At 65.3% G+C, this 109421-nt stretch carries 122 protein-coding genes and 2 pseudogenes (2 of these 124 cut by a window edge); 65 read left to right on the plus strand and 59 right to left on the minus strand.

Annotated features, from left to right (window positions below; all coding sequences use genetic code 11):
• Window positions 1-230 (minus strand): annotated as a pseudogene (locus tag C1933_RS09840) (IS3 family transposase); its annotated part reaches 661 nt to the left of the window's first position; the annotation flags it as partial.
• A gap of 78 nt (window positions 231-308) precedes the next feature.
• Between C1933_RS09840 and C1933_RS20225 the strand changes: the two are divergent.
• A complete protein-coding gene (locus tag C1933_RS20225) occupies window positions 309-512 on the plus strand; it encodes a hypothetical protein (RefSeq protein WP_164272972.1) in 204 nt (67 codons plus the stop codon).
• Between the two features lie 166 nt (window positions 513-678).
• On the opposite strand, the gene C1933_RS09845 is transcribed toward C1933_RS20225, so the two are convergent.
• Entirely contained in the window at window positions 679-972 is a 294-nt protein-coding gene (locus C1933_RS09845; RefSeq protein ID WP_108753096.1) for a metalloregulator ArsR/SmtB family transcription factor, read from the minus strand.
• Between the two features lie 245 nt (window positions 973-1217).
• Between C1933_RS09845 and C1933_RS09850 the strand changes: the two genes are divergently transcribed.
• From C1933_RS09850 to C1933_RS09860, 3 genes are read left to right on the plus strand one after another with little or no spacing between them, the layout of a single operon-like run.
• Window positions 1218-2087, plus strand: coding sequence for an MBL fold metallo-hydrolase (locus tag C1933_RS09850; protein ID WP_108754798.1), 870 nt, complete (start codon window positions 1218-1220; stop codon window positions 2085-2087).
• Entirely contained in the window at window positions 2084-2524 is a 441-nt protein-coding gene (locus C1933_RS09855) for a hypothetical protein (RefSeq protein ID WP_108753097.1), read from the plus strand. The genes C1933_RS09850 and C1933_RS09855 overlap by 4 nt, the downstream gene beginning before the upstream one ends.
• A complete protein-coding gene (locus C1933_RS09860; protein WP_108753098.1) occupies window positions 2521-2952 on the plus strand; it encodes a DUF6691 family protein in 432 nt (143 codons plus the stop codon). The genes C1933_RS09855 and C1933_RS09860 overlap by 4 nt, the downstream gene beginning before the upstream one ends.
• A gap of 43 nt (window positions 2953-2995) precedes the next feature.
• Here C1933_RS09860 and C1933_RS09865 read toward each other — a convergent pair whose 3' ends face one another.
• The 10 genes and pseudogenes from C1933_RS09865 to C1933_RS09910 all read right to left on the minus strand — a co-directional run bounded on the left by C1933_RS09865 (window position 2996) and on the right by C1933_RS09910 (window position 11686).
• Entirely contained in the window at window positions 2996-4384 is a 1389-nt protein-coding gene (locus C1933_RS09865) for a sensor histidine kinase (protein WP_108754799.1), read from the minus strand.
• Window positions 4385-4401: 17 nt separating this feature from the next.
• On the minus strand, window positions 4402-5076 hold the full coding sequence (locus C1933_RS09870) for a response regulator transcription factor (RefSeq protein ID WP_108753099.1): 675 nt from the start codon (window positions 5074-5076) through the stop codon (window positions 4402-4404).
• Between the two features lie 24 nt (window positions 5077-5100).
• Window positions 5101-5763, minus strand: coding sequence for a hypothetical protein (locus C1933_RS09875; RefSeq protein WP_325051507.1), 663 nt, complete (start codon window positions 5761-5763; stop codon window positions 5101-5103).
• On the minus strand, window positions 5744-6604 hold the full coding sequence (locus C1933_RS09880; protein ID WP_108753100.1) for an SDR family oxidoreductase: 861 nt from the start codon (window positions 6602-6604) through the stop codon (window positions 5744-5746). Before C1933_RS09880 ends, C1933_RS09875 begins: the two co-directional genes overlap by 20 nt.
• Complete coding sequence (locus C1933_RS09885; protein ID WP_108753101.1) at window positions 6604-7278, minus strand: iron-containing redox enzyme family protein; 675 nt, start codon at window positions 7276-7278, stop codon at window positions 6604-6606. The genes C1933_RS09880 and C1933_RS09885 overlap by 1 nt, the downstream gene beginning before the upstream one ends.
• Window positions 7275-8765: an AMP-binding protein gene (locus C1933_RS09890; protein ID WP_108753102.1), complete on the minus strand. Its 1491-nt coding sequence runs from the start codon at window positions 8763-8765 to the stop codon at window positions 7275-7277. Before C1933_RS09890 ends, C1933_RS09885 begins: the two co-directional genes overlap by 4 nt.
• Entirely contained in the window at window positions 8762-9421 is a 660-nt protein-coding gene (locus C1933_RS09895) for a thermostable hemolysin (RefSeq protein ID WP_234414697.1), read from the minus strand. Before C1933_RS09895 ends, C1933_RS09890 begins: the two co-directional genes overlap by 4 nt.
• Before the next feature lie 114 nt (window positions 9422-9535).
• Window positions 9536-10204 carry a hypothetical protein gene (locus C1933_RS09900; protein WP_108753103.1) on the minus strand — a complete coding sequence of 223 codons (669 nt, stop codon included), beginning with the start codon at window positions 10202-10204 and terminating at the stop codon, window positions 9536-9538.
• A gap of 76 nt (window positions 10205-10280) precedes the next feature.
• A pseudogene (locus C1933_RS09905) lies at window positions 10281-11326 on the minus strand (IS3 family transposase).
• Window positions 11327-11434: 108 nt separating this feature from the next.
• Window positions 11435-11686 carry a hypothetical protein gene (locus C1933_RS09910; protein WP_234414698.1) on the minus strand — a complete coding sequence of 84 codons (252 nt, stop codon included), beginning with the start codon at window positions 11684-11686 and terminating at the stop codon, window positions 11435-11437.
• A gap of 164 nt (window positions 11687-11850) precedes the next feature.
• Here C1933_RS09910 and C1933_RS20355 point away from each other — a divergent pair, with 164 nt between their 5' ends.
• On the plus strand, window positions 11851-12405 hold the full coding sequence (locus C1933_RS20355) for an integrase core domain-containing protein (protein ID WP_234414699.1): 555 nt from the start codon (window positions 11851-11853) through the stop codon (window positions 12403-12405).
• 313 nt (window positions 12406-12718) lie between these two features.
• Here the strand turns inward: C1933_RS20355 and arsC are convergent, their stop codons facing one another.
• Both arsC and arsH read right to left on the minus strand, forming a co-directional pair.
• Complete coding sequence (gene arsC / locus C1933_RS09920) at window positions 12719-13138, minus strand: arsenate reductase (glutaredoxin) (protein WP_108753104.1); 420 nt, start codon at window positions 13136-13138, stop codon at window positions 12719-12721.
• Window positions 13135-13875, minus strand: a complete 741-nt coding sequence (gene arsH / locus C1933_RS09925) for an arsenical resistance protein ArsH (protein WP_108753105.1) — start codon at window positions 13873-13875, stop codon at window positions 13135-13137. Before arsH ends, arsC begins: the two co-directional genes overlap by 4 nt.
• Before the next feature lie 40 nt (window positions 13876-13915).
• On the opposite strand from arsH, the gene C1933_RS09930 reads away from it, so the two are divergent.
• The 3 genes from C1933_RS09930 to C1933_RS09940 all read left to right on the plus strand — a co-directional run bounded on the left by C1933_RS09930 (window position 13916) and on the right by C1933_RS09940 (window position 16217).
• On the plus strand, window positions 13916-14230 hold the full coding sequence (locus tag C1933_RS09930; RefSeq protein ID WP_108754802.1) for a metalloregulator ArsR/SmtB family transcription factor: 315 nt from the start codon (window positions 13916-13918) through the stop codon (window positions 14228-14230).
• 56 nt (window positions 14231-14286) lie between these two features.
• Entirely contained in the window at window positions 14287-15345 is a 1059-nt protein-coding gene (arsB, locus tag C1933_RS09935; protein ID WP_108753106.1) for an ACR3 family arsenite efflux transporter, read from the plus strand.
• 116 nt (window positions 15346-15461) lie between these two features.
• Window positions 15462-16217 (plus strand): tetratricopeptide repeat protein, encoded by a 756-nt coding sequence (locus C1933_RS09940; RefSeq protein WP_108753107.1) that lies wholly within the window; start codon window positions 15462-15464, stop codon window positions 16215-16217.
• On the opposite strand, the gene C1933_RS09945 is transcribed toward C1933_RS09940, so the two are convergent.
• Window positions 16214-17131 (minus strand): type II CAAX endopeptidase family protein, encoded by a 918-nt coding sequence (locus C1933_RS09945; protein WP_108753108.1) that lies wholly within the window; start codon window positions 17129-17131, stop codon window positions 16214-16216. The two genes, C1933_RS09940 and C1933_RS09945, sit on opposite strands and share 4 nt — an antisense overlap.
• Before the next feature lie 656 nt (window positions 17132-17787).
• Here C1933_RS09945 and C1933_RS09950 point away from each other — a divergent pair.
• Window positions 17788-18153: a hypothetical protein gene (locus C1933_RS09950; RefSeq protein ID WP_108753109.1), complete on the plus strand. Its 366-nt coding sequence runs from the start codon at window positions 17788-17790 to the stop codon at window positions 18151-18153.
• 27 nt (window positions 18154-18180) lie between these two features.
• Window positions 18181-18666, plus strand: coding sequence for a hypothetical protein (locus C1933_RS09955; RefSeq protein ID WP_159093963.1), 486 nt, complete (start codon window positions 18181-18183; stop codon window positions 18664-18666).
• 66 nt (window positions 18667-18732) lie between these two features.
• Here C1933_RS09955 and C1933_RS09960 read toward each other — a convergent pair whose 3' ends face one another.
• Window positions 18733-19032 (minus strand): hypothetical protein, encoded by a 300-nt coding sequence (locus C1933_RS09960; RefSeq protein WP_108753111.1) that lies wholly within the window; start codon window positions 19030-19032, stop codon window positions 18733-18735.
• Window positions 19033-19121: 89 nt separating this feature from the next.
• Window positions 19122-19406, minus strand: coding sequence for a hypothetical protein (locus C1933_RS09965; protein WP_159093964.1), 285 nt, complete (start codon window positions 19404-19406; stop codon window positions 19122-19124).
• Window positions 19407-19771: 365 nt separating this feature from the next.
• On the opposite strand from C1933_RS09965, the gene C1933_RS09970 reads away from it, so the two are divergent.
• A complete protein-coding gene (locus tag C1933_RS09970; protein ID WP_108753113.1) occupies window positions 19772-20332 on the plus strand; it encodes a fasciclin domain-containing protein in 561 nt (186 codons plus the stop codon).
• A 94-nt stretch (window positions 20333-20426) separates the two neighbouring features.
• On the opposite strand, the gene C1933_RS09975 is transcribed toward C1933_RS09970, so the two are convergent.
• Complete coding sequence (locus C1933_RS09975) at window positions 20427-20720, minus strand: hypothetical protein (protein WP_108753114.1); 294 nt, start codon at window positions 20718-20720, stop codon at window positions 20427-20429.
• A gap of 866 nt (window positions 20721-21586) precedes the next feature.
• Between C1933_RS09975 and C1933_RS09980 the strand changes: the two genes are divergently transcribed.
• The 3 genes from C1933_RS09980 to C1933_RS09990 all read left to right on the plus strand — a co-directional run bounded on the left by C1933_RS09980 (window position 21587) and on the right by C1933_RS09990 (window position 24885).
• Window positions 21587-22738, plus strand: a complete 1152-nt coding sequence (locus tag C1933_RS09980; protein ID WP_234414701.1) for a S1 family peptidase — start codon at window positions 21587-21589, stop codon at window positions 22736-22738.
• A gap of 222 nt (window positions 22739-22960) precedes the next feature.
• The gene (locus C1933_RS09985) at window positions 22961-23785 is read left to right on the plus strand and encodes an AraC family transcriptional regulator (protein WP_108753116.1); all 825 of its coding nucleotides are present in this window, start codon (window positions 22961-22963) and stop codon (window positions 23783-23785) included.
• Window positions 23786-23802: 17 nt separating this feature from the next.
• Entirely contained in the window at window positions 23803-24885 is a 1083-nt protein-coding gene (locus C1933_RS09990) for an alpha/beta fold hydrolase (protein ID WP_325051508.1), read from the plus strand.
• Between the two features lie 25 nt (window positions 24886-24910).
• Here the strand turns inward: C1933_RS09990 and C1933_RS09995 are convergent, their stop codons facing one another.
• From C1933_RS09995 to C1933_RS10015, 5 genes are all read right to left on the minus strand, one after another.
• Window positions 24911-25678 carry a carboxymuconolactone decarboxylase family protein gene (locus C1933_RS09995; RefSeq protein ID WP_325051509.1) on the minus strand — a complete coding sequence of 256 codons (768 nt, stop codon included), beginning with the start codon at window positions 25676-25678 and terminating at the stop codon, window positions 24911-24913.
• Window positions 25656-26147 (minus strand): cupin domain-containing protein, encoded by a 492-nt coding sequence (locus tag C1933_RS10000; RefSeq protein WP_108753119.1) that lies wholly within the window; start codon window positions 26145-26147, stop codon window positions 25656-25658. The genes C1933_RS09995 and C1933_RS10000 overlap by 23 nt, the downstream gene beginning before the upstream one ends.
• A gap of 117 nt (window positions 26148-26264) precedes the next feature.
• On the minus strand, window positions 26265-26612 hold the full coding sequence (locus C1933_RS10005; RefSeq protein WP_108753120.1) for a cyclophilin-like fold protein: 348 nt from the start codon (window positions 26610-26612) through the stop codon (window positions 26265-26267).
• Between the two features lie 131 nt (window positions 26613-26743).
• The gene (locus tag C1933_RS10010; RefSeq protein ID WP_108753121.1) at window positions 26744-27955 is read right to left on the minus strand and encodes an MFS transporter; all 1212 of its coding nucleotides are present in this window, start codon (window positions 27953-27955) and stop codon (window positions 26744-26746) included.
• On the minus strand, window positions 27952-29010 hold the full coding sequence (locus tag C1933_RS10015; protein WP_108753122.1) for an alpha/beta hydrolase: 1059 nt from the start codon (window positions 29008-29010) through the stop codon (window positions 27952-27954). Before C1933_RS10015 ends, C1933_RS10010 begins: the two co-directional genes overlap by 4 nt.
• A gap of 110 nt (window positions 29011-29120) precedes the next feature.
• Between C1933_RS10015 and C1933_RS10020 the strand changes: the two genes are divergently transcribed.
• The 4 genes from C1933_RS10020 (at window position 29121) to C1933_RS10035 (ending at window position 31619) form a co-directional block, all read left to right on the plus strand.
• Complete coding sequence (locus C1933_RS10020) at window positions 29121-30014, plus strand: LysR family transcriptional regulator (RefSeq protein WP_108753123.1); 894 nt, start codon at window positions 29121-29123, stop codon at window positions 30012-30014.
• Window positions 30015-30193: 179 nt separating this feature from the next.
• Window positions 30194-30691, plus strand: a complete 498-nt coding sequence (locus C1933_RS10025) for a DUF892 family protein (RefSeq protein ID WP_108753124.1) — start codon at window positions 30194-30196, stop codon at window positions 30689-30691.
• Window positions 30692-30765: 74 nt separating this feature from the next.
• Window positions 30766-31056 carry a hypothetical protein gene (locus C1933_RS10030; RefSeq protein WP_108753125.1) on the plus strand — a complete coding sequence of 97 codons (291 nt, stop codon included), beginning with the start codon at window positions 30766-30768 and terminating at the stop codon, window positions 31054-31056.
• Complete coding sequence (locus C1933_RS10035) at window positions 31053-31619, plus strand: isochorismatase family cysteine hydrolase (protein ID WP_108753126.1); 567 nt, start codon at window positions 31053-31055, stop codon at window positions 31617-31619. Before C1933_RS10030 ends, C1933_RS10035 begins: the two co-directional genes overlap by 4 nt.
• Before the next feature lie 12 nt (window positions 31620-31631).
• Here the strand turns inward: C1933_RS10035 and C1933_RS10040 are convergent, their stop codons facing one another.
• The 3 genes from C1933_RS10040 to C1933_RS10050 form a co-directional block, all read right to left on the minus strand.
• On the minus strand, window positions 31632-32054 hold the full coding sequence (locus C1933_RS10040) for a BLUF domain-containing protein (protein WP_108753127.1): 423 nt from the start codon (window positions 32052-32054) through the stop codon (window positions 31632-31634).
• 86 nt (window positions 32055-32140) lie between these two features.
• Complete coding sequence (locus tag C1933_RS10045; RefSeq protein ID WP_234414703.1) at window positions 32141-32920, minus strand: DUF72 domain-containing protein; 780 nt, start codon at window positions 32918-32920, stop codon at window positions 32141-32143.
• A 13-nt stretch (window positions 32921-32933) separates the two neighbouring features.
• The gene (locus C1933_RS10050) at window positions 32934-33284 is read right to left on the minus strand and encodes a hypothetical protein (protein ID WP_108753128.1); all 351 of its coding nucleotides are present in this window, start codon (window positions 33282-33284) and stop codon (window positions 32934-32936) included.
• A gap of 182 nt (window positions 33285-33466) precedes the next feature.
• Between C1933_RS10050 and C1933_RS10055 the strand changes: the two genes are divergently transcribed.
• Together C1933_RS10055 and C1933_RS10060 are read left to right on the plus strand one after the other, a co-directional pair.
• A complete protein-coding gene (locus C1933_RS10055; RefSeq protein ID WP_108753129.1) occupies window positions 33467-33868 on the plus strand; it encodes a response regulator in 402 nt (133 codons plus the stop codon).
• Window positions 33869-33887: 19 nt separating this feature from the next.
• Window positions 33888-34073 (plus strand): hypothetical protein, encoded by a 186-nt coding sequence (locus tag C1933_RS10060; RefSeq protein WP_108753130.1) that lies wholly within the window; start codon window positions 33888-33890, stop codon window positions 34071-34073.
• A 19-nt stretch (window positions 34074-34092) separates the two neighbouring features.
• Here the strand turns inward: C1933_RS10060 and C1933_RS10065 are convergent, their stop codons facing one another.
• From C1933_RS10065 to cho, 5 genes are all read right to left on the minus strand, one after another.
• Window positions 34093-34374, minus strand: a complete 282-nt coding sequence (locus C1933_RS10065) for a hypothetical protein (protein ID WP_234414704.1) — start codon at window positions 34372-34374, stop codon at window positions 34093-34095.
• Between the two features lie 34 nt (window positions 34375-34408).
• Window positions 34409-34744, minus strand: a complete 336-nt coding sequence (locus C1933_RS20360; RefSeq protein ID WP_108753131.1) for a hypothetical protein — start codon at window positions 34742-34744, stop codon at window positions 34409-34411.
• A complete protein-coding gene (locus C1933_RS10075) occupies window positions 34741-35904 on the minus strand; it encodes a zinc-dependent alcohol dehydrogenase (RefSeq protein ID WP_108753132.1) in 1164 nt (387 codons plus the stop codon). Before C1933_RS10075 ends, C1933_RS20360 begins: the two co-directional genes overlap by 4 nt.
• Before the next feature lie 166 nt (window positions 35905-36070).
• On the minus strand, window positions 36071-36547 hold the full coding sequence (locus C1933_RS10080; RefSeq protein WP_108754805.1) for a YetF domain-containing protein: 477 nt from the start codon (window positions 36545-36547) through the stop codon (window positions 36071-36073).
• An 81-nt stretch (window positions 36548-36628) separates the two neighbouring features.
• On the minus strand, window positions 36629-37486 hold the full coding sequence (gene cho / locus C1933_RS10085; protein WP_108753133.1) for an excinuclease Cho: 858 nt from the start codon (window positions 37484-37486) through the stop codon (window positions 36629-36631).
• Window positions 37487-37668: 182 nt separating this feature from the next.
• Between cho and C1933_RS10090 the strand changes: the two genes are divergently transcribed.
• From C1933_RS10090 to C1933_RS10105, 4 genes are all read left to right on the plus strand, one after another.
• Window positions 37669-38055 (plus strand): sensory rhodopsin transducer, encoded by a 387-nt coding sequence (locus tag C1933_RS10090; RefSeq protein WP_108753134.1) that lies wholly within the window; start codon window positions 37669-37671, stop codon window positions 38053-38055.
• A 94-nt stretch (window positions 38056-38149) separates the two neighbouring features.
• Window positions 38150-39016 (plus strand): SDR family oxidoreductase, encoded by an 867-nt coding sequence (locus C1933_RS10095; RefSeq protein WP_108753135.1) that lies wholly within the window; start codon window positions 38150-38152, stop codon window positions 39014-39016.
• 43 nt (window positions 39017-39059) lie between these two features.
• Window positions 39060-39956 (plus strand): SDR family oxidoreductase, encoded by an 897-nt coding sequence (locus tag C1933_RS10100; RefSeq protein ID WP_108753136.1) that lies wholly within the window; start codon window positions 39060-39062, stop codon window positions 39954-39956.
• A complete protein-coding gene (locus tag C1933_RS10105; protein WP_108753137.1) occupies window positions 39953-41770 on the plus strand; it encodes a glycoside hydrolase family 15 protein in 1818 nt (605 codons plus the stop codon). Before C1933_RS10100 ends, C1933_RS10105 begins: the two co-directional genes overlap by 4 nt.
• A gap of 12 nt (window positions 41771-41782) precedes the next feature.
• Here the strand turns inward: C1933_RS10105 and C1933_RS10110 are convergent, their stop codons facing one another.
• Genes C1933_RS10110 through C1933_RS10125 form a run of 4 tightly spaced genes read right to left on the minus strand, consistent with a single transcriptional unit; the run spans window position 41783 to window position 44731 of the window.
• Window positions 41783-42472 (minus strand): glycosyltransferase family 2 protein, encoded by a 690-nt coding sequence (locus C1933_RS10110; protein WP_108753138.1) that lies wholly within the window; start codon window positions 42470-42472, stop codon window positions 41783-41785.
• The gene (locus tag C1933_RS10115; RefSeq protein WP_108753139.1) at window positions 42469-43056 is read right to left on the minus strand and encodes an SAM-dependent methyltransferase; all 588 of its coding nucleotides are present in this window, start codon (window positions 43054-43056) and stop codon (window positions 42469-42471) included. Before C1933_RS10115 ends, C1933_RS10110 begins: the two co-directional genes overlap by 4 nt.
• The gene (locus C1933_RS10120; protein ID WP_108753140.1) at window positions 43053-43805 is read right to left on the minus strand and encodes a PIG-L family deacetylase; all 753 of its coding nucleotides are present in this window, start codon (window positions 43803-43805) and stop codon (window positions 43053-43055) included. Before C1933_RS10120 ends, C1933_RS10115 begins: the two co-directional genes overlap by 4 nt.
• Complete coding sequence (locus C1933_RS10125; protein WP_108753141.1) at window positions 43793-44731, minus strand: acyl-CoA/acyl-ACP dehydrogenase; 939 nt, start codon at window positions 44729-44731, stop codon at window positions 43793-43795. The genes C1933_RS10120 and C1933_RS10125 overlap by 13 nt, the downstream gene beginning before the upstream one ends.
• A gap of 186 nt (window positions 44732-44917) precedes the next feature.
• Here C1933_RS10125 and C1933_RS10130 point away from each other — a divergent pair, with 186 nt between their 5' ends.
• Window positions 44918-46648, plus strand: a complete 1731-nt coding sequence (locus C1933_RS10130; RefSeq protein ID WP_108753142.1) for a PAS domain-containing sensor histidine kinase — start codon at window positions 44918-44920, stop codon at window positions 46646-46648.
• Window positions 46649-46735: 87 nt separating this feature from the next.
• Window positions 46736-47236, plus strand: coding sequence for a hypothetical protein (locus C1933_RS10135; RefSeq protein WP_108753143.1), 501 nt, complete (start codon window positions 46736-46738; stop codon window positions 47234-47236).
• 38 nt (window positions 47237-47274) lie between these two features.
• On the opposite strand, the gene C1933_RS10140 is transcribed toward C1933_RS10135, so the two are convergent.
• Both C1933_RS10140 and C1933_RS10145 read right to left on the minus strand, forming a co-directional pair.
• Window positions 47275-47700, minus strand: coding sequence for a nucleoside 2-deoxyribosyltransferase domain-containing protein (locus C1933_RS10140; RefSeq protein WP_199911429.1), 426 nt, complete (start codon window positions 47698-47700; stop codon window positions 47275-47277).
• A 214-nt stretch (window positions 47701-47914) separates the two neighbouring features.
• Window positions 47915-48379 (minus strand): Lrp/AsnC family transcriptional regulator, encoded by a 465-nt coding sequence (locus C1933_RS10145; RefSeq protein ID WP_108753145.1) that lies wholly within the window; start codon window positions 48377-48379, stop codon window positions 47915-47917.
• A gap of 99 nt (window positions 48380-48478) precedes the next feature.
• On the opposite strand from C1933_RS10145, the gene C1933_RS20230 reads away from it, so the two are divergent.
• From C1933_RS20230 to C1933_RS10155, 3 genes are all read left to right on the plus strand, one after another.
• Window positions 48479-48730: a hypothetical protein gene (locus C1933_RS20230; protein WP_199911430.1), complete on the plus strand. Its 252-nt coding sequence runs from the start codon at window positions 48479-48481 to the stop codon at window positions 48728-48730.
• Window positions 48727-49368 (plus strand): EamA family transporter, encoded by a 642-nt coding sequence (locus C1933_RS10150; protein WP_199911431.1) that lies wholly within the window; start codon window positions 48727-48729, stop codon window positions 49366-49368. Before C1933_RS20230 ends, C1933_RS10150 begins: the two co-directional genes overlap by 4 nt.
• 96 nt (window positions 49369-49464) lie before the next feature.
• Window positions 49465-49905, plus strand: a complete 441-nt coding sequence (locus C1933_RS10155; RefSeq protein ID WP_108753146.1) for a hypothetical protein — start codon at window positions 49465-49467, stop codon at window positions 49903-49905.
• Between the two features lie 34 nt (window positions 49906-49939).
• Here the strand turns inward: C1933_RS10155 and C1933_RS20365 are convergent, their stop codons facing one another.
• The gene (locus C1933_RS20365; RefSeq protein ID WP_234414705.1) at window positions 49940-50347 is read right to left on the minus strand and encodes a hypothetical protein; all 408 of its coding nucleotides are present in this window, start codon (window positions 50345-50347) and stop codon (window positions 49940-49942) included.
• A 163-nt stretch (window positions 50348-50510) separates the two neighbouring features.
• On the opposite strand from C1933_RS20365, the gene C1933_RS10165 reads away from it, so the two are divergent.
• From C1933_RS10165 to C1933_RS20235, 7 genes are all read left to right on the plus strand, one after another.
• Window positions 50511-52034 carry an EAL domain-containing protein gene (locus C1933_RS10165; RefSeq protein WP_159093965.1) on the plus strand — a complete coding sequence of 508 codons (1524 nt, stop codon included), beginning with the start codon at window positions 50511-50513 and terminating at the stop codon, window positions 52032-52034.
• Window positions 52035-52118: 84 nt separating this feature from the next.
• Complete coding sequence (locus tag C1933_RS10170) at window positions 52119-52781, plus strand: hypothetical protein (protein ID WP_108753148.1); 663 nt, start codon at window positions 52119-52121, stop codon at window positions 52779-52781.
• 20 nt (window positions 52782-52801) lie between these two features.
• Window positions 52802-53302 (plus strand): hypothetical protein, encoded by a 501-nt coding sequence (locus C1933_RS10175; RefSeq protein ID WP_108753149.1) that lies wholly within the window; start codon window positions 52802-52804, stop codon window positions 53300-53302.
• The gene (locus C1933_RS10180) at window positions 53299-53607 is read left to right on the plus strand and encodes a hypothetical protein (protein WP_159093966.1); all 309 of its coding nucleotides are present in this window, start codon (window positions 53299-53301) and stop codon (window positions 53605-53607) included. The genes C1933_RS10175 and C1933_RS10180 overlap by 4 nt, the downstream gene beginning before the upstream one ends.
• Window positions 53608-53623: 16 nt before the next feature.
• Window positions 53624-53866: a hypothetical protein gene (locus C1933_RS10185; RefSeq protein ID WP_108753151.1), complete on the plus strand. Its 243-nt coding sequence runs from the start codon at window positions 53624-53626 to the stop codon at window positions 53864-53866.
• An 11-nt stretch (window positions 53867-53877) separates the two neighbouring features.
• The gene (locus C1933_RS10190) at window positions 53878-55569 is read left to right on the plus strand and encodes a hypothetical protein (RefSeq protein ID WP_159093967.1); all 1692 of its coding nucleotides are present in this window, start codon (window positions 53878-53880) and stop codon (window positions 55567-55569) included.
• A complete protein-coding gene (locus C1933_RS20235; protein WP_199911432.1) occupies window positions 55566-56006 on the plus strand; it encodes a hypothetical protein in 441 nt (146 codons plus the stop codon). Before C1933_RS10190 ends, C1933_RS20235 begins: the two co-directional genes overlap by 4 nt.
• Before the next feature lie 373 nt (window positions 56007-56379).
• Here C1933_RS20235 and C1933_RS10200 read toward each other — a convergent pair whose 3' ends face one another.
• On the minus strand, window positions 56380-57123 hold the full coding sequence (locus C1933_RS10200) for a hypothetical protein (RefSeq protein ID WP_234414706.1): 744 nt from the start codon (window positions 57121-57123) through the stop codon (window positions 56380-56382).
• A gap of 73 nt (window positions 57124-57196) precedes the next feature.
• On the minus strand, window positions 57197-57847 hold the full coding sequence (locus C1933_RS10205; protein ID WP_108753153.1) for an NAD(P)-binding oxidoreductase: 651 nt from the start codon (window positions 57845-57847) through the stop codon (window positions 57197-57199).
• On the opposite strand from C1933_RS10205, the gene C1933_RS20370 reads away from it, so the two are divergent.
• A complete protein-coding gene (locus C1933_RS20370) occupies window positions 57756-58574 on the plus strand; it encodes an energy transducer TonB (protein WP_108754808.1) in 819 nt (272 codons plus the stop codon). The genes C1933_RS10205 and C1933_RS20370 overlap by 92 nt on opposite strands.
• Before the next feature lie 55 nt (window positions 58575-58629).
• On the opposite strand, the gene C1933_RS10215 is transcribed toward C1933_RS20370, so the two are convergent.
• Window positions 58630-63687: a putative Ig domain-containing protein gene (locus C1933_RS10215; RefSeq protein ID WP_108753154.1), complete on the minus strand. Its 5058-nt coding sequence runs from the start codon at window positions 63685-63687 to the stop codon at window positions 58630-58632.
• A gap of 297 nt (window positions 63688-63984) precedes the next feature.
• Between C1933_RS10215 and C1933_RS10220 the strand changes: the two genes are divergently transcribed.
• Genes C1933_RS10220 through C1933_RS10235 form a run of 4 tightly spaced genes read left to right on the plus strand, consistent with a single transcriptional unit; the run spans window position 63985 to window position 66215 of the window.
• Window positions 63985-64509, plus strand: a complete 525-nt coding sequence (locus C1933_RS10220) for a tail fiber protein (RefSeq protein ID WP_108753155.1) — start codon at window positions 63985-63987, stop codon at window positions 64507-64509.
• Between the two features lie 30 nt (window positions 64510-64539).
• Window positions 64540-65070: a tail fiber protein gene (locus C1933_RS10225; protein WP_108753156.1), complete on the plus strand. Its 531-nt coding sequence runs from the start codon at window positions 64540-64542 to the stop codon at window positions 65068-65070.
• Between the two features lie 31 nt (window positions 65071-65101).
• Window positions 65102-65635 carry a tail fiber protein gene (locus tag C1933_RS10230; protein WP_108753157.1) on the plus strand — a complete coding sequence of 178 codons (534 nt, stop codon included), beginning with the start codon at window positions 65102-65104 and terminating at the stop codon, window positions 65633-65635.
• 4 nt (window positions 65636-65639) lie between these two features.
• Window positions 65640-66215, plus strand: coding sequence for a GNAT family N-acetyltransferase (locus C1933_RS10235; protein ID WP_108753158.1), 576 nt, complete (start codon window positions 65640-65642; stop codon window positions 66213-66215).
• Here C1933_RS10235 and C1933_RS10240 read toward each other — a convergent pair.
• From C1933_RS10240 to C1933_RS10255, 4 genes are all read right to left on the minus strand, one after another.
• Complete coding sequence (locus C1933_RS10240; protein ID WP_108749681.1) at window positions 66208-66504, minus strand: hypothetical protein; 297 nt, start codon at window positions 66502-66504, stop codon at window positions 66208-66210. The genes C1933_RS10235 and C1933_RS10240 overlap by 8 nt on opposite strands.
• A gap of 109 nt (window positions 66505-66613) precedes the next feature.
• Window positions 66614-67297: a hypothetical protein gene (locus C1933_RS10245; RefSeq protein WP_108754809.1), complete on the minus strand. Its 684-nt coding sequence runs from the start codon at window positions 67295-67297 to the stop codon at window positions 66614-66616.
• A 167-nt stretch (window positions 67298-67464) separates the two neighbouring features.
• Window positions 67465-67734, minus strand: a complete 270-nt coding sequence (locus tag C1933_RS10250; RefSeq protein WP_108749682.1) for a hypothetical protein — start codon at window positions 67732-67734, stop codon at window positions 67465-67467.
• A gap of 254 nt (window positions 67735-67988) precedes the next feature.
• Window positions 67989-68570, minus strand: coding sequence for a DUF998 domain-containing protein (locus C1933_RS10255; protein WP_108753159.1), 582 nt, complete (start codon window positions 68568-68570; stop codon window positions 67989-67991).
• A 137-nt stretch (window positions 68571-68707) separates the two neighbouring features.
• Here C1933_RS10255 and C1933_RS10260 point away from each other — a divergent pair, with 137 nt between their 5' ends.
• Window positions 68708-69391, plus strand: coding sequence for a type 1 glutamine amidotransferase domain-containing protein (locus tag C1933_RS10260; protein ID WP_108753160.1), 684 nt, complete (start codon window positions 68708-68710; stop codon window positions 69389-69391).
• A gap of 121 nt (window positions 69392-69512) precedes the next feature.
• Here C1933_RS10260 and C1933_RS10265 read toward each other — a convergent pair whose 3' ends face one another.
• From C1933_RS10265 to C1933_RS10280, 4 genes are all read right to left on the minus strand, one after another.
• Window positions 69513-71882, minus strand: a complete 2370-nt coding sequence (locus tag C1933_RS10265; RefSeq protein ID WP_108753161.1) for a TonB-dependent hemoglobin/transferrin/lactoferrin family receptor — start codon at window positions 71880-71882, stop codon at window positions 69513-69515.
• A gap of 147 nt (window positions 71883-72029) precedes the next feature.
• Complete coding sequence (locus C1933_RS10270; RefSeq protein ID WP_108753162.1) at window positions 72030-73490, minus strand: DUF2271 domain-containing protein; 1461 nt, start codon at window positions 73488-73490, stop codon at window positions 72030-72032.
• 69 nt (window positions 73491-73559) lie between these two features.
• On the minus strand, window positions 73560-74465 hold the full coding sequence (locus C1933_RS10275) for an EF-hand domain-containing protein (RefSeq protein ID WP_108753163.1): 906 nt from the start codon (window positions 74463-74465) through the stop codon (window positions 73560-73562).
• 30 nt (window positions 74466-74495) lie between these two features.
• Window positions 74496-75287 carry a DUF4198 domain-containing protein gene (locus tag C1933_RS10280; RefSeq protein ID WP_108753164.1) on the minus strand — a complete coding sequence of 264 codons (792 nt, stop codon included), beginning with the start codon at window positions 75285-75287 and terminating at the stop codon, window positions 74496-74498.
• Between the two features lie 224 nt (window positions 75288-75511).
• Here C1933_RS10280 and C1933_RS10285 point away from each other — a divergent pair, with 224 nt between their 5' ends.
• A complete protein-coding gene (locus C1933_RS10285) occupies window positions 75512-76447 on the plus strand; it encodes a GAF domain-containing protein (RefSeq protein WP_108753165.1) in 936 nt (311 codons plus the stop codon).
• On the opposite strand, the gene C1933_RS10290 is transcribed toward C1933_RS10285, so the two are convergent.
• Complete coding sequence (locus C1933_RS10290; RefSeq protein ID WP_108753166.1) at window positions 76444-77358, minus strand: LysR family transcriptional regulator; 915 nt, start codon at window positions 77356-77358, stop codon at window positions 76444-76446. The two genes, C1933_RS10285 and C1933_RS10290, sit on opposite strands and share 4 nt — an antisense overlap.
• A gap of 188 nt (window positions 77359-77546) precedes the next feature.
• Between C1933_RS10290 and C1933_RS10295 the strand changes: the two genes are divergently transcribed.
• The 3 genes from C1933_RS10295 to C1933_RS10305 are packed head-to-tail and all read left to right on the plus strand — an operon-like array spanning window position 77547 to window position 81385.
• Window positions 77547-78275 (plus strand): gluconate 2-dehydrogenase subunit 3 family protein, encoded by a 729-nt coding sequence (locus C1933_RS10295; RefSeq protein WP_108753167.1) that lies wholly within the window; start codon window positions 77547-77549, stop codon window positions 78273-78275.
• A gap of 4 nt (window positions 78276-78279) precedes the next feature.
• Window positions 78280-80055: a GMC family oxidoreductase gene (locus tag C1933_RS10300; protein ID WP_108753168.1), complete on the plus strand. Its 1776-nt coding sequence runs from the start codon at window positions 78280-78282 to the stop codon at window positions 80053-80055.
• Window positions 80056-80065: 10 nt separating this feature from the next.
• Entirely contained in the window at window positions 80066-81385 is a 1320-nt protein-coding gene (locus C1933_RS10305; RefSeq protein WP_108753169.1) for a cytochrome c, read from the plus strand.
• Window positions 81386-81425: 40 nt separating this feature from the next.
• On the opposite strand, the gene C1933_RS20095 is transcribed toward C1933_RS10305, so the two are convergent.
• Genes C1933_RS20095 through C1933_RS10315 form a run of 3 tightly spaced genes read right to left on the minus strand, consistent with a single transcriptional unit; the run spans window position 81426 to window position 83079 of the window.
• Window positions 81426-81959 carry a hypothetical protein gene (locus C1933_RS20095; RefSeq protein ID WP_159093969.1) on the minus strand — a complete coding sequence of 178 codons (534 nt, stop codon included), beginning with the start codon at window positions 81957-81959 and terminating at the stop codon, window positions 81426-81428.
• Entirely contained in the window at window positions 81940-82779 is an 840-nt protein-coding gene (locus C1933_RS10310; protein ID WP_159093970.1) for a hypothetical protein, read from the minus strand. The genes C1933_RS20095 and C1933_RS10310 overlap by 20 nt, the downstream gene beginning before the upstream one ends.
• Window positions 82780-82830: 51 nt before the next feature.
• The gene (locus C1933_RS10315) at window positions 82831-83079 is read right to left on the minus strand and encodes a hypothetical protein (RefSeq protein WP_159093971.1); all 249 of its coding nucleotides are present in this window, start codon (window positions 83077-83079) and stop codon (window positions 82831-82833) included.
• A 272-nt stretch (window positions 83080-83351) separates the two neighbouring features.
• On the opposite strand from C1933_RS10315, the gene C1933_RS10320 reads away from it, so the two are divergent.
• Complete coding sequence (locus C1933_RS10320) at window positions 83352-84092, plus strand: DNA/RNA non-specific endonuclease (RefSeq protein ID WP_108753172.1); 741 nt, start codon at window positions 83352-83354, stop codon at window positions 84090-84092.
• Window positions 84093-84579: 487 nt separating this feature from the next.
• Complete coding sequence (locus C1933_RS10325) at window positions 84580-85275, plus strand: HAD family phosphatase (RefSeq protein WP_108753173.1); 696 nt, start codon at window positions 84580-84582, stop codon at window positions 85273-85275.
• A 56-nt stretch (window positions 85276-85331) separates the two neighbouring features.
• On the opposite strand, the gene C1933_RS10330 is transcribed toward C1933_RS10325, so the two are convergent.
• Window positions 85332-87560, minus strand: coding sequence for a TonB-dependent siderophore receptor (locus C1933_RS10330; RefSeq protein WP_108753174.1), 2229 nt, complete (start codon window positions 87558-87560; stop codon window positions 85332-85334).
• 221 nt (window positions 87561-87781) lie between these two features.
• On the opposite strand from C1933_RS10330, the gene C1933_RS10335 reads away from it, so the two are divergent.
• Complete coding sequence (locus C1933_RS10335) at window positions 87782-88060, plus strand: hypothetical protein (protein ID WP_108753175.1); 279 nt, start codon at window positions 87782-87784, stop codon at window positions 88058-88060.
• A 38-nt stretch (window positions 88061-88098) separates the two neighbouring features.
• Here the strand turns inward: C1933_RS10335 and C1933_RS10340 are convergent, their stop codons facing one another.
• Entirely contained in the window at window positions 88099-89952 is a 1854-nt protein-coding gene (locus C1933_RS10340) for an XVIPCD domain-containing protein (protein ID WP_108753176.1), read from the minus strand.
• A gap of 116 nt (window positions 89953-90068) precedes the next feature.
• Here C1933_RS10340 and C1933_RS10345 point away from each other — a divergent pair, with 116 nt between their 5' ends.
• A complete protein-coding gene (locus tag C1933_RS10345) occupies window positions 90069-92237 on the plus strand; it encodes a hypothetical protein (RefSeq protein ID WP_108753177.1) in 2169 nt (722 codons plus the stop codon).
• 15 nt (window positions 92238-92252) lie between these two features.
• On the opposite strand, the gene C1933_RS10350 is transcribed toward C1933_RS10345, so the two are convergent.
• Entirely contained in the window at window positions 92253-92543 is a 291-nt protein-coding gene (locus tag C1933_RS10350) for a hypothetical protein (protein ID WP_108753178.1), read from the minus strand.
• 126 nt (window positions 92544-92669) lie between these two features.
• On the opposite strand from C1933_RS10350, the gene C1933_RS10355 reads away from it, so the two are divergent.
• The 4 genes from C1933_RS10355 (at window position 92670) to C1933_RS10370 (ending at window position 98479) form a co-directional block, all read left to right on the plus strand.
• Window positions 92670-93287, plus strand: a complete 618-nt coding sequence (locus tag C1933_RS10355) for a biliverdin-producing heme oxygenase (RefSeq protein WP_199911361.1) — start codon at window positions 92670-92672, stop codon at window positions 93285-93287.
• A 101-nt stretch (window positions 93288-93388) separates the two neighbouring features.
• Window positions 93389-95629, plus strand: coding sequence for an ATP-binding protein (locus C1933_RS10360; protein WP_108753180.1), 2241 nt, complete (start codon window positions 93389-93391; stop codon window positions 95627-95629).
• Window positions 95626-96096: a response regulator gene (locus tag C1933_RS10365; protein WP_108753181.1), complete on the plus strand. Its 471-nt coding sequence runs from the start codon at window positions 95626-95628 to the stop codon at window positions 96094-96096. Before C1933_RS10360 ends, C1933_RS10365 begins: the two co-directional genes overlap by 4 nt.
• The gene (locus C1933_RS10370) at window positions 96089-98479 is read left to right on the plus strand and encodes a response regulator (protein WP_108753182.1); all 2391 of its coding nucleotides are present in this window, start codon (window positions 96089-96091) and stop codon (window positions 98477-98479) included. Before C1933_RS10365 ends, C1933_RS10370 begins: the two co-directional genes overlap by 8 nt.
• A 273-nt stretch (window positions 98480-98752) precedes the next feature.
• On the opposite strand, the gene C1933_RS10375 is transcribed toward C1933_RS10370, so the two are convergent.
• Genes C1933_RS10375 through C1933_RS10385 form a run of 3 tightly spaced genes read right to left on the minus strand, consistent with a single transcriptional unit; the run spans window position 98753 to window position 100759 of the window.
• Window positions 98753-99439, minus strand: a complete 687-nt coding sequence (locus C1933_RS10375) for an oxidoreductase (RefSeq protein WP_108753183.1) — start codon at window positions 99437-99439, stop codon at window positions 98753-98755.
• Between the two features lie 19 nt (window positions 99440-99458).
• On the minus strand, window positions 99459-100139 hold the full coding sequence (locus C1933_RS10380) for a ChrR family anti-sigma-E factor (RefSeq protein ID WP_108753184.1): 681 nt from the start codon (window positions 100137-100139) through the stop codon (window positions 99459-99461).
• Window positions 100136-100759 carry a sigma-70 family RNA polymerase sigma factor gene (locus C1933_RS10385; protein ID WP_108753185.1) on the minus strand — a complete coding sequence of 208 codons (624 nt, stop codon included), beginning with the start codon at window positions 100757-100759 and terminating at the stop codon, window positions 100136-100138. The genes C1933_RS10380 and C1933_RS10385 overlap by 4 nt, the downstream gene beginning before the upstream one ends.
• Window positions 100760-100891: 132 nt before the next feature.
• Between C1933_RS10385 and C1933_RS10390 the strand changes: the two genes are divergently transcribed.
• The 11 genes from C1933_RS10390 to C1933_RS10440 form a co-directional block, all read left to right on the plus strand.
• Window positions 100892-101662 (plus strand): hypothetical protein, encoded by a 771-nt coding sequence (locus tag C1933_RS10390; protein WP_108753186.1) that lies wholly within the window; start codon window positions 100892-100894, stop codon window positions 101660-101662.
• 84 nt (window positions 101663-101746) lie between these two features.
• Window positions 101747-102700 carry an acyl-CoA desaturase gene (locus C1933_RS10395; RefSeq protein WP_108753187.1) on the plus strand — a complete coding sequence of 318 codons (954 nt, stop codon included), beginning with the start codon at window positions 101747-101749 and terminating at the stop codon, window positions 102698-102700.
• A 1-nt stretch (window position 102701) separates the two neighbouring features.
• Complete coding sequence (locus tag C1933_RS10400; protein ID WP_108753188.1) at window positions 102702-103979, plus strand: FAD-dependent oxidoreductase; 1278 nt, start codon at window positions 102702-102704, stop codon at window positions 103977-103979.
• Window positions 103976-104743, plus strand: a complete 768-nt coding sequence (locus C1933_RS10405; protein ID WP_108753189.1) for a DUF1365 domain-containing protein — start codon at window positions 103976-103978, stop codon at window positions 104741-104743. Before C1933_RS10400 ends, C1933_RS10405 begins: the two co-directional genes overlap by 4 nt.
• Entirely contained in the window at window positions 104740-105999 is a 1260-nt protein-coding gene (locus C1933_RS10410; protein WP_108753190.1) for a cyclopropane-fatty-acyl-phospholipid synthase family protein, read from the plus strand. The genes C1933_RS10405 and C1933_RS10410 overlap by 4 nt, the downstream gene beginning before the upstream one ends.
• Window position 106000: 1 nt before the next feature.
• Window positions 106001-106549 (plus strand): DUF2878 domain-containing protein, encoded by a 549-nt coding sequence (locus tag C1933_RS10415; protein WP_108753191.1) that lies wholly within the window; start codon window positions 106001-106003, stop codon window positions 106547-106549.
• Window positions 106546-107331 (plus strand): DUF1295 domain-containing protein, encoded by a 786-nt coding sequence (locus tag C1933_RS10420; protein ID WP_108753192.1) that lies wholly within the window; start codon window positions 106546-106548, stop codon window positions 107329-107331. Before C1933_RS10415 ends, C1933_RS10420 begins: the two co-directional genes overlap by 4 nt.
• The gene (locus tag C1933_RS10425; RefSeq protein ID WP_108753193.1) at window positions 107328-108404 is read left to right on the plus strand and encodes a class I SAM-dependent methyltransferase; all 1077 of its coding nucleotides are present in this window, start codon (window positions 107328-107330) and stop codon (window positions 108402-108404) included. Before C1933_RS10420 ends, C1933_RS10425 begins: the two co-directional genes overlap by 4 nt.
• A 12-nt stretch (window positions 108405-108416) precedes the next feature.
• Window positions 108417-108950: a lipocalin family protein gene (locus C1933_RS10430; protein ID WP_108753194.1), complete on the plus strand. Its 534-nt coding sequence runs from the start codon at window positions 108417-108419 to the stop codon at window positions 108948-108950.
• A 73-nt stretch (window positions 108951-109023) separates the two neighbouring features.
• Window positions 109024-109287, plus strand: coding sequence for a CD225/dispanin family protein (locus C1933_RS10435; protein WP_108753195.1), 264 nt, complete (start codon window positions 109024-109026; stop codon window positions 109285-109287).
• A gap of 86 nt (window positions 109288-109373) precedes the next feature.
• Window positions 109374-109421, plus strand: partial view of an SPFH domain-containing protein gene (locus C1933_RS10440; RefSeq protein ID WP_108753196.1) — the beginning only. 1092 nt of this gene lie beyond the right edge of the window; 48 of the gene's 1140 nt are visible here — the first part of the coding sequence; it begins with the start codon at window positions 109374-109376; its stop codon lies off the right edge, out of view.

Below are 109421 nucleotides of genomic sequence, written 5' to 3' on the forward strand. Positions count from 1 at the left end.
AGGTCTTCGCGCATGCGGCCAGCTCCCAGCGTACCCCGGCTGTCCTCGTGAAGCTCACGCATTCGTAGTACCAGGCGCTCATTGTCGAGCTGCCGGGCGCTGGCAGGACGCTTGCTCCACTCGTAATAGCCGCTGGCCGAAACCTTCAGGCAACGGCACATCAGCCGAATCGGAAACTCATCGCGACAACGTTCGATCACCTGATACCTCAGGATGACCGCCCTGCCCTCTATGCGCGCATCTACTGGTCCACCGCGGGCAGCTATTACAGCAGCCCGTTCGCTGAAAAACAGGTGGATTGGCCGTTGATGAGCCAGGAAATTGATGATGTGCTGGCCCGGTATCCGTCTGACTGGAACCTGCAGAACTTTGCCTATTTCGCTTGCCAGGCCGGCGACAAGGCCAAGACACGCGCCCTGATGGACCGCATTACGCGGCCTAAGGAGTTTCATGCCTGGTGGGATGGGGATGTGTATGAGCAGTGCCGGCGATGGTCGCGGGAGAATTCTTGAGCACTGGCAGGCCTGGACGGCTTGGGCGTATTGTCCGTTTGGAACGCGCTTGGCAGGTATGGAACGCGCTTGGCAGCGCCTTAAGGAGTTCACCGTCCACCAATGGCCCAAGCTCCTCCCTGGCGATGCGATCAGCCCACTCCTGCTTGGGATGCGTCACGCCGCTTCAAGGTGAAGCCTCGTCCACACAGAAGATTCCATGCATCGCGCCCAGCAGTGCTGCGACTCGCGAGTCTGTCATGCGGTAAATAATCGACCGCGATTCCCGTCGGGTCGCTACCAGCTTTCGTTGACGGAGTTCGGCTAGTTGCTGGGAAAGCGCCGGCTGTCGAATGCCGGTGGCCTCTTCCAGTCCACCCACCGTCATTTCACCTTGCGCAAGCTGGCACAGCAGCAACAGGCGCGAAGGAGTGGCTATGAAGCGCAGCAGCTCGGCTACTTCGGGCACGCGCTCCTTCATCGTGGCTAGGTCTGACGGGCTGAATGGGGGGCTGGTCACGGGCATTGGCAACTCGGGCGGATGATGTGATGGCAAATAGAAGCGGCAGGCTGCGAAATCTACCACGCCCCCCACATTTGCATAGTGTATGCAAGCATGTAATTATATAGTCGCCATTCCTCCAGGATCCAGTCGTGAACCTGTCCGTTGCGGTAGACGCCCCTCTAGAGCAGGCTGTGCGCGTGGCCAACGATGCGCGCGCCGGCCTGCTTCCCTCGCCTTGCGTGAAGACCTTCTTCGATCCTGCCACGTTCACTGCCAGCCACGTTGTACGCGATCCATCCTCTTCAGCGTGCGCCATCATCGACAGCGTCCTGGACTTCGACATGGCCGCAGGCCGCACTTCTACAGCCTCCGCATCGGCGTTGGTGGACTACGTGCGTGCCGAGCGCCTGCAGGTTCAATGGTTGCTGGAAACTCACGCCCATGCCGACCACCTGTCCGCAGCGCCCTGGCTGCAGCACCAGGTGGGAGGCGCGCTCGCCATTGGCGAACGCATCACCACGGTCCAGGAAGCCTTTGGCAAGGTCTTCAATGCCGGTACTGCATTCAAGCGGGATGGCAGCCAGTTCGATCGCCTGTTTGCCGATGGCGCGTCCTTCCACATCGGCAACCTCCAGGCGATGTCGCTGCACGTGCCGGGCCATACCCCCGCTTGTCTGGCGTACGTGATCGGTGACGCCGTATTTCCTGGAGACACGCTGTTCATGCCGGACTACGGCACCGCCCGATGCGACTTTCCAGGCGGCTCGGCTCGCCAGTTGTATCGCTCGATCCAGCGTTTGCTGTCCCTGCCCGACGCTACCCGCGTCTTCCTGTGCCATGACTACAAAGCCAACGGACGGGACCATTTCGCATGGGAAACGACCATCGGTGCAGAAAAGACAGCCAACCTGCATGTCCACGAGAGCGTGACCGAAGCCATGTTCGTGGAAATGCGCGAAGCCCGCGATGCGACGCTCCCGATGCCGCGACTGCTCCTGCCTTCCGTGCAGGTCAACATGTGCGCCGGCCATCTGCCCGAACCCGAGGAAAACGGCGTGCGCTACCTCAAGCTGCCGGTGGACCTGCTATGACGCTCTCTCATCTTGCGTGGTATTGGCCGCTAATTGGCGGTGCCATGATCGGTGCAGCAGCCGGTGCGTATCTAGTCCTTCTCGGTCGCGTTGCCGGCGTTTCCGGCCTGCTTGCCAAGACAGTTGGCATGCCGGGTGACGGGGGGCGCGGCAGTGCTGTCCTGTTTCTGGCAGGACTTGCCCTGGCCTCTGGCTTGGCGTTGGCGGCCAGACCCATAGCACTGCCGTCGCCTTCCGCAACGGGAGCAGTGGTATTGGTGATTGCCGGATTGCTGGTAGGTTACGGAACTCGTCTTGGCGCTGGCTGTACCAGTGGGCACGGTGTCTGCGGCCTGGGCCGGGCATCGCCAAGGTCGGTGGTGGCTACCTGCGTGTTCATGCTCACGGGCATGGCCACAGCGACCCTTGTGCGGATTCTGGCTGGAGGTACGGCATGAAACGTCTCACCGCGTTCCTGTGCGGCGCACTCTTCGGGCTGGGACTGGTCATATCCGATATGGCCAACCCAACTCGCGTGCTTGCTTTCCTTGATGTGAGCGATGCCTGGGATCCCTCCTTGGCGCTGGTCATGCTGGGCGCGCTGATCCCTTCCAGTGCAGCCTACCTGTGGGTACGCGCTCGCAGAACGCCGGTGCTTGCCGCATCGCTGCACATTCCCACCCATCGAACCATTGATTGGCGCCTGGTCATGGGTGCAGCGATATTCGGCCTGGGTTGGGGACTGGCCGGAGTGTGTCCCGGCCCAGCGATCGCATTGCTGGGAACCGGCCAGCCCTTCGCGATCATCTTCGTTGCGGCCATGGTCGCTGGTGTACTCATGCATGGCCTCATTCACCGTCGCACTGCAGAAAGGGGACAGCCATGATCCTTAAGCCACGTTTCTCGGGTCCTCTCCGGGCGTCCGGCTTTCACCTGGAGATGGCGGCACGATACGCCGAATCTGCTGCCCAATTCACCGTCACCTCAAGACCGCCCAGCTCCTGCGAGTAGCTCAGCGTGACGCTCGCGCCGTGGGCGTCAGCCACCTCCCGGACAATGGACAGCCCAAGCCCGCTGCCTTGCACCCGGCTGCCCAGCGTTCGATAGAAGCGGTCGAACACGCGATCGCGCTCTTCCTCCGCGATGCCGGGGCCGCTGTCGGCGATGATGAGCAACACCCTACCCTCCGCCTGTTTCACGCGGACATTCAGGCGACCGCCGACAGGGGTGTAGCGAACCGCGTTTTCCAGCAGGTTGCGAACCAACGCCGTCAACGCGGGCTCGTCACCCTTGATCTCCGCGCTGTCCAGCTTCAGCTGGAGCCATTGACGATTCAGCGACAGGATGGGACGCAGCGCATCCACTTCCACCCCAACCAGGGCGTCGAGTCTCAGGCGCACCGAAGTCAACCGGGATACGGCCTCTGCGCGGTTGAGTGTGAGCAACTGCGACGCCAGGCGCTCCAGTCGCGCTACTGAGTCGCCCACCATGTCCTGGGCGCTCGCCCTTCCTTCTTCATCCTGCGCCATGCGGGCATTCTCAGCATGCACTTTCAGTGCGCTGATCGGCGTGCGCAACTCGTGCGCCGCGTCGGCAACAAATCGACGCTCCCGTGCAAGCGCCTCACTCAATCGCCCAAGCAGGCCGTTCACAGCCCACACCAACCCTTGCGCCTCGCGCGGAACGTCAGAAGCTTCCAATGGCGACATGCGCTCGGGGTCGCGCCTGCCGATCTGGTCCGAGACGCTCTGCAGCGAGCGGGTCACGTAATTGACGCTCCACAAGATCACCAGCGCCATCAAGGGCAGCGCCAGCAGCAGTGGCAGCATGGTGCCTCCCGCAATATCTTCTGCCAACTCTTCGCGGATGTCCGACCGCTCGCCAGACTGGAACCAACGGCCCTCGCGAGTCTGCAATGTGAAAGTGCGCCATTGTTCTCCGTCGATCACAGGACTGTCGTAGCCGGCCACCAATGGAGCCAGTGGCCGCGTTGGAGCGCTATCTGAGCGGAGCAGCAATCGCTGCTTCGTGTCCCACACTTGGAAAGCAAGCTTGCTCTCATAGGCATGTCCATCGCTGAATGCCAGCGCCTCTCCGACGCCTTCAGCGTGCCCGTGCCAGCCACGCAGCACAATGGGATCGCCCGGAAACGCAGTCAGATCACTTAGCGGCTCATCTACCAGGCCCATCAGTACCCGCGTGGACTGCACCAGCCGGGCATCGAACATTTCCCCCGCTTCCTGTAGGCCGGCGCGATAGCTGAAGAATCCGGCCACGGCCATCAGAACCGCCAAGGTTCCCAGCAGGGTCCATAGCAGGCTGCGTCTCATGGACCTCATGCATCCGTCTCCGACGACTGCCCCAGCGCATACCCGATGCCCCGCACAGTACGCACGACTGCAGGATCGACCTTGCGCCGCAGTTGATGCACATGAACATCCACCGCATTGCTGGCGACGTCTTCATCCCAGCCGTAGAGGTGCTTCTGGATCGTTTCCCGCGCCATCGGTCGCCCGTTCTGTTCCATCAACAATCTCAGCAGCGAGAACTCGCGACGAGTCAGATCCAGCGTCCGTCCTTTCCATCTCGCCTCCAACGTAGCAGGATCAAGATGGAGGTCACCGGAGTCCAGCGTGGGATGCGAACGCCCACTGCTGCGTCTGACGAGTGCGCGTACGCGTGCCAGCAGCTCGGCGGTATCAAAGGGCTTCCCAAGGTAGTCATCTGCGCCAACGTCAAGCCCGAGCGTACGGTCGGCCGGTCGTTCACGGGCGCTGAGTACCAGAATCGGAACCGGGTTTGCCGCCGCCCGAATCCGGCGGATCACCTCGATGCCATCTACCCGTGGCAGCCCCAGATCCAGCACCACCAGATCAAAATCACCATCTTGGGCGGCCAAGAGGGCGGCCGTGCCGTCTTCCACCCAGTCCACGGCGAACGCGCCCCGGCGAAGCGCGGTCCGGATGCCTTCACCCAGGGAACGATCATCTTCGACGAGGAGGATGCGCATGAGGGCAGTGTCCAGTCGCGGACTTCACTTTGCAAGATGGCCCATAACATCGTGCAGCTTGGCCTCGATCTCATGCCGGCGGCCGGCATCGGCCACATCCCGTCCTGGCCGGGCTGGCGCTGCCAGTGCCTTCTGCAGCGCCGCCTGCGCTGGGCCCCACTCCTTCTGATCGCGCAGGAAATCGCCGTAGAAATAGTTGGCATCGATGCCATTGGGGTCGATATCCAGCCCTTTCTTCAACAGCTGGCGCGCCCGATCGTCATCGCCGAAGCCCAGCGGCCAGCCTGGAACCTGGTAGTAGAGCGCGCCCAGGCTGGTATACGCCGCGCCATCCAGGGCCCGGGGATCCAGTTTCAGCGCTGCCTCGAAATCGTCGCGGGCCTGCTTGACCAGGCTGAGTGCGCCCATGCCACCTTTCTCGCCAGCAAGGCTGGACAGCACGATGCCCTCCCAGATCAGCGCGCCGGCATCCCTCGGGGCCGCCTGCCGAGCTTGCGCGGCCTGCTTGGACAGGGCCATGAACGCCGCCTCGCGCTGCGGCTTGGGAGTCTGGTAGTTGATCTGCGCCCAGCGGTCACGGATCTGCGCCACCGGCACTGATGGTTCGGCAGCCACAGCGACCCCGACCAATACGGCGGCGGCAATAAGAATGAGATAGAACATGGTCTTACCCTGCGTGCGCTTCATGGGAGGTGTCCTTGCTGGGAGGGGATGCGGAAGAACTCGCCGCGGTGGTGCCACTGCTGGCATGGCGCCTGACGATGGGTAACTGTTTGCGGAGGCTACGGTCCACCAGCTCTGGCAGCAGGCCGTTCAACCGAGCGAACAGCCGCTCTGGCCAGCCAAGCTGCAAGCGCGGATTGCCAGAGCGCAGTGCCTGCAACAAGGCCGTTGCGACCTTCTCGGCCGAGTCGTGGGAAACGCCCAGTTCGGCGTTCATGGCATCCACGGCGGCGCTGTTGAAATCTGTGCGGGTGGCGCGTGGTGACAGGTACTGGAACTTGACTGTGCTGCCGGCATACTCGCGGCCCAGACCTTCGACCAGGCCGCGCAATCCGAACTTGCTGGCGCTGTAAGCGGCAAAACCCGGGAAGGCCAGGCTGCCGAACGTCGAGCCGAGAACGGCCACGCTGGCGTGCGACTGCCGCTCCAACAAGGGCAACAAGGCGCGGATCAGCAGCATGGAGCCAACCAGATTGGTCTGCATCAGCTGTTCCAACGCCTGCTCTGTCTGTGCGCCGAACAGTCCGAAGGCGGCGCTGGCATGGCCTACGACCAGCACCGAAGGCGGCCTGGATAGCGCATCAATTTTCGCCAGCAACGCGCCGCGGCCCGCCGCCGTGCCGATATCGGCAACGACCGGTATGACAGACCCTTCCGGCAACGTGTCAGTGAGCGCCTGCAGCCGATCGTGGCCCCGCCCCACCGCCACGACCTGCGCGCCCTCGCCCACCAGGCCGCCGCAGAGCAACCTTCCGATGCCGCCGCTGGCTCCGGTCAGAACGACCGTACGTCCACGCAGGTCCATCAGGCCGCCTCCGCAGTACGCGCGCCGCCACTGCGCAGGGTGCGGAAGATATCGCCATAGAGAACGTAGAAGCGGCGTGCCGCATGGATAACGGCCTGCTGGTCGCTGGGATCATCCAGCCTGTCCATCAGCGATTTGAAGAAGCCGACATGCTCGATATCCAGATCGCCATGCGAAAGCAGATAGCTGAAGGCGTTGCGCGGAAGATCCAACGACGTCTGCAGGGTGTTTGCAGCCTGCGTTGCCAGCGCCACACTGGTGCCCTCCAGCACCACTACCATGCCAAAGAAGCCCACCGGGTTCCCGCGCTGGATGGTGTCGTAGGCGTAGCTGACCATGAGTTCGGTGGCCAGTACGGGTTCGGATGTTGCAGCAGCGGACCGATCACCGCCGGCACCTGCAATATCGTCCAGCACCCATTCCTGGTGGCCCATCTCTTCTTCGATGTACTCACCGATCGCGGTCCGCAGCCATTCCAGGCGCGCAGGCAGGCGCGAGCCACAGGCCATCAGCAGCGGTACCGTGTGGCGCACGTGGTGGTACGCCTGTTGCAGGAACGCCAGATAGTCACCGCGGTCGATGCGGCCCGCCAGTGCGTCGCAGATGATGGGAATCTGAAGCAGCGACTGGCGCTCGCTGGCGGTCTGGGCAAGAAGGTGATCGTGGAAGCTCATGCAGGGTCTCCGATGGTGCTGAACGCAGGGCGCCGGTAGGCGGCGTCGATCTCTGCCTGGTAGTGGGCGAGGATGGCCTCGCGACGAATGCGACCATTGGCGGTCAACAGACCGGCGTTCGCACTGAATGGCGCGACGTTGACGTAGCGCGCGATGCGGGCATAGTCAGGCAGGCCGGCGTTGATGGCGGACAGCGCCGCCTCGAGCGTGGCGGAGTCCTGCTGCGCGAAGCGCGGAACCAGCAATGCCACGTTGTCGGCCTGCCCTTCCCCCCAGACCAGAGCCTGCGCGACGGCCGGGTGTGAAAGCAGTTCGCTCTCCACCCATTCGGGCGACACGTTGCGGCCAAATGCAGTGATGAAGACGTTCTTGCGACGCCCGGTCACATGCACGAAGCCGTCTGCATCGATGTGTCCCAGATCACCGGTGTGGATCGGCCCCTCCGGCAGCGACTCGTCGCCCAGATACCCCAGTGCACGCGCACCGGACACCACGATTTCTCCGTCCATGATCTGCACTCGCACGTGTGGCAGGGGGTGCCCCACCGTGCCATCGCGCTGGGCACCAGGACGATTCAGGCACACCACCGACCCGCACTCGGTCAGACCGTAGCCTTCGAACACCGGCAGCCCCAGGCGCCGTGCCCGCGACAGAAGACCGGGAGAAACCCTGCCTCCCCCAACGGCCAGGTATCGCAGCGATGCTGGCAGTTCAGCGCCCTGCTCTGCCGCCATGACCAGGGCCAGGAGTAGCTGCGGCACCAGGATGATGCTCTCGGGGCGATAACGATTGAGGCAGCTCAGCAGCGTGCGGACATCCAACCCTGCTGCGCCGGTGTAACCGATCTCCTGCAGGGACGGCAGCGCGATCTCGGCGCCCGACAACAACGCCGCATACAATCCAGCGACGTTCTCCAGGAGCGTTGACAGCGGCATCAGGCACAGATGCCGGCGTGGTGCGATGTCACCTGCGGCGTCTGCCAATGACGCGGCGGTGGCCATCAACGTTCCGGCAGAAAGGCATACGCCGCGCGGGCGCCCTGTGCTGCCCGAGGTGTAGGTCACGCAGGCCGTGCCGACCGGCAGCGTACTGCCAGCAGGAGCGTCCAGGCCTAAGCCGTGCGCACTCAGTGCCGGCAACGCCATGGGTGCGGCCGTGATCCCGCACGGCGGCAACGTGCCCTCCGCAACCACCAGCAGCTGGGCACCGCTGGTCTGCAGTGCGTGCTGCACTTGATCATCGGAGAAGAAGGTGGGCAACGGTACGTGCACCACTTCGGCAATGCGAAGGGCCAGGTCCAGAACCACCCAATCGAGGCCGTTGTCCAGGCGGCTGGCAACGCAGGTCACGCCTGCCTTCTGCAACCATTTCACCAGTTCCAGCACGCGCGACCGTAGTTTGGACGCACTCAGCGAAGCCTGGCCGGTCAGCACTGGCTGCCGATGCTCCTGCAGCAGGCGCAGGACGTCCTGTGCATCAGCGCTCATCCGGCCGCCTCTGCGGAGCAGCCCGCATCTGCTTGGTCGATCGCGCACGCCTTTCCGCCAAGAAAGGCGATGCCTTCGCGGATATCGCCGCACATCACGCGCGGTTGGGACTCGTAGTAGCGACCCCAGTCGGCCGCGCTATCGCCCATGCGCTCGGCACGTGCGGGCACCAGTTCGATCGGTGCCAGATGCAGGCGTACGAACGCATTGCGCAGCTGTTGGGTCGCTACGAACATCACCCAGTCCACTTCGGCGGCACGTAGCACCCAGGCCAGTTGCACGATCAACTCGCGTGCCACGCCCGCCGTCGACGCAGCAAAGTGGCCCACCTCAGCAATCTGCGTACGGCGCGGCGCACTGGGCAGGTGTTGCGCCAGTACGGTTTCCGCCGGCGCATCCAGATAATTCTCAACAAACAGTGGGCCGCTGGCCGCATGTCGCAGGCCGACCGCCGCCACCAGCGCCCCTTGCGTATCGCGGTAGGCCAGAAGCCGTGGCATGAAGTCGCGGACGTCCGCGCCGAAGCGCTGACGATAGGTCTCGGCGATAAAAGACTGTACCTGTTCACGAAGCGGGTGATCAGGCCCGACGAGAGTGGCTTCCGCGAATCTGCCCGGATGCGGGGCCATTGGAATCGGCTGTGGGATCATGTCCATGGGGCACGATCCTGAAGCGCGCCGATTAAGGCGAAATTAGGCCTTTGTTAGCCTATTGTTAGGCATTTGATCGGATTTCGTTTCCAGGCCGGGTTGCAACAGCGGTCTCTTGATCTAGACAACCAAGGCGAGCGTCAGTGCGACGACCAGTGCCAGCGTCACCAGGAAAGAGCCAAGTACAAAGCCAAATGCCTGGAGGTATCCCGTGCAGTTCAGTGCTACGAAGGTGCGGGTTCGTGCCCACAAATACCATGCAACTGCCAGCGCTCCGATCCCCACACCCCAGCCATGCGCAATGTCTCCACCAGCAGAGCCAACTGCCTGCGAAACTGCAAGCAGAATCACAAACGGGCACGCAATGAACGCCTGTATGGAAAAGGGCTCCCGTAGCGTGTCGCGGTTGATGGGCAGGCGCTGTCGCCACAGCATGCTTAGCGCCGCCCCCAGGGCGAAGATGCAGAAGGCCGCCGAACGGGTGAGCAGCAGCCCCTGCTCGCTTCCAAACAGTAGCTTGCCCACCGGTCCTGATACCGCGAGGGGGGCGGTGCGCGTAGACATTTCCAATGCGTGCGCCAGCACCACTGACAGAATCAACATCAACACAGGGCTGATGGCGTCGGCGAATCGTTGTTCCGGATCCTTGGAGAACTCTCGGCGCGTGTAGTGCGCTACCTCGCCTGGCTGCAACAGCACCCTCCACAGGGTCCGCGGGTAGAACACCAACCACCCTACGAGTTCATAGAGGAACTCCTCAAGCGATCGCAGCAGTCTGATGAGATCCATAAGAGCCCCGGGTCAAATGGTTGAAGGTGAGCTTACTTTCCCTGCGACGTCCCCCCGTCCTCAGTAGCGGTCGGGTTTAGAGTCCGGTGCTGATCTTATCCCTCTTGCCAGCCAACTGCGCGGCGTATTGGGCGGGCGTCAGCCCGCCAAGTGCTCGTTTAGGCCTTTCCTCGTTGTAGTCGCGCCGCCAGCTTTCGATACTGGTTCTGGCGTGGAGCAACGTCGGGAACCAGTGCTCGTTCAGACATTCATCGCGTAGCCGCCCGTTGAAGGACTCAACGTAAGCGTTTTGGTTCGGCTTGCCCGGCTCGATCAGGCGCAGGGCAATTCCCTTCTCGTGAGCCCACGCCACCATCGCTTTTCCGCAGAACTCCTTGCCGTTGTCTGTCCTGATCACCTGCGGCAGACCGCGTTGAACGGCCAATCTGTCCAGCACCCTGGCAACGCCCTGCCCGGAAATAGCCCGTTCCACCTCGATGGCCACGGCCTCGTGGGTGGCGTCGTCCACGATGGTCAGGCACTTGATTACTCGGCCTTCCGCGGTGCGGTCAAACACGAAATCCATCGACCACACCTGATTGGCGGCGGACGGGCGCAGCAAAGGTTGACGCTCACCGACAGGCATCTACTTGCGCTTCCTGCGACGCACCTGCAGACCTGCTTCCTGATAAAGGCGCTCCACGCGCTTGTAATTCACGACATGCCCCTTCTGTCGCAATTTCAGATGGATCATGCCCACGCCGTAACGTCGATGCCTGTGTGCCAGTGCAGTGATCTGCTCGCGCAGTTCAACGTTGTGGTCCGGCCTCGGCTCGTAACGCAGCGCGCTGGCGCTCATGCGTGCAACCACCAACGCGCGCCGCTCGCTCAGCCCTTTTTCGACCATGCTCCGCACCAGCAACCTGCGTGCCGGTGCGGTCACCACTTTCTTCGCAACGCATCCTTGATGACGTCGTTCTCGAACACCTGCTCGGCCAGCAGCTTCTTCAGGCGTGTGTTCTCCGCTTCCAGGTCCTTGAGCCGCTTGGCGTCGGGCACGCTCGTCCCACCGAACTTGCTGCGCCACAGGTAGTACGAGGCCTCACTGAAGCCATGCTGGCGGCATAGGCCCTTGATCGGCATGCCCGCCTCGGCCTCGCGCAGGAAGCCGATGATCTGTTCTTCGGAAAAGCGCTTCTTCACGTCCAATCTCCTTGTCGTTGAGGATTGGACTCCAAACCGTCGCGCCACTCAGTCTCGGGGGGACGTCGCGCGCAGGAAGGTTTTCAGCGGCGCCGGACCGGTCAGCCCGATACTCGCCATAGAGCGACCTTCAACGAAGTGCACCCATGCGAGCGCGGCCACCAGCGTCGGCCCGAAGCCAATCCAAAGCAGCGCGTGTAGGCCAGCGAGTCCGATCGGATCGCCGCCAGGCGTCGACCAATGCTGCGACTGCATCCACCCGTCCACCGCGATCACCGGTACCGCGTTGAACAGGATCATGAGGACTCCAGATCGACGTGATCGCCGCTGGAAGTTGCCACCCGCGCAGAGGCGTGGCAAAGAAGCTGGGCAGGTACATCGCGATGACGTGCCATTGCAGGCTCAGGTTGGACGACTCCTGCGCGTGGGCTTGCATGTGCGTGGCCAGCGGAGCCGCGGTCATCATGAAGTTCATCAGCATGTACGACACCGCGCCACAGATCACCGCAGCGATGAAACGCGGGTCCAGCAGGACGGAGGACAGTGGTTGTCGGGACATGCCGCTTGCCGGCGCGACATGCGGCAGCGGCACACCGGCCAGCAGGCTGGCCGATACTGCGGCGACCAAGCCTTGGAACAGGAACGTCGCTGCGAATAGGTGGCCGGGCCAGAGATGCATGGTGAGTGACACCAATTGCGGCCCCACCACCCCAGAGGCGTTCCTGCTTCGCTCGGACAACGGCTTGGTGTTCACCAGCCGCGACTACAACCGGCTGGTGCGTAGCTATGGCCTGAAGCAGGAGTTCATCATCCCGCACTGCCCGCAGCAGAACGGGATGGTCGAACGCGTGATCCGGACGCTCAAAGAGCAGTGCGTGCACCGGCATCGCTTCGAGAGCCAGACCCACGCACTGCGCGTGATTGCCGACTGGATCGCGTTCTACGACCAACAGCGCCCGCATCAGGCGCTGAAGATGATGACCCCAGATGCGGCCTATGCCGCTAGATTAACCGCATGACCTGAGCAGAAAGCGGTGGGTCATTACATAACTGCCTAGTAGACGGACTCGTAGATCCGGGTATGCGACCTATCCATACAGTTCGATCTTAGGGTGGCTGGGTCCGGCCAACAACCCAGCATGTAAGCGGACCGAGCGGCCGGAACGGCTGCTGCACCAATGGCTGCTACGGGTCGGTCGATACCTTGAAGCACCGTGGCGGAGCGTCGAAGTGCCAGCGAGCGCCGCAACCGAAGCAGCGGACACCTTCGCAAAGCTCCACTTCATCGCACGCTTCCTTCCAGGGGTTGCTATCCCGTGGCAATTTAGCCGTTCAACGCACGCGCCTGCCATCCCGATCAATCACCACTTCGCCATCTTCCTTGGTAAACGGCTCCCGCACCCTTGGCAGTATGTCCAGAACCACCTCGGACGGCCGGCACAGGCGCGTGCCCATGTCCGTCTGCACGAAGGGCCGATTGATGAGAATAGGATTTGCCAGCATGGCATCCAGCAGTACGCTCTCGCTCAATGCGGGATCGTCCAGCCCCAGCTCCAGATACGGCGTACCCTTCTGGCGAATAGCGCCGCGAACATCCAATCCGGCGGCGGCAATCAGTGCGACCAGCTGCGTTCGGCTGGGCGGGTTGGCCAGATACTCGATTACTTCAGGTTCAATGCCGGCGTGACGAATCAACGCCAAGGTGTTTCGCGATGTGCCGCACCTGGGGTTGTGGTAGATGACAGCGTTCATGCGCTCTCCTTTTCATCCACTGCGGTCTCGACCACGCCAGCCGCGGCGGCAAGCGCGGCCGCTTCGGCTGCACCCTTCCGCTCGCTGTAGCGGTCAACCAGGTAGTCACTGCGGCCACGCACCAGCAGGGTGAACTTGACCAGTTCTTCCATCACATCCACGACGCGATCGTAGTAGGCCGACGGCTTCATGCGCCCCTCGTCATCGAACTCCTGCCAGGCCTTGGCTACCGAGGACTGATTTGGAATCGTGACCATCCGCATCCAGCGGCCAAGAACGCGGAGCGCGTTGACCACATTGAAGGACTGGGAGCCTCCGCAAACCTGCATCACTGCCAGTGTGCGACCTTGGGTCGGGCGCACGCTCCCCTCCTCCAACGGCAGCCAGTCGATCTGGTTCTTGAACACGGCCGTCAGGGTGCCGTGGCGTTCCGGGCTGACCCACACGTGCCCTTCAGACCACAGCGAGGCCTGGCGCAGCTCCTGCACCTTGGGGTGCGAGGCGGGCACCGAGTCGAGCATCGGCAGGTCGTGCGGATCGAACAGGCGGGTCTCTGCACCCAAGTGCTCCAACAACCGCTGCGCCTCCAGCGCCAGCTTGCGGCTGAAGGACTGCGGGCGCAGGGAGCCGTACAGGATCAGGATGCGGGGCCGGTGTGGCGAGGCATTCGGCTCGCTCAGTTTTTCGGCTACCGGAGGGCTCAAGGCTCCAGGGGCGATATTAGGAAGCTGCTGCATGCGGGTTGTCCTGCCGATTCGATTCGACTATTCTAGAAACATGGAACATAAGACTGCAACCCACGCTCTAGCAGCCCTGGGCCACGCCACCCGGCTTTCCATCTTTCGCCTCCTGGTCCAGGCCGGAAGTGGCGGCAAGCTGGCCGGCGACATCGCACAGTCGCTTTCCCTTCCTGGCGCCACCCTCTCCTTCCATCTGAAGGAGCTGCTGGCCGCTGGCCTGGTCACCGCCGAGCAGCGCGGTCGCACCATCTGCTACCGGGCGGAGTTCCGGGCGATGAGCGCGCTGGTGGCCTACCTGACCGAAAACTGCTGCGCGGGCGATCAGGCTTGCGACCGCCCTGCGGGTTGCTGACGTCTCGCCCCTTCGAGATCGCACAGATCGACTAACCGCTCCCTGCGAGACCTGCCATGACGACTGATACGCCCCGCCTGTCCTTCCTGGACCGGCACCTTACGCTCTGGATTTTTCTGGCCATGGCCTTGGGCGTCGGCGTGGGCGCGATGTTCGAAGGCGTGCCCAGCGCGCTCCACAGCCTGTCGATTGGATCGACGAACATCCCGATCGCCATTGGCCTGATCCTGATGATGTATCCGCCGCTGGCCAAGGTGAAGTACGAAGAGCTGCCCAAGGTGTTCGCCGACAAGCGCGTACTTATGCTGTCGCTGGTGCAGAACTGGATCATCGGCCCGTTCCTGATGTTCGGCCTGGCGGTGCTGTTCCTGCGCGATTACCCCGAATACATGACCGGCCTGATTCTGATTGGGCTGGCACGCTGCATTGCCATGGTGCTGGTCTGGAACCAGCTCGCCCGCGGCGATGGGCAGTACGTGGCGGGCCTGGTGGCATTCAATTCGATCTTCCAGATCGCGCTGTTCAGTGTGTATGCGTGGTTCTTCCTGTCGTGGCTGCCGCCGGTGTTCGGGCTGCAGGGCAGCGTGATCGACGTCAGTTTCTGGACCATTGCCGAGGCGGTGCTGATCTATCTGGGCATCCCCTTCCTGGCGGGGTTCGTTACCCGCCGTTGGCTCAAGGCGCGCAAGGGCGTGCGTTGGTATGAAGAGACGTTCCTGCCGGCGATCAGTCCAATCACGCTGGCGGCGCTGTTGTTCACGATCGTTGCCATGTTCAGCCTGAAGGGCGGCGACGTGCTGCGCATCCCGATGGATGCAGTACGCATCGCGATCCCGCTCACGCTCTATTTCATTGTCCAGTTCGTGCTGAGCTTCTTCATGGGCAGGTTCATTGCCAAGGACTACCCGCGCACGACCGCAATCGCCTTCACGGCAGCAGGCAACAACTTCGAGCTGGCCATTGCCGTTGCCATCGCCGCGTTTGGCCTGGCCTCGCCGGTCGCCTTCGCCGCGGTTATCGGCCCCTTGGTGGAAGTGCCGGTGCTGATTCTGTTGGTGCATGTCGCGCTGCGGCTGGGCAGGCGCTACTTTCCTGCCGACGCACGAAGCCACTGAGTCATGCGATGGGAATCGGCCCTATTAACGTGACGCATCACGCTCGACCGGCACCCCATTGGCGCACCACCCCACTCCCACTATAGTGCCAGCCCCCACAAGGACCAGGCACCCACATGCCCTATATCGGAATCGGACTCCACGTATTGGCCGCCATCTTCTTCGCGGTCCACGCCATCCGCTCAGGCCAGAGCCTCTACTGGCTCCTCCTGCTCTTCTCGTTCCCGCTGCTCGGCAGCGTCGTCTACTTCCTGGCGATCTACTTCCCGGAAGCCCGCCATTCTCGCGGGGCCCGGCAGGCCATCCGCTCCGCCAAGCAGCTGGTGAACCCCGGCCAGGACCTGCGCAACGCGCGGGCCGAGCTGGCGCGCACGCCCACGGTGCAGAACCGGGTTCGTCTGGGCATGACGCTGCTCGATGCCGGCCAGGCAGAGGAGGCCAGAGACCTGCTGGAGCACGCCGCCAGCTCGCCGCTGGGCGACGATCCTTACATCCTCACCGGCCTGGCCCGTGCTCGCCTGGATTCCGGCCACGCCGCGCTGGCGGTCGAGACGCTGGACGGTCTGTTCGCCCGCCACCCGGATACCCGCCGCAAGCCGGAACAGACCCTGCTCTATGCGCAGGCACTGGCCGAAGCCCAGTCGCCCGACGCGCGCGCAGCGTTCGAGCGCGCGGTGGACTGCGGTAACGATGCGGCCGCACGTTGCCTGTACGCCGAATGGCTGATGGCACAGCCGCAGCCGGCCGATCGGGATCAGGCCCGCAGCTTGTTCGACAGCATCCTGGACGACGCCAAGCACTGGTCGCGCCACGCGCGCAGCCACAATGCCGCGTGGCTTGAGCGGACCAAGGTGGCGATGAAAGGCCGCTAACGGCTGTAGCCCGTCGGCGAGGGGCTCTGAGCTCCGCGCGTCTTTCGCCACTGGATCCACGCGATCGCGGCGACGAAGAAGACGCTGCACAGGTAACTTCCTTCCGGCCCTTCCGCGCCGCCGGTCAGGGCGTCGAGGCCTTGCGGGCGCAGTGCCACCAGCAGCGCCGGCAAGTGCGCATCGATGCCGGTGACCGGCAGTTCGAAGCCGGTCGCGAGCAACCAGTTCCACCCCGCGTGCCAGCCCATCACGCCCCAGATATTGCCGGCCCGCAGCGCCCAGGCGCAGGCGAACAGCGAGAACAGGAACATGCCGAGCGTGACCCGGAGCGGCTGGTGCGGACTGAAATGCAGGAAGCAGAAAACGAGCGACACCAGCACCACTGCCACCGCGACATTGGTCTTGCGCGCCACCGCCGACAGCATCCAGCCGCGGAAGATAATCTCCTCCACGCTCGCCTGGAACATGAAACTCAGTAGCAGCAGACCGATGTGCAGCAGGCTGACCGGCGATCGCCAGGCCAGCCCCACGCCTGCCGCCTGCATGCCGCCCGCCATCCAGATCGCGACTACGACCAGCGCGATCGTGCCGAATCCAACGGCCAGTCCGCGCAGGAAGGTGTTCAGCGGCGCCGGACCGGTAAGCCCGATACTCGCCAGCGAGCGCCCTTCGACGAAGCGCACCCAGGCGAGCACGGCCACCAGCGTCGGCGCGAAGCCAATCCACAGCAGCGCATGCAGGCCAGCGAGTCCGATCGGATCGCCGCCCGGCGTCGACCAATGCTGCGACTGCATCCACCCGTCCAGCGCGAGCACTGGCACCGCGTTGAACAGGATCATAAGGATCGGCGCCAGCCAGGCCCAGGGCAACCAGCCGCGGGCCGGTTCCGGCGAGTACAGGGCAACGGGGGTCATGCGGGCTCCAGGTCGACGTGATCGCCGCTGGAAATTGCCACCCGCGCAGAGGCGTGGCAACCCGTTTGCGACCAAGCAACAGAAGCCGCCGATGAATGGCCTGGATCGCCGACGGGATGGCGCTGATTGGTCGCGCCACGCGCGAAGCCACAGTGCAGCATGGCTTGAGCGGACCAAGGTGGCGATGAGGGTCCAGTAACCGCCGCTGGCCGAGGGCGTCGCATGTCGCATCTGCCCTGCCCTCGGTGGCTGCAGTCGGTTCGCGACAACGCAATCGCTGGAACCGCCAATACCGGCAGAAGCCTTACGTGCCAAGGCATCAGCATCGCCACGCAATTTGCAACGATTCTGAAAATGTTGAAAGCAGTGACGGCTTCGCCCCTACTGCCTTGGCATTGAGCGCAACCGGGCGTATTCCTTGCCGGGCCACCAAACACCGGTGGTCGGGGCTCGAAATCCCGGTTTTATGCTGATGTTTGCGCTTGCCGGCCGACACCACCCTCGCGTGGTGTCGGCCGGCAATCCGTCTGCCGACTATGGCGGGCGGTGCGTGGGGGCTTCGTGCCCACCGGTCTCAGCATAAACCGGATTTCGAGCCACGCATCGTCCGCCACCTTTATCGGTGGCGGCTTCTGCCTGCACGCACGGAGCCCGCCATGACCACGCCCTACTCCCCTGCCCCGCATTCCATCCAGGAACCGCCGGCAGCCGATCCCGCGCCAGACCCCAACACCCTCACTCACCTGCTGCGCAGCATCGGCGCCGGTGCCGCCGCCGACGGCCAACCCTGGCCCGAACGCCACCCGCTGCGCAGCCGACAGATTGCACTGGCCGATGCCGATTGCGCCCTGGCTGGCCAGCGCGTGGTGCAGGAACTGCTGCTGGCCGCCGAGCGTGCCCGCCAGAATGGAGACCCTGACCAGGACGTGGGCGACCGGGTAATGGAAGGCCTGGCCATGGCCAGCCTCGCGCTCAACGTCTTCATCCAGGAACGCGTGCGGCCGCTCGGCGCAGGGTCGTAAGTGAGGTCGTTCGTCCCGTCTGCCCTGATGGTCATCGCCGCGCTGGCCGCTATTTCCTTGTTGCCATGGCCGCAGAGCGCAGCCGAAGAGACGTGGGTCTATCCGAAGATGGAATTCGCGGAGTTCGAGAAGCTCTATGGCAGTGCGCACGAATTTGTTTCCACGCGCCGAGCAACGGGCTTCACGATCTACCCGGCGGATGCCGTTGCGCCCTCTTTCCAAGTGCGCTGCAAAGGCTTTCCCGTGTTGAGGGTGGAGCGCACAAAACCGACGGTCGCGCTGCGTCTGCCGGCAGACGCTCTACAGCGTGCGCCGGAATCTGACACGCTGTATCTGGATCTGCAGCAGTTGATGGCGTTCAACCAGGTTGAGGGTGTCAGCATTCCCGATGGGCGGGCCCGGCCGTGGTGGCGGGCTGGGCCCCCGGTGCCGAAGGATGAGCGGTGTGCGTTGCCATCTGGTGGCCGGTTGATTGACTGGTACCGTGGTTTGCGCTCGGTGGTGCGGGGATAGATTCTGGTGATGGGTGTCGAGGGGTTCAGTCGAGCAAGCTCGACTCTACGCGGCCGTTAAGCCGAATCATTCCAGCTTTCTGTAGAAGATCCAGAATGCGTCTTTCTGAGGCAGCTGCGGACATGGTGCGGTTCGGATCTCAGTCGCCATGTTTAACTGTCGAGCAAGATCTGCAACCACCTCCGTCTCAATGCAGGAGATAGCATCTTCAGTATGATCGTCAACGTGCCGATCCAGGAAGAAGTACAGAGTGAAATCGTCCGGGCCCGTCTCGAAGGCACAGACCGCTACTAGTGAAGGAAACACTTCGCCGATCAGTGCACGGCTGACGCTGAGAAATATCTCTTCCCGAAAATTATTCGCCATGGATAAGGCCTGAAGGGTGCGATGCGGATGTCATTTCTTGCATGGCGGATAACTCCATACCGAGCGGCGCTGGGATTTCCGTCCTCCCCTTACGCAGCAGGCCAACCGGTCCCGTCAGGATCACCCGCCAGGCGCACGTCATTGATCATGCCTGCGTGTATTTCCTTCAAGCGCTCGAGCACACCGTCCAGCTCGTCCATGGCCTCAACAGCATCGCCGTTGGCCAACGACCGTCTTGCGTGCTTCAGATCGGCAATCAGCCCGTGCAGGGTGTCTGACTGCATTGCAACGGCAGGATTCCTGCGGCAAGGAAAATGCACGGTCGCGTTGTTTCCTGGCTCACCGTATACCGAAATGGACATCATCTTCTTCATGTTACCGGCATCATCTGATTGTAGAGACAAGATTCGTCGAGGTTTCTCTGAACATATCGATCAGGCAGCGCCCCTCTGCTTCATGCTACCTGAGCCGATATGCCGGATGAACGCTCCGCCCACGCACCGCGCGCAAGCTCGCGGTCGAGGCACGGCACTCCGTGAAGATCCGGCGCCCATTCGTCACGCTATGCCAATGTGGTTGAACCATTCAGAAGATAGCTCATGTTGGGCGCATCCAACCTCGGCTACCGGCACGTAGGTAAGTGGACAACGCGCCAGAGCTGCTCGCACTGGAGCGTGATCCGCAGGATTGCCTGCACCCATCCAGGGGCCTGATGGCCTCTGCAAGCGAGGACACACACATGCGTACCCAGATTCAGCGTCTTGCCATTGCCGCCGGCATTGCAGTTGCCTGTGCGGTACCCACTGCGTTTGCCGCCGATAACCCGATGGTGGGAGGCGTGCCGATGTATGCGAACAAGACGATCGTGGAAAACGCGTCCACCGCCAAAGACCTCAGCACGCTGGTAGCTGCGGTGAAGGCCGCCGGCCTGGTGGAAACCCTCAGCGGCAAGGGGCCGTTCACCGTATTTGCGCCCACCAACCAAGCGTTTGAAAAGCTTCCTGCCGGCACGGTCGATACGCTGCTGAAGCCGGAAAACAAGGCCAAGCTGACCAAGGTGCTGACCTATCACGTGGTATCGGGCACCTATACGGCCGCGCAGCTGACCGCGGCCGCGCGCGGTAACGGTGGCAGCAGCACGCTGAAGACGGTGCAGGGTGAGCCGCTGACCGTGAAGCTGCAGGACGGCAAGGTGTGGGTTATCGATGCCAAGGGCGGCAAGGCATCGGTAACCACGGCAGACGTAAAGCAGTCCAACGGCGTGGTGCACGTGGTGGATACCGTGCTGATGCCGAAGTAAACCGTTCGCGCGGCGCGGCGGGACAGCCTCCTGCCGCGCCTGCGCGCGCACCTTCCAAGGCCGCTGTGCGGATTTGGGCGCGCCAGGACGGCGCTCACGCAGCGTCGGAAGCCGGAGATGACCATGCACGCAGCAGCGCAGGTTTGAACGCTTGTTGACCACAGCCGGTTGGGCAACGCACCACACTCACCGTGGCATGGCTGAGCAGCCCCCGGCCTTCTTCGGCCTTGAATACCGTCTCACAGGACAAACAGCGCGCCACCAGGGAGTACAGGTTCACCAGGCGTCCACTGGCCGGATCCTGAAGCGCGTCCACAGCGAGAAGGTCGAACCGGCAGCTGTCCGGAGGCATTCGGTACTGGGCTTGGGCCAGAGCCTGTAGATTCATGAGGCAGCACTTTCGGAGGTCCGAAGTACTTTATGGAAGGCAATGTGGACTGCGTGTTGACTCTGCATGCGTGCCGCGTGTGGACCGGTGACAATGCGCCGTTGGGGCAGATCCCTCACCCACAGCAAGATTCTGCAAGCGCCCTCCCCGACCAGCGCTAGCTCCAACCCAGTCACCGACACAAAACAGACGACCAGGTAGGCATATCTCCCCTGTACCGGCAACGTGCCAGCAGGCGTGTACGCCCAAGGAGATTTATGCCTGGCCAGGAAGGCATTCGAGCTGAGAATGGTGGCGCGCGAGGCGCAAGGCGTCCTGCTGGGTGGCGTGCTGTGTCTCCGGCGCCGCAGGATAAGCGGTGTGCGTTGCCATCTGGTGGCCGGCTGATTGATTGGTACGGTACCGTACGTTCGCGGTTGTAGGCCTTGGTGGAGCGGGATCGGTTCTGGTGATGGGGTGTTGACGCCTGGAGACTTGTACGGGATCCATGTCGTATCCGACGTTGCTGCGACGCTTGTGTCTCGTCGTCTCGCTGCCCCGATTCACGCCCGCGGATAAGCCTGGAATCAGTCGCAACTCAAGGACTCTTCAGTGGCGGGGCGGATGCGATGATGTCAGAACCATTGCGTGCGTGCGTTAAGTTTGCCTTTCCGGTCTTGCCACGCATCGATAACCGGTGTACTGGTGGCGCGTGCGATGAGTTCATCGATCGCCGTCAAGAATTCATGCCACATCGATACTCAGTCTTCATTGGAGGAAGTCAGATGAGGAGAAGTGCCATCTGCATGGGAATGCTCGGGCTCATTGTCGCGGGTGGGGTACCCAGCACAACAATCGCTCAGCAAGCAGCGCCTGAAGTCGACAGGATGAAAGATCTCGACGAGGAGACCGCGGTTGCGGTGGCCTCTTTGCTTTCCATGGTCGAATCTTTGTCCGTTGACGAAGCGATCAGGAGAATCCAGATCGAGGTCGCGTTGGCGCCTGAAATCCAGGATATCCGGCGAGAGTTCGCTGGGCGTTTGACGGAGATCAGCATTGAGCAATCGCCAGACTTCCATGTATCGGTAAAGCTGAAAGGAAGCGGCCCAGTGCCGCAGCGGCAATGGGCGACCAGCGCAGGTAGTGCGCGCGTAGAATTTTCAACCGGGCATGCCTTCACCGAAGAGGAATTCTCCAGGCAATTGAAGGGCATTCGACTGCAGGCACAGAAATCCATCCCGGGCTTCATCGGGCTGACCGGCTATGCTGGCGACAACGCCGCTGACGTTCGCATTCGCGGGGGTGCGCAGGATGCGCAAAAGTATCAGGGAATTCTGTTGAAGCTCCAGCGTGCCTTTGGAGTGAAGCTTCGCTTCAAAACCCTCGAGGTTCCAGAAACGAACGCGATATATGCGATCGGCGGAGCTGTGTTGCAAGCCAACAACTCCTACTGCACCACTGGCTTCACGGTGAAGCAGACAAGTACTGGTGCCAAGGGAATCATAACGGCGGGGCACTGTCCGGACGATCTGATCTACGGGAACTACGGAAGCAGGGAGGACGGCACCCTCGTGACCTTCCCTCTAATATTCAAGGAGCAGAAGAACGATGCGCAGGCCGATGTTCAGTGGCATCAAGTGCCCTCCCCGCACACGCCGCTTCTTGAAGCCTACGCATCTTCAACGGTATCCACTCGTTTCATCAGGGCCGTCTACGATGCCCCGGCGGTCCGCGGGACTATCTGCTTCCGTGGTGCGCGCAGTGGATACAGTTGCGGCTTGGTTACATCGGTCAAGCATACGCCTGGCAATATCTGTGGCCCGACCGAATCCCTTCCCTGCGACGAGGTCTGGTTCAAGGTGGAAGGCAGCGAGCTTGCCTGCGGGGGCGGTGACAGTGGGGCTGCAATGTTCTCCGGCAACATTGGTTATGGGATAGTCAAGTCTTCACACTCTGCAACGCCGCTGCCCGGCGAGTGCATTACCTTGACTGGCATGCCCTTCAGTCGAGTAAGAGCTTGGGGATTCCAGCCAAACTAGCTGTGCGGGTGTGGCCGCTTGAGCAGGCCAGATGACAGGCTATCGGGGGTTCAGTCGAGCAAGCTCGACTCTACTGTTGCGCGAACGTGGCATTCGGGGCACGAGCGGGTATTCATGAGCAAGCGGTTGGCCTGAGCATCCGCAGCCACAGCAAGATTCCGCAAACGCCCTGCCCCGCCCTGCGCTAGGCTTCCACCCAGTCACCGGCACGGAACAGGCGCCATGGGAGCGGCACGCAAGGCCTTGTGGTACATCGAAAGCCACTTTGCCGAGAACCCCTCGCTGGCCCAGATCGCCGAGGCGGTCGACCTCTCGCCGTTCCACCTGTCTCGACTGTTCCAGGTCAGCACCGGCACGTCGATGGCACGCTACCTGCGCGCGCGTCGGCTGACCGAAGCGGCGCGCACCCTGGCTGCGGATGATGCGCCGATCCTGGATGTCGCCCTGGCCGCTGGCTATGCCTCGCATGCGGCCTTTACCAACGCCTTTACCGAACAGTTCAAGCTGCCGCCGGAACAGGTCCGCCGAAAGGGTCTGCACGGCCTGGCGCTGGTGGATGCGCTCAAGCTCGATGCCCCGCCCCTGCCCTGCGCGGTGGAGCCGGTACGTCGCTGGCAGGGCCCGTTGCGGGTGGCCGGCATCTGCGCCCGCCATACCGCCGCGACTGTGGCGTCCATTCCCTCGCAATGGCAGCAGTTGGCGCTGACCCGCGAACTGGGCAAGGACATCGCCTTCGGGGTCTGCTGCAACCGTGATGGCGAGGGTGCCTTCGATTACATCGCCGGCATGGAGATCGGCGCGACCGCCGCGCTGCCTTCGCCATGGCAGGCCGTTTCCATTCCGGGCCGGGACTACCTGGTGGCGTGGCATGCGGGCCACATCTCGACCATCCGCTCCACCTGGTACTGGCTGCTGAACGACTACCTGCCCCGATCCGGCCTGAACCTGGCCGACGCCCCCGACTTCGAACGCTACGACGCCCGCTTCGACGACCGCACCGGCAACGGCGGCGTAGAAATCTGGCTGCCGCTGTCCGACCCGACATGAATCAAGGAGCTTCTTCCGTGCGAGCCCTGCCCTACGCCTGCTTCCTGCTGTCCTGCGTGTTCGCCCCGCTGGCATGGGCAGCCGCGCCCTCTTCCGTAGTGGGCGAAACCCATGGCGTGGCGCACACCCCCAGCGCCGCGGTGCGCGATGCCAGACACCGCGACGCCGTGCGGTACACGGTGTGGTATCCGGCGCGACCCGGTGTGGAAGAGCAGCCGCTGGCGATCGGGCCGCCGGGCGAGCCTCTGTTCGTGGCAGGCGCTTCTGCGGTTGATGCCCCCGCTGCGCCGGGCCGCTGGCCGGTGCTGCTGCTGTCGCACGGCAATGGCGGCAGTGCCCGCATGATGGGCTGGTTCGGCACGGCCATGGCGCGCTCGGGCTACGTGGTGGTTGCGGTTGACCACCCCGGCAACAACGGTGTGGACGCGATGACCGAGGCCGGCAGCATCCTGATGTGGAACCGGGCCGATGACCTTGCCGCGGCCTGGGCGGCGGTGCAGGCCGACCCCGTGCTTGCGCCGCATCTGGATGCCGGGCGGCTGGGTCTGGTGGGCTATTCTGCCGGCGGGTTCACCGCGCTGGTGGCGGCCAGCGCACGGCCAGACATGTCCAGGCTGGCCGCGTTCTGCAAGGCATCGCCGAAGGATGGGGTCTGCCTGCCGCAGGCGGAGAACCCTGGGTTGACCTTTGAGCGGCGGATGGCGGCGGCCGCTACGCCGGAGTTGGCGCCTTGGGTGGGCAAGTCGGCAGAGGACCGCTGCATTCCCAACGTTCGGGCGGTATTCCTGATGGCGCCGGCAATCGTGCAGGCGTTCGACCCGGCTGAGCTCGCACAGTTGAAGGCGCCGATATCGGTGGTGGTGGGTGAGGCTGATGCGATTGCCTCGGCGGCCACCAACAGTAAGGTAATTGCCGAGGCGAATGGCAACGCGCGAGTTGAGATGTTGCCCTTGGTCGGTCACTACGACTTCCTGGCGGAGTGCACGGAGCTGGGGCGTAAGGTCGTAGGAACGTTGTGCGAGGTGGAGGCCGATAAGGCGGAAACGCATCAGACGGCGATTCGACAGGCTCGGGCGCTGTTTGAGGGTGCGCTTCGGTAGGTGGTGCAGTCGAGCAAGCTCGACTCTACGGATTGGCGGCGGCGCGAACGCGTTCGGCCGCCTCCCGGCTGACGCGGCCTTCAAGGACGTCGGCCAGCTTGGACAGCTGCTCACGCCGCAGGCCAATGTTCATGCTGATGCCAATGTGGGACTTCAATTGGGGCTCGACCCCGGACATGGCGGCCAGCATGCTGACGGTAGCCAGCTCGCGGCTCTGCCAGTCCAGATTGTCGCGCTCGAAGATGTCGCCGAACAGGTGGGTACGCAGGTACTGATTTGCCTGCGGCGCAAAGTCGAACAGCGGCCCCGAGACCGGCCCGCCGGCCAACGTGGTCTGGTTTGCCGTGCCTGCAGCGAGCAAGGCGTCGCCCGTGGGAATGGGCTTGCGCGGCTCGCAGCCGGGGTCATCCTGGATACCCTGCTGCTTGCGGGCATCGGCCACCTTCATCAGCTCGCCCAACGCGTTCAAGCTGCGCGGAAACCCGGCATACGCGTAGACCTGCAGCAGGATCTCGCGCGTTTCAGCCACGCTGAGGCCGGCGTCCAGGCCCTGGTTCAACGCCTGCCGAAGGCCATCCATGTTGCCCGCCGCCGCAAAGGCGCTGATCGGAATGATGGCTTGCTGGCGCGCGTCCAGTTCGGTTGGGGAAGCGTGGTTTGCGTTGCTGTTCATGGCTGCTCCTTCATGTGCGAACGCCATCTGGCCGGGGGCGGCAGCAAGCATCGCCGCCCCCAGCAGACTGGCGATATGGCGGACCCGCGATGTGGGGTCAGTTGGCTTCGTACTGGGCATCGGTCACCTTCTCCATCCAGGTTACGTTCTGGCCATCGCGCACGCCGGTCACCGCAAGGTGGGTCATGGCGGTACCGGGGGCGGCGCCATGCCAGTGCTTCACTCCCGGCGGGCACCACACCACATCGCCGGGACGAACGATCTGGACGGGCTTTCCCCACTCCTGCACACGCCCGACGCCCGAGGTGATCAGCAGGCGCTGGCCGGCGGGATGGGTGTGCCACGCCGAGCGAGCCCCCGGCTCGAACGTCACCAGCCCGCCCGAGGCAGTGATGCCGGCGTCGGCAGGCCAGACCGGGTCGATGCGAACGTTGCCGGTGAAGTACTCCGACGGGCCCTGCGTGGAAGGTTGATCCCCGGCGGCCGTGATCTGCTGTTCGGGCGCTGCGGCTCCGGCCGCGTGTGGAAGGCCGAGCAAGGCCCCTAATGAGAGGACCAGGATGCCTCGCACTGATGTTCGCAACAGCATCTCAGCTCCCTCCTACGGTGTGAGCCGGTTCCAGCCCTTTGACGGATGCTTGGGTGCCCGCGTGATTGATATCCATGGGATTCACCTCGCTGTGGTGGATAGGAGTGCAGCCAACTGCTAGAAAGCCTCAATGCGGGCCTTCACCGGCCCCGCAGCACGAAGGATCTGCAGCCCGCCGTCGATGCGGCCCAGCCGTATAAGTCCCTTTGAATAGCCGAAGGGCTTGTGAAAGATCGCCAGGTTTCCCCATGGCGCGTAGAAGGCGATATCGCCTGCCATTGGCGTGATGCCCTCCGGCTCGCCGCTCACGCTGAGACGGCGCGGAAGCTGTGCAATCCTTTCGGTCGCCGCGTAGTCCTCAAGCTGCAGCGTCAGCGGTAGCTGGGCGATGAACTCGCGTGCGGGGATGCTGTCTTCCAGGGTGGCGGTGAGCACCTGATCGCTGATGATGATTCTGATTTTCATTGAGCGAGACTCCGGGTTGGGCCCAACTTCCCTGGCGGCGGCGTGATTACTCGGCTCGGCAGCGCATGCCGCGGCCGATCCGAATAGAGGCAGGAGGCAAAGCAGCTTCGCCGTAGTCGATATGAATCGCCTCATGAACCCTGCGCGCCCATGGCAACTGCCGGCCCAGACGTGGATGCGGCATCGCAGGCGGTGACATAAGCCAGCAGCGCGGCAAACAACAACAGGCCGGCACTGGCCAAGAACGTGCTGGCAAAGCCGAAGCCATCGAACAGCAGTCCACCGACGGTGGCGCCCAGCGCAATGGAGCACTGCACGACCGCGACCATGAGGCCGCCGCCGGCCTCCGCGTTGTCGGTGAAGGTGCGGGCCAGCCAGCTCCACCAGCCCACCGGCGCGGCCGTGGCCAGCAGCCCCCATGCCGAGAGCAGTGCAGCCGTCGGCCAAAGCCGGGGCCCCAGCACAACCAACGCCAACGCAATCAGCGCCATCACGGCCGGAATGCTCACCAGCGTGCGGTACAGACCGCGCTTGAGGAATGCCCCGATGGCAAACGTGCCCAGCAAGCCACTTGCACCGATCGCCAAGAGCACCAGCGGAACGGCGCTGTCTGCTGCGTGTGTCACACGCTCCAGGAACGGCCGCACGTAGGTAAACAAGGCAAACTGCCCCATGAAGAAGGCCCCGCAGGCAATCATGCCAAGGGCCACCACGCGCCTGCGCAGCAGTGCAAATACCCCGCCCTGGGCATGCTGCCGTTCTGCGGCCATGGATGGCAGGCCTGCCCATTGCCACGCAAAGGCCACCGCAGCGACCGGCACCAGGCACAGGAATGCACCGCGCCACCCGATCACACCGCCCAGGTAGCTGCCCAATGGCGCTGCAACCACGGTCGCAAGCGCATTGCCGCTGTTGAATATCGCCAGTGCGCGCGGAACCTTTGCCGCGGGCACCAGGCGCATGGCCGTCGCGGCAGACAAGGACCAGAAACCGCCGATCACCACGCCAATCAACGCACGGCCCGTCATGTAGACCGGATAGTTCGGGGCCAACGCCACGACCATACCCGATACCGCCATCAACGCGGTGAGGGACAGCAGCAGCGTTCGCCGGTTGATGGTGCCCGCCAACCGGGAAATCGACAGGCTGGTGAGCACTGCAAATGCGCCCGAGATGGCAATCCCGTAGCCGGCAAGGCCCTCGCTGACGCCCAGGTCTGCCGCCAACGGGGTAAGCAGGCTCACCGGCATGAATTCAGAGGCGATCAACGCGAAGACACACAGCGTCATCGCGAAGACCCCGCCCCAGTGGGCGCGACCGGCGGTGGTATCGGCGTGGCTCATTGCGTGACAAGACCGCGCTGGAAGAAGGTCGTCAGTTTCTCGAAGGGAATAAGGTTCGTGCGGTCGTACAGATCCACGTGACCGGCACCCTTCACCCAGTAGAGCTCCTTCGGCTGACCGGCCTTGCGGTACGCATCCTCGCTGAATTCACGGGAATGCGCGGTGTCGCCAGAGATGAACAGCATCGGCCGGGGCGAGATGGTCTCGATGTCGTTGAACGGATAGAAGTTCATGAATTTGACCAGGCTGCTGAAAAGCGGCTGGGTGGTCAGGTTCGCCGTGTCGCCCTTCGGCGTGTAGGCGCCGCGCGGGGTGCGGTAGTAGTCGAAGAACTCGCGCTGGATGGCAGGCGTGTCAGCATCGAGTTTGTTCACCGTGCCCGGCACGTACACTGCGGCCCCGCCCTTGAATTCAACCAGGCGCTGGTCGGTTGCGGACTGGATGACTGCCTTGCGCTGTTCCAGCGATTGCCCGTTGTTCAGCCCCTGCCGTGCGGCGGCCCCCATGTCGTACATGCTGACCGTGGCAATGGCCTTGATGCGCGGGTCGATCTTGGCGGCACTGATCACGAAACTGCCGCTGCCGCAGATGCCCAGCCCGCCGATCCGATCCGGGTCCACGAACGTCTGCGTGCTCAGGAAGTCCACGGCCGCACTGATGTCGTCCGAATAGATTTCCGGCGCCACCAGGTGCCGCGGCGTGCCGGCACTTTCGCCCCAGAAGGAAAGATCGATCGCCAGCGTCACGAAGCCCTGCTCGGCCAGCTTCTGCGCGTACAGCTGCGAGCTCTGCTCTTTCACCGCGCCCATGGGGTGCCCCACCACCACGGCGGGAGCGCGACTGCCTTCAGGCAGGCCCTGCGGCCGGTAGAGCGTTCCCACCACTTCCATCTGGTATTGGTTCTGGAAGGTGACCCGCTCCCCCCTGACCGTGGGGCTGCGGTAAAAGTTGTCAGCCCCTTGCGGACGGGAGGCCGTCGGCGCATCGGCGGCCATGGCCGAAGCCGGAAGGGAGAGGCTGGCAAGCAGCGCCAGCAGCAGCGTGGTGCGTTTCATGGGCGTATGGCCTCGATCGGGATCTCAGGTCGCCACGATAGGCCGCACCCCGTACGCCGATAAGCCGGCTGAAAGTTGATGCATTGCTGAGTTGAGCTCACAATTGGCCCATGAGCACCGTGAAGACCAACGATCTGCAGGCGTTCCTGGTCGTGGCGCAGGAGCAGAGTTTCACCAAGGCGGCCGTTCGCCTTGGGGTCACGCCCTCGGCGCTGAGCCATTCCATGCGGCTGCTGGAAGAGCGCCTGGGCATCCGCTTGCTGGCGCGGACCACGCGAAACGTGTCCCCCACCGAAGCCGGCGAGCGCCTGATGCGCTCCATTGCGCCGCACTTCGAGGCCATCGGCGCCAGCGTGGAAGCGCTGGGCGATCTGCGCGACCGCCCGGCCGGAACGCTGCGGATCTCCTGTACGGATGATTCCATGGAGACCGTCATCCGACCGCGGCTTGCCGGGTTCCTTGCCGAGTACCCGGACATCACGCTTGAGTTCTACGTCGATTACGGTTTCACCAATGTGGTGGAGCAGCGCTTCGATGCCGGCATCCGGCTGGGTGAGGCGCTCAGCAAGGACATGATCGCTGTCAGGGTCGGGCCGGATTGGCGTCTGGTGGTGGTCGGGTCGCCCGACTACTTCAGCAAACATCCCAAGCCCCGCAAACCTGCCGACATCACCCGGCACCGCTGTGTGCACATCCGGCATCGGCCCAACGGGGCCATCTATGCCTGGGAGCTCGAGGAGAAAGGCAAGGAGTTCACCGTGCGCGGCGACGGACCCCTGGTCTTCAACAGCATGATCCACGTCATCAACGCCGCACTGGACGGGCTGGGCCTGGCGTACGCACCAGAGCCGATGGTGGCCGAGCACATCGCGGAGGGAAGGCTGGTGGCGGTGCTGGATAAATGGTGCGTTCCCTTCCCCGGTTACCACCTGTACTACCCCAACCGCCGGCAGCCCTCGCCTGCGTTTGCGGCGCTGGTGGCGTGGCTTAAGCAGGATCAGTAGAAGCAGTACAGAGGTTCAGCGCGCACGCACGGGGAGTCGGCGTGAGACGATCCGCTGCATTTGCTAATGCCATGCGATGACGAAGCGGCGTGGCCGGAATGGGGCCTTCACCTTGTCTTTGAACAGGTTTGTCTGCCGCCCTTCTAGGCTGGCCGCTCCCTCAACGCTGGAGCGCACCGATGGCGATCAAGACCGCAGAAGACCTGTTCATCCACGAACTTTCTGATATCTACAGCGCCGAGAAGCAGCTGACCAAGGCACTGCCTCGCTTGGCGCGTGCGGCCGAGAACCCCGACCTGGCCGCGGCCTTCGAAACGCATCTGGAGGAAACCCAAGGCCAGATCGAGCGCATCGATCAGGTAGTGGACGTGCTGGGTATCCGCCTGAAGCGCATCAAGTGCGCGGCCATGGAAGGTCTGGTGGAAGAAGGCAAGGAAGTGATCGATGCCATCGACAAGGGGCCAGTGCGCGATGCTGCGCTGATTGGCGGCGCGCAGAAGGTCGAGCATTACGAAATTGCGTCCTACGGCACGATCGCCGCCTTGGCCAAGCAGCTGGGTTACAAGCAGGCCCTGCCGCTGCTGCTGGAAACGCTGGAAGAAGAAAAGGCCACCGACGAAAAGCTGACCCTGCTCGCCAAGGGGGGCGGCAACGCCAAGGCAGCGCAGGCGGCCTGAGCACGCGACATTCGTTACACGGCGCCGCCGGTGAAGGCGGCGCCTGACCCACGGTATGCCCCAGGGAGATCTGCATGCATCCGGATGTACTGGGCTGGGCGGCGACCGCGGTGCTGATGGCTACGCTGATCCGCCAGATGGTGAAGCAGTGGCAATCACCCCACCCGGAAACGGTCTCGAAGTGGCTGTTCCTCGGCCAGATTACTGCTTCGATGCTCTTCACGATTTACAGTGCCCTGCTGGGCGCTACCGTTTTCGTGGTAACCAACGTGCTGCTGTTGATCACGGCGATCGTTGGCCAGGTCATGGCGTGGCGCCGGCAGCAACGACGTGGAAACCTACCCCGCAATGAGGTGGCGCCATGAGCTCACGCAGCGCGCTGATCATCATCGATCTGTTCAGCCTGTTCGACTTCCCGCAAGGGCGGCGGATGGCGCCGCTGGCCGTGCAGGCCGCCGAGAAGGCGTCTTCCCTGCGCACTGCGTTTGACCAGCGCGGCCTGCCAGTGATCCATGCGAACGATAATTTCGGTGATTGGAAGCGTGATTTTCCCGGCCTTGTGGCGGCCTGCCGCAAGCAAGGCGGCGCGGCCGCGCAGATTGCCTCGACCCTTTCCCCGGAGCCGTCCCATTACTTCATTCTGAAGCCCAAGCATTCTGCGTTCCTGGCAACACCGCTGCCGGTGTTGCTGGCCAAGCTCCAGGTTCGCCGCGTGGTGCTGGCCGGAATGGCGCTGGATTCCTGTGTGCTCGCCACAGCGCTGGACGCCAATTCCCGCGAGTACCAAACCGTCATTGCGTGGGAGGCGACGGCCGCCCTGCCCGGCCGGCGGCAGCCTGCGCTGCAGCTGCTGCAGCGCTCGGATGCGGCAAAGGTATTGGACAACCGGGAGGTGATCGCCCTGCTGGACAACACCGAAGGTGAATAGCGCCCCCAGTGGTCAGGCCAAGTGCGGCTCGGCCACGGCGGCCAGATAGTCCATGGCCGCCCATGGGCCTCCCTCCCGCCCTGCCCGCTTCACGAAGCCGCGCCAGTCGGCATGGGCGGCTTGGCTCAGCTCGCGGTGGCCCGTGGGCAGCAATCGCATCGACCAGTAGGGGAACATGCGCCGGCCCACGGGGCCGTGTGCCAGCTCGACGATTTCGCGGTGGCTGCTGGACGCCAGTATTCGGCCGTAGGCGATCTTCAGGGCGTCTTCGGGGCCCTCTATGTACTGCAGGAAGCGCTGCCCATCGAACAGCAGCACGCCGGTGATACCCGCGTCGCGGTTGAATCGGGCTGCGTCTTCCATCAGGTGGGTGAGGCGGTCAGGATCGAGGTCCGGTAGTGCCTCGCTGGCATAGGCGATAGCGCGGTTTACCATGGTGCGCGAAGTGGATTTAGCCTGACAGAGGAATGTACGGATCGCACGTCAACGCGCAGTCTTCGACCCGCCATTGCGTTGTGAATTCAGTCTGGACGCCGGTTTACCCGGTCCGTGTGCTGCAGAAGCGCCTGCAGTCGCAGCGCGTTGCCAACCGCATGGCCATGGGCGGTGTTGTCCAGGATGATCCAAGCCGGCCCGACCTTCGCGGATTCCCTGCAGCGGCCTGCCAAGGCCTTCAGATCTGCCTCTTCATAGGCGCTGCAGTACATGCGCGGGCGGCCATGCCAGCGCCAGTAGCTCCAGTCTCGTGTGCCGCCGGGCTCGCCAGCGAGCGGGTACCGCGCCGGGTCGGCAGCCACGCGGGCAACACCCTGACCGGCCAGCATTGCATCGGCCTGGGCAGTAAACCAGCTTGCATGGCGAGGTTCGCAGGCGATGGCCGCGTGTGTACGGCGGCGCAGGGCGCGCAAGAACGCCGACGCCACGCGCCCGTCGTAGGCCGCGCTGGGCGGAAGCTGCAGCAGCAGCACCCCAAGCCGCTCGCCGAGACGTTCAGCGCCGTACAGAAACGCATCCAGTAAGGGGGCTGTGCCAACCAACGCATGCTCGTGGCTGATGGCGCGGGGTATCTTTACGCAGAAACGGAAGTCGGCCGGCACGCTCTGCGCCCAGCGCGCATAGGTCTCTGGCTTGTGTTGCCGATAGAAGGATGAGTTCACTTCCACCATTGAGAACTGGGTGGAATAGCGCTGGAGAGCGCTGCCGCCGGGTCCAAACTCGGCCGCGTGCGCAGATGGCAACGACCAGCCCGCGCAGCCGACGCGCATGGTGCCCGCCGCGTCCGCCATCTCGCCCTCGCTCATGCTGCCGCCCGGGTCAAGGGCTGACCGCAGACCACGCGGGCGAACAGGACGGCGTGGGCGCCGATGCGCCGGAAGTGTCCGGTGCAGGGCTTCGCTCACTGGCCGCAGCCAAGGCGTGGTGGATGCGATTCGCATAGCCGCGCAGCGTTGGGTCGACCCCGATGATGTAGACGAACCGGCCATCGCAGCGCGGGCGTACCGACTCCAGGCCATCGGTGGACGCCAACACCCGCTTCAGTGCTTTCGCCCAGGCCTTGCCCGGCGCGCAGTCCAGTTCCACCACGACGGCCCGTTCGCCGCAGTCCAGCGGCATGGTTTCCAGCCGCAGCACCTTGGGCTGGTTGGCGTTTTCCCGTTGATTCATGGGTAATGTATCCCGCAATGGCGACGGCGGAAGTATCCACCGTCCGCGCCAACGACGCGTCAATGCAGTGCATTGGCGAAGTGCACGCGCGTTTTTCGCACCGCGCACACGGCGAAACGTCATCATTTTGATGGTTTGAAGTACACAGTGGGGTCAACGCAGAACGCGAGTACGTGACCCACATGCAAGACCTGGAACGCGGTACGAACAGTGGGTGCAACCTGCTGTTGGTGGAAGATGAATTCGACCTGGCAGAACTGGTCGAGCAGGCACTGGTCGACCAAGGCAACGAAGTCACCCACGCCTACAGTGTGTTTGAAGCAATAAGTCTTCTGAAAGATGGGCAATTCGACGCCGCCATCCTCGATATCGAGTTGCGTGACGGCGTGGTGTTCCCGGTGGCCGATCGACTGGCTGACCTGGGCGTGCCGTATTTGTTTGCTTCCGCGGTGTACGAGCAGGTAGTGCCGGCCCGACACCAGCGGGCGCGCTTTGTAGCCAAGCCGTTCCATATTCCCCAGTTGCAGGAAGCGGTGAATGCCACGATCCAGAGGGGTCGGCTGGGAACCCAACCCAACGGATGATCATTTTCGGGAGAAGACCATGAGCAAGTTGCCTTTCAACCCCACCGGCGATGCCAGCGATGAGGACAAGGCCCATACGCCGGACAAGGTGCGTACCGACCGCAGCTGGAAAAAGGGAAAGGACATGCCCGAACAGGAAGAGACCGCTCACCCGGAGGATTACGAGCGCCCGCCAGCAGATCCCACCGGCAACAAGCGCGGGTGAGAGCTGCCGGCCTGCAGCATCATGCCGCCGGTGGCGAGGCCAGGTGTTGTGATACCAGGAGACTCAGGCGATGGACGCCGCCGCTGCGGTTCAGACCAGACCAATCGCCTGTGGAGACGATGCGGATATCGGTAGGCTGGGCAGGAAGCCAGCGCATGGACCAGTACGGGAAGAACCGGGTAGCGGCACGAGTGAGGTCATCCACGTTGTCAATGGACAGGCCTGGCACCGCCTCACTTGCGTAGGCGATGGCGCGTAGGGGCACGATAATCTCCAGCGTACGCAGCAGAATGCTGGACATCACTATCCCACACCGACAGTAATATGGCGTGAGGCTAATAGGTTCTACTGAACCATTCCGCGTAAGGACTGTTCCTAACCAAGTAGCGGTTATAGTCCTTTTCCCCGTCTGTCCACCATACCGGGTCCCGCTCACCCAGCCCACGCTTGGCAACGTCCACAGCTCGGCGCGCGGTCTGCAACGCCTCCCGGTCACCTGCGCGCATGGCCGCTTGTACCGCTCGTCGACCGCTCATCAGCCGCGCCACCCACTGCGCACGCGCGGCTGCGGGCAAGTGGGGGTTACTGGCGCGCCATAGACGGCCGCGCACCACAATGTACCGCCCGTCCGGTGTCTCCATTGGTACCTTCGTGCCTTTCCCGTCGCTCATGGGGTCAGCACGATCTTCCGGCAATCATCGTCCTTGGCGTCGAACATCGCATAGCCCTGGGCGGCTTCGGCCAGTGTCATGCGGTGCGAGATGATTTCCCCGGGGTCCAGCTTTCCTTCCAGAATGGCCGTCAGCAGCTCGGGCATCAGCCCCTGCACGTGGGTCTGCCCCATCTTGAAGGTCAGGCCCTTGTCGAACGCGTCGCCCAGCAGAAAACCATGGATGAAACCGGCATACACGCCGGGGATGCTGACAACGCCCCCGCGTCGCGCTGCGGCAATGCACTGGCGGATCGCCACGCCACTGCTGCCTTCCAGCTTTACCGCGGTCAGCGCACTTTCCACGGCGCTGCCTTCAGCCTCGAAGCCGACCGCTTCGATACAGGCATCCACGCCCCGCCCGCTGGTCTGGCTGACGATGTAGTCCGCCGGATCGTCCACTTCGCTGAAATTGATGGGCGTCACGCCGTACGTGCGCTGGGCGAAGTCGAGGCGGTAAGGCAGATGATCGACCATGAAAATCGATTCGGCGCCCAGCAACCGAGAGCACGCCGCGCTCATCAGGCCCACGGGACCAGCACCGAAGATGGCCACGGTCGAGCCGGGCTTGATGCCAGCGTTCAACGCCGCCTGGTAGCCGGTAGGCAGGATGTCGGACAGGAACAGTACCTGCTCATCGGCCACCCCTTCGGGAATGCGCAACGGGCCCACGTTGGCCTTCGGCACGCGCACATACTCGGCCTGCCCGCCAGCAACCCCGCCGTACAGATGGCTGTAACCGAACAGCGCGGCGGGCGGCATCAGGCCTTTGCCGTTGAGCGCAGCGCCTTTGCCCGGGTTGGTCGTTTCACAGGCCGCATATTCGGCCAGCCGGCAATGGAAACACTCCCCGCAGGCAATCACAAAGGGGATGACCACCCGATCGCCGGGCTGTACCTGGGTCACGCCACGACCCACTTCCTCCACCACGCCCATGAATTCGTGGCCCAGCACGTCGCCGGTATGAAGGTCAGGGATCTTTCCACGGTACAGGTGCAGATCGGAACCGCAGATGGCCGTGGCGGTCACACGCAGGATCAGATCGTCGTCGGCCGCCAGTACCGGGTCGGGCACGGTTTCCACCCGAACATCCTTGCGGCCGTGATAGGTCAATGCCTGCATGATCCATCTCCACGCGGTAGGTGTCTGGCAGCGTCGCACGTTCACGCCGCCCTGCTGGTGACCCTGCAGTATGCGCGACGTCTATTGCGCTGCATGCGCGCCTTAACACTTGGTGGCAGCCGGCCTGCGGCAATAGCTGCGGATTCAGAATCCTTGATTGTGCTTATCAGCGCTCGCGCGAATCGATGCTGATCTCGCCGGACGTCTCCAACATGGCCAAGGAGATGTCATGGTGTCGATCACAACCTGCCTTACGCATGGCCACATCCAGATCTTCCGGTGCAACATTGCAGCGCCGCAGCTGTTCCCAGAACACCTTGCCGTTGCGGACCAGCACTATTGGCGCACCTTCCACCCAGCGGTGCAGGCGACGGTTGCGTGCCGTGGCATACCCCACCAGCCAGTTTAGCCCCAGCAGTGTCGCGGCCAGGATGAGCCCGCCCAGCAATGACGTGTCTTCGCCGATCAGCGAATTCTGCACCGCGGTGCCCAGCAGCACGATCACCAGCATGTCGAACGGCGCGGACTGCCCGATGGAGCGCTTGCCGCTGAGCCGGGTGAGCAACAGCACCACGATGTAGACCGCGCTGGCGCGCAGCACGAATTCGAACCAGGGCATTCCCAGATCCAACAGGTCAGTCACGATCATCTCCTGGCATGGTCCTGCACGCAGGCATACCCAAGCGAACGTCCAGGTCTTGTGACCTGCTTGCCTTGGCCGTGTCTACAGCGGGTGCAAGGCCCACTGACCGCTGCACAGGCCCTTGTGCAGAATGCGGTAGGCGTCGCGGTCGAACTGGGCGGGTCCGCGGCGCAGGCGTCGGGCGCCAGCAAGGGTCTTGGTACTGCCGTGATAGAACCACCCATCAACCACATGGAACTGACGCTGGTTCGGGCCCCGCTCCTCGATGGCGACGGGGCCGGCATACGGCCATTGCACGATTTCCAGCAGGGCCAGTGCCTCGGTCAGCCGGCGCTGGTGCTCGCCCAGGCTCTCGCGCCCGCAGCATGCGCCAAGGCACTGGCCCAGCATCGACCGGAAGCAAGGTCGCCCGGCCGGCAGGCGCTCCAGGCCCAACAGCGAATAGCACAGGCGGTTGTCGTCAGCCAGGCGTCGCAGTGCTTCGCGGGCGGAACGCTCACTGGAGTAGACGCCGTACAGCAGCGGCGCCGATGTCAGGTCGACTTCGCCCGAGTGCAGCACGCTCACTTCACCCCGATAAAGGCGCAGGCTGAATTGCCGCGGTACCCGCCGCAGCAGGCGGTTATAGAGCGGTCGATGGGTCTTGACCATCGTGGCTTCCAGCAGCTGTGCGCCCAGATCACCGGCCATCGGCAGATAGCTGATGCGTTCGGATTGCCGCAGCATCGCGGCTTCTTCCTCGGTGCGCAGGTGATCAAGCACACGAGTGCGCAGGTTCACACTCTTGCCGATATACAGGGGCAACCCACCCTCGCGACCATGGAAGGTGTACACGCCTGGCTGGGCAGGGAGGGCACGGGCCTGCTCGCGCAGGTGCTCAGGAAAGACATAGCCGGCGGCGCGGGCAGAACGGCGCGCGGACTGGGCGCTTGAGGGCATGTACGGCGGCAGCGGGAATCGATGAATGCAGCAACCCATGATAGGCACCGGCCAGACCGGCGCCAATGCAGGGTCAGACAGCGCGCTGAATGCTTCACGTTGATGCGCCGCGCACCCGGTCTGCACGGCGTGCGCTGCCCGGCAACCTCACTCTGTAGAGCCCCAATCGAAGGAGCCACGAGATGTCCGGTGCCAACAACGCCGCGCTGGGCCGTACCCGATGGGCCATTGCCGAAGGCTATATCCCCGGTTGGAGCAATGGCCCGGAACCCGAACTGCAGAGCCACGAAACCTGCTGCATCCTCAATACCGGCAGTACCGATGCACAGATCAGCCTGATGCTGTACTTCGAGGACCGCGAGCCGCAGGGCCCCTACCTCTTCACCGTGCCGGCCCAGCGCACCTGCCACAAGCGCTTCAACGATCTGCAGGACCCCGCGTCTGTCCCGCGTGGCGTGGGCTTTTCCTGTGTGATCGATTCGGATGTGCCGGTGGTGGTGCAGCACACACGCCTGGATTCGCGCCAAGCAGAGAACAGCATCATGACCACGATCGCCTACCCGCTGTAGGGCCGCGCCGTGCACATCACGGCGACACCACCGGGCCGCTGCGTTTACCCACTCAGGCAGACAGTAGCGATTCCCCTTCCGAAGGAGTCGTCCGATGGCTGCCCCCCAGTATCCGAAGCCGCCTTTCAAGGCACAGCAGCAGACTTTCCCTGGCAAGACCGGCAAGATGGACCCGCGCCCGGACCACGGCGAGCAGAGCTACAAGGGCCATCGACAGCTGGAAGGCAAGAAGGCGCTGATCACCGGCGGCGACAGCGGTATTGGCGCTGCCGTGGCTATTGCCTACGCCCGCGAAGGCGCTGATGTGGCCATCGCCTTCCTGGAGAGCGAGAAGGACGATGCGGCGGCGATTGGCAAGCTGATACAGGAAGCCGGCCAGAAGTCGGTACTGATTCCCTGCGACATCAGCGATGAAGCGCAGGCCGAAGACCTGGTGAAGCGCGTGGTGCACGAGCTGGGCGGCCTGGACATCCTGGTGAACAATGCCGCGTACCAGCGCTACTACGAGTCGTTCGATGAGATCACCCTGGACGACTGGCGCAAGACCTTCGATACCAACGTGCACGCGGTATTCAACCTGACCCGCCTGTGCGTGCCGCATCTGCAGGACGGCGGTGCCGTCATCAACACCGCATCTGTGAATTCCAAGAAGCCCACGCCGAACATCCTGCCCTACTCCACCACCAAGGGCGCGGTTGCGAATCTGACCATCGGGTTGGCCGGCCTGCTGGCAGAGAAAGGCATCCGGGTAAACGCGGTGCTGCCGGGCCCGATCTGGACGCCGTTCATTCCTGCCGGCATGGCCGCCGAAGAGGTCGAGCAGTTTGGCAGCCAGACGCCGTTTGGCCGGCCGGGCCAGCCGGCCGAACTGGCATCGGCCTACGTGATGCTGGCCGCCGACAGCGCCAGCTACACCTCCGGCGCGCTGCTGACCATTTCGGGCGGCGCCGTCACGCTCTGACTTTTCTGGACCCCACTCCTTCCTCCCCCCAAGGAATGCCGCAATGACCCGCAATCAGTACGACATGCAGAACCCGCTCACCCAGTTCCCGCAGCCGACCTACCCGGCGCAGGTACAGACACCGCCCGGCACCGTGCACGAACTGAGCCCACAGGCCGACCATGGTGAGAAGAGCTACGTGGGCCTGGGCCGCATGAACGGCCGCAAGGCACTGGTGACCGGCGCAGACTCGGGCATCGGCCGCGCCGTAGCGATTGCCTTCGCCCGCGAGGGTGCCGATGTAGCGCTGAGCTACCTGCCCGAGGAAGAGGCGGACGCCGCCGAGGTGGTCGCGCTGATCGAGGCCGAAGGACGCAAGGCCATTGCCCTGCCCGGCGACCTGCAGGACGAGGCGTTCTGCCGCGATCTGGTGGCCAAGGCCGTGGATGCGCTGGGCGGCCTGGACGTTCTGGCCAACGTTGCCGGCAAGCAGCTGGCGGTGGAGAAGATCGAGGACCTGGACACCGAGCAGTTCGAGGCCACGTTCCGCACCAACGTGCATGCACTGTTCTGGGTGTGCAAGGCGGCCCTGGCGCACCTGCCCGCGGGTGCGACCATCATCAACACGGCCTCCATCCAGGCTTATCAGCCCTCGCCTAATCTGCTGGACTACGCGCCGACCAAGGCGGCCATTGTCAATTTCACCAAATCGTTGGCGCAGCAGGTCGCCGAGCGCGGCATCCGGGTGAACGCCGTAGCCCCGGGCCCGATCTGGACCCCGTTGCAGCCGGCGGGCGGTCAGCCGCCAGAGGCCATTCCAGATTTTGGAGCGCAGACACCACTGAAGCGTGCTGGCCAACCGGTCGAGATGGCGTCGGCCTACGTGCTCCTGGCTACCCAGGAATCGAGCTACATCACCGGCGAGGTGATTGGTGCCACCGGCGGCATGCTGCTTCCGTGAGGTCCGCGCCAGACAGCGGGGTAAGCCCCGCACGTGACGCGCAGGGGCATGCCCCCATCCATGCCTACGCCGCCATTGGCGATGGCCGCTCCACGGCGCTGATTGCACCTGATGGCTGCATCGACTGGTGGTGCGCGCCAAACATGGATTCGCCCCCGCTGTTTGATCGTCTGCTGGACGCCGCGGCCGGCGGGCGCTTTGCGCTGCAGGCTCGGGACATCGTGTCTGTACACCGGCGCTACAGGGCCGACAGCAACGTGCTTGAAACGGAGATCCGCACTTCCACCGGATTCGCCCGTGTTACCGAATCGCTGAACAGCGGTCCGGCCGGGCGCCTGCCGTGGTCCGAGCTGGCCAGGCGGGTGGAAGGGCTGGAAGGCGAGGTGATCTTCGAGCTGCACTACCAGCCGGGCACCCGGGCCGGCACCTGCACGCCATGGATGAGCGACACCCCCAATGGCTGCGTGTACCACGTGGGTCCGGTGATGACGATGCTGCGCTGCCCAGAAGATACCCACATCGAGCTATGTGACGACCGCGCCGTGCAAGGGCAGCTGCGGGTGACGGCGGGCTACCGCGGCATTGTCGCGTTGTTGGCGTCGCAGGACGAGGTGCTGCCCGTTCCGCCATTGGACGATATCGATACCCGCATTGACCGCTCTGATCGCGAATGGCAGCAATGGGTTGCGGACCTGCACTGCGACAGCCGCCAGCGCGGTGAAGTGATCTGCTCGGCGCTGGCGTTGAAGTTCCTGTGGTTCTCACCCACGGGCGCCATCGCCGCTGCGGTGACCGCTTCGCTGCCGGAACGCCTGGGCGGTGACAAGAACTGGGACTATCGATACGCCTGGGTGCGCGACGCCGCCTACATCATCAAGGCCTTCCTGCGCGTGGGCGCCCTGCCCGACGCCAAGGCCGGGTTCAGCTGGTTGATGACCACCATCGGCAGACACCGCCCGGCGCTGCGGCCCTGCTACACCTTGCGCGGCGAAACGGTTGAACAGGAGCGCTACATCGACATCCCCGGCTATCACGGCAGCCAGCCGGTGCGGGTAGGCAACATTGCAACCGACCAATTGCAGACCTGCGTCTACGGCGATGTGATGGAAATGGCCAGCCGCATGATCGATGCCGGCCATATTCTGGACCCGGCCACTGCCCGGCTGTTGTTCGAGCTGGCCGACGAATGCGCCGACCGCTGGATGCGCAAGGACTGCGGGTTCTGGGAGCTGGAGGACCTGCAGCATTACACCATGTCGAAGGTGGAATGCTGGATGGCCCTGCGCCGTGCATGCGAACTGGCCGAACAGGGCCACATCACCCGCGCCCGCCTGCCCCGCTGGCAGCGCGAGCGCGACCGCGTCCTGGACTGGATCGACACGCACTGCTGGCACGAAGAAAAGCAGAGCTATGTAATGCACCCCGGCAGTGACCGACTGGATGCAAGCCTGATGCTGGCATCACGCTTCGGCCTGGCACAGGCGCGGCCAGAGCGGTTCATCGCCACCCGTGAGGCGATGCGCCGCGAACTGAGTGATGCCAGCGGTGATCTACTGTGGCGCTACAGCGGCATGCAGCAGTGCGAAGGCACGTTCATCAGCTGCGCGTTCTGGATGGTGGAGGCCTACGGACTGCTGGGCGAGCACGATGAAGCGCATCGGCTGTTCCATGCCCTGCTGCAGCGGGTTCGCAACGACGTGGGCCTGATGCCCGAGATGTGGGACCCTTTTACCGAGCAAGGGCTGGGAAACACCCCGCAGGGCCTGAGCCATCTGGCCCTGGTGCACGCGGCATTCGCGGTGGATGGGCAGTGAACTTTGCAGGCCTCAGCTGGCCAAGGCCAGCTGGGGCGGTACACCATGGTCCTGCGCAGCAAGGGCCGCCAGATGATCGGCAAATCCGCCGCTGGCGCGCCCGACCAGGCGGGCACTCGTGCTGACCACCGGATCACCGGCCCAGCAGATGGATGCGCCGCTTGCCTGCAGTCGTTTCACCAAGTCCACATCTTCCGAACAACGCTGCGCCGCGAAACCACCGGTCGCCAGGTAAGCCCGCGTGGAAACGCCCATGTTGGCGCCGTGTACCCGGCCGTGCCCCTGGCCCCAGCGCTCTCCGCGCTGGAAGCAGCTGCGGAGCCAGGCTTGCCGGGGCGCCAGATCGCCCAGATCCACCACCCCGCAGAACACCTCAGTGCCCGCTTCGCACTGGGCCACCAGCCAATCGGCCGGCACCTGGCTGTCTGCATCGGTGCTGGCCAGCCACCGGGCGCCCATGCGGATCAAGTCGTCCGCCGCCGCCGCTCGCGCTGCACCCACGCAGCGGGCCTCTACCGGCACCATGCCGACGCCATGGCGCCGGCATATGTCCGCGCTGGCATCCGTGCAGGTATCCAGCGCCACCGTCACCCGTACTGGCTCTCCCCTCAGCCGCGGGTGCGCGGCGGCAATGGACAGCGAGCGCAGGCACGCGTCCAGGCACCCCGCCTCGTTGTGTGCCGGCACCAGCACCCCGATCATCTCAGGCCCTCTTCGCTGGCCAGTGACAGTGGCGCGCGGGTCCAGCCCTGCAGCACGAAATCGCTGTCCCGGTAGCAGAAGGCTTCCTGCAGCCCGTGCCCCAGCCGCTCGTGCACGAGTGCGGTGCGGCTGGCACGGCCATTGAAGGAGGGCAACCAGTGGCAAGCCACCAGCAGTCCGTCATCCTTCAATGCCGCGTGTACCCCGTCGCGCAGCTCCACCAGCGCGTCCGGCCCGAGGTAGTAGCCCATCTCGCTGCAGACGATCAGGTCAAAGCGGCCGGCCGGCCACTGTTGCGGATGCTGCGCGCAATGCACCTGCACGTGCGGAAGATGGGCCAGACTGCGGCGCGCCTGGAACGTCGCCCGCGGGCTGATATCGGTTGCCAGCAGGCGCTCGCAGCGGCCGGCCAATGCTTCGGTAAGCACCCCGTTGGAACAGCCCAGTTCCCAGCCGCGCTGGAAGCTGCGGCGCGTCAGGCTGGCCATCAGCACGCCGCGCTTGCGCTCCTCGTACCACCGGCTGCGGTAGCCGAAGGGATCATCGATGGCGTGCACTTCGTCGAAGTACGGCTGGGCACTCATGCGAAATAAACCTCCTGGGTACGATGGAAACGGTCGAGCACGTACGCGGGCAGGATGGGCTCGGCCTGCAGCCGGGGCACATCGCCGGTCTGTGTACGGAAACGGGTAATGGCCTGCCGCTTGTGGGCGGCCACCGGGGAAATGTCGAGCAGGCGCGGCGACTCCCATGCCATGTGCGCGCAGCCCGGGTCCAGCCAGTGCCAACCCCAGACGGGGTACTCAAGCAGGCGGCAGCCAACGTCACGCGCGGCCCTCCACGCGGCGCGTCCGGCAGCTTCGTGGTCGGGATGGCCATCAAACCGCCAGGGCGCCAGCAGCAGATCGTCTTCGCGCAGGCACTGCCACAGCCAGTCTTCCAAACCGCTTTCGTGATCGGTCACGCCGCCATCGGCGATGCCTAGATGCACGATGGACTCTGCAGCAATGGACAGCTCGGACAAGGCATCGCGCAGCTCCTCGCGCCGGGCCTGCCGCAGGCGCGGCGGCGTCCACCACTGCTCACCGGGGTAGCACGCCTCGCCGTCGGTCACCGCAACCACCTGCACCGGCATGCCCATGCGGGCGACGGCGCACATCAGACCACCGCAGGCCAACACCTCGTCATCGGGATGCGGTGCAACCACTACAATCCGCCCTACCCCGGCACAGAGCTCGGCCGCGGTCGCTGTGGGTTGCTGCCACAGCCAGTCACAGCGGTCCCATGCGCTCGCTTCGGAACCGCGCCCGTTGATGATGGCTACAGCGCCCATGGTTTCACCTGAGCCGCGCACTGCTGTCCCAGCCATTCCCAATCCTTGTCCGCGTGGCTTTGCCGCAGGAATACGCTCAGATCGGCCCAGCGGCGCGCGTGCGCGTCCTCCATGCACATGGGTGCTGGTCCCAGTGCGCGGCCGGCAAGGTCCAGGATCTGGGTGGCCGCGCGTTCCACCACGCTGCGCGCACGCACGACCTGCACGCGGTGCGTCAGCTGCGGCGCCAAGTCGATCGCGGTGGCCAACTCGCGCAGCAGCGCGGCGGCCGGTGCCAGAGCGAGGTCAGCCTTGCCCAGCAGACGCGCGCGCAGGCCTTCGCTGCAGGCATGTTGCATGCGATCTGCAAGCGCGGTGGCCGCGCCGAACCACACGGCCGCAATTCCCGCGCCGCCATGCCAGAACCCGGGACGATCCAGATAGGCATTCAGTGGGCCGACTGCCTCGGCCTGGGCATCGTCGAAACGCACCGTGGTGGACGGTACGCCGACCATGCCGGGGGCGGGCCACGGCTCACCCTCCAGTGCATGCCACTGCGATGCATCCACCCGATAGAGCTGCACCCCTGTCTCGTCGCGGACGGTTACCAGCGCGACATCGACCAATTCGCTGCCAGAACACCACGGCTTGTCGCCGCGCAGCCTGCCGCTTGCATCTGCGCGCAGGGTGCAGGCGGGTCCCTCTGCGGCCCATACCGCCAGCAACTGGCCGTCCGACGGCGCTGCGCCGAGTTCGTGCAGGATCGCCACGGCGTCATGATGGGCTTCAAGCACCTTCGCCAGACACAGGTCTTCATGCCCAAGGGCAGCCAGCTCGCGCCAACGCTCCAGCGTGCGGCCCTGGCCAGGCAATGGCAGTGCATTGACCTGCAGCAGTCGCTGCCGGGCCAGATTCGAAAGCGGTGACGGCAGCACGGTAGCGAGCATTCGCAGTTATGTGTGGAGGCGGGCCTTCAAAGTAAGTCGCGCGAAGTCACACGGCCGTCTTGCGGATGTCGCTGGCACATGAACGGACGGTGGCAGCATCATCACAAGCCCTGCGCCCAACGACTCGTCACGCTGCCTGTACCATTCATGATTGACGCTGTGAGGAAGTGTTCAACAGGTCTTCACATGTCCCGCAGCGACCTACCCGTGTCTTCGCCCGACTCCCTCGCTTATCGCCTGCTGCAGGACAGCGACTGGGCGCACGGCGGGCTTGCAGAGGCGGCACCGGACGAATTGCGCACGGTGTTGACGATGATCCTGGATTGCCCGGAGCCACTGTGGATTTCGTGGGGGCCGGACAACCTCTTCTACTTCAACGACGCGTTCTCGCCCTGGATGGGCAACAAGCTGGTCGGCGCAATGGCCACGCCGGTGAGAATTGTCTGGCACGACGTGTGGGATGAGCTGGGTGGAGCCATCGCCGATGCGATGGCCGGCACCCACCGCAGCTTCCGCAACCTGCGCGTCTTCATGGACCGCGATGGCACGCGTCGCGAAACCTTCTGGACCTTCTCGTATTCCCCCATCCGCGTGGCCGATGGCAGCGTGGGCGGCATTCTGTGCGTGGTCAGTGACCAGACCGAGTTCGTGTCCGAGCGCAACGAGCATTCGCGGCAGGTCGAATCCATCAGTGAAGAGGCAAGGCAGGCCCATGCTGAGCTGGTGAGGGCACGCGAGCAGCTGCGGCAATCGCAGAAGCTGGAAGCCATTGGCCAGCTGACCGGCGGCGTGGCGCACGATTTCAACAATCTTCTGCAGGTCATCACCGGCTCGGTGGACATGCTCCGCTATGGCGAACCCCGGGACGAGCAGCAGCGCCGGCACATCGAAGCCATCGGCGCGGCAGCAGACCGGGCGACCAGCTTGGTCTCGCACCTGCTGTCTTTCTCGCGCAGGCAGACGCTGTCACCGGAAGTGTTCGATCTGGGCAAGGGGGTGGAAGGACTGGCCGACATCATCCGCACCCTGCTCGGCAGCCGGGTGGCATTGCAGCTGGACCTGCCCGACGATCCGCTGCACGTGCTGCTGGACAAGACCCAGCTGGATACGGCACTGATCAATCTGGCGGTGAACGCACGCGATGCCATCGGAAAGAACGGCACGGTGCGCATCTGCGTACGCAGGGTCGACACCATGCCGTCGGTACGGTTCGCGCCACCACTGAGGGGCGCCTTTGCGGCGGTTTCGGTGAGCGATGACGGCTGCGGCATCGAAGATTCGGTCTTGAGCCAGGTATTCGATCCGTTCTTCACGACCAAGGGTGTGGGTGAAGGCACTGGGTTGGGACTCAGCCAAGTGTTCGGCTTCGTGAAGCAGTCCGAAGGCGAGGTGGATGTCACCAGCACCGTGGGCGAAGGCAGCACGTTCGTCTTGTACCTGCCGCTGACCGACCAGGAGCCCGTTTCAATGGAAGGCTCATCCCTGCATGCACTGCAGGAAGCGAAGGGCCTGAACGTGCTGGTGGTGGAAGACAACGTGGATGTTGCGGCATTCGCGGTTTCGGCGCTGCGGGAACTGGGCTGCGGCGTGCAGCTGGCGCGCAACGGCGCGGAGGCGCTGGCCGACCTGGAGCAGAATCATGCGCGCTACAACGTGGTCTTTTCGGACGTGGTAATGCCAGGCATTACGGGCTTGGAACTGGCCAGGACAGTGCGGGCCACCTATCCCGGGCTGCACGTAGTCCTGACCAGCGGTTACAGCGAACTGCTGGCGCGGGAGACCGACCATGGGTTCGTAGTGCTGCGCAAGCCTTATACCTTGGGTGGTCTGGCCGAGGCGATCAAACCGCCGGTGGGTGCGGGAGAGGCGGTGGTGGAATTGGGAAGCGACGACCGTGTGTGGCGCACGGTGAGTTGAATCACGAGGGCGGCGAAACATTGCTGCCGGCAAGCGCACGGTTGTATAAATGGGCGCCGATCCGGCGTATGCAGATTCACCCCTCAGATGCCGATAGGCTATGCGCTGGTCGTCATCTTTCCCGTGCTTGCGGCGGTGTTCCGCATTTGGGCCAGTGCGAATGTGGATGGGAGCGCCCGGATCTCCGCGTGGGACTGCGCCTTAGATCAATTCAAGGGCGGGGCCCTTTTCTTAGCGGTGGGTCCGCTGGTGGGCACGTTGGCTGCCTTTCTCGCCATCTCACTGAAAGCGGGCACCGTGCTTAACCCCTTGGCAGTGCTGTTCCTGTTGTTGTTTGCCGACCCAATGGGTGCCATTCCTGCGATGGCGACCGGCGCCATTGTGGGTGCGCTGAAGCCTTGGCTGTGGGGGTGGCGCGCCTTGGCGTTGAGCAGCGCGATAGGTGCGCTGCTTTCATCGCTGCCGTCACTTGCTGCAGGCAATTCGCGTGGGTTGAGCGAGGCTGCATTGTTCGCCGCCTGCGGCGCCGTTGCTGGATTGGCATGTGCGCGCCTGTTTTTTGGAGCGCCTGGCGAGGCAAGCGATTGATAGGGGCCCTGGACGACTTCAGTCGAGCAAGCTCGACTCTACGGGTGGGGCTGGTGGATGCGTGCTCGCACGGCTTGGATCAGCTCGGCCAGGTTGTCGTAGCGCGGCACGCCATAGCGGTCGCCGGTGATGTCCAGGTTGCCCTTGCGCCAGAACCCTTCCGGCGCGGCAACCAACAGCTTGCCGGAACGCGCGTACAGCCCGAACTCCAGCAAGGTGATCGGGCTCTGCGTGCCCGGGGCGAAGTACATCAACACGATGTCCGCCATTTCCAGCGCGGCCAGTTCCCACTGCACCTGTTGGCGGAAGTTCGCGTCGCTGGCGCTGGGCTTCCATGCCGGATTCCAGTCTTCCCGCCGCGGGTTGAGCATCACCACGCCGTCATCTGCCAGCGCCTGCTGCACCTGTGCCTGCCAATCGCCGGCCTTGCCCATCTCGATGCTGCCGGCCAGGAACACGGTCACGCGGCCATCCGACGGCGGGACCGGCGCGGGTGAGGTCACTGTCTGCGAGGGCGACGCCCAGCAGGTCATGGGCACGATGAGGGACAGCAGAAGGGCAAGTCGATATTTCATGAGTACGCGGTACGAACAAGCAGGCGGCATTGTTGCATCTATCGATGACAGCGGAACCCGATCGGGCGCCCTGCCCCATCCTCTGCTGCATCGAAATTGCCGGCTATTCGCTACCAGGCCCGCACACGGCCAGCCCGACCTTGACGCGCTCCAGCACCGGAAGGCTTCGATAGCTTTCCACCAGCGCGTTGTCTGCAAATAGCCGCTCGGCGAGGCGACCGTAGGCTTCCAGATCTCGCAACAGCGCGATGAGGATCAGCCCGCCGTTGCAGGTGACGTGGTAGCACTGCTGAATCTCGGGCACGGCCAGGAAAGCGTCCTTGACGGTGCGCACCACGCTGGACTGGTCGCTGACCAGGTGCACTTCTACCACGACGGTGACCAATGCCCCGACGGCGCGCGGGTCAACCACCGCGATGTTCCTCTCGATCACGCCGGATTTCATCAGCGCCGCGACCCTGCGCTGTATCGCAGCGGGCGACAGGCTCACCCGCTCCGCGATCACGCGCTGCGGCGTCAGGTTGTCCTGCTGCAGAATCTGAAGAATGGCAAGGTCGAACTTGTCCACGTCGCACGCTCGTGTAGTGGATCTGGCAGAGTAATTTACTCGTGCTGCCTGGTGAAATGTGCGAAACCACCCGCAGGGGCACGGCTAGCATGGCTTCCCATGAAGAACGACCTTGCCCAGGCTGCGGCGGCCGCCGGAATCGGTGCCATCGCCCTCTCACTTGTCAGCCAGAATGTCGGGGCGGCCTACGCGAAGCACCTGTTCGGCGTCATTGGCGTGGAGGGCACCATCGCCCTGCGCATTGGCCTGTCGGCGGTGGTGCTCGTGGTCTTGCAGCGCGCCTGGCGCCATCGGCCAGGTCGCCGCCAGTTCGGTGCAGTAGTGATGTACGGCCTGATGCTGGGGCCATGAATACCCTGATCTATCAGGCGTTCGCGCGAATTCCCATGGGCGTGGCGGTGGGGATCGAAGTTCTGGGCCCGTTGGCCGTCGGCGCCCTGGCGGGCCGCCGGCTGACGGATCTGCTGTGGTCGCTGCTGGCGCTGGGCGCACTGTTTCTGCTGTTGCCACTCGGCCAGGCCGCGGAGGGCGCGTTGGATCCGATTGGCGTACTGTGCGCGATCGGCGCGGCCGTTGCCTGGGGGCTGTACATCCTCGCGGGCAAGCGCGCTTCGCACCTGCAGGGCGTGAACACGGTCGCCTGGGGCATGGTGGCGGCGTCGATGCTGGCCGTCCCTGTTGCCATCACCAGCGGCGATACCCGCTTCGCTTCCCCGGCCTTCCTCATTCCGGGGCTTGCCGTGGCCTGCCTGTCGGGCGTGCTGCCGTACGCGCTGGAAATGTGGGCGATGCGGCGGCTTTCTGTGTCGGTGCTTGGGGTGGTGCTGTCGGCGGCCCCGGCCGTTTCGGCGGTGGTGGGCTGGTTGCTGCTGGGGCAGCGCCTGAGTGCGGTTCAAGGGGGGGCGTTGGCGCTGATCGTGGTTGCCATGGCGGGGCATGCACTTTCGGGGGCGCGCCGAGGCAGGGCGCGGGTTGCGGCGGCAGAGTGATTACGATCGGACGGTTCGGTCGAGCAAGCTCGACTCTACTGTGTTTTCGCTGGACTATCTGGTACTCGGAGACGGGACTCCAAGCGTAGGATGCCGATGAAGATTCTCTGGAACGTGCTGATAATCGCGCTGGCGGTATCGCTGTCCGGCTGCATGGAAGTGGTGAGCGCTGAATACTCCGACCGCGATGCGGCCATGAACAGAAACGCCATCGGCGAAGCGAAGTGGCTGCCCACGTGGTTGCCTGCAGATGCGGTCAACATCCGCGAGACCCACGACATCGACACGAATGCGTCGTGGCTGGTCTTCCGCCTGCGCTCTGGCGCACTTGTGTTGCCCGAAAATTGCAGAAGAACGGCACAGCCGGAAATGCCCGGCAAGCAGGTAATGCGCCGGTTCCCAATGTTCGCCCGCGATGCCTGGTCGTGCGCATCGGCTTCCAACGGCACGTTCTACCTATGCACCGAGGGCGCGACGACCCATTGGGTCACGCACGATAGGGAAATGGATCTTGTCTACAGCGCAACAGTGTTCTGACAGGCTCGCCTGCTACACATCCGTTGCCCTTGTCTCACTGCTCCCGACAGCGAAGCCATTCGCCCTTGGCAGTGCGTAGCTGCTCCCAGCCATTGCTGAGGCGGCGCATGGCCGTGCCACTGAAGCAGGCTGCCCCTACCCGCTTGGACTCGGCTGTTCCATAGGCCGGCAGGCGGACGACTTCACTGGATGGCGTAGGCAGCCCTTGGCGCCGGGCCTCGCCCTGTACGTAACCGCGCTCGATGTCTGCGCAGTACAGCCGCATGCGCGGGTCGATGAACTGATCGCATTTCATCGGCTCGGCACCGGGGTTGTGTGCCTTCGGAACGGATGGCGTGTGCTTCGGCGCGGGCTGGGGCCCGGTGGCAGAGCGCATCTGCTGGGCGTGTGCGCACGGTGCCAGCGTTATCAGTGCGATGAGGAAACCGATTCTTGCGTCCATGCCAGCCCCCTGGTGTGTGGGAGGATGGTAGCGGATCGAGGGTTTAGTCGAGCAAGCTCGACTCTACGGCGCCTGCGTCTGCCCCCCCTCCCCCTTGCCCCCACCGCCCCTTGGCCCCATGCTGGGGCCAGCCCAAGACGCCATGTCGTACAGGGGGCCGTACTTGAGCCTGATTCGAGCAACCGCCCGCCGCCGCGCTGTTACCGAGGCCATCGTGATTGCCGCGCTGGCCGCCGCCGCCCTGCTGGCCGGGGCGCAGGCCGTGCTCTATTCAGAAGACAACGCCACGTCCGAACGGATCGCCCATGCGGTACTGGGGCGCTCGGAGACTATTACCCGCGTGCGGCGGGATGTGATGGATGAGGCGCTGCGGGTACCGGGCGTGCCCTGCTCCGCCGACGAGTTGGATCGTTTCAAGGCCCTTACCTTCCACTCCAGTTTCATTGCCGATCTGGGGAGGCTTGATGACGGGCGTTTGACCTGCTCGGCCACCTGGGGAGATCTGGCCGCACGTCCGCTGCCGCCGCCGACGTTCCATCTGGGTAGCTCGCAGGTCTGGCTGAGCGACGATCTGGCAGGAACCCAATATGAGGGCACAACGCTGATTGCCCGCGACGGCATTTTCAGTGTCTCGTCCACCTCGGCATTCGACGGCATAGATGGGTTGGCCACCAGTACCAGCACGCTCAGCATCGTCGCGGGCAATCGAAGCTACACCATCAGAAAGCTGCAATCGGGTGCCGGGGCCGCCGCGCAGGCCGCCACCGTGCACAGCCGCACCTGTAGCACGCAGAACACCGTCTGCGTGGTGGTGGAAACCCCGCGCCGGTCCGTTGCCGGGCTGCCTGGCTGGGTGCTGGCGCTGATGCTGTGCCTGAGTGCGATCGCCGGTGCGGTCGGCGCCTACGTTCTGGCGCGCCGGCGAAACGCACAGCATGGCTCGATCCACGCGCGGCTGGACCAGGCCATCAAACAGGGCGAGATAAAGCTGGTCTATCAGCCGCTCTGCCGTATACGCGATCAGCAACTGGTCGGATTCGAAGCCCTGAGCCGCTGGCATCCGGACGCCGGCGAGGACATTCCCCCTTCGGTGTTCGTGCCCATTGCACGGCAGTTCAACCTGACGCCGCTGCTGTTCCGCCACGTACTGGCCCGGGCGCTGCAGGAGCTCGGGCCTTCGCTGCGCCGCCACCCGCACCTTTATGTGAGTGTGAACGCAGAACCCCATGATCTGGCCCAGCCCAATGTAGTGCGATATCTCGATGCGTTACTGCACGAGGCAGGCCTGCGCCCCTCACAGATACGCATTGAGGTGACCGAACGGGAGCAACTGTGCGCGGTAGGCAAGGCCAACATCGGCGAGCTGGAGGCCATGGGTTACAAGTTGCTGATCGATGACTTCGGCACCGGCAGCGCGAACTTCTCGCACCTTGCCGAATCGCCGTTCCAGGGCGTGAAGATCGACCGGATGTTCGTGACCGCCATTACCGAAGATTCACCGCTGCGCTCGGTGCTGCCGGGGATGTACCAGATTGCCCGCAACCTGGGGATGGATGTGATCATCGAGGGCATTGAAACGCCACAGCAGGCCAGTCTGCTGCGTGAACTGGCCGCCGATGCCGTAGGCCAGGGTTGGCACTACGGTTATCCCTTGCCGACGGCCGACGCTGTGGAAATGCTTGAGTGATGGCGCTCACTTCGTGATGGGCGTCTGACACGCCCGCTGCAGCCACGAACTAAGATGGGATTTCCAAAAGGAGAATCCCCCCGCATGATGCAACTGGGCATTCGCAGCATCGCATTTTCATTCGCCGCGGCGGCTGCAACGCTGGCACTGTCGGCCTGCAGCGCAGGCGATGGATCGGCGGCGCTGGCTGAAGATCTGCGCGATCAGCTGGACGGATCGAAGGTCTGCGCGATGCTGATTGCCCCGCAATGGCCCATCGAACAAAGCGCGGAACTGCTGGCGCGCCCGGAGGTTGACGCCTTGATCGCCGCCGATCTGGTGCACCGCGAGGCGATTGAGGATCGCGCCAACCCGACCCCTCGCGCGCGGGTTTCCGTTACTGAAGCGGGCAAGCCGTTTCTTCGGCTGGATGGCATGGGAAACAGCAGCTCGGTCGTACCGTATCTCTGTTTTGGCGAGCGGCAGGTCACCGCCATTGACCGCGGCGAAGATGGCGTGGTGCGCTATCGTTACCGCATCGTGGATGCCCCGGTCTGGACCGAGCGACCTGACATGCGCGCGGCGTTCCCCTTCCTTGCACGCCTGATTGACCAGGAGCAGCAGGCCGAAGTTGGCGCCGTGCTGGAGAATGGCCACTGGCGGGTTGCACTTGGCGTGGCGCAGGCAACGGCTGCCGAACTGGGCAACACGGGCTTCTTCCCGTGCCCATACCCCGATGCCTCCCCTGACCAGGATCCCTGCCGCTGAATGTCCAAAGGAGTTGTGACATGAAACCTGCGCTTATCATCGCCCTGCTGGGGCTGGCCTTCACCGCGAGCGCCGCCAACCCCGGCGCTCCGGAAGCCGGTTGGTCAAAGGACCCGGCAAGCGGCTGCCAGTTCCTGCCGCCTCGTTCCCTTCCCTCGGGCCCCACCTACTGGATCGGCGTCTGCCCTGACGGCAAGGCCGACGGCCTGGGCGTGCTGCGCCGCCGCGATGGTGCGGAGGCTGGCGAGGTTTTCTATGGTGAATTGAAGGACGGCGTGCCGGTGATCGGAGTGATCGACACCGCCCGCGGCAATCAAGGCGGGCTGATCGCCGGGCGCTGGAAGGACGGTGACCTGGCGACCCGCGAGGACAGCGCCTGGCAGGACAACGCGGACGCCTTCACCGCAGCCAGTAAGGCAGCGCAGGCCGCGAGCGCGGTGTTCAAGGCGCAGAAGAATGAGGCATCGGCCCGCTACTACGCGCAGCAGGCGAAGATGCTGGACGAGCAGATGGACCGTTGAACCGCCCGGACATGGAACAGACCGCAATGGAATGGAAATTCGACCAGGCGCCAAACGTGGCGTGCATTACCAGCCAGGCCGTGCTGGATGGCAGCCCGGTACTGGTGGTGACCCACTACGGTGATGACCACTCATGGGCCTTCCTGGACGGCGCGGGGGCTGACCCCGCGCAGGCACGCGTGGTTTCGATGGGATCCATCGTGCGGCTGCACCCGGACGTGGAAGCTGTTGCGGACCTGCTGCCGGGGATGAACGCGGTACGCTCTGCAGCAGGCGCCGCATGGCACAGGGAAGCACACGCGTAATACAAGGGATACGGATATGGCCGAGAAGAACTACTGGTTTACCCCGAAGCGCTATGGCTGGGGCTGGGGCTGGCCCTGCGCGTGGCAAGGCTGGGTGGTCTACGGCGCGGCCTTCGTACTGCTGGTGGCGGGTCCGTTCCTGTTTTCGCCCTTCAGTCGACCCCTGGCATTCATGCTGTACACGTGGGCCGTCTCGCTGGTACTGGTGCTGGTGTGCTGGCTGAAAGGTGCGCCGCCTGGATGGCGGTGGGGGAAGTAGGCATCGCACACATGACTGCTCTCTGGTCGCGCCGCCGCGTAGTTATGCTGCTGCTCGTAGCCCTGCCCTGCTGCGGCGCGCCTATTGGTTTGGCGGCCGAGCCGGCCCTGTCCGCTGGGCCTATTACCCACCCCATCAACGGCGACCCAGATGCGCCGTTGGTCAGCCTCGGCCGCAACGGGGTACTGCGCTATGCCCTGTACGCCGAACGTGGTGCGAAGCAGCCTCGCAACATCGTGCCGGACTTCTCCCGCGCAGGTTATCAAGGTGGCGGCGTGGCCCTGCCCGAGCGCGGCAGTATTCCCGTGCTGCAGACGCTCGAGCCCGCAGCGGAGGGCGATGACTATCCGCGCATCCAGGCGGCCATTGATGCAGTCGCCACGCAAGCCGCAGACAACCGCGGCCTCCGCGGTGCGGTGCTGCTGCGGCGCGGACACTACCGCCTCAGTCGGACGTTGACCCTTCGCACCAGCGGCGTGGTGCTGCGCGGGGAAGGCCGGGGCGCCGACGGCACGGTCCTGCGCTCTGACGTTCGAGAGCGGCAAGGAAAGATCATCGACGTGGGTGACAGCGAGCCCAAGGTCCCCCGCCCTGCCCAGGATGAACGCCGCACAGCGATCACCATGGATTATGTACCTGTTGGGGCGATGCGTATCACGGTGAAATCCACGGCCGGCTATCGCGTGGGAGACACCGTGGCCATCGCCCGTGAGCCCAACGAGCGTTGGCTGGGCCCTGAAGGCATCGACACCGCCCGCTACCGATGGACGGCCAGTGACTACAGCGTGTACAGCGAACGGGTTGTCACCGCTCTGGACCACGACACAATCACCCTGGATGCCCCGATCGTGGATGCCATCGAGGCGCGCTTCGGGGGTGGCCACGTCTATCGCACGCACCCCGACCGCATCGCCCAGGTCGGTATCGAAGACCTGCGACTGGAAGGCAACCCGGCAACCGATACAGAGAACGGCACGCCAGACATCGGCCCATTTACCGCTGTGCGCTTGGGCGGAGTGCACGATTCATGGGTTCGCGATGTGACCGTGCGCTATGTCTCGCACGGCTTCGTTACACGCAACGGTGCACATTTCAACACACTGCAGGACATCGCCTACCTGGATCCCCGCTTCGGTGAAACCCAGGGTGCACGCCGCTATGTTTTTCTGTACGAAGGCAACGCGGCATTCAACCTGACCCAGCGTTGCTACAACCGCGGCGGCCGGCATACATTCGTCATCGGCGCACGCACATCGGGCCCCAACGTGTTTCTGGATTGCCTGGCCACCGATGACAGCAATGACAGCGGTCCGCACCATCGTTGGTCTACCGGCGTGCTGTACGACAACACCAAGGGCTACATGCTGCGCGCGCAGAATCGCCGATACAGCGGCAGCGGGCATGGCTGGGCGGGCGCACAGCAGATGTTCTGGAACACCGAGCACGATATCTACGTGGTACAGGCACCGCCGTTCGCAATGAACTGGAGCGTGGCACAGATGGGTGCGATCGCGCCCGGCAAGTTCCCGCCCGAAGAACCTGCGGGCATCGTGCAGTCCATGGGACAGGTGGTGGCGCCGCGCAGCCTGTACCTGCAGCAGTTGCGTGACCGGTTGGGTGTGCAGGCGGTGATCAATGTGACTACGGCGCAGCAGCGTGCCGGGCGCATCTGGGACCGTCTTGCGGCGCGGGGTGGCGAGTGACCCTTGTCGACCTGTTGACCTCTGAGGACTACCGCGACTATGTACGAGCTCTGGCTGCGAATCTGCCGAGCCAACCTTTCGATCTCGATGCGCCTGCAGAACCTGTCATTGTCAGCCTGCATGAAACGTGGCTCGGGCACGCCGGTACCACAGCCACTGCGTTGCGGGATCTGATGGGTGCCGAGCGCTTGCAGACGTTCCAGTACATCGGGCAGAAACTCGCGGCATTCACTGAGCCCGATGGCGGCCCGGACAATATCGTCAACGAGCCGGCCAATCTGCATACGCCGATCGGTCACCTGATCGAGTATCTAATCCATCGTCGCAACGCTGCCGACCTGCCTGGCTACCTGAAGAAGATCAGGGTGCCGCAGGCGCGGGCCTACGCAGCAACGACGGCGCGGATGTTCCGAGCCGCAAGCGATTCCGGCGCCTGATCCTACCTACCGTTTGTGAAGTTGGCCCAGGTCGATGTCCCTGGCGTCGGATCGCCGGCTACTGATCTGTACCGACTTCGATTCGAACATTGTTCCGTCCGGGCATTGGACGGTGAAGTGGTACTGCTTGGGCTCCGGCCCGGCAACAACCATCATGGGAACCGAGAAGCGACTGCTGACCGGTTTCGATGCAATGGCTACGTCAGATGCGCCCAGTATGGTCAATTCGCATGGTCGGCCGTCGTCCGCTGCATGAGCCGCTGGCAGATGCCCAGAAACGCGTACGATCAGATCGCCTCCGAATGTTGCGCATCCGGACTGCGATAATAGGAACACACATACGGCCAGGGTACGCATCGCGGTTGCCATGGCGTCAGTCGAGCAAGCTCGACGCTACGGGTTCATGGTGCAACGAGGCTTCCAGCAGGTTCACGTAGGTGTCCAGGCGGGCGCGCTGGATGATCAGCATCCAGCCGATGATGTACAGCAGCACCATGGTGAAGATCAGGATGCCGCCTGGCCAGCCCACGTCGAACACGCCTTGCCAGCCATTAGCCTTCCAGCTCCGGTACTGTACGTAGAGCGCAATCAGCAGCGGAAACGGGCCCAGCCTCTGCAGGCCGCCATAGAGCAGGCCCATGCGCTCGCCCATGCTGGCGCGGAGCACGCTGACGAAACGCAGGCGTTGTTCGCGCTCATGCCGCGGAAAGCGCTGGAGCTCGGCGACAGCGGCCTGCCAATGCCCGAACTCATTATCCATTTCCTTGGCGTGCGAGAGTCTGGGCTGGATGTACTGCCGGTATTCCCTGCGCGCCATCAGTACACCGCTGATGACAAAGCCACCGACCTCCACCGCCAGGCACGCCAGCAGCAACGGCAGCAGTACGTTGGCAGGCACCCAGCGGTCCAGCAGCAGCCCGGTGGTCAGCCCCAACAGTGCGGCACCCGCACCCACCCTCACCGACCAGCGCTCAACAGCGCCCGGCTTGGGGTAGATGCTCTGACCCGTCAGCCCCTGCACGCGGCGGTAGAGTGCGTGGAAGGTCAGGCCTTCATCGGGCGCGTGCGCAGGAGCTGGTGTGGCGTCCAGATACTGGGTGTCCATTGCATCGCCCATGCTGTGCTCCTTGCTTGAAGCTGCATGCTAGCGCAGGTGGGTGTGCGGGTGGTTCCGTCGAGCAAGCTCGACGCTACAGACGATGCACGGCCTCGAACACCGGGGTCTGGCCTTCGGTCAGCTCAATGATGCGCCGGCTGACCTGCGGCTGCTCCACCAGCGCCAGCAGCGCGGCGGCCACGTCCTCACGCGGGATATCGCCATAGGCAATGGCCAACCCCGCATGCACCCGTCCCGTGCCGGGTGCATCAGTGAGCGTGCCGGGGCGCAGGATCACCCAGTCCAAACTGCTGCTGGCCAGGTGCACATCCGCCGCCTTCTTCACCGCCATGTAGTTTTCGAACGTATCCGACAGGTGCTTGCCGCGACCGGCTTCGGGGAACGCCGACACCAGCAGGAAGCGCGGGACCTGTGCCAGGGTTGCGGCGGCCACGGCCAGTTCCAGGCCGCGCCCGTCGATGGCATCGGTCATGGCCGTGCCGCCCTTGCCGCCTGCGCCGGCGGTGAACACCACCACGTCACTGCCCTGCATCAATGTGGCCAGCGCATCGGCCCGCAGCTGCAGCAGGTCGCCTTGCACGGGCTGTGCGCCCAAGGCAGACAGCTCGGGCGTCTGTTGGGCGGAACGATGCATGGCCACCACGCGGTGCCCGCGCGCCGCCGCCTGCTGCAACAGTGCACGGCCGACTTTTCCGGCCGCGCCAATCACGAATATCCGGCTCATTGAAGGTTCTCTGCGAAGGAAACGCCACGTAGTGTGCAATGCCAGAATGAAACCAGGCGTGATCGCCGCTATGCTGGGCTCTGCCCCATCCATCACCGACAAGGAAGCGCGAGTGAAAAAGTACCATCGCCATATGCCGCTGTTTGCATTGATGATTGCTGGTCTGTTGCCGGCCGCAGCGCAGGCATCCGCCCGCTGCGAAGTGATTGCCGATTCCATGGCTCGCCATCCTGCAGCGGTGGCCGAACTGAAATATCCCGCCACTGCCCTTGCACCCGCCCACGAGGCGAAGCTGCGCGTGCAGGTGGCCGCCGATGGCACACCCAAGGAAGTGGAAGTTGAGAGCCCGCACGATGCCGAGCCGGTGCGCCGTAGCGCACAACAGTGGCGTTACCGCTGCGAAGGCAACCAGGGCGGCACCGCCGAATGGGCGGTTTCCTATGCAGCCCAGCACTGCAAGGTGGACCTGACCAGCAAGGCGCACAATCCTCCCCGCTATCCGCCTGCCGCATTCCGCGACAACGTGCAGGGCACCGTGCTGTTGGCGCTGCAACCGCAGGGCGATGGCAAGACCGCGCGCCTGGCCTACGTGACCCAGAGCAGCGGTTCACCGCTGTTGGACGATGCAGCGCTGGCGGCAGGCAAGCGCTGGACGTTTGCCTGCGGCGCAGGATTCGATGCCTCTGAACCGGCGCAGGAAGTACCGATCCGCTTCGTGCTGAACTGACGGCAGGTTCGCGACGTGGCAGGGCCGAGCGCGCGCTCGGCCCTGCCCGCCCGGCTCAGTACTTCTTTTCCAGGTTCAGCTGCACGCCGTGGTCGGTGTCGCTGCTGCTGCCGAACAGGCCGCGGTACTCCAGCCGCAGGCTGAACTCACGCTCGGTCTGCAGCACTGCGCCCAGGCCGAACACGAAGCGATTGGTCTTCAGGCCATCGATCGCGCTGCGATAGAACGGCCCGCCCGGCAGATCGGCGTAGTTCATGATCACCGTACTGTCGTCCTGGAAGTCATGCTGGTATTCCAGCCGCAGCTGCGGCGTGAACGTGCCGACGCTGACCGGTACGCGGTAGTCCATGTGCAGGCCCAGGCTGGCCGTGGTGGTGTCCACGTCCTGGTCCTGGTAGTGCAGCGCATGGATCGGGTCGCCCTGTTCGGTGTAGGCATCCAGGGTGGCCCGGGCCAGATCCAGGCGCGCATACGGGGTCAGCGACAGGCGGTCGCGCTGGTAGTCACCACCCACCGAAAGCGACGCCAGCCACTGGCTGCCATCCCGCTTGCCCTGCACCATCGCGCCATTGGCCGTCACGTAACGGCGCGAATCGAATGACAGCAACTGGTAGCCCAGCAGGGTGTCCACGAAGAAGTGGTCGCCCGGGTGGTAGCTGCTGTACACGGCGAGGGTGTAGCTCTCGCCCTTGCTGCGGGTGTCGTTGTGGCCGACATCGGTGGTATCGCGGCCGTAGCCGATGCCCGCACCGATGGCGAAATCGCTGCTCAGGCGGGTATCGGCACCGGCGCTGAGGCCGCTGGTCTGGAAGTCGAAGCCGGCACTGCCGGAACGACCATCGCGGTCACCGTTGTTGATCGAACCGCCCGTCCACAGCGTCAGGCTGCCGCCTTCGCCGCCACGGCTGCGCGGCGACGCTGCGTTGCCTGCAGTTGCGCCTGCACCTGCTGCGGTGTCATCGGGCATGCCGAGCGGACGGCAGTCGCTGCCCGGCGTACGCCACCCGTCTTCCTGGCAGCGGCGGTCCACGCCGAAGCTCAGACCGTTTACGAAGCGTGCGCCCTCCCCACCCTGATGCAACCCTTCCATGCGGCGCTGGAAGTTGCCGATCTGGGTGGTGGCGAAGCGACGCGCGGTGGCCGTCTGCGCGCCCAGCAAGCCCATCACTTCGGCATCCTGGGTCGGGTCCGGTCGGCTGATCACATCGAAGGTGACGGTGGCCGGGGCCGAGGTGGTGAACGCATTGGCCAGGGTGAAGGTGGCCGTGGCGGTGCCCGAGAATGCCGCAGCCGGGGTGAACGTCAGGCGGTAGCCGGCACTGGCGCCGCTGCCCGACGCCGCGATGGTCGCGGTGCCGGCATTGGCCGGCGACAGCGAGACCAGTGTCGCCGCAGTGAACGGGCCTCCGGTCGCGCCGGTGGTCAGTTCCACCACGACCGGCACGCCCGCATTGGCGGTGAGCCGCTGCGAAGCCGCCACCGGCATCGCGTTCACCGTCACCGTGGTGGTGATGGGCGCCGACGCACCGAAGCTGTTGTTCAAGGTGTAGACGATGTTCTGCGGGCCGGACGTCGTGGCCAGCGGTGTGTAGGTGATGGTCGTGCCGTCCACCGTGGTGGTGCCGGTGGCCGGTGCGGACACCAGGGTGACCCCGGTGAACGGCCCGCCGCTGGCGCCCACGGCTGCATCGATCAGCACGGCCTGGCCGGCCAGTGTGACCACGCCTGCGCGCGGCTGACCCACCGGCACCGGCAGTGCATTGACCGTAATGGCCACGGTCGCGGCGGCCGAACTGCCGCCGGGTCCGCTGGCGATGTAAGTGAAACTGTCGGCACCGAAGTAATTGGCCGCTGGGGTGTAGACCACGTTCAAGCCGCTGACGGTAGCGGTGCCATGTACCGGTGCGCCGGCCACGGCAATCGCCGTGATCACACCCGTGTCATTGCCCGTGACCGGAATGGTGACCGCCTGCTGGGCCAGGGTGGTGGCCGTATCGTCGGTGGCGACCGGCAACGCCTCGCTGATGACCAGGGTGTAGCTCTGGCTGGCGTTGTAGCCGACATCGTCGGTGGAGCGAAGTACGAACGTGTAGCTACCGGCGGTGGTGGGGGTGCCCCTGAGTACGCCTGCCGAACTGAAGGCGAGACCGGGGGGCAGTGCGCCGGAAACCACTGCGTAGGTGTACGGCGCAATGCCGCCGCTGCTGGTCAGACTCTGCGAGTAAGCCGTGGCGACCACGCCGCCCGGCAGCGTGGCCGGGGCGATGACCACGGTGGCCGGGTCAACGGAGAAGGTGTAGACGCGGTCAGCGGTCTGCCCGTTGCCATCGGTCACACGAACAGTGATGCTGAAGTTGCCATCCGAACGCGGAATGCCGGTCATGGCCCCCGAGGAACTGAGGGACAGCCCCTGTGGCAGCCCGCCTGCCAGCAGCGCATAGGTGTACGGTGCGGCGCCACCGCTGGCAGTGAACTGCGCGCTGTAGGCAAGCGCAGCAGTGCCGTTGGGCAGGGTGGCCGGATCAATGCTGATCGTCGGTACGCCCACCACGATGGTGTAGTTCTGCTGCACGTTGAACGGCGCACCGGTGCCGACGGTGGAGTCCGCCGAACGGATCGTGACGTTGTAACTACCCGGCATCGTCGGGGTACCGGAAAGAACGCCTGCCGAACTGAAACTGACGCCCACCGGCAGTGAACCCGTAACCAGTGAATAGCTGTAAGGCGCGGTTCCGCCACTCGTGCCGAAGTTGATGGTGCTGGCGGTGCCGTAAGGCATGGGCAGGTTGCCCCCCGCGGGCGTCATGCTGAGCGTGGGTGCCGCCACCGTGAGCGAGAACGTCTGGCCAACAGTGAACGGCCCGTTGCCAGTGCTGCTGTCGGTGGCGCTGGCATTGAGCGTAAAGGGTCCCGCCGCAGCAGGCGTGCCGCTGACCGTAACGCTGTTTGCCGTCGTTCCGGTGATGCTCAGCCCGGCCGGCAGGCCCGTGACCGTGTAGTTGCTGTAGGGCGCCGCGCCCCCATTCCAGGTGAATGTCTGGCTGTAGCTAGCGCCGACCGTGGCGCTGAACGGACTATTGGCCGAGACGGTAATGGTCGGGTTGCCCACGGTGATCGTCACTGTAGCCGGTGCAGACGTTCCGGCACTGTTGGTGGCGGTATAGGTGAAGCTGTCCGGGCCGGCGTAGCCGGCGTTGGGTTGGTAGGTCACTGTCGTTCCGCTGGCAATGGCCGTGCCGTGTGCGGGCGCGGTGCCGATTGCCACCGAAGTGGCGGCGCCGCCGGTGAGGTTCAGCGTGATCGGGTTGGCGCCACTGTTGTACGCCACGGCTGCCGAAACAGGATTGGTCACCGGCGGGCTGCTGATGACCTGCAGCACGTAGCCGCGCGGTGCAGAGTTGTACGGTCCGCTGCCGGTGGAGCTGTCCGTTGCGATTACCGCGAAGTTGAAGGTGCCTGCCGCGGTAGGCGAGCCGGAAAGCTGGCCGCCCGCCGAAAGCGTGACACCTGCAGGCAACGCGCCAGCCGAGATTGAATAGGTGTAGGGCGCCACACCACCGCTGGCGGGGTTGAGTGATGCACTGTACGCCGAGTTCTGGGTCGCATCGGCCAGGCTGGTGGCCGGAAGGTTGACGGTGGGCGGCGCAATGGTCAGCGAATAGGGACGGGAGCCGGTGTACGGACCGGTACCGCCGGAGCTGTCGGTGGCGGTGAGGGTGAAATTGAACGTGCCGCCGGCCGTTGGGGTGCCCGACATTGTGCCGCTGGAGCCCAGGCTGAGTCCGGTAGGGAGGGAGCCAGAGGTAACCGCGTAGCTGTACGTGGGCGTTCCCCCTGTCGCCGTGATGACCTGGCTGTAACTGGCGCCAACCGTACCGTTGGGCAGCGTGCTGGGGTCGACGGCAATCGTCGGCACGTTCACGGTGAGCGTGTACGCACGCGTGCCCTGGAAGCCGCTGGCATCGGTGGCACGTGCGGTGAAGTTGAAGGTGCCTCCCGACGTTGGCGTGCCGCTCACCGCGCCGGTCGTGGTGTTGAGGGTCAGCCCGGGCGGCAAGGTGCCAGCACTGAGGTCAAAGGTATACGGCGCGGTACCGCCACTGCCGGTGAGCGTCTGGTTGTACGCCACCCCGATGGCGGCAACGGTCAACGAGGCCGGGTTGACCACAATGGTGGGCGGCGCCGCCACCACCAACGTGACCGTCTCCACCTCGGCATAGAAGCCGGGGCCGCTGCTGCTGTCGGTCACGCGGATGCCGAAGGTGTAAGTGCCTTGTGCCGTGGGCGTGCCACTGAGCGTATTGCCACTCAGTGACAGACCCGGGGGCAGTACGCCGCTGGCGGCCTCATGGGCCAGGGTGTAGGGCGCCACACCACCACTGGGGGTGAAGCTGACCGAATAGGCCACGCCCTGCCCGGCCGGTGGCGGCGAGGCGGGTGCAAGGCTCAGCACCGGGTTGGCGGTGGTGCCGCTGAACGCACGCGTGCCACTGACCGCGACATTGTCCGTTGCGCGCAGGGTGAAGGAATACGCGCCGCGCTGGGTGGGGGTGCCGCTGAGCGTATTGCCGCCCAGGGTCACGCCGGGGGGCAGCGCACCGGCGTCGAGGGTAAAGGTGTACGGCGCTGTGCCACCGCTGGCGCTGAGGGTGCTGCTGAACGCGGTACCCGCCTGCAGGCTCACGGCCGGGCTGGCGTCCAGGGTAATGGCCGCCGCCGGGCCGATGGTGACGGTAACGGTGATGTCGCCCCCCGAGTCATCCTGGATGACGAAGGTATCGCTGGTGCCGTTGTCGCCGTTATGGGTGTACGTGAGCGGCTGCGCATTGACCGTCTGCTGGCCAACGGTGCGGGTGCCATGAGTAGTGGTTGCTGTACCTGCAGAAACACCAAAACCGCCGTGGCAATGGTCGATGTCGATGGTCTGCGAGCCGCTATGGGCCACAGACATGCTCAGCGTTGGGCAGAACGTGGACGGCGCGGCGGCGGCCACCTGCGGCCACAGACTGCAGATGCACAGCAGTGCAATCGCCAGCCAGGAACCGAACCATGAAACCAGGGCATGCGGACGCGCACGCGACGCCCCCACGCTGTGCGCTGACGAAAGTTGCATGTTCTGCCCCTGTTGGCACTGCACAGGCGCGAACACTCCCAGGCGTCCGTGCCGGTACAGCGAGACCCTACCCCTGTCCGCGGACGCCAGGTCGACAACCCGGGCCGCACCCCTTTAGAACGGCTGCGCCATATTCAAACAGTATTCCGGGGGTAAAGGGAAGTGCCCCCCTTGCCCGGCTTTCGATATTGCTGCGCATGCACAAAAATTTCACTTGAACCGCCCATGCTGACTGAGCGAGAGTAAATGCGGCCCGGACATGACGTCCGGCCATCACGCTATCGGGGGAATCAAGGCATGACCGAAGTCTTCCTCGGGCAGATAATGCTCACGGGGTTCGCGTTTGCACCCAAAGATTTTGCTCTCTGCAACGGCCAGTTGCTTTCGATTGCACAGAACCAGGCCCTGTTTTCGCTGCTGGGCACGCAGTACGGCGGGAACGGCACGACAAACTTCGCGTTGCCCAACATGCAATCGCGGACGCCGGTCGGCGCCGGACCGTCGGCCGATCCGGGCTGGAATCCACCGCAGTATCAGCAAGGCCTCGTGGCTGGCGTGGAAAACGTGACACTGATCAGCAACGAAGTGCCCGCGCACACCGCGCAGGCCTACGGCACCACCGCGGCGGGTGCGGTACGCAACCCCACCAACGGTCTGTACGGCAACGACAGCGGACTTCTGTTCGGCCCGGACAACGGCACGTTGGTTCCCCTGCAAGGCGTTGGCACAGGGGGAGGCAGCCAGCCCCACCCGAACCTGCAGCCCTATACGGCGATCAATTTCGTTATCGCAATTCAGGGCATTTACCCCTCGCGCAGCTGACCGCGCCGACGACTGCTCAAGGAGCTTCACATGAGTACCCCTTACGTCGGAGAAATCCGCATGTTCGGCTTTCAGCGCGTGCCCAACGGTTGGTTCACATGCGATGGGTCACTGAAGTCGATCGCCGAATATGAAGTGCTGTACACGCTGCTGGGCACCACCTACGGTGGCGATGGCATTACCACCTTCGGCGTGCCCGATCTGCGCGGCCGGGTACCGATCCACCAGGGACAAGGCCCAGGACTGAGCCGCTACGTGGTGGGCCAGATGGCAGGCACTGAGCAGGTCACGGTGCTTCCCGTGCAGATGCCTGCGCATGCGCCGCCACTGATGGCCACCACCGCCCTTGCTACTACCGGCACGGTAGGAAACGGCGTGCTGCCGGCAACGGTGGCGGGCGACAGCGTCTTCGTGAAAGACATCACCGGCGCCAACGCGGCCGTACTGGCCCCCAATGTGATTGTCAGCCAGGGTGGCAATCAACCGCACGAGAACCAGATGCCCACGCTGACGGTGCAGTTCTGCATTGCCTGGGCGGGCGTTTTCCCGACGCAGGGCTGAACCCCTCTTTGCATCCGACAAGGAATTCACCATGACCGAACCCTTCTTCGGCGAGATCCAGCTGTTCGGCTTCAACTTCGCCCCGCGGAACTGGGCCACCTGCAATGGCACGACGTTGCCCATCCGACAGAACACTGCTCTGTTTTCACTGCTGGGAACGCGCTACGGCGGCGATGGCGTAAACACATTCAAGTTGCCCAACTTCGTCAATCGCGCGGCTACCAGCCAGGGCCAGGGCCCGGGCCTGACACAGCACAGCATCGGCGAGGCCTTCGGCACCAATGCTGTGGCCCTGACCCAACAGACAGTTCCGGCGCACAGCCATTCGCTGACGCTCTACAACCAGCGCGATAGCAGTAAACGCAATGCGACGCCCGAGGCGGGCAATTACCTCGGCGTGCCTGCTACAGGCATGCCCTTTGTGACCAACGCCACGGCCAATGCGCAGTTCAGCCCAAGAATGATCGGCGCTTCCGGTGGCGGGCAGCCCCATGAGAACCGGCAGCCCTATCTGGCGACCAACTTCTGCATCGCCTTGCAGGGCGTGTTCCCCAGCTTCAGCTGAGCCGATGGCCGCGCCCGCACCGCTCGCCGCGTTTCCGCCAAGCCGCGATGCCTGCCCCACCCTGCCCGCGCTGCTGCTGCAGCGCGGGCACACCCTGCGGCCGCTGGTTGCGGGCGATCTTTCGTGGCTGCGCGAGTTGTATGCCAGCACCCGCGCCGAGGAACTGGCACCGGTGCCTTGGCCGGAAGCGGCCAAGCGGATGTTCCTGGACAGCCAGTTCGCGCTGCAGCACCAGCACTATCTGGCCCACTTCGGCGACTCGCACTTTCTGGCCATCGAGCGCGATGGCGCCGCCGTCGGGCGCTACTACCTGCAGTGCGGGGCCTCGCACGACCTGATCGTGGACATCAGCCTGTTCCCCGCCGAGCGCGGTTGCGGTGTTGCTTCGGCATTGATCGCGCACAGCCAGCATGAAGCCGGCCTGCGTGGATGCGGCATGCAACTGCACGTGGACGGTGCCAATCCAGCCGCGCTGCGCCTCTACCAGCGTCTTGGGTTCGTGGGGGTCGAGCAGCAAGGCACGCATCTGCTGATGCGCTGGCAGCGCGCCTGCGCGCAGCAGACCGGCAAGATCAGTTGAAAACGGCCTGATAAAGGAACCCGGCCTGTTCACGAGCGATGGGCACCAGGAAGATACCCACCTCGCCTACTTCCGGATGGCGCATGGGGTAGATCTGCTGTGGGAACAGGAACGCCGACGCGTTACGGAACAACAGCGAGAATGGCGCACGTGCGGCACCCGGCATCGCCCGCGACGCATCCAGGGCGCGGGCCTCGACCAGCACGAACGGCACTTCGCCGTCATTGATGACGGCCGAGAAGGTCTGGTCGACGTGGCGGGCGAAATGATCGAGCGTCAGCAGTTCCATTGCAGGGTTCCCCAGGGCCGACCTGCATGGTGGGCTGCGCCAGCGCCGGATGCAAGCGCGCCGCACGGCGCGCCTGCCAACCGGACTACGTGCCCGATTGCGTGCCCGATTACTTGCCGGCGGACTGGCGCGCGCCTTCGCCGTTCTGCGCTGCGCTTTCGCGGCTCTGCGCGAACTCGGGGAAGGTTTCGGCGATGGATGCCTTGTCCGGCAGCACGTAGAACACGCCGCCCTTTTCGAAAGTGGACTTCACCACCTCGTCGTAGAACATCGGCGAGACATTGATGCAGCCGTGGGTCACGCGGTTGTCGTCCGGAGTGGCCGAGGCCAGCCGCTCAGCGCGCTTTTCCTTCGACGTGCCCTTGGGCATGGGATGGATGGACACCGCAGATTCGTAATCGACCCACAGCACGCGGCCAGCATCGATGGACGGCCCGAAGCCGCCGATGAAACGCCCCGCCGGCGTGGTGCGGTCGCGGCCGGGAATCTCGCGCAGGGCCAGGCCCGCTACTCCGGGGGCGATGTGGTCACCCTTGGCCGAGCCGAACAATGCCGGTGCTGCGCCGCGCAGCTTGCCGTCGCCACCAAACACCAGGATCTGTGCGGCCGCCTTGTCCATGATGGCAAACGGATAGCCTTGGCTGTCCTTGCTGGCCACCACCCAACCGGCCAGTTCAATCACCGTGTCGGACACGCTCTGGCCTTCGGGCAGTTCATCAACCGCCGAGGACGGTGCCGGTGGCGTGCCGTTCTTCGCACTTGCCACACCGGTGCCGGCAAGGGTAAGCGCCAGGGCCATGGCCAGCGCAGCGCGCAGCGGCCGGTTTGCAGGGTTGGGGAACATAGGGATGGCACGACTCCTTGCTACGTGTACTGCGGGTACTACGGGGTGGGCACCGGTGGCCCGCGAAGGCCACCGGTGCCCGGGTCAAACAGTACGGGTACTGCGTGGGGGAGCGATCACCCGCGCGGGGTACGGCGCGGTGCCGATTCAAGCTGCTGTACGCGGCCTTCGATCTGGTCCAGGCGCTGGTTGGCCTGCTGTGCCGACTGGTTGGCCGACTCGGCGCTCTGGGCTGCGCCCTGCACCTTCACATCAAGCGCGTCGAGACGCGAATTGATGGTTGCGAATTCGTCCTTGTAGGTGGCGCAACCACTGAGAGCGGCGGCGGCGAGGATGGCTACACCGAGCGTGCGGGCCAGGGTCTTGTGTTGCTGGTTCAGGAACATTGCACTCCCTCCTTCGTCTGGGGAAGCCCGAATATAGCGACCTTTTAGGCAGTTGACCGAGCGCCTTTCAGCTACGGTTGGACGAGGTGGAGGGGGTGTGAAGAAATGTGAAATGGCGTGTAAATGTTCATGGTCCAGAGGCTGTTCAAACGCCGGTTGTAATGGCCGCTATTGCTGCAGCCAGCGTTCCTTGTAGCCAAAGCGCACACGGTTTTCTTCTGCCTTCATGCACGTTGGGGCGAGGTCTGCCCTATTCAGCCGTCATGTCGGTCATCGGCACCATGCGCGCGGCGCAGTTCAATTGCCGCCAGCGCGTACCACGCGAACGCGGGCAGTGCCGCCAGCCGCTGGGTCAGCCCACGGTAGGCGGCCGGGTCGAACCCGCACACCATCATCCATAGGTACAGCACGCCGATAAGAGAAACGGCCCTCGAGGCAACGCGCAGCCACGCCGAACCCGCCTGCCCGTACTCGCTGATGAACAACAGTGGTGTTAGCACCGAGAACATGCCGATGCCATAGAGCCCGTGCAGTGGGCTGCCCGTAGTGAAAACGCCGTTGCTGATCATGCAGGCAGCAAACAGTAACGAGGTAAGCGCGGAGCAGGCGAAGCGGCTGCCATGGGCGAACAACGCCACGCTGAAGACCAGGATCGCGGCGCCGCTGATGACGGCGGCCGACCGTTCCACCCACCTCGGCCACCCCTGCAGCAGCCCCAGTTCGCTCATGTGCTGGCTGAGGATGCTGTAACCCGGTACCAGCAGCCCAGCCAGAGCCAGCACCCCCATGGCAAGAAGGGGGGCGAGGGACAGGTGCCGCAGGGTAACGGTGCGCATGGACCAGATATCTGCCGGTTGAGGTCTGATGAGCTTGGGTGCAACGGGCCTGCCGATGGTTTAAAGCGTCGCACCGTTGACGCCCAGCATCCCCGGTCGCGCGCATACTGCTGCCCCACCCCACTGCGGAGCGCTTCATGAAGGTCCTGATGGTTCTGACGTCGCATGATCAACTGGGCGACACCGGCAAGAAGACCGGCTTCTGGCTGGAGGAGTTCGCTGCGCCGTACTACGTGTTCAGCGATGCCGGTGCGCAGATCACCCTGGCCTCCCCCGCTGGTGGCCAGCCACCGCTGGACCCGAAGAGCGACCTGCCCGAGTTCCAGACCGAACTGACCGAACGCTTCAAGGGCGATGCGAAGGCGCAGCAGGCGCTGGCCAGCACGGTGAAGCTGGACAGTGTGAAGCAGGAGGATTTCGACCTGGTGTTCTACCCCGGCGGCCACGGGCCGTTGTGGGATCTGGCTGAGTCGAAGGCATCCATTGCGCTGATCGAAGCCTTCGAGCGTGCGGGCAAGCCGGTGGGGTTCGTCTGCCATGCGCCGGGCGTGCTGCGCCATGTAAAGGCGGCCGACGGTTCGCCCCTGGTGAAGGGTCGCAAGGTGACGGGCTTCACCAACAGCGAGGAAGCGGCGGTCGAGTTGACCGATATCGTGCCGTTCCTGGTGGAAGACGAGCTGATCGCGCTGGGTGCTGCCTATGAAAAGGGCGCGGATTGGGCACCGCATGGCGTGACCGACGGCCTGCTGGTGACGGGGCAGAACCCGGCCAGTTCCGAATGGGTGGCCAAGGAACTGCTGCGCCTGGGCAAAGCCCGGTAGAGTCGAGCTTGCTCGACTGCAACGCGTGACGGTCAGGAAGCATCCACGCATGGCGTGGATGCCTTCCCTCCATGGGGTCAGAGCCCTTTCCTGGCGGAAAGGGATCTGACCCCTGCCCGGCTTACAGGAAGTCGTAGCTGAGGGTGAAGCGCACGTTACGGCCCGGCTGCGACCAGCGGCCGATACCTTCGTAGCTGGTGGCGCCCTGGAAGATGGCGGTGCCGCCACCGGCGGTGCGCACGCGGTTCCACAGGTAGTATTCCTTGTTGAACACGTTGTACACGCCGGCGGTCAGGTGGATGCGCGGGGTGATGCTGTAACTGCCGAACACATCCAGCAGGGTGTATTCACGCGCCTTGTAGGCATACACCGGCAGCACTTCGGCGCCGTAGCTGGCGTTGGTCACGCTCAGGCCGTAATCGGACGGGTCCTTGCGGTCCTGGTGGGTGACATTGGCGGTCACGCTCCAGCGCCGCGACGGGGCGTTGTAGGTCAGCCCGGCCACGGCCTTGGCCGGAATGATGCTGGCCAGCGGACGGCCGTCATTGTCGGTGCCTTCGTTGTACGAATAGGCCACGCGCGCCAGCCAGTCGTCGGCCAGCAACCACAGGCCCTCGGCCTCCACGCCCTTCACCACCACTTCGCCGCGGTTGATCGGCATGGTGTAGGTGTAGCCATTGGTGACCGTGGTGACTCCGCGCACGGTGGTGCTGTACTGGGTGCCGGCATCGCCGACGAACTGGGCGGTGTCGATGAAGTTGCTGTACTTGTCACGGAACAGCGACACGCCCAGGCGCAGGCGATCACTCTGGTAGCGCCAGCCCAGTTCCAGGTTCAGGCTGCGCTCGGCGTCCAGGTCCGGGTTGCTCTTGCCGTCGGGCACGGTGACCGTGGCGCCGTCGGAAACACGCGTGACTTCGGTCGTGGACGAGGTGCCGTACATGTCGTTCACGCCGGGCGCGCGGAAGCCACGACCCACCTGGGTCCACAGCGACTGGGTATCGGTGAACTTGAACTCGGCGCCCAGGTTCCAGGTCGGCGCGGCGAACTTCGAGGTGCCCACGCTGCCGCCGTCATCGACATAACCGGAGTCACCATTGCCACCGGCCGAGGTTTCCGGGGTGTACTTGTAGCTGTCGTAGCGCAGGCCACCGGTCAGGCTCAGGCGATCATCCAGCAGGCGCACGCGGTCGCGCACGTAGGCGGTCAGGTCGGTTTCCTTGGTGTCCGGCCACAGCGACGGGTCGGTATCGCGGGTGAACAGCGACCCATCGTTGCCCCAGCGCGAATCCACCGAGTTCCAGTGGATCTTGGCCTGCTGCCACGCTGCGCCGTACACCAGGTCATGGCGCACGCCGCCGGCTTCGATGCTCTTGTCGAAATCCAGCGCCACGCGGTTGCGCTTCTGCGTATCCCAGCGGTCTTCTTGGCGCGCACAGGGTGCCGCCACCGAGCAGCGCGTGCCATAGGTGGCCGCCGTGCCGTTGGCCACCAGCACGTTGGTCTGGCCCTGGATGTAGTTCTTCTGGTGGTCGGCAGTGGCTTCCAGGCTGTCGAACAGCGCATTGTTGGCGCGCCAGGTGTACTTCAGGCCGTAACGGTCGCGGTCGCTGCGGTCTTCGGCGCTGCGGAAGTAGTACGAACCCACGCCATCGCTGCGGGTCCAGTTGTCCACGTCATTGGTAGCGCGGGCGCGCTCGTAGACGATGCCCAGCGTCTGCGTGTCGGTGGCCAGGAAGTTGACCTTGGCCAGCAGGTTGTCGCTCTCGCGGTCCACCGGGTCCGGCGTGCGGCGGTCCGGGCCCAGCTGGGCGCGGGTGGTGTCGTACCACGATTCGGTTTCATGGCCATCGCGCTTGGTGTACACCAGCAGCGATTCGAAACGGCCGGTGCGGTTGGCGAGGGTCAGCGAACCCATGTTCTCATCGCTGGAGCCGGTGTAGCCGTACTTCACCGAACCAAAGCTGTCGTTGCCGCTGGCCTTCAGGAAGTCGGCCGGGTCCTTGGTGGTGAACATGACCGCACCACTGAGCGCGCCGCTGCCGGCGGTGATCGCATCGGCACCCTTGATGATTTCGACGCTCTTCACCGCTTCCAGGTCGACGCTGCCGCGACCGGAACGGAAGAATTCATAGGGCTGGTAGGTGCCCGGGTCCATGCTTTGCGGGAAGCTGAGGCCGTCCAGGGTGATGGCCACGCGGTCCGATTCCAGGCCACGGATATTGAAGCCATTGAAGCCGGCACGACCCAGGTCGACCATCTCCACGCCGGGCACGTAGCGGATGGCGTCTTCCATGCTCTGCGCACCCTGCTGCTGCAGGGTCTTGGCCGAAAGCGTGGTGACGTTCTGGTTGTCGGATTTCTTGCGGGTTTCAGTGACCTGGATGGTATCCAGGGTGCTGTCCGCATCGGCAGCGGCCGCACGGGAAACAACGGGAAGTGAGAGGCTGGTGGCTACCGCCAGCGCAAGCAGGGAGGGTGAAAGGTGCATGGATGACTCCGCAGAGGGGTGGAAAGGGGCGTTCCGTCGCTCCGGTTGGAGCGGCGGTGGTTTCCTGGCTGCGGGGCGCCATCGCGATGGCGTTGCGTGCGTTGCTGGGAAGAGGTACTGACAGTTCGGGGTGAAGCAGGACCGGCGCTAGCGCCCGGTCAGATGCAGACTGAGCGTGCCGATTTCGCTCTGGCCACGGCGCTGGCTGTCCACCGCCCTGCCCTGTTTCAGCGTGAACGGCAATGACAGAAACTCATGCCCACCGGCCTGGCGCGCGGCCTCGACCTGCAGCAGATACGCGCCATCGGCGACGGTCTGGCCACGGTCGTCGCGCCCATCCCAGGCCAGCGAGTACTGGCCCGGCAATCGGGTGGGCCGCGCGATGCCCTGGATGGCGGGCAGATCGTCGCGGCCATAGCGCCGCCACCACTGTGGCAGCGACTGCAGGTAACGCGAGCGCGTGCCCAGCACCAGCAACTGGCGCACCGGCGTGCCGTCGACCGTGGTCACCCACAGCGCCAGATAGGGCGCGAAATAGCGCTGGGCTGCGATCTGTGGAATCTGGTAGTCCACCATCAGCCGCTCCTCGTTCGCCGCGCGCGGTGGTGCGTCAGCAAGCAATGCCGGCCAGCGCTGCGACACGAACGGAATGCCGGTATCACTCAACACAAATGCGGCGACGTCCGGCAGTGCATCGGCCAGGGCCAGCCCATCGCGGATCGGCATGACCGACAGCGCGGTGGCCAGCACATCGGCACTGGCGGCATCGGGCGCCACCACGGTCGCGGCGGGCGCGAACTGCATGGGCCAGCCCGAGAATGGATCCAGGATATGGCTGTAGTGGCGCCGGCCCACCATGTAGCCGCGCGTGGCATGGCCGCTGCCGGCAATGGCGCCGTCACGCAGGGCCAGTGTGGCCAGCGGGGTGCCGTTGTCACGCGGGCGGCGCGCATCGGCCACCCCAACCTGCCACGGCGCGGTTTCGCCAGCCGCCTGCCAGTAGCGCGCATCGCCACCGATATCGATCTTGATGGCACGTGCTGCCGGTGCGGCCTTGCGCGCCACGTCGAGCGCCCGGTCCAGGATGTAGCCCTTGGCTACGCCGTCCACATCGAACACCACCGCCTCGGGGCGGGTCAGCGCGCCGCTGCGCGCCGGCTCAAACTCGGCCTGTGCCGCGGCCGACGCCAATGCACGCAGTTCATCGCGCGGCGGCAGCACGCCGCTGGATGCGGCCTGGCGCCAGCGTTCGGCCACCCGGCCCAGCCGGCAGCTGAAGATACCCTCGCTGCGCTGCCGCCACTGTTCGCACAGCTGCAGCACCGCACGCAGATCGGGCGACACCGTCTGCGGACCGCTGTGCGTGTTGAAACGGGTCAACTCGCTGTCATCACGCCAGCGGCTGAGCACGCCGTCAAGGCGCGCGGTCTCGGCCAGCACGGCCTGCAACGCGGCCTGCGCAGGCGCCTCGCTGGCGTCCACGCTGATATCCAGCGAGGTGCCCAGCACATCGTCGCGATGGAAGATCTGCGGTGCGGCCACGGCCGCGGGCACGGCAAGCCAGCTCGCGGCCAGGGCCAGCAGCAGGCGGAAGGTACGACGGAACATGGGAAGCAACTCGGGAGTGCGCGGAAATCCGCAACAACGGGGCCCGCCGCAACGGGCCCCGCACAGGGTTCAGCGGCGCGGCGCAGCCGGCGGCGGCAGTGCCGCATCGGTCGCATCGACCACGCCATCCTTGTTGCGATCGGCGGTGTCGAACAGCCGCTTGCCCGACACCTGGTACTCGGCGAAGGTCATTTCGCCGCTCTTGTCGGCATCAAGCACACCGAATCGCACGTGCACCTGGCGATCATCGCCCTGGGTAAGGGAGGCGGCGCGGCGGTCCAGGCGCTCTTCAAACTCGCCCAGGTATTCATCCAGCGAAAGGCGGCCGTCGCCATTGCGATCGGTGCGCGCGAACTGCTCGTCGCGGGCCTTGTCGAACTCGGCCTTGTCCACCGTGCCATCGCCATTGCCGTCGTACAGCTCCAGGAAGCCTTCGGCGGTGTGGCTGGTGGGCATGTTCAAGCGGCTGCGGCGGTTGTCGAAGCGCTGCGCACCGGCCGCCGTGCGGGCTTCGGTGCCACCAGCGGCCGGCGCGGCCTTGTCCTTGCCACGGCTGGCCAGCGCCTTCTGCCCACCCTGCCAGGTCTTTTCACCGGCGGCGTCGAACTCGGCGCGCGACACGCTGCCGTCCTTGTCGGTGTCCAGTGCGGCGAAGCGGGCACGCGTCTGTTCCACCTGACCGGCACGTTCGCTTTCGATCTCGGCAGTCATGCGCTGGTCGAACTCGGCCACGTACTCGTCTTCATCCACCGTGCCGTTCTTGTTGCTGTCGGTGGCATCGAAACGGGCGCGGCGGAACGCCTCGAACTCGGCCCAGGTGACCTTGCCGTCGGCGTTGTCATCATGTTCGGCGATGAACGCGGTGACATTGTTGCCGTGGCCGCCCACCAGCGGGCGCGGTGCGGTCTGGGCGTGGACAGCGGACGACAGCAGCAGCGTGCAGGCGCACGCACTGGCAAGCAGGGTGATCTTCATGGTGACCTCAGGAACGAACGATGGAAGGGATCAGGGGTTCAGCACGCGGAAGCTGAGCGTGTAGCTGTTGCTGTACTCGGCCACCGCGGCCCCGGCCGGCGCGGCCGTGCGGTGGCGGGTCAGCGCAATCCATGTGCCGGCGGATGTCAGCGGGAACCTTCCATGGCCCTTGGTGTCGGTGGTGACGGTCACCACCTGCGGTGTGCGGTCACTGCTCCAGACCGCCTCGGTGATCTCGATCTTCTGGTTGGCCAGCGGCGCGCCGTCGTACTGGGCGATGAACTCGAACGCCTCGCCCACGTACAGATCGTTGGGATGGGTGACCGGCACCAGCTCGATGCCCTGGTTGTGCGGCGCCAGCGCCGCGCGGTCGGGGTTGCCGGCCGTCACATACGTCTCGGCAAGCGTGCGCGACTGGAAATCGGAAATCACCTTGGCCCCGGCCGGAATCTTCACCGCCGGATCGCGCGAGCTTTCGCGCTTGCCATTGATTTCCCACGTGCGGAACAGTGCGCCCAGGCGTTGGCCGGTGCTCAGGCGGTAGGTGCCCGTGCCGGCCGGCAGCGTGTACTCGGCCACGGTGCGGGTCTTCATCACCTGCGCAGGCAGCGCGGCGGTCCTGCCGTCCGGGCCGGTTACGCTGAACTGGCTATCGTCGAACGCGGTTTCGGGCACGAAGAAGACTTCGGCGAACGAGGCGTCCAGCGCCACCGTCTGCCCCGCACGCGGCGCATAGGTGCTGGGCGACAGGTACGGCGTGTGGGCAAGAACGGGCTGGATAAACGCCAGTCCAAACGCCGCGAACGCGGCGAGGGAACGCATCTTCATGGGAACTGTCTCGTCAGTGAGCGTGGGCGCTGGCGAGACGGACGTCCGGGGCTGGCGGACGGCATCGTATGGCAAATGTGAATCGTTATCAATACGTGAAGTGCGTCGCTTGCATTCGGTGCGCATCGTTGCGTATCAGCTCGAGCGCGCATGGCCGTTGACGGCGCGCGAACGCAGGTGCTCTAGCATGGGCCGACCCCGGTAGTTACAGGAACACCATGACCGAGCGGTTCACCCCGTCCACGGACGAAATCGAACGCCAGCGTGCGCTCGATGCCCTGCACATTGTCGGCAGCCTGCCCGAGCCGGCCTACGATGACATCGTGAAAGTGGCCGCCGCCGTATGCGGCACGCCGATGGCCCTGGTCACCCTGATTGATCGCGACCGCCAGTGGTTCAAGGCCCGCACCGGCCTGGACGGCAGCCAGACCGACCGCGATGTAGCGGTCTGCGACCATGCAATCCGCGAGCCCAGCCAACTGCTGGAAGTCGGTGATCTGAGCCAGGACGCGCGCTTTGCCGACAACCCGGTGCTGAAGGAGATCGGCGCACGCTTCTACGCGGGCATGCCGCTGGTGACCGGCAGCGGCGCGGCCATTGGCACGGTGTGCGTGCTGGATCTGGCACCGCGCTCGCTCACACCTTTACAGCGTGACGCCCTGCAGGCGCTGGCCCGGCTGACCATGACCCTGATGGAAGCGCGCAGCCGCGAGCGCGAACAGGAAGTGGTGGCCCTGCTGGAACAGACGGTCGCCGCCGAACCCATCGGCACTGACACCGCTGCGGCGGGCACGCCCTACACCATCGTGATCCTGGAGCTGCAGGATCTGACCGCGCTGGCCGAACAGCTGGGCGAGCGCGGCCTGGACCGCCAGTTGCAGCAGCTGGATGCGGCGCTGGAACGGTGCCTGCAGGCCGAGCGTGGCGACAGCATCAACCGGGTCACCGGCAGTGGCGAGTTCATTGCCGTGCTGGGGTCCGACCAGGCCGATGCCACCCTGCATGCGCTGCAGGGTGTGGCCGATGAAGCCGCCGCCCGACTGGGTCGCCCGTTGCTGCTGGGCGCGGCCACCGGCACCCGCGACGAGAACACCACCGCGGTGTTCGTGCGCGCCGACCAGGCGCTGGCCAACGCCAAGGACGCGCGCGGCTAATCGGCGTTGGCGTAGCGCCAAGCCACCGTGCTGCGCAGGTGCTGCAGCAGGTGGTCCAGGAACACGCGCACGCGCGGTGCCAGCTGCTTGCCCGAACCATGCACCGCGCTCAACGGCGAGGTGGCCAGGGCATGGTCGGGCAGCACTTCCACCAGGCGCCCGGCCTGCAGGTCTTCGGCCACGTCCCAGATCGACTTGCGGGCAATGCCGGCGCCCTGCAGCGCCATCAGATGCGCCGCCTCACCGTCGTCGCACAGCGTGCTGGCCTGCAGCGGCAGGGCCAGCGCGGCATCGCCCTGGCCGAAGCGCCAGTGGCTGACCGGCGGGCTGCCCGAGGCAATGCAGTCGTGCTGCTGCAGATCGGCAATGCTGCGCGGCATGCCGCGCCGTTGCAGGTAATCCGGCGAAGCGCACAGCACCCGCCGGTTCGGCGCCAGTTGCCGGGCGACCAGGCGCGAATCGTCCAGCGTGCCGTAGCGCAGGGCCAGCTCGATGCCCTCGCCCACCAGATCCACGATCTCGTCGCGCAGCGACAGATGCACGCGCACGCCGGGGTGTGCCATCTGGAACCGCCGCACCGCCGGCACCACGTGCCGCCGCCCGAAACCATTCGGGGCGGTCACCCGCAGCACGCCGGCCACCAGGTCCTGACGCTGCGCCAGCGCCGCTTCGGCCGCTTCCACTGCCTGCAGCACCTGGCGGCAATGCTGGTGGAACAGGCTGCCTTCGTCGGTCAGCGAGACCCGGCGCGTGCTGCGGTTGAGCAGGCGCACCTGCAACCGCCGCTCCAGCGCAGACAGCCGCTTGCTGACCACTGCCAGCGACACACCCAGGTCACGTGCGGCGGCCGACAAGCTGCCCCCATGCACGATGCGATCGAAGGTGCGCAGCTCTCCCAGGTCTTCGATCATCGCGATTCTTTCCTTTCAGGCAACAGCACCTTTCCCATATTGCCATTCCGGAAAGCATCACGCAGCAACACAATGGATCGATCCATGTCGGCCGGGGAGCGGTCGGCGCCGGGCCCGATGTCGAGCACGCCACCGCGACAGGACGCGCGCGAAGCTGTGCACCAGCCACCCCACAGGTAGCCACCCCCATGAACGATGACGCCGAACCGACGGCGCCGGCGCTGAGCCGCCGCCGCTTTTTCCAGGGCCTGACCCTGATTCCCGTGGCCGCCGCACTGCCCGCCTGTGCGCCCGGCACGCCGGCGGCAGACGCGCAGGCACCCGCCGCTGATGCCGCCGACTACCGCCCCGAATTCTTCAACGCCGCCGAATGGGCCTTCATCGTCGCGGCCTGCGATCGGCTGATTCCCGCCGACGAGACCGGCCCCGGCGCGGTGGAATCGGGGGTGCCCGAGTTCCTTGACCGGCACATGCAGACGCCCTACGCCGCCGGCGCCATCTGGTACATGCAGGGCCCGTTCCTGGAAGCGCCCAGCGAATTCGGCTACCAGGGCAAGCTGCCGCTGCGCGACATCGTGCGGGTGGGTATTGGCGCCGTCGATGCGCACTGCCGTGAACAGTTCCAGGGCAAGACCTTCGCCCAGCTGGACCACGCCCAGCAGGAAACCCTGCTGAAGGCCGCCGAGGGCGGCAAGCTGGAGCTGGACGCCATTTCCAGCAAGCTGTTCTTCTCCAACCTGCTGGGTGAAGTGAAGAATGGCTACTTTGCCGACCCCAAGTACGGGGCGAACAAAGGCATGGCCGCGTGGAAGATGATCGGCTACCCCGGCATGCGTGCCGACTACCTGGACTGGATCGGGGTGCGCGACAAGGCCTACCCGCTGCCGCCAGTGGATCTGGCCGGGCGGAGGGGCTGAGCGCATGGCCATCACGAAACCGAAAGTAGACGCCGTGATCGTCGGCATGGGCTGGACCGGGGCGATCCTGGCCAAGGAACTGACCGACGCCGGCCTGCACGTGGTCGCGCTGGAACGCGGCGGCGACCGCGATACCCAACCTGATTTCGCCTACCCCAACGTGGTGGACGAGCTTGAAGGTTCGGTGCACCGTCGCTATCTGCAGAGCCTGGCGCAGGAAACCGTCACGATTCGCCACACCCCGGCCGACACCGCCGTGCCCTACCGGCAGATGGGCTCGTTCAAGCCCGGCACCGGCGTGGGCGGTGCGGGCAGCCACTGGTCGGGCGCGCATTTCCGCCCGCTGCCGGAAGACATGAAGCTGCGCACCAACGTGGAAGAACGCTACGGCAAGCGCTTCATTCCCGATGACATGACCATCCAGGATTTCCCGCTGAGCTACGCCGAACTGGAACCGCACCTGCACATGTTCGAGCTGGTCTGCGGCACCTCTGGCAAGGCCGGTGTGATCAATGGCGTGGTGCAGGCCGGCGGCAACCCGTTCGAAGGGTCGCGCTCGGCCGAATATCCGCTGGGCCCCAACCCCAATTACCTGGGCGGCGAACTGTTCTACAAGGCGGCCAAGGAAATGGGCTGGCACCCCTATCCGATTCCGGCGTCGAATGCCTCGGGCCCGTATGTGAACCCCTACGGCTGCCAGCTGGGCCCGTGCAATGCCTGCGGCTTCTGCAGCGATTACGGTTGCCTGAACTATTCCAAGGCCAGCCCCAACGCCTGCATCCTGCCGGTGCTGCGGCAGCGCCCGAAGTTCGAACTGCGCACCCATTCGCAGGTGCTGAAGGTGGACCTGGACAGCACCGGCAAGCAGGCCACCGGCGTGACCTACCTGGATGCCCAGGGCCGCGAGGTGCAGCAGCCGGCCGACCTGGTGCTGCTGTGCGCCTTCCAGCTCTACAACGTGCATCTGATGCTGCTGTCCGGCATCGGTACGCCCTACGACCCCGAATCGAACACCGGCACGGTGGGGCGCAACTACTCCTACCAGAACCTCAACCGGGTGGTGCTGTTCTTCGACAAGAGCGTGCAGGCCAACGGCTTCATCGGCATTGGCGGTGCGGGCACCACCATGGACGATCTGAACGGCAATCAGCTGGATAACGCCAAGGCCGGATTCGTAGGCGGTGGCCTGGTCTGGGCGCGCCAGCCCGGCGCCGGCCCGGTGCGCGGCATCAACGTGCCATCGGGCACGCCCAGCTGGGGCGCGGCATGGAAGAAGGCGGCCGCGGACAACTTCCGCCACAACTTCTATTATGAAGTACAGGGCGCGTGCATGGCCTACCGCCAGCACTACCTCAGCCTGGACCCGAACTACACCGACAGCTTCGGCCGGCCCCTGCTGCGCATGACCTTCGATTGGCACCCCAACGAGATCAAGGCCTCGCAGTTCTTCGTCGGCAAGGCCATGGAGATGAGCCGCGTGCTGAATCCGCTTTCCATGAGCGGTGATGCCAAGAAGGACGGCGAGCACTACAACATCACCAAGTACCAGAGCACCCACACCTGCGGTGGCGCGATCATGGGCGCCGACCCGAAGACCTCCGCACTGAACCGCTACCTGCAGAGCTGGGACGTGCCGAATGTATTCGTGATCGGCGCCAACGCGTTCCCGCAGAACAACGGCTACAACCCCACCGGGCTGGTCGGCGGGCTGGCGTACTGGGCGGCCACGGCCATCCGCGAAAAGTACCTGCCCGATCCGGGCCCGCTGGTACAGGCCTGAGGAGACGCCCATGAAGAAGCTTCTCCTGTGGATCGTGGTGCTTGCCCTGGTGCTGCTGTTGCTGGCCCTGGCCTACGCCTTCGTGCCGACCCGCACGCGGGTACTGGGCGATGCGCCGGCGGCCGATGCCGCGCTGATCGAACGTGGCCGCTACCTGGCTGCGGCTGGCGACTGCACCGCCTGCCATACCCGGCCCGGCGGCAAGCCGTTTGCCGGTGGCCTGGCGGTGGCCTCGCCGTTGGGCAACATCTACAGCACCAACATCACCCCGGACCGCGACACCGGTATTGGCGGCTATTCGCTGGATGATTTCGACCGGGCCGTGCGCCACGGCATCACCCCCGATGGCCGCACGCTGTACCCGGCCATGCCCTACCCGTCCTATGCACGCCTGACCGATGACGATGTGCGGGCGCTGCATGCCTATTTCCTGCACGGTGACATCGCCCCGGTGAAGGAGGCCAACCAGGCCGCCGACATTCCGTGGCCGTTGTCGATGCGCTGGCCGTTGGCGATCTGGCGCAAGACCTTCGCCCCCGATGCGGATGCGGTGGCCTTCGACCCCAGCCGCTATGGCAGCGCCGAACTGGCGCGTGGCGCGTACCTGGTGCAGGGCCTGGGCCACTGTGGCAGTTGCCACACCCCGCGCGGGCTGGCGCTGCAGGAACAAGCACTGGATGAATCGGGCAGTGCGTACCTGGCCGGCGGACAGATCATCGATGGCTGGAATGCGGTGAACCTGCGCGGCAACAGCGCCGATGGCCTGGGCCGCTGGAGCGCGCAGGACATCGTCGATACGCTGCGCACCGCACGCAATGCACACAGCGCGGTGGTGGGTTCGCCGATGGCCGACGTGGTGGTGCACAGCACCCAGCACCTGACCGACGCCGACCTGCAGGCCATGGCGGTCTATCTGAAAAGCTTGCCGGCCAGCGCAAACGATCCGTCCGCATACGCCCAGGACGATGCCACTGCGCGCAAACTGCAGGCCGGGGTGAATGACAGCCGCGGTGCCGAACTGTACGTGGACAACTGCGCCGCCTGCCATCGCACCGATGCCAAGGGCTACACCAACGTGTTCCCGGCCATCGCCGGCAACCCCACGGTGCTGGCCGATGATCCTACCACTCTGGTGCGCCTGCTGCTGCATGGCAGCGCGTTGCCTTCCACTGCGCAGCGGCCGTCCAACCTGGGCATGCCCGGGTTCGCCGATCGGCTGAGCGATGAAGAGATCGCGCAGTTGGCGACCTTCATCCGCCAGGACTTCGGCAACCAGGCGAGCGCGGTGAATGCGGCGCAGGCGAAGAAGCTGCGACAGGAAGCACCGTAGCGTGGGTGCAGGGCCGAGCGTGTGCTCGGCCCTGTCCCTGTCAATCGGGTCGCACTCTCCCATCCTCGCCGATGCAGAGTTCTCCCTTGCTCTCCGCGCCCTGCTGGCAGGGTTGATATGGGCCGACGGTCACGAGGCCACCGCCGCCACAGTTGCCATAACAGCCACCGCCAATCGGCACTCCGCCGCCTGCTTGACCTCCGCCACCGCTACCGCCTTCATCAATAGGTTCTGGCAGCACCCCCTCACGCGGGGTCTGGCCTTCACCTACCCAGTTGGATTCGAAATTCTCGTGATAGACGGTGCAGTGTGTCGGGTTGCAGATCTGATAGATGGTTCCGGTTGCCCATGCAAAGAGCGGTACGTAGTCCACGGGTGCGCGTGAGTCCTTGAGAACCTCCAGGGTTCTGGCATCCGGCACCGGCGACGCGACGGCGCAATCAGTGCAGAAGTATGGCCCGCGCTCGAATGCAAACGTGCTTACGCCGAATATCAATCCTGCCGCTAGTATCAGGATCAATATTGCCTTTCGTCGCGACATTGCAAATGGTTTTCTAGCGACAGCATGCATCATGGATTTGACTTCCTTTTCGTCGGGCTATGGAGAGCTGTTGCGCACTTAGCGCTTTGTCCAGAGTATTGATCTGCTGGACCGGAACCACCGAAGGGTCAGCAAGACGTGCCGCCTCGAAGTAGGCCCTGCTTGTGACGAGATCTTCGTCGAGCAGCACGCCTGCGTGGTAGGCATTGCCCAGTTGCAGCAGCGCATCCACGCTTCCCTGGGCGACCATGTCCTGCAGGTAGCCGGTGGCTTTCTGTTTGTACTCCTTGGTGCGATCGGGATCGCGAAGCAAAGCGGCAGGCCCGCCGAGCGCTGACTCGGAATCGGCGGCATAGAGAAGGCGTGCACCCATGTTCCCCTGCTCTGCCGCAAGCGTCAGCCAACGACTGGCGCTGATCTCGTTTTCCGCCGAAAGATCCAGGCATGCAGACACCACATCGGGACTGGCCTGCACCGCGCTGCCTCTGGATGCGCGTCGATTGATGTTCTGGCACTCGTTGAGCTTCAGGAAAATTCCATACGATGCCGTCGCATCGCCTGCCAAGGCCTGCGGGGTAAGCCCTGCGATAACCTGGTCCACTGTTCCGCTGGGAACCCGACCAAAATCCGTGACGGCAAACGCCCTGCCAGGCAGCTGCCGGATTCGAAGGTCTCTGTTGGCCGGATCGCCCGGCGCCGAGCTGTCGGCAGGTCGAGACATTGCAGATGTGCGCTGCATCGAGGCGGTCTCGTTGCCGCTCGCCGGTATCGAGGAGCGTTCAGCGTGGTTCTCGCGATCTGGCGCGGAGGACAGGCTGTACCACGCGGTCGCTGCAAGTACGATGATCGACACAGATATGAACAGGAATTTATTTCTTTGAGTCATACGTTTCTCTGGAAGCGGTCAGTGATGAAAGCCCGCTTCAGCCTTGCTGCCACAGTCGTCATTCCCATCGTCGGAGACCGAGCGTGACTGCTCGCTAGCCGGTTTGGTGTAAATGCGCATCATTCGCATATGATAACAGTCCTGCGTGGAAGCGCCCCTAGGCTTTCTGTCCATCGCGCTGTAGGAAACTTCCCACTTCGACGCGCCCAGATGCACGCTCGACGTCACGGCCTGAACAGAAAAGCCGCCGGACACGATCCGGCGCAATACAGCGCACTCCTTGCGCGAAGTCACACCTTGGAACATCCAGCGTTGACCTGAGAGCGTCAGCAATTGACGCTTACGCCACCGCGCGCCACATCGTGGCCCAGGGGACGCGGTTGCGATTCCGCAGCACCGCCGGCCATGGCCGGGCATCAACGTCAGTCCGATTCAACGGCAGTCCGCTTCATCCCATCCGTCGCAGCACCCGCCTCCGTCGAAACACGTTTTCGCCGGCACGGGCAACTGCGTCCTGGAAACTTCAAGGAGATCACCCAATGCGCTCTGCAACGTTCCTGTTCGCACTTGTCATCAGCGCCTTCGCCGGTGTCGCACACGCCCAGACCGTCACCCTCAACAAGGGCGGCTTCGTGCTGACCTACGACTGCAGCATCCACAGTGCCACCCGTTACGAATACACGCTGCTGGCCGATACCGGTTCGGCCGCGCGCCCGTCCAGCTTCTACAAGGACCCGGATCTGCCGGCAGGCTGCCTGGGCCAGACCAGCACCGGCTCCTACGCCAGCGTGAAATCCGGCTATGACCGCGGGCACCTGGTCACCTCCAACCACATGGACTACGACAGCACCTACATCCGCCGTGCCAACTACATGACCAACATCGTGCCGCAGGTGTCCGGCTTCAACCAGGGCATCTGGGTGAAGGCCGAGAACGTGGCCGAGTGCTACCGCGATATCGCGCCGGTGGATGTGTACGGCGGCGTGGTGTATGGCGACGCCAGCAACGACTACTTCCTGAGCAGCCACGGCATTCCCACGCCGGAATTCTTCTGGAAGACCATCATCACCCGCGACCCCAACACCGGTACCGCCAAGGCGATCAGCTGGATCTTCCCCAACGAAGCCGGCCTGGGCAGCCTGGATGACTACCTGGTGACCATCGCCGATCTGGAAGAGCTGCTGGGAGCCAGCTACGTGGCGATCAATGCACCGGCCTCGCTGAAGAACATGCTGCCTGCGACCAGTTGGCCGCTGCCGAGCGGCTGCGACCTGAGCTGACCGCCACTGCCACCCCGGTAGGTGCCAACCTTACTTGCCCCGGTAGGTGCCAACCTTGGTTGGCACCCAGGCGCAGAGCGTGCCCACCAAGGTGGGCACCTACCAAAGCGTCGGGGTGTACTGCCTTGGTAGCTGCCAACCTTGGGTGGCACCCAAGCGCAAAGCGTGCCCACCAAGGTGGGCACCTACCGAAGCCTCGGGGTGTACTGCCTTGGTAGGTGCCAACCTTGGTTGGCACCCAAGCGCAAAGCGTGCCCACCAAGGTGGGCACCTACCGAAGCGTCGGGGTGTACTGCCTTGGTAGCTGCCAACCTTGGTTGGCACCCAAGCGCAAAGCGTGCCCACCAAGGTGGGCACCTACCAGAGCGATCGGCGCGGCGGCGCCCGCGGGCCAAAGCGTGCCCACCAAGGTGGGCGCCTACCAGAGCAAAGCACCTGCATCATCGGCGTGCGACAATTGCGCACTTCGCTTTACCCGGAGTCCCCCATGGCCCCCTTCCCCTTCGATGCCGTGCTGTTCGACTGCGATGGCGTCCTCGTCGATTCCGAGCCGCTGGTGGCCCGTGTGCTCTCTGAAATGCTGACCGAATGCGGTTGGCCACTCACCCAGCAGCAGGCCGCCGATGTATTCCTGGGCAAATCGGTCGCCAGCCTGGCTGGTCTGATCGAGGAACGCACCGGCAAGCCGTTCACCGAAGCGTGGCTCGATGAATTCCGCCGCCACCGCAACGTGGCGCTGGAGCGCGATCTGACCGAGATTCCCGGTGCACCTGCCGCTGTACGTGCGCTGCAGACCCTCACCCAGGGCCGCATCGCCTGCGCGTCCGGTGCCGATCTGCTGAAGGTGCGCCTGCAACTGGGCAAGATCGGCATCCTCGATGCCTTCGGCGGACAGATCTTCAGCGGCCAGGACCAGCCGCGCACCAAGCCGCACCCCGATGTCTACCTGGCCGCCGCCGCTGCACTGGGCGTGGACCCGGCGCGCTGCGCGGTCATCGAAGACACCGTGACCGGTGCGACTGCCGGCGTGGCTGCCGGTGCCACCGTGTTCGGCTACAGCCCGGGCGGCCAGTACCACAGCACGCCCGAGGCGCTGCGTGCGGCCGGTGCGCATGTCATCTTCGAATCCATGCAGGACCTGCCGGCGGTGCTGGCCGCGTATACCGGCCATACGGCGGCCTGATCACCACCGCCGCCCTCCTGCGAGAGCGGCGGTAGCACTGCATCAAGCCGCGCGGATCACCAGGTGAAACGCGCGGTTGCGGTCACCGTGCGCCCGGTGCCGTAGTAGCACGAGGACACGCCGGTGCAGGTCGACACGAAACGCTTGTCGGCCAGGTTGCTGACATTCAGCGACAACTGCGTGCCGACGTTGCCGTACTGGCCGATGTCGTAGCGGAGCGCGGCATCCCACAGGGTGTACGACGGAATCTGGTACAGGTTGGCGCTGTCGCCGTAGCTCTTGCCGTTGTAGCGCACGCCGGCGGCCAGGCTCAGGCCTTCCAGCGCACCGCCCTGGAAGGTGTAGTCGCCCCACAGCGCGGCGGTCCAGTCCGGCACCATCGCCAGCTGCTTGCCGCGGTAGCCGTTGTTGCTGCGGGTCACTTCCGAATCCATCCAGGCCGCGGCGCCGATCACGCTGAAACCGGCCAGCGGGGTCACCCGGCCCTCCAGTTCCACACCGCGCACGCGGCCCTCGCCATCCTGCACCTGGCACTGGCTGGTGCCGGTGGTGCCGCAGGTGTTGTGGCTGCTGTCCGGGTCATCGGTCAGCACGTTCTGCTGGCGCAGATCGTAGGCCGACAGGGTCACCAGGCCGTCGAAGTTGGCCGGCTGATACTTCACGCCGGCCTCCCACTGCTTGCCGGTGATCGGATCGAACGGCGTACGGTCGAACGACTGGGTGGCAGTGCTGCCGGCCGGCTGGAACGATTCGGCGTAGCTCAGGTACGGGGTCAGGCCGTTGTCGGCCACGAACAGAATGCCCGCGTTGCCGCTGAAGGCCTCGTTCTTGATCCGGCTGGGGGTGCGCGCGCCGAAACGGTTGCTGGCCACGGTGTAGGCCTGCGTCCAGGTGTCATCCTTGGTCCAGTCGTAGCGGCCGCCCACGGTGAAGCGCCACTTGTCCAGCGCGATCTGGTCCTGCAGGTACACACCGGTCTGGCGATTGATGCCACCGGAGTAGCTGATCGAGGTGGTGGCCGGAATGTAGCCGGTGTAGACCGGGTTGAAGATGTCGATGGCATTGGGCGTATCGGTGGCCGTGCCCATTGCACCGCGCGCCGCATCCCAATCGGCCTTCTGCCAGTCCACGCCCACCAGCAGCATATGCTGGGCCGCGCCGGTGCTGAACTTGCCGGTCAGGCGCGTATCGGCGGTATCGCCGCGCGAATCGCCTTCGCCCCAGGTGGCGCGGCGCTTCTGCGTGCGGCCGTCTGCATTCAGCGCGCCATTGGTCACCACGGTGCGGAAGGTGGAATCGACGTTCAGGCGGCGCGCGCTCTGGCTCAACGTCCAGTTTTCATTGAACGCGTGTTCGAACATCCAGCCGGCCGACCAGATGGTGCGGTCGTAGGTGTTCCAGTTCGGTTCGCCAATGAAGGTGCTGTTCTTCATGTGCCCATAGGGCGTGGCGTTGAGCGTGCCGGCCATCGGCAGGAACTGGTAGGTGGAACCACCATCGTCGCGCTGGTACAGGCCCAGCAGTGTCAGGCGCGTACGCTCGGCCATCTGGAAGGTGTAGCTGGGCGCCAGGAACCAGTGCTCCTGCTCGGTGTGCTTGATCTGGGTGTCGCCATCGCGGTACAGGCCCACCAGGCGACCCAGGTGCTGCTTGTCCGCCGATGCGGCGCCCACATCGAAGGCGGTGCTGTACTGGCCATTGCCATCCACGCCCAGCTGCACGATCTGCTGCTGGTCCGGCGTGGGCGTCTTGCTGACCTGGTTGACCATGCCACCCGGAGCCACCTGGCCGTACATCACCGCTGACGGGCCCTTCAGCACTTCCACCCGGTCCAGGTTCCAGCTGTCCACCATGGTGCGGTTCCACTGCCCGCCCTGCGGCGCGCGCATGCCGTCGATGGTGACGTTGTTGCTCCAGCTGCCGGCATCGAAGCCACGGATGCGGAAATCATCCACGCGGTTGTCGATACCGCTGCTTTCCAGCGATACACCGGCCACGTAGCGCATGGCCTCGTTCAAGGTCTGCACGCCGCGCGCGTCCAGTTCCTCGCGCGCGATCACCGACACCGACTTGGCCATCTCGGCAACCGGCGTGTCGGTCTTGGTGGCGCCAGAGGTGTGGGTGAGCGTGCGGTAGGCGTTGACGTGCACCGCATCCAGATCGGTGGGGCTGCTGCCGTCCGGAGTCTGCGTCTGCGCATGCGCGGCCAGCGGCGCGCTCAGCGCAAGGGCCAGAGCCAGCGCCGTGCTGAGCGGCGAGCGGACGGGAAATGCGGAGGAATTCATGGGGACCTACCGGGAAGGGGCGCCGGCGGCAAGCCGCGGCACTGTTAAGGACGCATGAAATGATACCAAATGCGAATGGTTCGCACTAACGTCCGTGGTTCAGGCGGCCTGCTGCAGAGCGGTCGGCCGCGCCGACACCGCGTTAACCGCGCTTTTCGATACTGGGCCAGCGCTGGGCGCATGCGCCGGGCTGCACCCATGGAACGCAACGAGGACATTGGATGAGCAAGCTGCACACCCTGGCCGCCACGGCCGCCCTGCTGGCCCTGAGCCCGCTGGCCTGGGCCGAAACGGTGAACCTGACCAACAGCGCCGACGGCGCCAATCGAGATGCCGGCATCACCGCGGTGAAGAAGAAACTGCAGGACGCCTGCACCGAGCGCAAGGGCACGCCCGCTACCGACACCTTTGAAGTGGTGTTCGAGAAGACCAGCGAGAACCCGAACGTGCCCAAGCCGTACTACGTGGACGGCAAGATGCAGTGCGAATTGCCGGGCTGAAGGTTTGCAGGGAGCGCCGGGCATGGCCCGGCGCTACCTCAGCGCGCCAGACTGCGCGCTGTCTCCTGCTGCTGCACCTGCTCCTGCTCGCGCTGCTGCGCGACCTGCGCTTCCGGTGCGGCACGCTCTGGCACCTGCTGCAGCTCGCGCACGTGATCGGCCACGGGTGTGGCCACCGCCTGCGCGGTATCGGCGCGGGCAATCTGCCGGTCGGCGGCATGCACTTCGCCCTGCACCGCGAAGGCGTAGCGGCCATCGTCACTCAGCACCGCCTGGTCCACCCGGTCCATGCCCTTGTGGGTGGCGGCCACCAGCAACGCCATGCCCAGCCGCTCACTGGCCTGGTCGGGCTGGCGCCCCATGGCCTGGTCCAGGCTGTTCACCGCGCCCTGGGTCTGCAGCCACAGTCCGTGGCGCGGGCTGGCTTCATTGCGCGGGTCGTGCTGCGGCAGCAACGGTGAAGGCCGCGGCAGGTCCTGCAAGGCCTGCGACTGCACGCCGGCCTCGATCGGCTGAAGTTCACGACCTTCGGCTGACGCCACGCGGAACAGGCGCTCGCCCAGGCCATAGGCCGAATGACCCTGGTTGCGTGCCAGCGCGGCAGCGAATGCATCCACATCCTGCTGCGGCCTGCCCTGCCCGTCCTCGGCCAGCAGGCGCCAGTCAGGGCCGAGCATCGGATTGTCTTTCACCATGGCCTGGGTGCGCTCCATCAGGGCGCGCATCTGCGGCTCATCCAGCACCAGGGTGTTCTCCACCCCGGCATGCAACGGGCCACGATCGCCGGCCGCGTTGCCGGTCAGCGCGGCATTCACCATGCCGGCAATCTGTTCGCCGTGTTCGTGGTCGCGCAGGTCGATCTGGAACTGATAGCGGCGCTGGGCGATGTCTTCCTGGCCATCGGCACCGTAGGCACTGAAACGGCTGACCGGCACGTTGCCGCTGTATTCCACGCTGCGCTGTTCGGTGAAGCTGCCATCCTCGTGGCGGACGCGCACCACATCGCCGCTGTTGCGCTGCCCGGCCACGTCCAGGTTGAACGCATCGCCCACGCCCACCTTCAGGCGCGTCTGTGAACTCATGCCCAGCCGTTCCACGGTGGCCAGGTCCTGCACGCCGGGGGTGTGCGCATCCATCACCCCGGTGTCGATGAAGTGCTGGTACGCCGCGCGGCCATCCACCTGCTCAAGATCGAAGGTGGCGGTGCGCACCGTGGATTGCCCCAGCGCGTCCTGGCGCCCGGCCACGGCGGTCAACTTGCCCGCCGCGAAGCCAACACCGTTGAACGCTTCCACCGCCTGGTTGGGGCCGGTGGTGACGCGTACGCGGCCATCGTCCAGATGATCCACGCGGTAGCTGGCGCCCTGCGCCTCGGTCACCTGGCTCTGGATGGCGATGTTGCGGAAGCGTCCTTCCAGCGCGGTGCCAGTGAAATGCTGGCCGTCCAGGGTAACGCTGCCGCCCTTGGGAATGGTCTGCGGATCAAAAGGATTCACCGTGGTCGGATCGGTATCCAGCGCACCGTGCGGCAGGCTGACGCGGTAGCGGCCACGTGCGCCGGTGCTGTCTTCCTGGGTGAATCCGCCGGCCTTCATGCGGTTGCCCACCACACTGTCGACCGTTACCAGATAATCCACGCCGTCGCGGGTGGGCGTGGCTGCAGCGGCCACCGATGTGCCGCGGAACTGCGTGCCGGGACCGGTGCCTGACACCTTCTTTTCCTGCGCCAGCTTCACCGACTGGTCTTCGCCGTTCACGGTGATGGCATGGCCGGCGCCCTTCAACTGCGCTTCGCCATTGCTGGACACATAGGTGGGATCGAACGCCGCGGTGGCAGTGGCCGCGTGCGCGCCCTGTCCGGCTGCGCCTTCCGTGCGGGTGGTGGCATTCATGCCGTGGGCTCCTTGAACGTAGACCGCTTGATTATGGCAGCCGACGCGCAGTTGCGTTCACGCGGCACCGCCGCAGTGTTCGAGATAGTGAACCACGTCCCATCGAGAAGGCCTGCATGCCGCGCCGCATCTTCCACTTTTCCACCTGGCCACGTGGTTGGCGGCTGCTGGCGTGGTGCCTGCTGGGCCTGCAGGCGCTGTACCTGCTGGCCGGCAATATTTTCCTGAATACGCCACTGTTCGATGCGGTGACCAACCGTAAGGCGCACAAGTTCGTGATGTCCACCGGGCCGGCCATTACCCTGCTGCCCGGCCATGTGATTGCCTGGAACGTGCACATGCGCGGCCATGTGAACCACACCGTGTATGTGCTGCACGCCGACCGCGCCAGTGCACGGCTGGCCGTGCTGCCGCTGTTCCGCCGCGAGGTGCGCGTACCGCACCTGGAGGCGACCGGGGTGTCGGCGGAAATCGAGCGCGTGCAGGACGTGGTGCCCTCGCCGCCGCGTGGCGACCAGGGCTGGACGCTGCGATTCGACGCGATCCACAGCGACAGCATCCGCAGCGCACGTTTCGGCAAGCTGCTGCTGCAGGGCGGCGGCAGCGGCACCGTCGGCTTCGTCAAGCAGCTGCGTGGCGGTCCGTCGCAGCTGCTGGATTCGCAGGTCGAATTCAACGATGCCTTCGCCAGCTACCACGGCGTGCAGCTGCTGTCGGGCATGCAGTTGAAATCCACCTTCCGCTACCCGCGGCACTACCGCGACCAGGCGCCGGGCATCCGCAAGTTCACCCTGGTGGAGGGCACGCTGGACATCACCGCGCGCAGCCAGGGCCTGCGCATGAATACCGACGCCCAGCAGGTGGCCATCGCCAGCTCACCGCTGGCCGGCCAGCTGCAGGCGCACGTGGATCTGCAGCGCGGCGCGCTGATGCCGGGCACCCGTGCCATCTGGCGGGTGCCGCTGCAGCTGGGCGATGGCGCCCCCGACCGCGGCGTGCTGGCCCTGCAGCTGGATGTGGCGCAGGACATGCGCCTGCAGGCGCGGTTGCCTGCACGCCCCGAACGCGGCGCGGCATTGGATGCAGACCTGCATATCCGCGGCCACGATATTCCCTTCAACGACCCGGCCAGCCTGCTGGAGCGCACGTCCGGCCAGGTGCAGGGCGAATGGACGTTCACTTCGCTCAACTGGATTCCGGCCTTGTTTGTGCGCAAGCCTTGGTTCGAGCTGGAAGGCGGCGGCGTACTGAAGGCCGACCTGCGTGTGCAGGACGGTGAGCTGGTGGCCGGCAGCACCGTGGACCTGCCCGCGGCCGAAGCCGTGGCAGAAGTGGCCGGCGTGCGCATGGCCGGCACCGCCAGTGCCCACGGTGCGTTGAAGGCCGGTACGCCTACCCGTGCCGAACTGGATGTGCGGCTGCCGCGCTTCTCCGCACGCACCCAGGGCAAGGATGCGGCTACCCTTTTCGAGGGACGCGACCTGTCGTTGCAGCTGAGCGGTGACGGCCGGCTGCGTGAGCTGCGCCGCGGCGTACGTGCCCGGCTGCGCTTCAGCGATGCCGACATTCCCGACCTGGCGGCCTACAACCGCTTCCTGGGCAACGGGCAGGTGCGCCTGGTGTCGGGCACGGCGCGCCTGAGTGGTGACGTCGGGCTGGATACCGATGGCCGCATCGGCCAGGGCACGGCGCGTTTGCTCGGCCAGGGCGCGCGCCTGCAGCTTGCCGGTCTGGACCTGCGTGCCGACACCCGTGTGGACGGCACCCTGCAGCGCGGCGACTTCCGCCAGCGCTGGTTCGACCTGACCGGCAGCGCGGTGGAACTGCGCAACGTACAGATTGATGGCCGGCCGGGACCGCAGGGGTGGCGGGGCCGCCTGGATGTTGACGAAGGCCGCATCGATGCCCAATCCCCCTTCCAGGTGGACGCACGCGCGCGGGTGGCCATGAGCGATGCCGGCCCGCTGCTGGCGGTGTTTGCCGAACGCGGCGATTATCCGGGCTGGGTACTGAAACTGCTCGATTCCGGTCGGGTGGAGGCAAAGACCGCGCTGCGCTGGCAGCCCGGGCACCTGATGCTGGATGACCTGCAGGCGGAGAACGACCGCTTCTCGCTGCGTGCACGGCTGGATCTGCTGCAGCAGCGCCGCAAGGGCGATCTGTACCTGCGCTGGGGCGTGCTGGGCGCGGGCATCGAACTGGATGGCGATCGCCGCCAGTGGCACCTGACCGGCGCGCGCGACTGGTTCGACGGTCGACCGGCGTTGCTGGCGCCGGCACCCTGACGGCGCCGGCAGGGCTCAGGCCGCGGCCGGCTGCCAGTCGCGCAGTACCCGCGGCTTCAAGGCGTGCTCACCGCAGCCTTCCGGACACCGCAGGATGCGCGCCACCGAGGTGCTGATGAAGCCGGCGCCTTCGTGCGCGGTGAACACCTGCGCGCAGCCATGGCAGCGCGCCACCAGCGAATACAGATGGACGATCCGCCCGCTGCCAGGGTCCTTCAACGCATCGATCTGCAACAGATCGAACCGGCAGGTGTCGGGCAAGGTGTGCCGGAAGGAGAGACGCGCGGGAGTGGGCTGCAGGTTCACGGGATGGCCAACGGGGAGGTCGGCGCCCACCGTAGCGTTGGTCGCGTGCAGCCGGTGTTGACTGCCGGTGCAATCCGGGCGAAATCTCTTCACTGCGTTTACACCGCTTCTGCTAGCTTAGCCCCAATGTCCGTCCCCGCCCCCTGCGCGCAGCGCGCTGCCTCCTCTTCTGTCCCCGACGAGCCGCTCAGCGCGATGCTGAAGACGGCCACGCGCAGCACCCACGAGCGCCTGGACCAACGCCTGATGGCCCTGGGCATCTTCGATGATCGCCGCGACTATCTGCGCTTCCTGCAGGTGCAGGCGCAGTTCCATGGTGCGGTGGCAGCACTGTACCGGCGGCAGGATCTGCCGATGGCGGCAACGGAAACGGGCAAGCACACGCAGGTGCTGGCCGATCTGCAGGATCTGGGTGCACACCCTACGACGCCGGCTGTCGCCGCACCGGCGCTGGCCACGGCCCCGCTGCCGGTGGCGCTGGGCTGGTGGTACGTGGCCGAAGGTTCCAGCATGGGCGCGGCGGTACTGCTACGCCATGCAGCCCGCCTGGGCCTGCACGAAGGCTTCGGCGCACGCCATCTCGCACCCGCCACAGCCGGGGTCGCTGCGCACTGGCGCAACGTGCGGGCCGCGATGGACGCGCTCGCGCTGACGGATGCCCAGCGCGCACAGGCGGCTGCCGCAGCCTGCGCTGCTTTTGAATTCGTCGGGCGACGCGTGGATGAATCGTTCAGAAATGCCTGATCCAGCCGTTGACAGCAATGCGATAGTAGAGGGATGTCTGTTGCTGTCCTTGTTCCAGGCGCGCGCCTGCGCCGCCTCACCACTTCCGGGTTCCTGTCTTCATGTCCAACGCCACTGACGCCGTGAACGATCTGGCGCTGTCTGCCTGTGCCCGCGAGCCGATCCACACACCCGGCGCCATCCAGCCCTACGGGGTGCTGCTGGTCGCCGACCCGCACACGCTGCAGGTGCGCGAGCGCGCGATCAGTCAGGACTCCCTGCTGCAGCAGTTCGGCGACCCGCTCGGGCAGCCGCTGGACGCGGTGCTGGGCGGCGTACTGGCCCCGTTCCTGCCACAGCTGCGCCGCACGGCGGTCGACAGCAGCGTGCACGTGGGCGCCGTGCACCTGGATGGCCATGGCCGCCATCAGTTGCTGGTGCACCGCTCGCAGCACGACCTGCTGGTGGAACTGGAAAGCCCCGTGCCGGGCCAGCCCAGTTCGCTGGAAGAGCTCTACCCCGCCATCCGCCGCCTGATGTCCGAGATCGAATCGGCTGCCACCGTGCCCGATCTGTGCCAGCTGGCCGCCCAGCACATGCGCGCGATGACCGGCTTCGACCGCACCCTGGTCTACCAGTTCGACAGCGCCTGGAATGGCACCGTGGTGGCCGAGGATGGCAACGGCGTGCTGCCTTCCTACCTGGACCTGCGCTTCCCCGAATCGGACATTCCGGCGCAGGCCCGCGAACTGTACCGGCGCAACCGGGTGCGCCTGATCGCCGATTCGGACTACACCGCCGTGCCGTTGGTGCGTGATCCTGCGGCCGCTGATGCAGCGCCCACCGACCTCAGCCTGGCGGTGCTGCGCAGTGTGTCTCCGGTGCACCTGCAGTACATGCGCAACATGGGCACCGGCGCGTCGATGTCGGTCTCGCTGATCCACGAAGGCCGGTTGTGGGGGTTGGTGTCCTGCCACACCGCCCATGCCCGCCGCCTGCCCTACCCCGTGCGCACAGCCTGCGAATTCATGGGCCAGATCCTGTCGCTGCAGATTGCGCTGAAAGAACGCGGACGGGTGGTGGAAGAGCGGGTGATCCGGCGTTCGCTGCTGGTCAAGCTGCTGGCCCGCATGGCCGGCGATGAAGACTTCATGGCGGCGCTGCGCCAGGACCACAGCAGCCTGCTGGCCCTGACCGAAGCGGCCGGCGCGGCGATCGTGCACAAGGGCGACTGCATGCGCGTGGGCCAGTGCCCCGCCCGCGAGGACATCCTGCGCCTGGCGCACTGGGTGGCCGCCGAACACCCGGGCGAAGAAGTGTTCCACACCGACCATCTGGCCGGTGCCTGGCCGTCGGCCGCGCGCCTGAGCGACGTGGCCAGTGGCGTGCTGGCGGTGTCCATTTCGCAGCTGCACGACAGCTACCTGATGTGGTTCCGCCCCGAAGTGGTGCGCACCGTGCGTTGGGGCGGCGATCCGCGCAAGTCCAGCGATCCGGGAACCGCGCTGTCGCCGCGCCATTCCTTCGAAGCCTGGAAGGAAACCGTGCAGCAGCGCAGCCTGCCCTGGACCGACGCCGACGCCGATGCCGCGCACGAAATGCGCACAGCCATCGTCGACATCGTGCTGCGCAAGGCCGAAGAGATGGCCGAACTGAACGAACAGCTGGTGCGCAGCAACAAGGAACTGGAAGCCTTCTCGTACTCGGTCAGCCACGATCTGCGCGCCCCGTTCCGGCATATCGTGGGGTATTCCGAACTGCTGGGCAGCTCGGCGGCCGAGCGCCTGAGCGAGAACGAACGGCGCTTCCTGGACACCATCGTGGAATCGGCCAAGTCCGCCGGCACGCTGGTGGATGATCTGCTGAGTTTCTCGCAGATGGGCCGCTCCACCCTGGGCCGCATGCATATCGACATGGGCGCGCTGGCGCAGGATGTGCGCCGCACCCTGGCGCTGGACTATGCCGGGCGCAGCATCGACTGGCGCATCGGCCCGCTGCCGGTGGTCGAGGCCGACCCCACCATGCTGCGCCTGGTCTGGCAGAACCTGCTGTCCAACGCGGTGAAGTTCACCCGCGACGTTACCGACGCCGTGATTGAAGTGGGCCACCAGCGCAGCGCCAGCGAACACATCTTCCATGTGCGCGACAACGGCTGCGGCTTCGACATGCGCTATGTGGACAAACTGTTCGGCGTGTTCCAGCGCCTGCACCACGAAGACGAATTCGAAGGCACCGGGATCGGCCTGGCCAACGTGCGCCGCATCATCGGCCGCCATGGCGGGCGAACCTGGGCCGAAGGCACGCTGGGTGAAGGTGCCACGCTCTATTTCACTCTTCCCCTTTCTACCGGAGAACACCCATGAGGGATCTGCGGCCGATCCTCCTGGTCGAGGACAGCCCCAAGGACGCCGAACTGACCCTGGCTGCGCTTGCGCGCTGCCAGTTGCTCAACGCGGTGGTGCACGTGCGCGATGGCGCCGAGGCACTGGATTACCTGCGCAGCGAAGGCAACTTCGCCGGCGCCTACCATGGCGGGCCGGTGGTGGTGCTGCTGGACCTGAAGCTGCCCAAGATCAACGGCCTGGAAGTGCTGCAGCAGGTGCGCGAGGACCCGGAACTGAGCAGCACCCCGATCGTCATGCTGACCTCCTCGCGCGAAGAGCAGGATCTGGTCCGCAGTTACCAGCTGGGCGTCAATGCCTTCGTCGTCAAGCCGGTGGACTTCAAGGAATTCTTCGACGCCATCCAGGGCCTTGGCATGTTCTGGGGCATCACCAACCAGCCACCTCCGCATCGCGGCGGCAACGGGAACACCCCCACCCATGAATGACCCCGCGCCTGCAGGCGGCCGCCTGCGGATCCTGATGCTGGAAGACAGCGCGCTGGACGCCGAACTGATCACGGCCCAGCTGCAGCGCTCCGGCCTGCGCTTCGACACCCACCGGGTGTGGGCGCACGACACGTTTCTGGCCGCCATCACCTCGGCACAGTTCGACGTGATCCTGGCCGACCATGTGCTGCCCGGGTTCGACGGCGATACCGCACTGGCGCTGGCGCGCGAGCACGCGCCGCAGATCCCTTTCATCTTTGTGTCCGGCACGCTGACCGAAGAACTGGCCGTGCAGGCGCTGACCCGCGGCGCGCGCGACTACGTGGTCAAGCAACGGCTGCAGCGGCTGCCGGACGCGATCCGGCGTGCCCGCGATGAAGCCCGCGAACGCAACCAGCTGGCCCAGGCGCGCACGGCGCTGGAGCACAGCCAGGCACAACTGCAGCAGATTACCGATGCCATTCCCGCGTTGATCGCGCACCTGGGCGCCGACCACCGCTACCGCTTCGCCAACAAGGCCTTCCTGGACTGGCATGGCATTGCCCTGGACGACCTGCTGGGCAAGCAGCCGGCCGACATCGGCAACAGTGCCTCGTTCCAGCAGGCCCTGCCCAGCCTGGAACGGGTACTGGCCGGCGAGCGCGCCAGCTTCCAGATCACCCTGACCCACCGCAGCGGCGAAGCCCGCTTCGTGCAGATGGACTGCGTGCCCGAATTCGCTGCCGACGGTACGGTGACCGGCTACACCTGCCTGGGCAGTGATGTGTCGGGGCTGAAGCGCGCCGAGCTGGCGCTGCGCCAGGACAATCAGTCGCTGGAACAGCAGGTGCAGGCGCGCACCGCCGAGCTGCAGGCGAGCAAGCGGCGCCTGCAGGCCATCTTTGAATCAAGCTTCCAGCACCAGGTACTGCTGGACCTGGACGGGCGGGTGATCGATGCCAACGTGGCCTCGCTGGCAGCGGTGATGGCAGGAAAGGCCGACGTTGTCGGCGTCCAGTTTGCCCACACCCCGTGGTTCGCAGCGACCCCCGCAGCCGCGCAGCTGGTGGCGCAGGCCGTGCAGAACGCCGCCACTGGCACCCCGTCACTGCATGCGTTCGAGCTGGAACTGCCCACTGGCAAGCGCAGTTTTGATTTCTCGCTGCGGCCGCTGCAGGGCCCCGATGGCCAAGTGGCCGCAGTGGTCTGCGAGGCGGTGGAAACCACCGCCCGACTGCAGGCCGAACACGCGCTGCGCCAGTCACAGAAGATCGAAGCCGTGGGTCAGCTGACCGGTGGCATCGCGCACGACTTCAACAACATCCTGACCGTGATCGCCGGCAACGTTGAACACGCCATGCTGCTGAACCAGCGCAATGGCGAACCGGCCGGCATGACCGCGCGGGCGCTGGACAATGCCCTGAAGGGCGTCAACCGCGCCGCCAGCCTGACCCAGCGCCTGCTGGCCTTTGCCCGCCGGCAACCGCTGCACAGCCAGGCGGTGAATCTGAATGACGCCGTGCATGGCATGCAGGACATGCTGCAGCGCGCCCTGGGCGAGCTGGTGCAGCTGGAGATCCGCAGCGCTGACGACATCTGGTGCGTGGAACTGGATGTCAGCCAGCTGGAAGTCTCGGTGTTGAACCTGGCCGTGAATGCACGCGATGCCATGGACCACGGCGGCCAGCTGGTGATCGAAATCGACAACAGTCACCTGGACCATGACTACGCCGCCCTGTTTCCCGATGCAGCGCCTGGCGAATACGTGATGCTGCGGGTGCGCGACAACGGCCATGGCATGTCGGCCGAAACGCTGGCCAAGGTGTTCGAACCGTTCTTCACCACCAAGCAGGTGGGCCGCGGTACGGGGCTGGGGCTGTCGATGGTGCATGGCTTCGTGAAGCAGTCCGGCGGCCACGTGCTGATCGATTCGATCCCCGGCGGCGGCACCAGCATCACCATGATGTTCCCGCGCTCAACCCTGCCCCTGCCCAGCCAGGCGGCGCCGACGCAGACCGGTTGGGCCAGCTACGAAGCGCGCGAGGAGTCGATCCTGGTGGCCGAGGACAACGACGATGTGCGCGCCTACACCGTGGATGCACTGCGACAGCTGGGCTACCGCGTGCTGGAAGCACACGATGGGCCGTCCGCCCTGCGCCTACTGGAGCGGCCCGACACCCAGATCGATCTGTTGTTCTCGGACATCGTGATGCCCGGCATGTCCGGGTGGGAGCTGGGCCGGCAGGTGCGCGAGCGCTGGCCCTCGGTGGCTGTCCTGTTCACCTCGGGCTACCCGCGTGACCACGACACCGTGGGCAGCCCCGGGCGCGGCGCACCGCTGCTGTCCAAACCCTTCACCCGCAGCGACCTGGCGCAGTCGGTACGCAACGCGCTGGCGCCCTGAACCCCCGGTCCCGCCACATACCTTGGTAGGTGCCGACCTTGGTCGGCACATGTCCGCGCTCTGATAGGTGCCGACCTTGGTCGGCACACGCTCCACGCCCTGGTAGGTGCCGACCTTGGTCGGCACAGGCTTCGGGCCAACCAAGGTTGACCCCTACCAAGGCGGGGTAACCCGGGCCAACCAAGGTTGGCCCCTACCAAAGCGAGGCAATGCAGGCCAACCAAGGTTGGCCCCTACCAAAGCGGGGTAAAGCGGGCCAACCAAGGCTGGCCCCTACCGTTCCGCCCTCGCGAAGCGATGGATCTGCGCGCACTCCACCACACCGGGGGGCTGCGCCATGCTAGCCAGCGCGATCATCGCCTCGCCAATCGCCCGGTTGCTGACCGTCAGCGACGGCAGCACGCTTCCGGCCAATCCCATCAACGGCGCGGCCACCCAATAGAACGGCTTCATCAGAGTATGCCGGGTCCCGGTACCCGCCACCGGCTGCACGCCTGCCGGCCGCAACATCACTGTGCGCACCGGCAGTCGCGCCAGCGCCTGCTCGATCTCACCTTTCACCCGCAGCGGCATGATGCGGCTGGCCGGGTTTGCGTGCGCGCCGGATACATACAGGAAGCAGCCCTGCGGATTGGCCGCGGCCCAGGCGCGGGCAACGGCCAGCGTAGCGTCCACCGTCACCTGCCGGTATTCGGCCTCGGGCGTGCCCAGTGGCGGCGCACCGGCGCAATAGAAACACGCATCGAATCCCGCCCACGGCAGATCGGCGTGCGCGGCCTGCAGGAAGTCGGGCAGCACCATCTCCGGGAACCCGGCAGGGGCCGCGCCTTCGCGACGCACCAGCGCGGTCACCTGCTGCACCTGGCCAGAATCCGCGCAGGCCAGCGCGACACCCTGCCCGACCAGACCGCCGCTGCCGACCAGGAGAATCTTCAAGGATTGCGTGTTGTCAGCGCTCATGCACGGCTCCTGCGGCGCGCTAGAGTTTCACAAAACGCTGGATCTTGCGCGCCAGCCAGCCGCTGAACACCAGCGGCGCATCCAGCGCGGAAACACAGATGCACGGCACGCCCGGCGCGGTCACCGGCTGGTGCTCGACCTCCTCATCCAGATCCGCCACATCGCCCGGCGCGAACAGGCCCAGTGCATCGTTGTAGCTGCCCCGCAGAATCTGGGTCAGCTCACTCTGGCCATGGCTGTGCATGGGCAGGCACTTGCCCGGGGCGATCTTCAGCATGATCAGCGACGGCATCTGCGCCGCACGGATGCAGTACACACCCGGTGCAATCCAGCGCCAATGCAGCTGCGACAGCGACGCACCGAAGTACGGATGCAGGGCGGCAGGCAGGTGATCCGGGTTGGCCTGCGGCCGTTCGCTGGGTACGGCGCGGGCCGCCACGCAGGGCGCAGCCAATCCGCCATCGGCCTGGTCCATCTGCGCCAGCATGGCCATGCGCAGCTGCGCATGCCGAGCCTCGTCAACGGTCGGCTGGGTCTGCTCCAGCAGCACGGCGCCGATCGCCTCGGCATCGCGCAGGCGCTGGCGACAGGCCGGACACTGCTCCAGGTGCGCGGCTGCGACCACGCTCAACGCCGTCGGCAGGCCGCCGGACGCATAGCTGATCAAGGTCGATTCGTGCAGGTGGTGGCGCGGGCTCACTGGCCACCTCTTACCTTCGACTGCAACTGCAGGAAGGCCCGGCGCAGGTGTGACTTCACCGTGCCCAGCGGCATGCCCAGTGCAGCGGCGATCTCGCCGTGGCTGCGCGCCTCGAAGTAGGACATGCGCACCAGCCGTGCCTGCACCGCCGGCAGTTCATTGATGCGCTGGCGCAGCCGTACCTGGTCGGCATACTGTTCGGCACTGCTGCGTTCCACCACGTCGAAGCTGGCAGCATCGGCCACCGCCGCCTGCGCCTGCAGCCAGCCACGTTCATGGCGCACGCGGTCGATATGCAGGTTGCGCGCAATGCGGAACAGCCAGGTGCTCAGCGCGCCCTGCGCGGCATCGAAATCGGCCGCGCGCAGCCACAGGCGCAGCAACGCCTCCTGCGCCAGCTCCTCGGCGATCGCCGGCGTTGCCCCCAGACCACGCAGATACACGCACAGGCGCGGCATGAAATAGTCGTAGATGCGCAGGAAGCAGGCGCGGTCACGCAGCCGGGCCACACCGTCCATGTCACCGGTCCAGTTGGTGGGCTCACTGCTGGGCTGCTGGGCACTGGACACGAGACGGGCGGCGTCGAAAGGGCTGCGGGGCGGGCGGCGTTCAACGTACATGGGCAGGGGCGGCAATCAGGTGAAGGTGGTTCCTGTGCCTCTACGCAGGCAGGCGGCGATTGGATGCAGCGGCCGGTGCATCCATTGGCCACGCCGCCACGTAGTACTGGCAGACCCGACGGAAAGCCGCCCATGCGCACCTGTGCCTACCTGCTGCTGTTGCCTGTCTGCGCCCATGCCGAACCCGCCCCGCTGCGCAGTGAAGGCGTGGCCACCACCGCGGACGGGCGCGTGGCCTACCGCGAGGTGCACTGGCAGCAGGGCCCGGACGAAGGGGCACAGCGCTGGGTGGAATACCGCTGTGGATCGGGCCAGCCCTTCGCCCGCAAGCAGTTGCCTGCCACCGGCCGCCCCGCCGCACGCGGTTATACCCTGCAGGACCGGCGCAGCGGCCAGGCCGCCACGCTGGACGTTTCCGCAACGGCCGTGCAGGTGCAGTGGCGGGAAGCCGGCGACGCGGCACCCGTACAGGCACGGGTCGCGCTGCCGGCAGACGCGGTGATCGATGCCGGCTTCGATGCCGCCGTGCGCCAGCACTGGGACACCCTGCTGCGCGGCCAGCCGGTCACCCTGTCCTTCCTGGTGCCGGGGCGGCAGCGCTTCTACCCGCTGAAGGTGCAGTACCGCGGCGCGCTGCAATGGCAGGGCCAGCCGGCGCAGTCCTTCGCCGTGCGCCTGGATGCTTGGTACGGCGCGGTGGCACCCGGCCTGAGCCTGGTCTATGCCAACGCCGACCGTCGCCTGCTCGAATTCAACGGCACCAGCAACCTGCGTGACGGCAAGGGACGCTATCCGCAGGTGCGCGTAACCTTCAGGAATCCCCCCGTCCCCGCCAGCCGCAGCCAGTGGCAACGAGAGCAGGAGTTGCCGCTCGTCGCCTCGTGTGGTGTTACGGCCAAGTGAATTACTGCACGTATGCGAATGCACTGCATCCAATCGCGCTGTTGCAACGTAGGCACCTACACACGCGCCTTCCGGAAACCGAACATGTCTGCAGCTGCGCCCCTGCCCCGCCGACGCGCCCGCCTGTTGCGCACCCTGCGCCGCTGGTTCGACACCGGCAGCACTGCGAACGAGGTGCCGGCAGCCCAGGCCGGGCGCATCGACTGGCTGCGCGCGGTGCCCTTCGTGCTGCTGCACGTGGCCTGTCTGGGGGTGATCTGGGTAGGCGTCTCCTGGACCGCCGTTGCGGTGGCGGCCGCACTGTACGCCGTGCGCATGTTCGCCATTACCGGTTTCTACCACCGCTATTTTTCCCACCGCACCTTCCAGACCTCGCGCCCGGTGCAGTTCGCGTTCGCGGTGATCGGCGCCGCCAGCGTGCAGCGCGGGCCGCTGTGGTGGGCCGCGCACCACCGCCATCACCACCGCCATGCCGACCAGCCACAGGATCCGCATTCACCGAATGAAGTCGGCTTCTGGCGCAGCCACATGGGCTGGTTCCTGACCCGCGAAGCCTTCAGCACCGATCTCAGCCGCGTGCCGGACCTGGCCCGTTTCCCCGAGCTGCGCTGGCTGGACCGCTTCGACATCGCCGTGCCGGTGCTGCTGGCCGCGGGCCTGTTCGGGCTGGGCGAACTGCTGCAGCACACCGCGCCGGGCCTGCACACCAGCGGCCCGCAGCTGCTGGTCTGGGGCTTCTTCATCTCCACCGTGGTGCTGTTCCACGCCACGGTCACCATCAATTCGCTGGCCCATCGCTTCGGCAGCCGCCGCTTCGATACGCGCGATGACAGCCGCAACAACCTGTGGCTGGCCCTGCTCACCTTCGGCGAGGGCTGGCACAACAACCATCACTTCTTCCCCGGCACGGTGCGCCAGGGCTTCCGCTGGTGGGAGGTCGACCTGACCTGGTACGGCCTGCGCGCGATGGCGGCGGTCGGCCTGGTGAAAGGACTCAAACCCATACCCGACTGGGTGCTGGCCAAGGCGAGGCACTGACATGCGCATCGCAATCATCGGATCGGGCATTGCAGGGCTGGCCAGTGCCTGGTGGCTGGACGGCGAACACGAAGTCACCCTGTTCGAGGCCAACGATTATCTGGGTGGGCATACCCACACCCATGACGTCACCGTGGATGGACGCCCGCTCGCCGTCGATACCGGCTTCATCGTCTTCAACGAGCAGCACTACCCGCTGCTCACCGGCCTGTTCAACGAACTGGGTGTGGCCTCGCAGCCCACGACCATGAGTTTTTCCATGCACAGCGAGCGCAGCGGCGTGGAATACAACGCCACTTCGCTCGACGGCTTGTTCTGCCAGCGCCGCAACCTGGTCTCGCCGCGCTTCTGGGGCATGCTGGCCGACCTGCGCCGCTTCTATCGCCACGCGCCGGCCCTGCTGCAGGAAGAACACGGCCCCACCCTGGGCCAGTACCTGCAGCAGCACGGCTACGGCCAGGCCTTCGTCGATGAGCACCTGCTGCCGATGGCCTCGGCGCTGTGGTCATCGCCCACGGCCACGGTGCTGGACTTCCCGGCGCGCTACCTGGTGCAGTTCATGGCCAACCACCAGATGCTGCAGATGACCGGGCGCCAGCCGTGGCGGGTGGTACGCGGCGGCTCGGCGCGCTACGTGGATGCACTGCGTGCGCGCTGGCAGGTACGCGAGCGGCTGGAATGCCCGGTGCACGCGGTGGAGCGCCTGCCGTGGGGCGTGCGCATCCACAGTGCCGCCGGCGTGGAAGGCTTTGATGAAGTCATCCTGGCCTGCCACAGCGACCAGGCCCTGGCTCTGCTGCAGCAGGTGGACCCGGTGGAACGCGCCGTGCTGGGCGCGATCCGCTACCAGCCCAATGAAGCCGTGCTGCACACCGATGCATCGCTGCTGCCGCGCAACCGCAAGGCCTGGGCAGCCTGGAATGCGCATGTGCCGCGCGCGCCCGATGCGGCCTGCACGGTCAGCTATTGCATGAACCTGCTGCAGGGCCTGCCCGGCGATACGCCACTGGTAGTCACCCTGAACCGCAGCGACGCCATCGATCCGGACAAGGTGCTGCGCCGCCTGCAGTACGCGCACCCGGTGCACGACCACGCCGCCGTGCGCGCACAGCAGCGCTGGGGCGAGGTGCAGGGTCGCCACCACACCTGGTTTGCCGGCGCGTACTGGGGCTGGGGCTTCCACGAAGACGGCATCCGCAGCGCCCGCCGGGTGGTGGATGCGCTGCGCGAACGCACCGCCCAGGCCAGCAGTACCTTCGACGTGGAAGTGCCGGCATGAGCGGCAGCGCGCTCTACTTCGGCCATGTGCTGCACCGCCGTCACCAGCCGCACGCGCATGCGTTCCGTTACCCGATCGCGCAGCTGCTGCTGGACCTGGATGAACTGGACAGCGTGTTTGCCGGGCGTTGGCTGTGGTCGGTCAATCGCCGCAACGTGGCCGAGTTCCGCCGTAGCGACTACTTCGGTGATCCGGACCAGCCGCTTGCCGATGCCGTGCGCGCCCATGCGGCCCGCGAGCTGGGCTATCGCCCGCAGGGCCCGGTGCGGCTGCTCACCCACCTGCGCTTTGGCGGCCATGTGTTCAATCCGGTCAGCTTCTACTACTGCTATCGCGCCGATGGACAGACCCTGGACTGTATCGTGGCCGAGATCACCAACACGCCGTGGAAGGAGCGCCACGCCTATGTGCTGCCGGTTGCGCGTGCCCTGCATGGCAACCAGGATCTGCGCTGGCAGTTCGACAAGGCCTTCCATGTGTCGCCGTTCATGGCCATGGATTGCCACTACGACTGGCGCTTCAACCTGCCCGGCGAGCACCTGCGCGTGCATATGCAGGTCTGGCGCGACGGTGTGCGCCAGTTCGATGCCACCCAGAGCATGCAGCGCCGGCCGCTGGATGGCCCCGGCCTGGCGCGGGTGCTGGCCGCCTACCCCTTGATGACCGTGCAGGTGGTGGCCGCCATTCACTGGCACGCCCTGCGCCTGTGGCTGAAGCGCAACCCCGTGCACGACCACCCTTCCCTTGCCGAGAAACCGCAATGAATGAACTCACTCCCTCGGTGGCCCTGGCCCCGCCCGGCGCGCTGGACGCCTTCCTGCGCCGCCGCCTGCTGGACCAGCTGGCACCGCTGCGCGAAGGCAGCCTGCTGGTTCGCGACGCGTTCGGCGAACAGCGGCTGGGCCATGCCAGCGGCGCGCTGCACGCCACGGTGACCATCGAAGACCCGGCGTTCTATCGCAAGGTGGCCGCGCAGGGCAGCGTGGGCGCGGGCGAGAGCTATATCGACGGTGATTGGCGCTGCGACGATCTGGTGGCGCTGGTGCAGCTGCTGGTACGCAACCGCGACCTGCTGGACGGCATGGAGCGCGGCCCGGCACGGGTGGGCGGCTGGCTACTGCGCGGTTGGAACCGCCTGCGCCGCAACAGCCGCGCCGGCAGCCGGCGCAACATCGCCGCCCACTACGACCTGGGCAACGACTTCTTCAGCCTCTTCCTGTCGCCGGACCTGATGTACTCCTCGGCACTGTTCGCCAACGAGCAGGAAACGCTGGAAACCGCATCGAGGCGCAAGCTGGACCGCATCTGCCAGCAGCTGCAGCTGCAGCCGGGCGACCGCGTGGTTGAGATCGGCACCGGCTGGGGCGGCTTCGCCCTGCATGCCGCGCGGCACTACGGCTGCCATGTCACCACCACCACCATTTCCGCTGAACAGCACGCGCTGGCCCAGCAACGCGTGCGCGAGGCCGGCCTGCAGGACCGTATCACCCTGCTCACCCAGGACTACCGCGACCTGCAGGGGCCGTTCGACAAGCTGGTCTCGATCGAGATGATCGAAGCCGTGGGCGCCGAATACCTGGACACTTACCTGGCCACCCTGCAGCGCCTGCTGAAGCCCGATGGCGTAGCCCTGCTGCAGGCGATCACCATCGAGGACCATCGCTACGAGCAGGCGCGCCGCAGCGTGGACTACATCAAGCGCTTCGTGTTTCCCGGCAGCTTCATTCCCTCCATCAACGCGATCATGGCCGCCAAGACCCGCAGCAGCGACCTGCAGCTGGTGGCCCAGCACGACTTCGGGCACTCCTATGCCCTGACCCTGCGTGCCTGGCGGCAGCGCTTCCTGGCCCAGCGCAGCGCCGTGCAGGCACAGGGCTTCGACGCGCGCTTCTGCCGCCTGTGGGAGTTCTATCTGGCCTACTGCGAAGGCGGCTTCCTGGAGCGCTCGATCGGCGTGTCGCACCTGCTGATGGCACGCCCGGGCTACCGCCCCGCCGGCAATGCCGGGCAGGCGGTGTGAAATGCGCCGCACCTGGGTCAATCTGCTCGGCAACCAGGCGGTCTGGCTGTGCGCCGTGGCCGGTGCCGCACGCGGCTGGCAGTGGCCGGCCCTGCTGGCCGCAACGATCTATATCGGCAGCCAGTTGATGACGTCGCCGCAGCCTCGGCTGGACCTGAAACTGGTGGCGCTGGCCCTGGCCTGCGCGTGGCTGGTGGACGGCGTGGTGGCCGCCACCGGCAGCGTGCGCTATGCCGCCGCCCCATTCGGCTGGGCACCACCGCCGTGGATCTGTGCGCTGTGGGCCGCCTTCGCCATGACCCTGACTGCATCCATGGCCTTCCTGCAGCGGCATTGGCTGCTGCCGATCCTGTTCGGCCTGCTGCTGGCACCGCTGGCCTACCTGTCGGCCGCACGCGGCTTCGATGCGGTCGCCTTCGCTGAACCCCGTTGGCACGGCGTTGCCCTGCTGGGCCTGGGCTGGGCGGTGGCACTGCCGCTGCTGGTCGGCATGGCCCGCCATGGCGCCCGCGCACCGCGCCGGCCCCTGCTGCAGAGGGCGCGACCATGAGCGGCCTGCTGTGGGTGCTGCTGTATGCCGCGCTGGTGATGAGCTGGGGCTGGGCCTGGCAGCGTCGCCACGACAACATCGGGGTGGTCGATGTGCTGTGGGCCAAGTGCGTGGCGGCCGCTGCGCTGCTGCTGGCCTGGTTGGGTGAGGGGGCGCCGGCACCGCGTATCGCGCTGGCGGTGCTGGGCGGGCTGTGGGGCACCCGGCTGGCCCTGCACCTGTGGCAGCGCGTGCGCCACGAAGACGAAGACGGTCGCTACCGCTACCTGCGTGAACACTGGCACGGCCACCAAGGCAAGATCTTCGGCTTCTTCATGGCGCAGGCGCTGCTGGTAGTGCTGTTCGCCCTGCCGTTCGTTGCGGTGGCCGCCAATACCAGCACGCAGATGGGGGGCTGGATCGCCGCGGCGGTGGCGGTCTGGCTGCTCAGCGTGGGCGGTGAAAGCCTGGCGGATCGCCAACTGGCGCGTTTCCGCGCAAACCCGGGCAACAAGGGCCGCACCTGCCGCGACGGCCTCTGGCGCTACTCGCGGCATCCCAACTATTTTTTCGAATGGCTGCACTGGTTGACCTACGTGCTGCTGGCCGTGGGCTCGCCGCTGTGGTGGCTGGCCTGGGCCGGGCCGCTGCTGATGTACGTGTTCCTGCGTTATCTCAGCGGCGTTCCGTTCACTGAAAAGCAGGCCCTGCGCAGCCGCGGCGAGGACTACCGCCAGTACCAGCGCAGCACCCCGATGTTCTTCCCGTGGTTCCCCCGCTCGCCCAAGGATCCCTCGCCATGAATGCGGTCACCTCGCTTACCCCACCCACCCTGGTTGAAACCGGACTGACCGGCTGGGCCGAACGCGGCTGGCTGCCCGATGCCGCGCTGCGCCTGGGCATCCGCCGCCTGTGTGCGCAACGCCTGGCCGAAGAACAGGCCGGCGGCCTGCAGGCGCAGTCACAGCGGTTCCAGCAGCGCCTGCAGGAACTGTCGACCAGCCCGCTGGCACTGCACGTGGATGCGGCCAATCGCCAGCACTATGAAGTGCCGGCCGCGTTCTTCCAGGCGTGCCTGGGTCACCGCCTGAAGTACAGCAGCTGCTATTACCGTACCGGTCACGAAACGCTGGACCAGGCCGAGGACGCGATGCTGGCGCTGTATGGCGAGCGCGCCGGCCTGGCCGATGGCCAGGACATCCTGGAACTGGGCTGCGGCTGGGGCTCGCTGACCTTGTGGATGGCCGAGCGCTATCCCAGGGCGCGCATCACCGCCGTGTCCAACTCGCACAGCCAGCGCGCGCACATCATGGCCCAGTGTGAAGCGCGCGGGCTGCGCAACGTGCAGGTGCTCACCCGCGACGTGAATCAGCTGGAGCTGCCCGGGCACGCCTTCGACCGCTGCGTGTCGGTGGAGATGTTCGAACACGTGCGCAACTACGCGCAGCTGCTGGGCCGCATCGCCGGCTGGCTGCGACCGGACGGCGCGCTGTTCGTGCACATCTTCGCGCACCGCACGCTGATGTACCCGTTCGAAACCGAAGGCGATGACAACTGGATGGGCCGCCACTTCTTCACCGGCGGCCTGATGCCGGCCGCCGATACCCTGCTGCATTTCCAGCACGACCTGCAGCTGCAGCAGCGCTGGCTGCTGGACGGTACCCACTACCAGCGCACGGCCAACCATTGGCTGGCCAACCAGGATGCAGCACGCGAAGAACTGCTGCCCTTGCTGGCCCAGACCTACGGCAGCGACGCCGCCGCACGCGTGTGGTGGCAGCGCTGGCGCATGTTCTGGATGGCCTGCGCCGAGCTGTTCGGCTACGACGACGGCCAGCAGTGGCTGGTCGCCCATTACCTGTTCCGCCCCCGCTGAGCGAGGCCCACCATGCGCATGCCCCCGCTGTTTTCCCTGCTGGCCGTGGCCCTGTTCGGCACCGGCTGCAGCAGCCAGGACACCCGCCCCCTGCCGCGCCCGGCATCGGTGGATGTGCCGCGTTTCATGGGCGACTGGTACGTGATCGCCCATATTCCCTCCTGGCCCGAGCGCGAGGCCTTCGATGCGGTGGAAAGCTACGCACCGCGCCCCGATGGCCGCATCCAGACCACCTTTACCTACCGCAAGGGCAGCTTCCAGGCGCCGCTGAAAACCATGCACCCCATTGGCCGGGTGGAACCGGAAGGCGCCGGCGCGGTCTGGGGCATGCAGTTCGTCTGGCCCATCCAGGCCGAATACATCATCGCCTGGGTCGATACGGACTACGGCCAGACCATCGTCGGCCGCAGCAAGCGCGACTACGTCTGGTACATGGCCCGCACCCCGCAGGTAAGCGAGGCCCAGTACCAGCAAGCGGTCGCCCGCATCCAGGCGATGGGCTATGACATCAGCAAGTTGCGACGGGTGCCTCAATCCGTGCGCTAGAAGCGCAACGTGCCGTTCCAAAGGCCCATGGGCTGCCCCATAATCGCGCCTCCAAAATGGAGGAAACGTTTTCATGGAGAATGCAGCACCCGCCAATCCGCCCAAGGATTACCTGTTCGCCGCGATCCTGAGCATCTTCTGCGGCTTCTGGCCCTTCGGCATCGTGGCCACCGTCTACGCCAACAAGACCTCGTCGCTGAAGGCGACCGGGCAGATGGGTCCGGCCGCCGTCACCTCGCGCAAGGCCCTGCGCTGGATGATCGCCTCGTTTGTGACCCTGCCGGCCCTGCTGGTGGTGCTGATCGGCTGGGGCCTGATCAACCGGGCCATGATGTAACCGCCGCACCGGGGGTGGTTTCCACCCCCAACGCGCCCTGCCCGCGCTGATATATAGTCTGCCCAGACAACCACACGGAGCAGGTCATGGGTCTGGTACAGGCGGTCAAGGGTGCGGTAGGCGGTGTTCTGGCC

Source organism: Stenotrophomonas sp. ZAC14D2_NAIMI4_6 (assembly GCF_003086875.1).
Taxonomy (GTDB): Bacteria; Pseudomonadota; Gammaproteobacteria; order Xanthomonadales; family Xanthomonadaceae; genus Stenotrophomonas.

What these genes read in the sequence shown, in the direction of transcription:
- C1933_RS20225 (WP_164272972.1), top strand. Translation starts at nt 309, where the DNA reads ATGAGCCAGGAAATTGATGATGTGCTGGCCCGGTATCCGTCTGACTGG.
- C1933_RS09845 (WP_108753096.1), bottom strand. Translation starts at nt 972, where the DNA reads ATGAAGGAGCGCGTGCCCGAAGTAGCCGAGCTGCTGCGCTTCATAGCC.
- C1933_RS09855 (WP_108753097.1), top strand. Translation starts at nt 2,084, where the DNA reads ATGACGCTCTCTCATCTTGCGTGGTATTGGCCGCTAATTGGCGGTGCC.
- C1933_RS09860 (WP_108753098.1), top strand. Translation starts at nt 2,521, where the DNA reads ATGAAACGTCTCACCGCGTTCCTGTGCGGCGCACTCTTCGGGCTGGGA.
- C1933_RS09870 (WP_108753099.1), bottom strand. Translation starts at nt 5,076, where the DNA reads ATGCGCATCCTCCTCGTCGAAGATGATCGTTCCCTGGGTGAAGGCATC.
- C1933_RS09875 (WP_325051507.1), bottom strand. Translation starts at nt 5,763, where the DNA reads ATGAAGCGCACGCAGGGTAAGACCATGTTCTATCTCATTCTTATTGCC.
- C1933_RS09880 (WP_108753100.1), bottom strand. Translation starts at nt 6,604, where the DNA reads ATGGACCTGCGTGGACGTACGGTCGTTCTGACCGGAGCCAGCGGCGGC.
- C1933_RS09885 (WP_108753101.1), bottom strand. Translation starts at nt 7,278, where the DNA reads ATGAGCTTCCACGATCACCTTCTTGCCCAGACCGCCAGCGAGCGCCAG.
- C1933_RS09890 (WP_108753102.1), bottom strand. Translation starts at nt 8,765, where the DNA reads ATGAGCGCTGATGCACAGGACGTCCTGCGCCTGCTGCAGGAGCATCGG.
- C1933_RS09895 (WP_234414697.1), bottom strand. Translation starts at nt 9,421, where the DNA reads ATGGACATGATCCCACAGCCGATTCCAATGGCCCCGCATCCGGGCAGA.
- C1933_RS09900 (WP_108753103.1), bottom strand. Translation starts at nt 10,204, where the DNA reads ATGGATCTCATCAGACTGCTGCGATCGCTTGAGGAGTTCCTCTATGAA.
- C1933_RS09910 (WP_234414698.1), bottom strand. Translation starts at nt 11,686, where the DNA reads ATGATCCTGTTCAACGCGGTACCGGTGATCGCGGTGGACGGGTGGATG.
- C1933_RS20355 (WP_234414699.1), top strand. Translation starts at nt 11,851, where the DNA reads ATGAAGTTCATCAGCATGTACGACACCGCGCCACAGATCACCGCAGCG.
- arsC (WP_108753104.1), bottom strand. Translation starts at nt 13,138, where the DNA reads ATGAACGCTGTCATCTACCACAACCCCAGGTGCGGCACATCGCGAAAC.
- arsH (WP_108753105.1), bottom strand. Translation starts at nt 13,875, where the DNA reads ATGCAGCAGCTTCCTAATATCGCCCCTGGAGCCTTGAGCCCTCCGGTA.
- C1933_RS09930 (WP_108754802.1), top strand. Translation starts at nt 13,916, where the DNA reads ATGGAACATAAGACTGCAACCCACGCTCTAGCAGCCCTGGGCCACGCC.
- arsB (WP_108753106.1), top strand. Translation starts at nt 14,287, where the DNA reads ATGACGACTGATACGCCCCGCCTGTCCTTCCTGGACCGGCACCTTACG.
- C1933_RS09940 (WP_108753107.1), top strand. Translation starts at nt 15,462, where the DNA reads ATGCCCTATATCGGAATCGGACTCCACGTATTGGCCGCCATCTTCTTC.
- C1933_RS09945 (WP_108753108.1), bottom strand. Translation starts at nt 17,131, where the DNA reads ATGACCCCCGTTGCCCTGTACTCGCCGGAACCGGCCCGCGGCTGGTTG.
- C1933_RS09950 (WP_108753109.1), top strand. Translation starts at nt 17,788, where the DNA reads ATGACCACGCCCTACTCCCCTGCCCCGCATTCCATCCAGGAACCGCCG.
- C1933_RS09955 (WP_159093963.1), top strand. Translation starts at nt 18,181, where the DNA reads ATGGTCATCGCCGCGCTGGCCGCTATTTCCTTGTTGCCATGGCCGCAG.
- C1933_RS09960 (WP_108753111.1), bottom strand. Translation starts at nt 19,032, where the DNA reads ATGGCGAATAATTTTCGGGAAGAGATATTTCTCAGCGTCAGCCGTGCA.
- C1933_RS09965 (WP_159093964.1), bottom strand. Translation starts at nt 19,406, where the DNA reads ATGAAGAAGATGATGTCCATTTCGGTATACGGTGAGCCAGGAAACAAC.
- C1933_RS09970 (WP_108753113.1), top strand. Translation starts at nt 19,772, where the DNA reads ATGCGTACCCAGATTCAGCGTCTTGCCATTGCCGCCGGCATTGCAGTT.
- C1933_RS09975 (WP_108753114.1), bottom strand. Translation starts at nt 20,720, where the DNA reads ATGAATCTACAGGCTCTGGCCCAAGCCCAGTACCGAATGCCTCCGGAC.
- C1933_RS09980 (WP_234414701.1), top strand. Translation starts at nt 21,587, where the DNA reads ATGAAAGATCTCGACGAGGAGACCGCGGTTGCGGTGGCCTCTTTGCTT.
- C1933_RS09985 (WP_108753116.1), top strand. Translation starts at nt 22,961, where the DNA reads ATGGGAGCGGCACGCAAGGCCTTGTGGTACATCGAAAGCCACTTTGCC.
- C1933_RS09995 (WP_325051509.1), bottom strand. Translation starts at nt 25,678, where the DNA reads ATGCCCAGTACGAAGCCAACTGACCCCACATCGCGGGTCCGCCATATC.
- C1933_RS10000 (WP_108753119.1), bottom strand. Translation starts at nt 26,147, where the DNA reads ATGCTGTTGCGAACATCAGTGCGAGGCATCCTGGTCCTCTCATTAGGG.
- C1933_RS10005 (WP_108753120.1), bottom strand. Translation starts at nt 26,612, where the DNA reads ATGAAAATCAGAATCATCATCAGCGATCAGGTGCTCACCGCCACCCTG.
- C1933_RS10010 (WP_108753121.1), bottom strand. Translation starts at nt 27,955, where the DNA reads ATGAGCCACGCCGATACCACCGCCGGTCGCGCCCACTGGGGCGGGGTC.
- C1933_RS10015 (WP_108753122.1), bottom strand. Translation starts at nt 29,010, where the DNA reads ATGAAACGCACCACGCTGCTGCTGGCGCTGCTTGCCAGCCTCTCCCTT.
- C1933_RS10020 (WP_108753123.1), top strand. Translation starts at nt 29,121, where the DNA reads ATGAGCACCGTGAAGACCAACGATCTGCAGGCGTTCCTGGTCGTGGCG.
- C1933_RS10025 (WP_108753124.1), top strand. Translation starts at nt 30,194, where the DNA reads ATGGCGATCAAGACCGCAGAAGACCTGTTCATCCACGAACTTTCTGAT.
- C1933_RS10030 (WP_108753125.1), top strand. Translation starts at nt 30,766, where the DNA reads ATGCATCCGGATGTACTGGGCTGGGCGGCGACCGCGGTGCTGATGGCT.
- C1933_RS10035 (WP_108753126.1), top strand. Translation starts at nt 31,053, where the DNA reads ATGAGCTCACGCAGCGCGCTGATCATCATCGATCTGTTCAGCCTGTTC.
- C1933_RS10040 (WP_108753127.1), bottom strand. Translation starts at nt 32,054, where the DNA reads ATGGTAAACCGCGCTATCGCCTATGCCAGCGAGGCACTACCGGACCTC.
- C1933_RS10045 (WP_234414703.1), bottom strand. Translation starts at nt 32,920, where the DNA reads ATGAGCGAGGGCGAGATGGCGGACGCGGCGGGCACCATGCGCGTCGGC.
- C1933_RS10050 (WP_108753128.1), bottom strand. Translation starts at nt 33,284, where the DNA reads ATGAATCAACGGGAAAACGCCAACCAGCCCAAGGTGCTGCGGCTGGAA.
- C1933_RS10055 (WP_108753129.1), top strand. Translation starts at nt 33,467, where the DNA reads ATGCAAGACCTGGAACGCGGTACGAACAGTGGGTGCAACCTGCTGTTG.
- C1933_RS10060 (WP_108753130.1), top strand. Translation starts at nt 33,888, where the DNA reads ATGAGCAAGTTGCCTTTCAACCCCACCGGCGATGCCAGCGATGAGGAC.
- C1933_RS10065 (WP_234414704.1), bottom strand. Translation starts at nt 34,374, where the DNA reads ATGTCCAGCATTCTGCTGCGTACGCTGGAGATTATCGTGCCCCTACGC.
- C1933_RS20360 (WP_108753131.1), bottom strand. Translation starts at nt 34,744, where the DNA reads ATGAGCGACGGGAAAGGCACGAAGGTACCAATGGAGACACCGGACGGG.
- C1933_RS10075 (WP_108753132.1), bottom strand. Translation starts at nt 35,904, where the DNA reads ATGCAGGCATTGACCTATCACGGCCGCAAGGATGTTCGGGTGGAAACC.
- cho (WP_108753133.1), bottom strand. Translation starts at nt 37,486, where the DNA reads ATGCCCTCAAGCGCCCAGTCCGCGCGCCGTTCTGCCCGCGCCGCCGGC.
- C1933_RS10090 (WP_108753134.1), top strand. Translation starts at nt 37,669, where the DNA reads ATGTCCGGTGCCAACAACGCCGCGCTGGGCCGTACCCGATGGGCCATT.
- C1933_RS10095 (WP_108753135.1), top strand. Translation starts at nt 38,150, where the DNA reads ATGGCTGCCCCCCAGTATCCGAAGCCGCCTTTCAAGGCACAGCAGCAG.
- C1933_RS10100 (WP_108753136.1), top strand. Translation starts at nt 39,060, where the DNA reads ATGACCCGCAATCAGTACGACATGCAGAACCCGCTCACCCAGTTCCCG.
- C1933_RS10110 (WP_108753138.1), bottom strand. Translation starts at nt 42,472, where the DNA reads ATGATCGGGGTGCTGGTGCCGGCACACAACGAGGCGGGGTGCCTGGAC.
- C1933_RS10115 (WP_108753139.1), bottom strand. Translation starts at nt 43,056, where the DNA reads ATGAGTGCCCAGCCGTACTTCGACGAAGTGCACGCCATCGATGATCCC.
- C1933_RS10120 (WP_108753140.1), bottom strand. Translation starts at nt 43,805, where the DNA reads ATGGGCGCTGTAGCCATCATCAACGGGCGCGGTTCCGAAGCGAGCGCA.
- C1933_RS10125 (WP_108753141.1), bottom strand. Translation starts at nt 44,731, where the DNA reads ATGCTCGCTACCGTGCTGCCGTCACCGCTTTCGAATCTGGCCCGGCAG.
- C1933_RS10130 (WP_108753142.1), top strand. Translation starts at nt 44,918, where the DNA reads ATGTCCCGCAGCGACCTACCCGTGTCTTCGCCCGACTCCCTCGCTTAT.
- C1933_RS10135 (WP_108753143.1), top strand. Translation starts at nt 46,736, where the DNA reads ATGCCGATAGGCTATGCGCTGGTCGTCATCTTTCCCGTGCTTGCGGCG.
- C1933_RS20230 (WP_199911430.1), top strand. Translation starts at nt 48,479, where the DNA reads ATGAAGAACGACCTTGCCCAGGCTGCGGCGGCCGCCGGAATCGGTGCC.
- C1933_RS10150 (WP_199911431.1), top strand. Translation starts at nt 48,727, where the DNA reads ATGAATACCCTGATCTATCAGGCGTTCGCGCGAATTCCCATGGGCGTG.
- C1933_RS10155 (WP_108753146.1), top strand. Translation starts at nt 49,465, where the DNA reads ATGAAGATTCTCTGGAACGTGCTGATAATCGCGCTGGCGGTATCGCTG.
- C1933_RS20365 (WP_234414705.1), bottom strand. Translation starts at nt 50,347, where the DNA reads ATGGACGCAAGAATCGGTTTCCTCATCGCACTGATAACGCTGGCACCG.
- C1933_RS10170 (WP_108753148.1), top strand. Translation starts at nt 52,119, where the DNA reads ATGATGCAACTGGGCATTCGCAGCATCGCATTTTCATTCGCCGCGGCG.
- C1933_RS10175 (WP_108753149.1), top strand. Translation starts at nt 52,802, where the DNA reads ATGAAACCTGCGCTTATCATCGCCCTGCTGGGGCTGGCCTTCACCGCG.
- C1933_RS10185 (WP_108753151.1), top strand. Translation starts at nt 53,624, where the DNA reads ATGGCCGAGAAGAACTACTGGTTTACCCCGAAGCGCTATGGCTGGGGC.
- C1933_RS10190 (WP_159093967.1), top strand. Translation starts at nt 53,878, where the DNA reads ATGACTGCTCTCTGGTCGCGCCGCCGCGTAGTTATGCTGCTGCTCGTA.
- C1933_RS10200 (WP_234414706.1), bottom strand. Translation starts at nt 57,123, where the DNA reads ATGGGCGATGCAATGGACACCCAGTATCTGGACGCCACACCAGCTCCT.
- C1933_RS20370 (WP_108754808.1), top strand. Translation starts at nt 57,756, where the DNA reads ATGGCCACCACGCGGTGCCCGCGCGCCGCCGCCTGCTGCAACAGTGCA.
- C1933_RS10205 (WP_108753153.1), bottom strand. Translation starts at nt 57,847, where the DNA reads ATGAGCCGGATATTCGTGATTGGCGCGGCCGGAAAAGTCGGCCGTGCA.
- C1933_RS10215 (WP_108753154.1), bottom strand. Translation starts at nt 63,687, where the DNA reads ATGCAACTTTCGTCAGCGCACAGCGTGGGGGCGTCGCGTGCGCGTCCG.
- C1933_RS10220 (WP_108753155.1), top strand. Translation starts at nt 63,985, where the DNA reads ATGACCGAAGTCTTCCTCGGGCAGATAATGCTCACGGGGTTCGCGTTT.
- C1933_RS10225 (WP_108753156.1), top strand. Translation starts at nt 64,540, where the DNA reads ATGAGTACCCCTTACGTCGGAGAAATCCGCATGTTCGGCTTTCAGCGC.
- C1933_RS10230 (WP_108753157.1), top strand. Translation starts at nt 65,102, where the DNA reads ATGACCGAACCCTTCTTCGGCGAGATCCAGCTGTTCGGCTTCAACTTC.
- C1933_RS10235 (WP_108753158.1), top strand. Translation starts at nt 65,640, where the DNA reads ATGGCCGCGCCCGCACCGCTCGCCGCGTTTCCGCCAAGCCGCGATGCC.
- C1933_RS10240 (WP_108749681.1), bottom strand. Translation starts at nt 66,504, where the DNA reads ATGGAACTGCTGACGCTCGATCATTTCGCCCGCCACGTCGACCAGACC.
- C1933_RS10250 (WP_108749682.1), bottom strand. Translation starts at nt 67,734, where the DNA reads ATGTTCCTGAACCAGCAACACAAGACCCTGGCCCGCACGCTCGGTGTA.
- C1933_RS10255 (WP_108753159.1), bottom strand. Translation starts at nt 68,570, where the DNA reads ATGCGCACCGTTACCCTGCGGCACCTGTCCCTCGCCCCCCTTCTTGCC.
- C1933_RS10260 (WP_108753160.1), top strand. Translation starts at nt 68,708, where the DNA reads ATGAAGGTCCTGATGGTTCTGACGTCGCATGATCAACTGGGCGACACC.
- C1933_RS10265 (WP_108753161.1), bottom strand. Translation starts at nt 71,882, where the DNA reads ATGCACCTTTCACCCTCCCTGCTTGCGCTGGCGGTAGCCACCAGCCTC.
- C1933_RS10270 (WP_108753162.1), bottom strand. Translation starts at nt 73,490, where the DNA reads ATGTTCCGTCGTACCTTCCGCCTGCTGCTGGCCCTGGCCGCGAGCTGG.
- C1933_RS10275 (WP_108753163.1), bottom strand. Translation starts at nt 74,465, where the DNA reads ATGAAGATCACCCTGCTTGCCAGTGCGTGCGCCTGCACGCTGCTGCTG.
- C1933_RS10280 (WP_108753164.1), bottom strand. Translation starts at nt 75,287, where the DNA reads ATGCGTTCCCTCGCCGCGTTCGCGGCGTTTGGACTGGCGTTTATCCAG.
- C1933_RS10285 (WP_108753165.1), top strand. Translation starts at nt 75,512, where the DNA reads ATGACCGAGCGGTTCACCCCGTCCACGGACGAAATCGAACGCCAGCGT.
- C1933_RS10290 (WP_108753166.1), bottom strand. Translation starts at nt 77,358, where the DNA reads ATGATCGAAGACCTGGGAGAGCTGCGCACCTTCGATCGCATCGTGCAT.
- C1933_RS10295 (WP_108753167.1), top strand. Translation starts at nt 77,547, where the DNA reads ATGAACGATGACGCCGAACCGACGGCGCCGGCGCTGAGCCGCCGCCGC.
- C1933_RS10300 (WP_108753168.1), top strand. Translation starts at nt 78,280, where the DNA reads ATGGCCATCACGAAACCGAAAGTAGACGCCGTGATCGTCGGCATGGGC.
- C1933_RS10305 (WP_108753169.1), top strand. Translation starts at nt 80,066, where the DNA reads ATGAAGAAGCTTCTCCTGTGGATCGTGGTGCTTGCCCTGGTGCTGCTG.
- C1933_RS20095 (WP_159093969.1), bottom strand. Translation starts at nt 81,959, where the DNA reads ATGATGCATGCTGTCGCTAGAAAACCATTTGCAATGTCGCGACGAAAG.
- C1933_RS10320 (WP_108753172.1), top strand. Translation starts at nt 83,352, where the DNA reads ATGCGCTCTGCAACGTTCCTGTTCGCACTTGTCATCAGCGCCTTCGCC.
- C1933_RS10325 (WP_108753173.1), top strand. Translation starts at nt 84,580, where the DNA reads ATGGCCCCCTTCCCCTTCGATGCCGTGCTGTTCGACTGCGATGGCGTC.
- C1933_RS10330 (WP_108753174.1), bottom strand. Translation starts at nt 87,560, where the DNA reads ATGAATTCCTCCGCATTTCCCGTCCGCTCGCCGCTCAGCACGGCGCTG.
- C1933_RS10335 (WP_108753175.1), top strand. Translation starts at nt 87,782, where the DNA reads ATGAGCAAGCTGCACACCCTGGCCGCCACGGCCGCCCTGCTGGCCCTG.
- C1933_RS10340 (WP_108753176.1), bottom strand. Translation starts at nt 89,952, where the DNA reads ATGAATGCCACCACCCGCACGGAAGGCGCAGCCGGACAGGGCGCGCAC.
- C1933_RS10345 (WP_108753177.1), top strand. Translation starts at nt 90,069, where the DNA reads ATGCCGCGCCGCATCTTCCACTTTTCCACCTGGCCACGTGGTTGGCGG.
- C1933_RS10355 (WP_199911361.1), top strand. Translation starts at nt 92,670, where the DNA reads ATGTCCGTCCCCGCCCCCTGCGCGCAGCGCGCTGCCTCCTCTTCTGTC.
- C1933_RS10360 (WP_108753180.1), top strand. Translation starts at nt 93,389, where the DNA reads ATGTCCAACGCCACTGACGCCGTGAACGATCTGGCGCTGTCTGCCTGT.
- C1933_RS10365 (WP_108753181.1), top strand. Translation starts at nt 95,626, where the DNA reads ATGAGGGATCTGCGGCCGATCCTCCTGGTCGAGGACAGCCCCAAGGAC.
- C1933_RS10370 (WP_108753182.1), top strand. Translation starts at nt 96,089, where the DNA reads ATGAATGACCCCGCGCCTGCAGGCGGCCGCCTGCGGATCCTGATGCTG.
- C1933_RS10375 (WP_108753183.1), bottom strand. Translation starts at nt 99,439, where the DNA reads ATGAGCGCTGACAACACGCAATCCTTGAAGATTCTCCTGGTCGGCAGC.
- C1933_RS10385 (WP_108753185.1), bottom strand. Translation starts at nt 100,759, where the DNA reads ATGTACGTTGAACGCCGCCCGCCCCGCAGCCCTTTCGACGCCGCCCGT.
- C1933_RS10390 (WP_108753186.1), top strand. Translation starts at nt 100,892, where the DNA reads ATGCGCACCTGTGCCTACCTGCTGCTGTTGCCTGTCTGCGCCCATGCC.
- C1933_RS10395 (WP_108753187.1), top strand. Translation starts at nt 101,747, where the DNA reads ATGTCTGCAGCTGCGCCCCTGCCCCGCCGACGCGCCCGCCTGTTGCGC.
- C1933_RS10400 (WP_108753188.1), top strand. Translation starts at nt 102,702, where the DNA reads ATGCGCATCGCAATCATCGGATCGGGCATTGCAGGGCTGGCCAGTGCC.
- C1933_RS10405 (WP_108753189.1), top strand. Translation starts at nt 103,976, where the DNA reads ATGAGCGGCAGCGCGCTCTACTTCGGCCATGTGCTGCACCGCCGTCAC.
- C1933_RS10410 (WP_108753190.1), top strand. Translation starts at nt 104,740, where the DNA reads ATGAATGAACTCACTCCCTCGGTGGCCCTGGCCCCGCCCGGCGCGCTG.
- C1933_RS10415 (WP_108753191.1), top strand. Translation starts at nt 106,001, where the DNA reads ATGCGCCGCACCTGGGTCAATCTGCTCGGCAACCAGGCGGTCTGGCTG.
- C1933_RS10420 (WP_108753192.1), top strand. Translation starts at nt 106,546, where the DNA reads ATGAGCGGCCTGCTGTGGGTGCTGCTGTATGCCGCGCTGGTGATGAGC.
- C1933_RS10425 (WP_108753193.1), top strand. Translation starts at nt 107,328, where the DNA reads ATGAATGCGGTCACCTCGCTTACCCCACCCACCCTGGTTGAAACCGGA.
- C1933_RS10430 (WP_108753194.1), top strand. Translation starts at nt 108,417, where the DNA reads ATGCGCATGCCCCCGCTGTTTTCCCTGCTGGCCGTGGCCCTGTTCGGC.
- C1933_RS10435 (WP_108753195.1), top strand. Translation starts at nt 109,024, where the DNA reads ATGGAGAATGCAGCACCCGCCAATCCGCCCAAGGATTACCTGTTCGCC.